This window comes from Dickeya oryzae (assembly GCF_009372235.1).
Taxonomy (GTDB): Bacteria; Pseudomonadota; Gammaproteobacteria; order Enterobacterales; family Enterobacteriaceae; genus Dickeya; species Dickeya oryzae.
On sequence record NZ_ML762924.1, the window covers coordinates 147,857 to 263,199 of the forward strand.

Below are 115,343 nucleotides of genomic sequence, written 5' to 3' on the forward strand. Positions count from 1 at the left end.
AGCGGTGCTGCTGGGACACAGCTTCACTCTGTGCATCTGTCTATGAGACGGGTCTGTACTTGAGCCTCGGTACGATAAGGGGACGATAGCCGTGCGAGCGTCATCAGAAACCGACATGTTTTGCCTGAATGCCATCCATCATGAGGCACCGGAGCGCATTCGACGTTTTCCTCTGGCAGAGCTGGGGGACTCGCACCAGTTGCGGGAAGGGCAGCGTCGCATGATGGAAAAGCTATACCAGTTAAGGTCGGTACCGATGCGCCCGGACAGCCATCAGGCGATGCTGGAGTCTGTGGTGGCTGGCGTGGTTGATGACTGGCCGACATTGTCCTCGCGCGAGGGGCTGTTGATTTATGCCAAGACGCAGACACATAACACCTTCTTTGATAGCCACTGGCTGGATGACATTCTGCAGCACCAGCGACTGGGACATTGGGATGTTGCGACACTGAGTCTGAATCACTGCGCCAGCGCGTTATCGGCGTTACACCTGGTGCGTCGTAGCGCGGTCCGTGACAACAGACCGGTGTTGCTGTTGACGGGAGAAAAAGCGTTTCACCCCGAAATCAACCGCTTTACGGTCGGTGTACAAGGCGAGTTACCGGTAGCGGCGCTCTTTAATGCCGCGAGCAGCCCGTGGCAGGTGACATTTACGGCAGTCCGGCACCTGAGCCGTTTTTATAACAACCCAGATAATATGACCCGGCAGGAAAAAGCGGCGCTTAATGGCTGCCTGCTGGATGAGTTATGCCGTTTCATTGTCGATGCCGTGAGGGATAGCGGCATGAGCATGGACGACATGGACTATTTTGTTCCCTGCAACCTGAATGTTCCGTTATTACGTCAGATGGCGCAGCGCCTGAATATGGGCGAGCGCTTATTTAGCCAACAGGTTTCTGATTATGGGCATCTGTATTGTTCGGACGTGTTATTTAATTTTTCTTCACTCATGAAAACTACAACCGGCCGCGCGAAAAATTATTTTTGTTTTTCAATGGGAATGGGCGTCACGCTTTCCTGCGCGCTGATACAGCAAATTGATATGTAAACAGGAGACAGACATGTCTGCGCTATTAATCACTATTCAACAGGCGTTACGTGAAGTCATGGAGAATGACGACATCGAGATTAATGAAAAAACGGACTTTGATAACGATCTCGATCTGGACTCAGTGATGTTTGTGCAATTTTTGTTGACGCTTGAAGATAGCATCGACGGACTGCTGTTCGATCCTGACCAAATCAATATGGATGCCTTCGCCACAGTAGGAAGCCTGATAGGCTGGCTGAATGCCAATGTGTTGTCGGAGGTGCGCCATGTCAGCTGAACGCATAAAACAGGTCTGGGAGGCCTTTCGCGAGCAACCGTTGTCCGATGCGCTGACGGTGTTGTTGCAGCCGCCGTCAGAAGGGGCGCAATACGTTCATCCAATCCGATATCAGATTCAGGACATCAGCAGCCTGCCCGACGAGAGCCAGTCTCAGCGCCTGTTTGATCGGGTGCTGACCCATCTCTGTCTGGACGCGGTGCGTGGCACGCAGGCCATCGTGCTGCCAGCCAGTTTTCCGATACTGGTCTGCGCCGCCCGCCTGGGGGTGCTGGCTCGCATACAAACCATGAGCTGGCAGCATTTATCCGGCCGTTACAGCTTTGGCGCTAAAACGACCCGCCATCAATTGATCAAAGCCAGTTTTGCTGATGTGGCGGGAAAGGCGTCGCTGTTGCTGGAGCAGCAGTATCAACGCTTGCGGGACGGTGACGTCGTTGGGCTGGAGGATGACCACTACCAGATTACCCAGCTTAATAATGAAGCGGAAAAGATGATGGGCGGACACGGTTTCCTGTTAGGCAATACCCATAGTCTGTCCTATTTCTCCATGATGCTTTACAGCATTTATGGCAAGGCGAGCAGCCTGGCAGCGGCCTAAGACGAAACGAGGGTGGGGGGAACCATGAGCCTGATCTCGCGTGTGATGTCCAGAGCTGCCCCGGCTGCGAGCGGGGATATACGGCAGATAGTGGCGTTAGCATGGCCGATGATGGTGACCGCGGTGGTGGTGTCATTGTCTCAGAATATGCAGATTGCGATTTTGGGCAATGGCGCTGAAAGCCAGACGTTGCTGACGCTCTCTTTTTTACAGCCGTTCAACTTTCTGTTTATCGCTATTCTGGAATGTCTGGCTATCACTAATCAGGTGTTCAGTGCCCGCTCACGCCATGACTGGCCGCGACAGCGCATCTGGCACAGTACGTTGCTGTTAGGTGCGCTTGGCGTAGTGGTGACGGCACTGGCGGCACTGGTATGCCGTGTGTTGGCGTTGCCCTTGTCTGACTGGATGAATAGCCCGGATCTGGCGTTGATGCGAACCGCCGCACCGGCGTATCTGCTATCCATGACGCCATTTCTGGCGCTGGAGATGTGTAACGCCGCGTTGCGTGGGCAGGGGCGCACCGTGTCGGCCATGACGCTGATGTGCAGCTATGTGCTGCTGAGCGCGGCGGGATGTTATCTGGGATTTCATGTCTACCAGCTTGGTTTCGACGCGGTGTTACTGGCCAATAGCCTGCCGGCACTGGTGTTGCTGCCAGCGGCATTGTGGTCGTTGCGTCAGGCGGCGACACCGGTACCGGATGAGCGGCCGCGAGCGTTTGCACCGCGTTTATTGGCGTTGCTGGCGAATGCGGGGCTGCCGGTCGGGTTTTCCATGCTGGTGGTGTTCTTTAGCTCAATGGTTCTCTTTCCGCTGGTGGCGGCCCTGGGGGCGGGTTTCCTGCCTGCCTTCCTGATCGTGATAAAGCTGCGGGCTTTTTTCATCATTCCTGCGGTGGCGACCGGATCCGCGATTGCGATTTTGCTCAATCAGCGCCGCCATACCCACCCGGCATCACAACTGGTGGCGTTGCTGAATAATGGTGTCTGGCTGATTGTTTTCGCCTATCTGGCGCTGACCCTCGGCGTATGTTGGGCGCGCAACGGCATTCTGGCCGGTTTTTCCAACGACGAGGTCATTCGGCAATCCAGTCAAATACTGTTGTGGTTGCTATTGCCGACGTTTTTTCTCACCTCACTGGTGGCGGCATTACAGACGCTGTTGGAGCAGGTGGACAGGGGAAGACGGGTATTGCTGTTCACGCTGGTGCTGGAGTTGCTGATGGTGGCGGTGGCGTTGGGTGCTCACCGTTACTTTAGCGATATACAGGCGATTGCCGGTTTGATCGTCGCGTTTAGCCTGGTGTATGCGGTGGTGTTCCTGCGTGAGTATCGGTTGCTGGCTTGCGCGCTGGGAGAACAGGATGCTGCTGTATAACCTGTGCTACCCGCTGATGTGGCTGGCGACGTTGGTGCAATACAATTATTACCGTGTGCTGGTGAGGCTAAAACGTCGCCCGTCGCTGCTGCTTAAAGTGCACATCAAGCCGGAAACCCATTATGTCCGCCTGTGTCGTGCATTGCGTCTGGCGGATTTGTGGCTGCTTGAGCGCTTGTCGTTGCACCTGGCGGCGCGCTATCTGTTGTTCTTGTTTGAGACTACGCGTTATATCGCCTACAAACAGGTCGATCATGAGTATCTGGCCGGTTTTCTACAGGAAAAAATCGGTTTCCGACACCAGACGGTGTATGTGTTTCGCTGGGTACCGCCACCGACGGAGACGCCGACAAAAACCGTGCTGCTGGTGCACGGCTGGGAAGGGCGCGGCATCATGTTCCGACCGCTGTGCGAGGCGCTAAAAGCACAGGGATACGCGGTGATCATGCCGGATCTGCTGGCGCATGGGTTGTCCGACGGAAAGCGGGTGTCCAATTATGAGCTGGCCAGTCTGATCATTGAGATGGAGCGGCGTTATGGGCCGTTTTACGCGGTGGTTGGGCATTCCAGCGGTGGTTTGGTGTGTAGCCTGGCACTGGCTCAAGGGCTGGCGGCGCAGCGCCTGGTGCTGCTGGCCAGTCCGGACAATTTTGGCAGCATGATCGACAGGTTTCTGGCGGGGGCATCGGTATCGGCATCGCTGGCCGCCCCCATGAAAGCCATTTATGCGCAGCGTTTTGGCTTTCACCCCGACTGGGTGGGTGAGGCGTTGTACCGCACGCTGGATTGCCCGACACTGATTTGTCATGACTGGCAGGACGCACGGGTTCGCCCTGATGTGGCTGATGCTATTCATCAGGCACTTGCCCACAGCGAACTTTTCTACACCCGCGGGCTGGGGCATTTGGGCATTTTACGCAGCCCGCTGGTACACCAGCGTATTCTGGCATTTTTCGCGGAGGCGAATGCCGGAACCGACACGCAGGTAAAGCCACTTCTTGATCGCGTCGCGTCATAATGCGGTAATGCGCGGCATTGATGGTATCGAAGCCCGTGCTTTGCCGGTGTGAAAACGCGAGCCCGCCATGCGTCATCTCATGGCGGGCTTTGAGTTAATTACAGAGATTATGAATGTTGTCCAGCAGCACGTGGCGAGAAAACAGATGACGCTGTTTGCCGAAAATGATGTCGAAGCTCATGTTTTGCAGGGTGCGCGGTGAATCGTTTTCCCGCTCCAGCGACACGGTTTTACGGTACTTCAGCGGTGCAATGTTGTACGTCTTGGTAAAGCAACGCGAGAAGTGTGGCAGCGAGGAAAATCCGCACGCATAACAAATATCGGTGAGCGACCAATTAGGCGAAATGTGAATAATCTCTTTGGCCAGTGTCAGTCTGACACGCCAAATCCAGCGCATCGGCGTAATGTTATACACCTGGTTGAAGAGACGACAGATATCGAATTTTGATTTACCGCTGACCGCTTCAAGATCTTCCAGCGTAATATTGTTGCCGATATTGTCGATGATATAGTCAATAATTCCCGCCAGGCTGGTCGCTTTATTGTTCGCTGCGAGTGTTTTGCGCAGGTTAGGGTGACGACGATACATGTCCTGAATCAGGTTATTGTTAAAAATATCGTTATCTACGGTATGGGCAAAGGTGTTCTGTAAGCTCATGGTGTCATCCCAAAAAAATAGATTCCCCGTGTCTGGTCCAGCTAAATCCAAAAATCCTTACAGCGGCGAATTCAGTGGTTGATTATTGTCCCTTGGTCAGACGTACGATCTGTCTAAGGCAAATTGTGTGCCATGTTGTTATTGCTTGTTTTTAAAGGGAAATGCTTACGCCTGCCTATAAGTGATCCCATTAATGGGACGATGACGTGTCGAACATGGGATTTTTCGTCTCGCAATTGGTCTATAGGCAACGCGAGCCCATGGTGTAGCGGGTGTGTGTGGGTGTGGCAACGGCGAGAGGGTGGCTCTGGTAGCAATGGATAGATATCCGTGGTTCGCCTGCCTGCCGGGATAAAGCGGGATGGAAATGGCGTTCGGGAACGGAGCCTGAGGAATAGTTGGTATGATTTATGCTGCTAAATTCAGAAAAGGTGAAGTCAGTTTTGCGGATAACCTGTGTATTTTGGACGCATTTTTAAAACCAGAGATAAAAGTGAGTGGTCGACAGCCTGTAAGATACCCTCGGTCTCAGGAAGGCTGACTCTATTTATACACTGAGGATTTCCCATGACGGTGCTGGTTCAACTTGATAATGTGCATAAAATTTTTCTTACCGATGAAATTGAAACGCATGCCCTTAGCAAGATAAACCTTTCTATTCACTCGGGAGAGTACGTCTCCATCGCGGGGCCATCCGGCTGCGGGAAATCGACACTGCTGTCCATCATGGGATTGCTGGATACGCCCACAGAGGGACAGTACCGGTTGAATGGGACTGATGTTGAACGCATCAGCCGCCGGGAAATGGCTCGACTGCGAAACCGTGAAATTGGCTTTATTTTTCAGTCATTTAATTTGATAAGCGATTTGACCATCGCGGAAAATGTCGCGTTGCCGCTCACTTACCGTAATGACTTGTCGCGTGCGGAACAGAAAGCGCGGGTGATTCAGGCACTGGAGAAAGTCAACATGTCGCATCGGGTGCGGCATTATCCCTCGCAACTCTCCGGTGGTCAGCAACAGCGGGTTGCCGTAGCGCGGGCGATTGTTGGCAAACCGTCACTGCTGCTGGCGGATGAGCCCACCGGCAACCTGGATTCCGCCAATGCCGAGGCGGTGATGAATATTCTGGATGAATTGCATCAGGACGGCGCGACCATCTGCATTGTCACCCATGATCCCCGTTCCGCCATGCGCGCTCAGCGTACCATTGTCCTGTCTGACGGCCAGGTCGTGGCAGATGGTGAGAATGGACAATTGCGTCAGGCGGTATAGTACGATGAATTTCTGGTTTGATATCCGTTACGCCTTGCGCCTGCTGCTGAAAAGCCCAGGATTTAGCGTGCTGACCATTACCGTTATGGCTTGCGGGTTGGGGCTGGCGCTCTATATGTATTCCGTCATCAATACCATCATGTACAAGACGCTGCCGTACCCTAGAGGGGAAGGTATGGTGATGGTGACGCCGAACGTTGGTGGGGTCAGTCTGGATGACTCCGGCTTGAATTTTCTCGACTATACCGAGCTTTCCCGTCAGTTAACTAAGATAAATGATATCGGCTATTTTTACGCCGAGTATTTAGATCTCAATGATGGGAAAAACTCTGCCCGTTATATAGGGATTCTTAGCACACCTCAGATGTTCAGTTATACGGGTGTGTCACCCTTGATGGGGCGTATTTTTAATGAAAACGATATGTTATCCGGTGCATTACCGGTAACGGTGATTAGCTATGATCTGTGGCAGAATTATTTTAACGGTAGAAATGATATTCTTAGCCAGTCAGTACAGATAAACGGTATACGCACTCATATTGTTGGCGTTATGCCTAAAGGCTTCGAGTTTCCATTTTTCCACGATCTCTGGCTGCCATCAAAAATAGAGCAACAATCATTTTCCCTGAGAAGTCAGGCGCCTGAAGTTTATGTGTATGCACATGTAAACCCTCGCTATTCCCTGGATGAGGCCAATCAAGAAATTGCATCCGTCATGAAGCGGCTGGCTGATAAATATCCAGAAAGCAATAAAGGCGTATCGGCGATAGCCCTGTCTTTTCAAGTTAGTTTTATGGGAGATGATACCGCGCAGGTATTCTTAATAACCCTATCCGCCGTAGCTTTTGTCCTATTGTTAGCGTGTTGTAATGTGGGAAATCTGCTTTTAGCGCGCTCTCACCAGCGTACAAGAGAGATTGCTGTTCGTGTTGCGTTAGGCTCACCCATGATGCGTTTGATTATGCAGATGTTATGGGAAAGCCTGATCATCTGTATCCTGGCAGGGATTGTTGGGGTATTACTGGCTGCCTGGGGATTAGATCTGACAAATACCATCTTCCCCCGATTTGTTCCTAATCGTGTTCCATCCTGGTGGCATTTGTCACTTGATGCCAATATGATTTTTAACGCGAGTGTTCTGGTTGTCGTGACGGCATTTATTACGGGGGCGTTGCCTGCATGGAAGATTGCCAATGGGCAATTTTTTCAGGCATTGAGAGATGGCGCTCGCGGTATTCCCGGCTATCGAACCAGTAAGGCTGGGCGTTCGCTCGTCATTATAGAAGTAGCCCTTTCTTTCTCAATATTATGCATCAGCATTCTATTATTGATTTTAGTGACCAAGGCGAAAAATGCAGACTACGGGGTTGCCACTGATGGCTATCAGATATCCCGTCTTAATCTTAATAAAGATGTGTATCCCACGCCGCAAAGCAGACGTGATTTTTACCTGAGCTTATCCAGGCAATTACAGGCTATTCCAGATGTTGCCGCCGAATCTATTACTACCAGTGCTCCGGGGGAGTTTACCGCTGCTCATCAGCTCATTATTGAAAACAGAGAGGATGGGAAGAATAGCGATGAATTTGATCCGATGGTGAATGATGTGCAGGTCATGCCCGGCAGTCTGATTGGAATGGGTGCGACAATAATTTATGGTCGGGAATTTTCAGCGGCAGATAATGAAAAGTCCACCCCTGTTGCGGTAATCAGCGAGTCGCTGGCTAAAAAGTATTGGTCGGATGAAAAAAGTGCGATAGGGAAGCGCATCCGCTTCAGAAATGAGGAGGAATCAGGTTGGTATACCATTATTGGTGTGACCACGCATATTGTGCATGGCAGGCCGTTTAGTGCGTTTAAAAACCGTGCAACAGTGTATCGCTCGTTATTACAACGACCCACACCGATCATGACGATTATGCTCAAGTCTGGCAGGCCTTCTATGCTGCCTGAGCGGCTTAAACTCGCACTCTATAACGTCGATAGCATGATGCCGGTGGCAACCCCTCAAACACTAAATAACATGCTTGAAAAGAATACCCTCGGCGTCAGATTCGTTGCCAACCTGTTCATGTTGTTTGGGGTTATTGCGATTGTACTGTCATCTAGCGGTATTTATGCTGTGACGCAAAATGCAATCAGCCAGCGAACCCAGGAGATAGGCATTCGTCAGGTACTGGGGGCGACACCTAAGCATTTGCTTAAAATGCTGATGCTACAAGGGGCAAACCAACTTATTCTGGGTTTGATTCTGGGGTTGCCCTTGGCTTTATTCGCGGCACCTGGAATTAACCGCGCTTTAGGTGATGGCCGAGGCAATTTTGTTTTGCTATTCGTTTGTGTCGCGTTGTTTATCATGACCATTGTCGCACTTGCCACCTGGATCCCATCCCGACGTGTCATCATGATGAAACCGGGTGATGCGATACGCTATGAATAAACTGAGCAGGCGGTATGCTGCCTGTAGCACCGGCATGTGCGCTCATGGCAGGATACCGGCTGGCACTCCAGTTTCCCGCAACAGAGCCGTTAATAGTTACCACAGATCGATTATGCTGTAAGGGCATCGCCGCAGGGGTTGCCTGCGGTGGTGACTGTCAGTGTAAATTTCAGTATGAACCAGAGTGATAAGGACCCGTATGGCGGATAAGCAACATATCCTCATTGTTGATGACGACGCACATATTCTGGCCAGCTTGCAGATGTTACTGTCCATGGAAGGGTATCAGGTCACACTGTGTTCTGCCGTTGAGCAGGTGCCTGTTCAGCTATCCCAGCATGATTTCGATTTGATCCTGATGGATATGAACTATCAGCGTGATACCACGTCCGGGCAGGAAGGGCTGGTATTGCTCGACGAGATCAAACGGTATGACGAGTATCTGCCGGTTGTGGCCATGACGGGCTGGGGAAGTGTCGATATTGCCGTCAGCGCCATGCGGGCGGGTGCGGTCGATTTCATTCAGAAACCCTGGGACAACGAGCGGCTGTTGAATGTTATTCGCCAGCAAATCTCTTTTAGCCTCAGCCAGCGCTCAGGTAAACGCCTGAAAGAAGAAAACAAACTGCTCAAGCTGGAGCTGGAAGATAATTTCAATGGCGAGTGGGTTGTGGAATCTGCGCCAATGAAGCAGTTAATGCGGGTGGTGGAGCAGGTGGCCGCAACCGAGACCAACATCCTGATTTTGGGCGAAAACGGTACAGGTAAAAGCCTGCTGGCCCGGGTGATTCATCAATTGTCTTCACGCCGTGACGAGAACATGGTGTCGGTGAACATGGGGTGTATCAACGAGAACCTGTTTGAAAGCGAGATGTTCGGTCATGTGAAAGGCGCGTTTACTGATGCGCGGGAAAGTCGTGTCGGGCGCTTTGAGTTGGCGGACAAAGGAACACTGTTTCTGGATGAGGTAGGTAACCTGCCGCTGACCCAGCAAAGCAAGTTGTTACGTATTCTTGAGGAACGGTGCTTTGAACGGGTCGGGTCATCCCGCACACTGAAGACTAACTGCCGGATCATTGCCGCGACTAACGCCGAACTCGGTGCCAGAGTGGTTGAAGGTACGTTCCGACAGGATCTGTATTACCGTCTCAATACCATTGAGCTACGTGTGCCGTCACTGGTGGAACGGCAGCAAGACATCATGCCGCTGGCGTTGAACTTCATTGACCGATATGCCAGAAAATACAATAAGTCGGCGCCGGGACTCAGTTCGTCCGGACAGGCGGCGTTATATGGATACCACTGGCCGGGAAATATCCGTGAACTGAGTCACTTGCTGGAACGGGCGGTACTGCTGTGCGGATCGTCACGGCTAAACAGTGACGATATTTTTCCGTCACTCCCCACTGCGCCGCAAAAAATGGTGACAGCGGAGCCGGAGTTTGCTTCCGATGCGACGCTGGCCGATATTGAAGAACGTCTGCTATGTCAGCGTATGGCGAAATTTGACGGCAATGCCATCAAGGCGGCCCGCTCGCTGGGGCTGAGTCGCAGTGCGTTCTACCGACGACTGGAAAAGTACAAAATTAACCATGAGTAAACTCGACTCCTCTTTTGAGCCTCCTCACCTGTTGTCATTCAATGTCGCAGCGATTGCGGGTTTGCTGGGGTATTTTCTGCTATGGCTGTTCCCCGATCAGTCGGTATATCTTAAGGTACTGACGATATTCATTATTTTTCTTTGCCTGATCTACAGCAGCTTTACGTTTTCCGAACGTCTGAATGGCAAAATACATGTTGTGTCTAACCTGCTGGAAGCGCTGGAGCAGGAGAATTTCAGCCTGCGCGGTGTGACCAAGGGCAAAAGTGCGTTTGATAATCTGATCCGTCAGATTAACCAGCTCTCTGGCGCAATGGCGCGCAGCCGTCAACAGCAAAAAGAAACCTACTATGTGCTGCATAAGGTGATCTCCAATATCAACATCAGCGTCTTTGCGCTGGATGCCGATCGCCGCATCATCTGGTGCAACGACGCGGCAGCGGCGTTGATCAACAAACCGTTGTCGTTATTGGTCGGGCAACCCGCGTCGGAGTTCGGCCTGGAGGGGTTGTTGCAGCAACCATCCGATGCCGAGCCTGTTGACTGGCGTTTTCCTGGTACTCGCGGCATGTTCCAGATTCGCCACGATTCCTTTATTGAGGATGGCCGACAAAACCATCTGCTATTTATCAGTGACGTGAGCAAACTGCTGCGTAACGAAGAGCAGAAAACCTGGCAGAACCTGCTGCGGGTGATTAGCCATGAGATTAATAACTCGCTGACGCCGATCGCCTCCATCAGTCAGACGTTGTTACAGGTATTCCGTAAGGATAACTCGCACCCGTCAGCGCCGGATCTGGTCAATGGGATGGAGATCATCAACAATCGTGCCCGCGAATTGATCACGTTTGTTGGCAGTTATCGTCAGTTAAATCGCCTGCCACCGGCGAACAGGCAGCCGTGTGATATCGCCGGGTTAATGATGCAAATGACGATGCTGTTCCCCCAGCGTAAGCTGGTTTTTGCCGGTGAAGCACCGCAGCAGGTGATGGTCGATGCCAACCAAATGCAGCAGATGTTCATCAACCTGTTAAAAAATGCCGATGAGGCGATGCCGCCGGGGCAGGGGGAAATTGTACTGCGCTGGAAAGCGGTCGCCCGACAGTTGCACATCGAGATTATCGATCAGGGTAAAGGGGTGGCGAATATCGAAAACCTGTTCGTACCGTTTTATACCACCAAGACGCATGGCAGCGGCATTGGTCTGATTTTGTGTCGGCAGATTGTTGAAGGGCATGACGGGCACCTGACGTTGGAGAACCGTAAGGATGCAGAAGGCTGTGTCGTCAATATCTTCCTGCCGTTGGGATGACCTGACGGCAAGAACATGGCCGTACCCCCATTGTGTGGTGGTATCGCGTGTGCGAGAACCCGACCCGATGATCGTGATGCAAGCGCGTCAGGCCTGCGGTCTCGCTACTGATGCGCCGTTAACATCGCGTCAACTGGCAGAAGGCATACTGCGTCTTTTGCTGGCGCCATTATGCCAGCAGGATGCTTCTGCACTGTGTTTTGCGCGCAACCCGTATGGCAAACCGTTTTTACCACAGCACCCGGCTATTCAGTTCAATCTGTCCCATACCCATAGCGCCTTCGCGTTTGCTTTTGCGCGTTACAGCCAGGTCGGGGTGGATGTCGAACGTTGTCAAGGGCAGGTGGACCGCAAACGGGCAGTCGCGAAACGCTTTTTTCACCCCGATGAAATCCGCTGGCTGGAGTCGCTTGATGACGTGCAATTTTTGTCGGCGTTTACCCGGTTGTGGAGCCGTAAAGAAGCCTATATCAAAGCGCTGGGGCTGGGGTTACATAAGTCGCTGGAATCATTTAGCTGCCTGACTGACCATCAGGGTGCACTTCAGGTGGTTGATTGCGGAAGTGTGGTCACGTGCCGATTGCGTGAGGAATGGGTCGAAGGGGAACCAGCGGTTACGCTAAGCTGTTGCCTGTTACCCAACGCATCGACCGACGCGGATACGTGGCGCTTATTGCTATTACAGGATGAAACAGTACAGGATGAAACAGTACAGGATGAAACACCACAAGATGAAGCGGCCACAAGATAGCAGGGCCACAAGGTGAGCTGAGCACTGGATGCGTGCAGGCACAGTGAGATACTGTCGATTACCTCTGTACTCAGTAGCTAGCAACCATCATGCTCGACCAGACCAGCGATACCGTTGTTGGTCTGAACCAGTGTGTCTGGTGCGACCCGGACTCTGGCTCCGGTCGTAATAGTGCCGCTTAACTGCCGTACGTGGCATAACCGAGCATCAACACCCATCGCGATATTCACGACAGCTTCTTGTGCTGAAAATGCCTTTTCATGGGATGCTTTTTCATACGCGTTAAACGAGGCCCCCATTGCCAGCGACAGGTCGAGCCGACGCGTTGTCCCCGCAACATTGACCGCTGTGCCCATACTCCCGTTAACCGCAAAGGCATCGGGTGAAACTGCACAGGCGGGAATGGACATCGTGACACCAGCCTGCGCTTTAACAACCGTGATCGGCGCGCTGACCGTTATCCTGACGGTCGCGTCATGATCACGCAGAATGCTGTCATCGCTGGCGTGGTTTTCTATGACCAGACTCTGACCCTGGGGGCGGATGACCAGCTTTTCCAGAACATCCTGTCTGGCGCTGGTCTCCACGCGGTATCCATTACCGCAAACCAGTGTGACATTCAGGCCACGGCTGACATCCAATGTCGTAAAGGAGGGCACATCCACATTTTGCTGATTCGTTGGTGAACAGGCCACCGTCAATGGCAGCAGTACTAACGCGGAACAAAGCAGCGCTTTCATTCCTCTCTCCTTTTCCGTCGCTATCCTTATCTGCCAGCCTGATATCCTTATCAGGAGGGAACCCGCGGCCAGCCAATCCTTGTCTGGTCAATCCGTCCGATGATGCATCCCTGGTACCGGGCGGTGCGGGGCAGTTACGTCCTTGTCTCTTATCGTTGGCAAGCCAACGAAAGCTTTCCCTAATTGCTATTATGCATAGCAGAATTATCCATTGTTGTCTGAGATTGAGAGTTTCCCGAATAAATAGGATTAAATGTTGTTCTAAGCCATCCGGCTAAAACCCGGCTAATAGCACCGGGCTAAATCGCAAGGCATTAAACCGGCGTGCCGGTATAGATTATCCGACAACTGCCGATCCAGGCTCCCAGACCGACGGACAGCATGACATGTGGTTTACCGCAACGGATAGCGGGCAGTGCCGCATCCAATAACAACAGCGGGTCGGTGGTGTAGCAATGGCCGATATCCGGCATGAGGCCCAGTGCGATATTTTCCAGCGGGTGGTGGTGACGACGGGAATAATTGAGCCAGCTTAATCGATTGATGTTGTGGGGGAGCAGATGAAAAGGCTCCGAACTACCGGAAGTGATTGGTTGTAGTGCGTCGAGCACCAGTTCATCGTGAGCCTGGAAAAACGCTTTTCTGGCCTGTTCACTGCCGTGGATCCCTTCATGAAACTCTGGTCGTTGCCCAAGATAAACTGGACCGATTTGAAGACCCGATGGCTGATTTTCCAGTAGCAAGGCTGCAAAGGCATCGCCTGCGAGCGTACAGCCGGGAAAGTAGCGCTCCTCAGTGGCTAATGCTGATAGGGTATCGCCAGCAATAATCACCACCCGCTCTGCCCGTTGTTGCGATAACAGCCGTTGTGCCAGATCCAGTGCCCAGAATAGCGTCGCGCAGTTTTGCTGGTCCAGTTCGTAGCAAGGCGCATGTGCATGAATAAAGGGATGTTCTCGGCCAAGCTGCGCCAGCCAGTGGGACTGCTCTGGCGACTGAACCGGCATGCCGTGCGCGTAAATCAGCACATCAGCCGGGCGTTCGGGGTGTGCAGACTGGTGTTGTAATTCACTGATCAGCCGATGGAATACCGACGCCAGCGGGATGTCATTATCGAGAGCGGCGACGTGTCGGAAGCCGAACAGCTGCGAGAAGACCCGGGCTTCCGATGCGCTGGCACCCGCTGCCTGGATGATGTCGCTGGCACTGAGCCGACGCTCTGGTATCCAGGTAACAAAATGGGTCAGACGCACTATTCCAATCCTTGCAGAGCGACAGCGCTGAGCATGTCCTGATAGTGAACCAATAGCAGATAATCGCAGCCTGGCTGGTAATTTTCCGCCAACGCGACAAACGGTGCCGCACAGACCAAATGCGGATTGGTGGCGATGCCGTTCATGGATGGCGGTAAGGTCGCCAGCAATAGCGGCTCTGCCACCACGCACAAGCGGTTGCGCTGTAGATCAAAACGTTGGCATAAGGCCGTGACGGTTTGCGGTAATGTTTGCGCAGTGGGCTGGGGGTGACGACAGAAGCCCCGATAATGCAGCGCGCGCTCATGACAACAGACGGAAAACAGGCAGGCGTTATTTTCCGGGGCGATCGAGTCGAGCAAATCAGAATGGTATGGCAGGCTGCTTTGGTCGGCTACCAACAACAGTGAGTCGTGGTTATCTTCACGCTGGCAGTTGGCAATGCTGGAGAGTGCAAACAGCGCCGCATCCGGTCCGCGATCGCTGATAGTCAGCGCCAGACAAGCCGGTAATCCTAGCGACTCAATGACATAGTTAATCACCGAACTGCCAAGGTGCAGGTCCGGCGTCCAGTGTGCCATCAGCACGCTATCAATATGCGATAGATCGTTTCTGGCCCGGTAAACCGGCAGCAACTGGTTGATCATACTGATAAACGCGGTCATATCGCTGGTCTGGCTACGGTGTTGCACATTGACCAGCCGTTCATGCCAGTCAAGGCCGTTGCTGGCGAAAAACCGGGAGGCATAGCTGTGCCAATAGTACTCCTGCGCCGGGCTTATCGCCTGTCGCGGCATACTGATGGGCGCCGTAAAGCTGCGGTGCAGTATTGACCGTGGGTCAAGATACGTGGGCACAGACGCCTCCCCTGGCGGTATAGCAGCGGAAACTGTTCATCAGGTGAATATTGGCGGTGCCTTCCATGTATTCAAATGCCAAGGCATCACGACAACGACGGCGTAACGGCGTGTCTTCCAGCCAGGCTTGTTCGCTCAACAGGTGTGGCATACGGTGTGCAACCGTTTCCACGAACAGCGTGCAGTGTCGTTTGAGCTGGCTGGTGGAGTGATAGTGCGACTGACCTGACTGGTAGCGCACGGCAATATCCGACAATTGCCGACGCAGCAGGTGGTAAGTCCGCCACTGCTGGGCGTGCCAGCGCTGTTGGTCGGCCGTTAAAGGGGTGTTATCCAGCACCTGCAGCAGCCCATAGGCGGTGCCGAGTGCCATTGCGCTGACCATCGGGCGGTGGCGTTCAAACACTTGTCCCAGTGCGGCCAACCCTTGATTGAGCCCTTTACGGTCGTGACCCAGAATGTGGTCCGGCGTCACGGCGAGTCCGTTAATCTCGAGTTCTGTCAGATTGGAGCCCTGTAATCCGAACTGTTGCAGCGGCGTGATGGTCATATGGGGCGCAGCCTGTTCCGGCTCGACCATGACCAGCAGCTGGCGGTTATCTTCACGGGCGAAAACCAGCCCGACGGACGCCAGCTGCGCACCACCGATAAATTTCTTACGGGCATTCAGTAGATAACCGTTTTCTGTCGGCGTCAGTTGCGAGGCGATCGATTGTGTATCGGAGCCGACATCTGGCTCGGTAACGGCAAAAAACGCCCAGCAGGGCGGTTTATTAAAGCGGGAAAAGAAGAACGCCTGTTGCTCCGGCGTACCCAGGGTCGTTACCGCTCGCGCTGACAATGAAGCCCCGGGCAACATCATCAAACCGCTGGCATCAAAGCGGCTCAGGTATTCCAGCATATCGATGTGATCGCTGTAGTGGCAGGCCTGATAGTCCCACTGTCGAAAGGGGATAAACTCGGATGGGATGCCGATATAGGCGATGGTATAAAGCAGTTCATCCTCAAGACAGGACAGAGCCTGCTGACGATCGGATTCTACCTGACTGGCGGCGTGCCGTAATTTTTCGCCCAGTGCATCCAATTCTTTTAATACATTATTGAACGTAAGCGCTTTCATGAGCTGTCCTGTTAGTCGAGTCGCAAAACATACCATTCGCACGATAACTCTGTACCTTATCGGGAATAACGGCGTTGTATTGTCCGGTATTGCAATTAGGTCAAATTTCAATCAGTAGCGAGGAGTAGGTGGCACCCAACCCGACGCTGACCAGCAATACGGTATCGCCTTTGTGCAGACGTTGTTGTTGCTGCAACTGGTGCAAATTAATAAACGGATCCGCGCCAAAGCAGTGACCATATCGCGGGACATTTTCCAGAAAGATTTTTTCCCGCGGGAAGTGCATTAATTGCGCCAGACGATGCCATGACGCCAGGTTGACGTTATGTGGCGCTATCCAGTCGACACGGTCTATGGTGATCCCAGCCTTGTCGAGTGCCGCCTGCAGGTGCTGGCGGGTAAAATCGACATAATGTTGCCCAAAGTCGGATGTTTCATGTTCATCAGCGCCTTGCTGGATACTGAAGCGGCCATCCTGCCCAGTGTAGCGGCTGAGGATAGCTGGTCCGTTACCGTTACGGGTCAGTAATACTGCACAGGCGGCTTCACCCATCAGCGTCGTGTCTTTGATCAGTTTGACCCTGGGGTGAAACGCTTTCTCGCCGATCAGCATCAAACCAAACGCACCGGGCGAGAGCTGTCTGAGTAACCATTCTGCCGCCGTTAGTGGGGTCGCGCAGTGGCCCATGGTCAGGCTGGCAAACTCGGTCTGGCGTGGGAAGCGCTTCAGCCATGAAGGGGTCAGGCTGGCGGTGTCGAACACCCGCACACAGGGAACGGTATGACAGTGCACAACATGGCTGATGGCGGCGAACGCCTGCGGCTGGTTATGTTGTATCTGGTCGACAACCGGTGTGAGCAGATCGTCCAGCGTGCCGGGGCCGCCATGAAAACGGCGCAGTCCGTAAAAGCGGTCAAACATGCGGATATCGAGCCGACTCAGGCCGACTTCCTGTGCGACATCCTCCAGCGACTGAATGTCGGGGGGGAATGCGATTTCTATCGCTTCAATGTGTCCCAACACAAGCGCGCTCCTGACAGTGGGCAAGGAAGAGAAACGTGATCAGCGAGTCTGGTGTCGTGGTAACGGGAATTATCATGATAGCGGCTGATAACGTTAGTGCGGGTAAAACCGGCAGTAGCGATAGGTGACCGGTTGCGCGTCAGCGCACGTGCTGACACGACGCAACGGATCGCTCAGGTAGAGTACGGTGCCATCATGATCCAGCAATGTGCAGGCGAGATCACGCTCGGCCAGTGTCCGCCCCTGAGCTTTGATCCCCAGACTGCGATGAAAGCCCGGTGCTGCATAAAGCAGGCTTTGCAGCAGTGGGGTGCGAAACTGGGGCGGCACGCCATGATACTCATAGAGCAGGACGCTGTTGGCATGGTGGGCACAACAATGGCGGCAGAGTGCGATCACCTCGGCAGCGTGCAGGCCGGATTCATCACGGTGAACCGGCTCATGCAGAAACCAGGGCATGTCAGGGTTGGCGTCATTCAGGGCAAACCAGGGTAACAGCAAGGCATGTTGTTCAGCGCTAAGCGGTGTGGCGCGCGTCTCCACCGTCAGGCTTCCGGCTTCCTGTGCTATCGCGTGGTTGATGGGGGAGATAACGGGAGACTCCACACTATGCCCCCCGATAACCGTGATTAATCAGGTGGATGAACGTGGTGCCTTCGGTATATTCAAAGGCTTTCACATCGCGCCAGGCTTTTGCCAAACGAGGATACTCGCCCAGCGCGGCTGGTGGCGCATGATGAATCGCGGCCATCACCACGTGCTCGGCCACCCGGGTGGCGGTAATTTTGGCAAGCCCGGCGTCGCGCCCACAGTTTTCGCCTTGTTCAAAACGCTCACAGACCATGCGTACCTGCGCCATCGCGGCCTGCAACTGACGCCGGGCTTTCAGTAACCAGGCAGCACGTGGCGTGGACCAACGCTGTTGCAAGGTGAGATCGAGTACGGAACGGGCGACACCCAGCGCAATAGCACCGACACAAGGGCGTAATGAGTCGAACGTTACCATAGCAGAACGGGCAAAGCGCTCGGTCGGTTTCAGGTGTTGTCCCAGTAACGCACTGTCCGGTACGAACACATCACGAAGTCTCAGATGCGATACGTTGCAGCCGGGTATACCGTTGATGGGGATGCGTTCGGCGAACACACCATCCTGATGACGTGGTGAAAACGTGAAGACATTAATGCCAAGCGGACCGGATGCGGTACGGGCGAACAATACGCCGGTATCGGCGATGACACCGTTACCAATCAGATACTTCTCGCCGTTTATCAGCCAGCCGCCATCCACCTTGACGGCGCTGGTCTGGATTTGTTGTGCGTCGCTGCCAACTTCCGGTTCGGTCATGGCAAAACAGCTCCAGGTCAGTTCGCGAGTAAACTGGGAGAAGAACGCATCTCGCTGCGCCTGGTCGCCCATATTATCGACGACTAACGCCGCCATACCGGGGCCAGGTGCGGCGAATAGCAGATTAGGGTCGATATAACCGAACGACTCATAAGCCTCGCAGCGCAGGGGTAACGGCAATACCCGCAGGGCGTCGCCCTGTTCCTTCAGCCAGCTCGTTGGCTGGTAATCCGCGGGGACGCCCAGCGTATTGAGCATGTGAGCCAGTGAGTACTGCGCCGTCAGGCGTGCTTTCTCTGGGGCAACATCGATTTGCCCGCCAAGGTGACGTCCTTCAGACACGGTGTCTTCAATCAGACGCTTTAAGGGCAAAAGGAAGCGAGCGTAATCATTCACGCGGTTTCTCCTTGCGCGATCAGGCTGGTACTGCCGGACATGATCTCCATGATGCCTGCCTCCGGTTTGTACAGATGACTGGCCAGCGGTCCTTGTGGGTAGGCATGGAACGGACGCGTCAGCGCCAGCCAGCCATCTGCACGTAACTGCTGGTATTTCTGGTTGAAGTCATCGACTTCAAAGCAAATATGGTACGGCAGGCAATCTTTGCGTTCTTTGTCCAGCATCCCGTTTAACAGCCGGTTTTCCGGCAGCGGTTCCACCAGTTCTATCTGCATATCCTGACGGGTGGTATTCATGAAGGTAACGTAAATCTGCTGGGCGCTGACTTTCTTGCGATACACCGTGATCTGGGGGAAAAAAGTTGCCATCGCAGCGATAGTCGCATCACTATCTTTAACGATATATCCAAGATGGCTGAATTTCATGACTTTTCTCCCATCAATGCCGTTTGTAACAGACTACCGGCAACAGCGGTTTTTTTTTATGCCTGCTTGCAGGTCGTACCGCTATTTTGGTGGGCTATAGAGCGTTGTGCTATTGCCGCGCTCTGGTAGCACATCGGTTTCGCATTGCTGCATCAATGCCTGGCGGTCGGTCTTGCCATGTAGCGTCAGGGGAAACGGGCCGGTGAAGCGGATAATGCGTGGCATCATGTAAGCGGGGAGCCGTTGTGCCAGAGAGCGCCGAAAGCTATCGCGGTAGGCGGCGGTATCGAGACCGAGATGGACGCATAACACCAGTTCAGTCACAACGTTGTTGCTTTTCTTGATAAGTACAACGGATTGCTTTACCTGCTCACACTGACTGGCAGCCTTTTCGATTTCAGCCAGATCAATACGATTACCATGCCATTTTATTTGGCTATCGGTACGTCCCTGAATAAACAAGTGCCCTTGCTCATCCTGGTAACCAATATCGCCGGTACGGTAATAGCGTTCGTTACCATCCCGAGTGCCAAATGCCCGGTTAGCCGGTAGATCATGTGGTAAGTAACCCGCACCAACTTGTGGTCCCAGAATGACGATTTCACCGTAATGGTCAGCCGGCAGTGTGTTTCCCTCTTCATCCCAAATCTCAATGTGGTTTGCACCATGCGGGCGGCCCAATGGCAAGGCACCTGCCTTTTTGGCATCCACAGGGGGTAAACATAACGCATGGGTCACACAGGTCGTTTCGGTAGGGCCGTAGGCATGCCTTATTTCTGTTTGTGGGAAGCGGGTTTGGAGTGTTTGTACCAATAATGCAGACACCGGCTCTCCGCCGACGAAAAGCACGCGCAGCGCAGGCAGGCTCTTTGCGTTGAACTGACGGTCGATGCACATAATGTCCAAAAAGCTGGGTGTGGAAAACCAACTGCTGGCTTTTACGGCGGACTCGGTGAGTAGCTGTAGGTTCTTACGGGGGCGGATATTATTAACGTGATTGAGCATCAACACTGCTTTACCTGCCGCCAGTGAAGGGAATAGATCCATGACGCCCATATCGAAAGACAAGCACGCGTGATTCACGTGGCCACCTGGAAATTCCTCCGCCTGAAGGCTGGGAATGTACCAGTCAGAAAAGGCCGCGAAATTCCCATAACTGATTTTGACCCCTTTCGGCTCGCCGGTGCTGCCGGAGGTGGTCAAAATATAAAATATCTGCTCAGGTGCCGCCCTGACTGGCTCGGTGAGCGATGGGGTATCCGGCAGCGAGGCGGTAGTACAGAGCGGGATGGATAGCGACGGTAACGCGGTGCGTGGCGGGCAGGCCAGCAATAGCAAGTCCGCCTGTGTCACCGCGACAATATGTGTGATACGGGCAGACGGATTGGCGATATCGACAAAGGTGAACGTGATGGCCTCAAACGCGCAGGCCAGCATGGCGGCGGCGGCGTCCAACTGCTTGTGGCCGTAAATCATCACGCAACGCGGTTGGTGCTGCTGTAGCGCCTGACGTATGGCTCCCACCCGCACGCCTAGCTGCGCAAAGGTATAGCTACCTTCATCGTTGACGATAGCGAGATGCTGTGGGGTTTCCCGTATCCGGGCCTGAATCGGATTAAGAACTGACGAAAACATAGCGTTTACCCTTATCAAGCGCCTGTTGCGCGATACGCTGGCGGTCTAGCTTGCTGTTGTGGTTGAGCGCGGCCTGGTCTACCGGATACCAGAATTTGGGCACCATATAGAGCGGAAAGTAGCGGCGTAAATAGTCCGCCAGCGCTGGCAAAATATCCGGCTGACTGGACAGGATAAACGCCTGTAGCCCCTGAGGGGTGTTGTGTAATAGCCACGGGGTGACAATCACATCCTGCACGTGTGGGTGTTCCCGCAGTGCATTTTCGATGTCATCGAGGGCGATGCGGTAGCCCTGTATTTTTAACTCGCTGTCTTCCCGACCGTGAAAATAGAGCAGGTTATGGCGTAGTGAGCCTAGGTCGCCGGTGCGGTAGTGACGCGTGCCGTCGGGATGAACAACAAAGCGTGATGCCTGAATCGGCGATGCGTTCAGGTAGCCTTCGCTCACTGCCGGGCCGCTGATAACGATTTCTCCACGTTCGCTGTCCGCCGGGGCATCAATGTGCACAATGACGCCCGGGCGGACATAGCCCAGCGGCAGCGGTGCATCGTCATTGAGCATATCGGGGGTGATGTCGCAGGCGGTAATGGCGACCGTGCACTCTGTCGGGCCGTAGGTATTGACGATGCGGCAACCGGGAAAGGTGCGCCACAGCGAGCTGACGACCTCTTTTGTCAGCACTTCGCCGCAAAAGATAAAGGTTTTCAGGTGCGGCAGATTGTCCTGACAAAATGCCCGATCCCGCAGATAGTTGCGGGTGAGCGACGGTGTGCTTACCCAGGTCTGGATACCTGCATCGGCATGGCGGGCGATCATTTTGCGGGTATTGATGAAATCGCGGTAATCCAGCACTGAAATTGGCTGGCGATAATGCCACGCCAGCCACAGCTCGTACTGGGCGACGTCAAAGCAGTAACGAATATTGCCGCTGATTGCGCCGGATAGGGGAAAGGCCTCGACTGCCCAGCGAACGAAGTGCGCCAGATTAGCGTAACTCACCTGAATGCCTTTGGGGGCGCCGGTGGTACCGGAAGAAAACATAATGTAGGCGATGCCGCTGATAGCGTGTTGGCCGAACGCCTGCCCCATCTGATGGCAAAAATCAGCCAGTTGGGCGGCGGGCCGACGGGTTGTGGCGTCCGTGGCGTCATCGCCTGCTGTCAGTGACACTGTCAGCGTCGGGATACCACTCTGCGGCGCAGCCTGACTGGTGGCGTTAAGTATCAGACCGGCCTGAATACTGTTGGCGATAAAACGCAGGCGCTCGTCGGTGTTATCGGTTTCGACCGGGACCACCGGGTGGCCGGTTAACAGGCAGGCCCACCAGGCTACCAGACAGGCCGGGTGCTTGTGCCCGTAGAGGATAACCGGTGCCGGTTGCGGGCGGCCACTGGCGGCATGATGCGTGCGCAGGTGTTCCGCCAGCGCCAGCGCGCCGTGGTACAACTGGTGGTAGGTCAGCTCACCGTCAATGTGATGGCAGGCCGGGGTGTGCACACCATCAAAGCGCGCCAGCAGGGAAGTCAGGTATTGCCACGATGCGATCATACACAAGAGACGCCGTGCTCCCGTTGTGAGTGAATGAAGCGGCTGAGCGAATCGATGGTGCTGAGCTGCTGGCTGTCCAGTGTTACCGGGTCTATCGACAGCCCTTCGATCATCTCTTCCAGATACATCATCAGTTCGATGAAAATACCGCTCTCAAACCCTAAATCCCGCTCCAGATCGGTGTGCGGGTGCAATTCCGACAGGTCATCGGTTTCCAGCACCATACCGATCGCCGTGACGATCTTCTGGTAATAAAAATCCGGGTTGTAGTAGGTGGTGGCGGGGCAATCAGTATCATGTGACATCGCGGTTACTCCATCAAACCGGGTTGTGGGTAGGCGGCCAGCGTTGTCCCTGCCATCAGTTGTTCCTGCAGCAAAGTACGGTTGACCTTACCATTTTGATTCAGCGGTAATTGCGGCATCAGCAGGAAACGGTGCGGCACCATATACGATTCCATCTGGGTTTTGCTCCAGCGCGACAAGGCCTTTTCGTTCAGATCGCCACGGGTAACGACACAGGCGATGATTTCATCGCCGTAAATCGCATGCGGTATACCGACAACGGCTACTTGCACCACCTGCGGATGACGGTTGAGCACGGTTTCCACTTCTTTGGGCGCGACTTTCTCGCCGCAGCTTTTCAGCATTTCGTCCCGACGGCCGATGAAATAGAGCAGGCCCTGATCATCCAGCCGACAGATATCGCCGGTGTAGAGGACGTTTTCGCCCGGCAACAGGCCGGGGCGCAGTTTCTCGGCACTCTTCTCGTCATTGCGCCAGTAACCACACATCACCGTCGCGCCGCGGATCACCAGCTCGCCGGTGGCATTGCGGGTATGGCGCTGACCATTGTCGTCCACCACCCACAGTTCGGTATTCGGAATCGCGATGCCGACGCTTTGCGGATGGGTGGCAAGGTACTCTGGTGGCAGATAGGTGCAGCGGTGGCACTCGGTCAGCCCGTACATCGAGTAGATGCGCGCGTGTGGAAAGATATGGCGTAATTGGTCGATATCGCCGGTATGCAGCGCGGCGGCGGTGTTGGTGACGGTACGAATCGAAGCGAAGTTGTAGCGCGAGGCCAGCGGTGCTATCAGACGCAGCATGGTCGGCACGATAGGCAGCACTGTCGCACGTAGGGTGACCATACGTTGCAACGCTAACAGGGGCCGACGGAAATCCGGCTCCACGATTAACGTACACTGCGCCAGCGCAGACATAATGACCTGATATAACCCGTAGTCGAAGCTCATCGGAATGAACGACATGATGCGGTCATCGTCGCGCAGTTGCAGGTAACCGGCTACTGAGCTGGCGGCGGTAATTATATTGCGGCGGCTGAGCATCACCCCCTTGGGGTGACCGGTAGAACCGGACGTGTAGATAATGCATGCCAGATCAAGGTCAATACCTGTAGCGAGCCGCTCGCACTCAACGGAGATGCGGTACGGTTCGTTCGCCAGTGCCGCAGTCACCTCGTGGCTAAAACAGACCCGGGTGTGGCGATTAAACTGCTGCCAGTGCTCACTGACTTGAGCGATGGTGATTTCATCGTTAAGGGCTGGGTCGGCTATCAGCAGGCGACATCCGGCGTTATCCACCAGCCAGCTGAGTTTACCGGCCTTGGTTTCCGGGTTCAGCGGAATGAAGATCGCGCCCAGATATTGCAACGCCCAGAAATAGAGCACGAACGTCAGTGAATTTGGCATGTAGACGATCACCCGGTCACCTTTCTCCACCCCTTTTTCCCGCAAATAATCCGCCAGTTGTCGGGCTTGCAGGCGCAACATAAACCAGCTGATTTCGCGATCGGTATCGATGACGGCGGTTTTATTGGCCGCTTCTTTGGCGGCCCGGTCAAGCCAGTGGGTCAGGTGGGTAATGTTCGTCATGGAGCATCCTTAATGGGGACAGGAAGAGCGGGTGAACATTCCGGTGTGGTGCGGCTGATAACGCAACACACAGGTGGTGAGATGACGCGCTTCGGGTACCGCCAGCAAGTAACGGTGACCCGGTTGTGCCTGTTGTTTCAGGTAGATAAAGGGGGCCGCACACAGTAATGACTCTGGCACGCTTAACAGTTGGCAGTGAGGAATGTCACCTTGCAACGCCTCAATCAGCGCCGGGCTACCCAGTAGCGTCAGCGGTAGCGTCTCTTGCATCGGCAAGCGTGCGAGCAGGTGGCGCAGGGTCACCGTCAGGTCGCCGTTATCGGCGTAAGGCTGGCGATAGTAGCCTTCAAACACCAGTCCGCTGGCTTGCCCGGCTGGCCGTTTTTCTATCCGCATCAGGCAGCAGTTTTTCTGGGGGCGCAATTGCGCCAGTCGTTCGCTGGGATAAGGCGCGATCTCCTGATCGGCAATCATCAACAAGGCCTCATGCCGGTCCTCTTCGCAGGCCAGATAGTCATCGATGACGTGCAGGGCGAACAACGGAGCCGCCAGGCCGCGATCCGAAATCGAAAACCCGAACGCATGGTGAGCCTCGCACGCGTGGATCAGGGCGTTAGAGACGGCGCAGCCGAGGTCGCTATCCGGGGTCCAGTGGGCGAATACCACCACATCAAGCGGCTGTAATGTATGACGCGCCTGCAATTCAGGTAACAGCGCTTGCATCATCGCGGTAAAGGAGTGGCTGCTATTCAGCCAGCGGTTCAGCACCGCGCTGTCCGGCTCGGCTGTTTCGCCGTGAGAGCGAAAAAAAGCCCGCAGGTAATCCGCCATCAGCGCCTGACTCGGGTGCGGCACCCGTGATGCGTCATCACGTTCAGGTGCGCTTGCCGATGAGAACGTACGCCAGACCAGGTCATCCGGCTGGATACACAACATCATGATGCCTCTCCGTGCCAGAGCTCAACCGGCTGTTGGCGAGCCAGTAACTGTGCGGTGGTCTCCGGCTGGCGAATCTGAATCAACCGGTGTCCATCCACCATCACTTCCGCCGGGTAACCGAAGCTCAGGAACAAACCGGGTGAGGCGGTTAACCCATAAGCACCGGAATGGGTGATACCGATCAGGTCGTCGACCGCCAGCGTCGGCAGCAGCACGTTGTCGCCCAGCAGGTCGGTAGGGGTGCAAAGCGGTCCGCTGACCTGATAAGGCTGCACCGGCCGGGAGTGATTATCACCCAGCCGTAACAGCGGAAAGTTTTTACGCAACATGCTGTTCAACCCTGCCGCCGCACTGTGGCAATTGGCTCCGCCATCGCAAATGGCGAATGTCTTTCCACCCGCGGTTTTCAGGGTGTTGACTCGGGTGACGAACAGACCCGCTTCCGCTACCAGATAACGCCCCAGCTCAATGATGATTTGCGTATCGGCGGCCTGGCGGCGGAAATCCGCCACAATGGGGGCGATCGCATCACCCAGTGCCGGTAAATCCAGCGCTGTTTCTTTGGGGAAATAAGGAACGCCAAAACCACCGCCGATATCGACAAAATCCAGCGTTAGTTGGTGTTGATCGCGCAGGTTTAGTGCCAGTTGCAGGATATTTTGGGTATTGTCGGCGATAGCCTGGGCGTTGAGGATTCGCGTTCCCAGATAGACATGAAAACCGCGCACGGCAAGCGAAGGCCAGCGGGACAGACAAGCCAGCACGGTTTGCAACGTATCCAGTGTCATCCCGAACTGGGTAGGTTTTCCGCTCATCACCAGTCTGGCATGTTCACTGCTAAAATTCGGGTTGATGCGTAACGCCACCGTCTGTACGGTGCCAGCCTGTGCCGCCAACTGGTTGATATTATCCAGCTCGGTGACGGATTCCACCACAATCGCCCGGATACCACAATTCATGGCGTGCGCCAGCGCCGGTAGCGACTTGCCCGGCCCGACATACAGAATATTTTGCGGTAAGACACCGGCTGCCAGCGCGGTATCCAGTTCCGCGGGTGAACACACCTCGCACCCCGTCCCTTGCTCCACCAGCGTTTTCACCACCGACAGGTTCGGGTTCGCCTTCAGAGAATAGTACACCGCCGTTCCGGCTGGCAGTTGCTGATAGAGCCGCTGAAGCTGCCGACGTAGCTGGCGGGCGCTGTAGACATAAAAAGGCGTGCCGACATGCCGGGCGATCGTCGCAACCGGTATCTCTTCTACATAGCCGTTGGCAAACAGACCATCGTTGGCAAACAGCGCGTCAGGCTGGGTGGCGGGGTGAGCAGGGTCAGCCATGATGAAGCCGCTCACGCAGGAACGTTGTCAGACTGGTCAGATTCTGGAAGGCATCGAACACACGGTCGTCTGTCAGATCAAACAGGTCACCGGTCAGGTGGTAAGCCGCTTCGCAGTGATCGCTGAGTACGGCAATCAGGCTGACGATATTGATGGAATCCAGCAGCCCTTCGGCACCGAACAGCGCCGCGCCCTGAAAGATCTCGGTGATACGACCGTTATCGATGCCGATCGCGGTGAGTTTATCACGCAGAAGGGTATGCAATGTGTCATCATCGTGATGAGTCACTACCGTATAATCCATTCTACTCCCCCTTATCGTTGTTTTTTGGGAGTATAACCAGCGTTGTCTTCGGGCGTTTTGTTTGAGATTGCATGCCCGTTGATGTACCGGGAGGCATATCGTCAGTTAGGCGGCAAAAGGCCCATAATGTATTCTGATGGCCGTATTTCGCTGCGTTTACAGGTGATTTATGTCAAAGCCTGCGGTGGGAAGAGAGTGGAATTGGCGTGATGGCATCATGGTGGCGGATAAAATGACCTTTCCCCCTCCTGCGAACGGTAGCAGGAGAGAGAAGGGTTAAGAATAAAATAGCACTACTGACCCGCCATACTTCAGATTACCAGCAAGATTGGCGACCATAATCATCATATGTTACCGGCTTAACACCGGCTGTTGGCGATGGATCTGGCTGCGACCTTGCGGCAACTCGAATTATTTTGGGTATAATTAATAGACTAATAAATATTTCCCTGGTGTGCGCCAAATTGGCTTTCCGATCGCTAATAGTGATCAGAGTTTTTTATTTTCATATTTGATGTTATTTTTTGAAAATTCTAAGGATTTTGAACCGGGAAAGATAGTTAGACTTAGGTATAGGTTGATACTATACTTTTGTGCCGTCATGATCAGATTGCACTGTCGTACACGATTTTGGGAGAGTTAGATGTCTGTATCATTCTCTAACGTTGACTTCATTAATAGCACAATACAAAACTATCTTAACCGAAAGTTAAAGAGCTATGGCGACCTGAAATACGCCTATTTGATCATGAATAAGAAAAAGCCGACGGATGTGGTCATTATTTCTAATTATCCATCGGAATGGGTTGAGATTTATCGAAGTAATAATTATCAACACATTGACCCGGTTATTCTGACGGCGATTAATAAAATCTCTCCCTTCTCCTGGGATGATAATCTGGTTATCAGCTCAAAATTAAAATTCTCCAGAATATTCAATCTCTCCAAAGAGTACGACATTGTTAACGGTTATACCTTTGTGTTACATGATCCGGGCAATAATCTGGCTACATTGTCTTTCATGTTTGAAGAGAATCGCAGCGGAGAACTGGAAGAGATTGTTCATAATAATAAAGAAAAACTGCAAATGCTGTTGATTTCTGCCCATGAGAAGCTCACCTCCCTTTACCGGGAGATGAGCAAAAACAAAAACAACAGCAAGTCGCAGGAACCTAATCTTTTCTCACAACGAGAAAATGAAATTCTCTACTGGGCAAGTATGGGAAAAACGTATCAGGAAATTGCACTCATTCTTGGTATTACCACCAGCACCGTTAAATTTCATATTGGCAATGTTGTTAAAAAACTGGGTGTACTGAATGCTAAACATGCCATCCGGCTTGGGGTTGAAATGAACCTGATCAAACCAGTGGAACCAGTAAAGGCAAGGTCTTAAGCTGCTCGGACTCGGCCTGTGTCATCTGGGTAATGCGCTCAATCAGCGCGTGTCGGCTGTCGTCATCTGTGGGCAGATGCAGCAAATAAATGCGCTCCTGTTTTTCCGAGAGCCCTTGCTGAATGATGGAAATGCGCCAGCCTGAACGTTTTAACAAGGTCAACATCGGGTGGCTGACAATTGTGAGGATACCGTCGTAATGGTATTTTCTGGCGTAATTAATCATAGCGAGGAATAACGTCAGACATGCCGGATTGCGGGTGCCAATTAAATTTCTTACCCGATCACGGTCAACAAAAAAACGGCTGGACTCAATATAATTCCCTTCGGGGATCTTGAGGTTATCGAAGTAAGAGTAAAACGTGCCGGTAATCATATTGGGGTATTTTATTTCTATAAACCGGACGCTACAAATCACCTTCCCCTCTTTGACGCCTAAAAGATAGGTGGTGTGCTCATTATCATACTCGTCGAACTCCATCCCATTAATACAGTTGACTGCCCAGTCAAGACGGTCCTTAAATGTATCTTTGCGTAGTGTAAACACCTCATCCAGCTTGTTATTTGACATTAAGCTAAAACTCACATCAAATATTTCTAACATATTTCCCCCTATCCTTAACTTCATGTCTTTTTGCGCAATAGCTCACCTGGTGAGGGTATTTTAACGTTTTTATTGCTTGATTTTCCAGCGTGATTATTTGAGGTCATGTAAGGGAAACTTTTTTTAATTAGTTGACATATAGTTTCCTTATCCACGTTCACGGCGTATGCCAGAAGCGAGATAACTCCCGGTTAGTCAGGGGATAATACCCACCGAAAGAATAATTAATATTTGGAATAATATGCAGGCGTACTTAACAACGTATGTACTTGCCTCTGCAGAATGCGCTTGATGAATGGCGCAGAATAACGCCGTGAACTCGTCGTGGGGGAGGCCCGTATCCGGTGCCTGAGTCCCCATTCCGTGTACCTGGCCGATTTTCTTTATTTCCCCGGTCGCTCAAAAAAACATCCGATCAGACTTGGCAGTAATCGACTGAATACACTGTGGTTTCATATTTCTGACATAGGAATGTGATATGGATCGCACTTTTTGTGAAGTTGGGTATAGTTACCATAGTGATAATTGACTTGTCATTTACAAACACCCTTAACAACGAAGACGCAAAAAAGGAAACCATCATGAACATGAAAACTGTCTTTACTGCCATCGCATTGAGCACTCTGTCCGTCGGCGCTTTTGCTGCAACTGAAATCCAGTACCCACAAGGTCAGGAAGTCGGCAGCATCTCCGCCAGCGCTAACACGCTCGATAGCCTGCAGGCTAAACTGGCTGCCAAAGCGGATGCCGCTGGCGCTAAATCATTCCAGATCACGTCCGTTCAGGGTGACGACACGCTGCACGGCAACGCGGTTCTGTATAAATAATATGATTGACGAGGTGGGAAGGGCTCGCTCTCCCCACCTCACCTGTTGTGATAACCCCCTCCCCTCTTCTGTGTTTATTTTTTAGGTTTTTATTAACCGGGCTCTGCCCGGTTTTTTTATGGCTGATGGGGTGGGGTATGAGAGGGCGGAGTCCCAGAAGTATCGGAAAGTCTTTGTAACACTTTGAGATATGGTTAGATTCTATGGCATCAAAAAAGCCCGCTATGCGGCGGGCTTATTGGTTTTTTGATGGTGGGTGATGCGTTGTGAGGTGTTATTCGATATTCTGAATCTGTTTATTGAATATGAAATAAAAGTATTAAAAACTAGCTTGTTAGTATGATTTTGTCTGTGGTTACGGCAGTTTACTACCCGATGTACTACCCGTTTGGAGTAGGCGATTTATAGGCCTGTAGAGTCGTTATCTGGCTTCATAGGTTAAGGAATGTAACTGGCTATCTGCCTCCAATTCACTCTGATAGTCGGGTCGGTGCCAAGAGCGGACACTAACGATTGTACTTTGCTCCCTTTTTGCGAGCATTCGTTAAAACGCCTATTATGCCGAACTATGCAATCTGACGCGCAGCCGCACTATGCTGCACTGGACGTTACCGATATGATGGATGCCGAAATTCATTCATCAAAAGGAACTAAAATGACTGACCGGGTGATATTGCAGCGTGAGTTTTCTGAGCTTATGAACGGGCTGCACGGAAGCATCTTAAAATATGCTACTGACCGAGCCGAACACCATCAGTGTGAGGTTTATCTGTGCGTGAACAACAAATCACAATGCGATCAAATACTAGAACGCATCTTTGACAAAAGAGTTGTTAATAAACTTAAATCAAATCAGGTTATCTCCGTTAACGGACAGAAATTGAGCTTATATTCGCCCCTGACTCTGAATAAGAGTTATCTGCCGGAAGCTGTGTATTTATTGATGTTCCCCAGCCCTGAACTGCTGAAATCTGTTGAATATCAGGCGAGCCTCAACCCCGTTCATGAAATTATCGTGTTTACCGAATCAGACGGGCATACAGAGGCTACGGATAACTGGATGTCGGAACATGAGGTTCGCACGCTGGGAACCGGAAAAACAGCCTAATACAAGCCGCCAGCAGGCGGTTTTCGAGCATATCTTTCTGCGGATCGTTGACAATCCGAGTCGCAGCGTAACCTACCATTACAGTAATTTTCGCTGTTTTTCAGCGACTCGCTTCGCCTTCATTTCCATTCTGCGGAGATTGGCGCGGGACTTTGATGCGCGAATCTGAACCAGACGTTCCCGAATGGAGACCGCCGGATTGAATCCCCCTTCCCATGACACATGTTTTATTTTGAATTTTCGACAAATATTCTCTGAGAGTTCGATTACATACAGGCCGTGCTTTGCGTAGAGTTCCTGCCGCTTGGCATAATAACCAGTGCAATCTGGCGCATCATCAAAGTAAGAGTCATCAAGGTTTGAAAGTTCACTGATCACCTGTTCACGTTTCGAATCGATGCTATGCAGCCTGTAAAGCATATCTGCATCCAGATATTTATAGTCACCTTTTACTGATGATAATTGCAGTTCAGGTTTAAAATAGCCTGTTACCTTGTATTCTTTTTCAGGATCATAAATACCGTCGTTATAAGACAAGAATTCACACTGAGATATATATTTGTCTAGCACGAATATAAGCTGTATTACTATATGTCGTTCTTCTCTTTTCCTTTTTTTCCTCTCCCAGATCGCCTCTTTTACTGTGTTAAAAATAAGCGGCCCTGCGATGGCTGCTGCTGCTCCAACTAATGCCCATGTTTCCTTTTCCACATGAACTCCTAACTAAGCTAATCACTGATGATTAAAATCTTATACCGTATGTTCTGGTAGGGCGATATCTGACGCACTGAAGCAGGATATAGAGCACAACGATTCGGTAAAACCCTTATAAGACCGAATCGCCTCCTACCCTGCGTTGCTGCTACCATAGACACAATATGCTGTTGACCATAAGCCGCTGTCGATACTACATATAGTGTACACAGGCGAACTGTAAGTACACCCGTTTTAGTTCCATGCACTTTTTGAGATATCCGGTTTTTCAGTCATCAGCCGGTATTCTTCCGGCGTCAGGTTATTCAGGGATTCATGAGGCCGCTCGCTGTTGTATTCCGTCAGCCAGCGCTCTGTGATTTCCCTTGCTTCATTCAGCGTCCTGAACAGATAAAAATCCAGGATTTCTGTCCGGTACGTCCGGTTAAAACGTTCGATAAAGGCATTTTGCGTCGGCTTGCCCGGCTTAATAAACTCCAGCAATACACCATGCTCTTCTGCCCACTGTGCCAGCGCCAGCGAGACCAGTTCTGGTCCGTTGTCCATCCGCAGTTTCAGCGGATAACCACGGTTTGCGACGATCCTGTCCAATACCCTGACCACCCGCTGCGCCGGGATATTCAGATCGATTTCTATCGCGAGAGCCTCGCGGTTAAAGTCATCTACCACATTAAAGGTCCGAAAGCGCCTGCCGCAGACCAGCGCATCATGCATAAAATCTATCGACCAGCTCTGGTTAAGTGCTTCCGGCGTCACCAGCGGTGCGGGGTTACGCACGGGCAAACGTTGCTTTCCTTTACGACGAAAATTCAGTTTTAACAGGCAGTAAATACGATGAACGCGTTTATGGTTCCATGCATGTCCCTGCCTGCGTAACTTCTGGAACAACTTCCTGAAGCCGTAACGCGGATAGCGCTCCGCCATTTCAGTCAATACCTGAATCACCGGCTCATTACGCCGGGTGTCGGGCTGATAAAAATAGACCGTCCTGCTCAACGATAACGCCCTGCATGCCTGGCGGATGCTCATCGCAAACTGTGCGGTCAGATAACTGACGAGCTCACGCTTTATCGCGGGTTTTAAAGCTTTTTTTCAATGACATCCTTGAGTGCGCGGCACTCCAGACTCAGATCGGCAAACATCTGTTTCAGACGCCGGTTTTCGTCCTCCAGCTCTTTCATCTTTTTGATATCAGAGGCTTCCATACCGCCAAACTTTGCTTTCCAGTTGTAATACGAAGCCTCGGATATTCCCGCTTCGCGGCAAACGTCTTTGACGGTCCGTCCGGCTTCAACGGACTTCAGAACGGCGATGATCTGGTGTTCGGTAAATCAGGCTTTGCGCATGGCGATCTCCTCAGGGGACATAATCAGTATGTCGGAAGATCTCTAAAAGTGAATGGTTCGGTTTACCGGGATACTTACAAGTCGACAATTGGTGCAAGGCTGAGATCAGAAGCTATACAAAACAAAAAATGAAGATAGCCGCCGCAAGGCGGCTAATGGGGGTGTACTTAAACTTGAATAAGTACACCTTTAAGTACACGTAGAACATGCGCTGTAGTGATACATCATGAGACTATATAAAACAAAAAAGGCCATGATTTACAATGGCCTTTTTATCCTGACGAGACTTAGTGAGACAACGCGAGATCGCGTGAAACGTTACTCAATATTCTGAATCTGTTCCCGCATCTGCTCAATCAGCACTTTCAGTTCGATGGCGGAGGCGGTGACGTCGGCGTTGATGGATTTGGAACCCAGCGTGTTCGATTCGCGGTTGAATTCCTGCATCATAAAGTCCAGACGGCGGCCGACGGCTTCCTGCTTGTTGAGGATTTTGTAGGTTTCCCGCACGTGGGCTTCCAGCCGGTCGAGTTCTTCGGCCACGTCGATGCGTTGCGCCATCAGCACCAGCTCTTGTTCCAGCCGGTTGCCATCGAGCTGCACCTGCGCTTCTTCCAGCTTGCTTTGCAGTTTTTCCCGTTGCCACTGCAGAATGTTCGGCATGTGGGCGCGGACTTTGGCGACTTCGGCGCTGACGCCGACCAGGCGCTGTTCAATCAACGCCTTGAGCGCGTTGCCTTCGCTTTCGCGGGCGAGGATAAAGTCATCCAGCGCGGCTTCCAGCGCCTGCATCAGTTCTGTGCTGATGGCATCCAGATCCTGTTCCTGTGCCGACATCACTCCCGGCCAACGCAGCACGTCGAGTGGGTTGACCTCGCCTTCGTCACTTTGCATTTTCACCCAGTTCGCCGCCGCGACCAGTTGTTTGGCCAGTGACTCGTTGAGGATCAATTGCCCCTGTGAGCGTGGGTCCAGATCAAAACGCAGGCCACATTCGATTTTGCCTCGGGTCAGACGGTTGCGGATGCGTTCACGGATTACCGGCTCCAGGCTTCGGAATTGTTCGGGTAAACGGATGTAGGTTTCCAGATAACGCTGGTTTACGGAGCGCAGCTCCCAGGCGGCGCTGCCCCATTCACCCTTGATTTCTCGCCGGGCGTAAGCGGTCATGCTACGAATCATCGGTGCATACCTGTTAAGAAGTGATGAGGTAATTATAACGGGCGCTTTACTAAAAGCGACAGCGGTAACGGGCTGACAAATCACAGCTTCCGGCCGGGCAGTGCCGTGGCCGGAAACGTAAGGAGGGAATCAGGCGGCGTCCAGCAGCGGCTGGCACTGGCTGGCGAGCTCACGGCACTTACTTTTCAGTACCTGTTTGAGTTGCAGGATCTCGCGGGATTGCGGGATATCGCGGCGGCTTATCAGCATCACTTCGAACGGCAGTGGCTGGCTGATGGGCACGATTTTGAGCTGGTCGGCGTAACGACGGGCGGTGAACAGGTCGACAATACCGGTGCCGCCACCTGCCAGCACCATGTCGGCTATCACCGAATAGGTTTTGATGTACAGCGACGCGGCGGGTTTAAGGCGGCGATCATGCAGTGCGCGATGTACCACCTGGCCCAGCGGGTCTTGCTGTTGCATCATCAACAGGTTGTTGTGGCACAGCCATTCCAGCGATACCGGCCCTTGTTGCGGGCTGTCTTTCGGCAGTATCGCCACCATACGTGACTGGCACAGCGGTTCGGCCAGTAAATCCGGCGGCACCTGCTGGCCGAACACCAGCGCCAGGTCGAGCTGGTGCTGCTGAATATTCTGGCACAGGGTGCTGAAGTGCTCGGTGACCAGCTCGATGTTCATGAGCGGCACCTGCTGCTGGAACTCGACCATCGCCGGGGCGACAATCATCTGGCCGAAGGCGTGAGCCGCACCCAACCGCATGGTTTCGCACTGGCCTTTGCGAATGTTCTCAGTCAGGCGGGAAATCGCCTGCAACTGGCTGTAGAGCTGTTCTATCTCCGGCATCAGCCGTTGCCCTTCCACCGTGGGGACCAGGCCTTGCGAACGCCGTTCGAACAGCGCGAATCCCAATTGCTGTTCGGCGTGATTCAGCACACGGCTGACGTTGGGTTGAGAAACGTTGAGTAGCCTTGCTGCGCCGCTGATGGTGCCGGCCTGAACGATCGCCTGAAAGACTTCGATGTGGCGTAAACGCATAACCTGAGTCCTGTATATGGTGTGTTCCCGACCGGCCCGATGGAGCACGATCCAACGTATAAACAAGCAAAATTCACGCCAGATAATTGAAAAACGCGGTGCAACCGCTGTAAGCCGCGGCCGCTGGCTATTCGCCCCAGGTGGCTTCCAGCACACGCAACCAGTTGCCGTAACAGATTTTCTCCAGAAGAGTGCGTGAGTAGCCCCGTCTGGCCAGTGCCTGCACCAAAATGGGGAAACCGGCCACGTCCTTCATGTCTCCGGGGATGGTGGTGCCATCCAGATCGGAACCGAAGCCGACGCCATTTTCTCCCAGTTTTTCCAGCAGATACTCCACATGGCGGACGATCTCCTGCACCGTGGCAGCCGGGTCTTTACGGCCGTCGGCGCGCAGGAAGGAGGTACCAAAATTGACGCCGACAAACCCGTCGCGTTCGCGAATCGCCGCCAGTTGGCTGTCCGTCAGGTTGCGCGACTGGGCGCACAAAGCGTGGGCATTGGAGTGGCTGGCTACCAGTGGTGCATCGGAAACCGCTGCCGTTTGCCAGAAGCCTTTTTCATCCATGTGGGAGAGGTCCACCAGAATGCGTTTGGCGTTGCAGGCGCGTACCAGTCGCAGCCCGGCATCGGTCAGGCCGTCGCCGGTGTCTGGGGAGGAAGGAAAGCGAAACGGCACCCCCTGACCGAAGATATTCGGCCTGCTCCACAACGGCCCCAGGCTGCGCAGCCCAGAGGCGTAGAGAATATCCAGCAGATCCAGGTCGGCATCCAGCATCTCGGCACCTTCAATGTGCATCACGGCGGCCACCACACCGTCTGCCATGCAGCGGCGGATATCCGCCACGCTGCGGCAGACTCGCAGTTGCCCGTCAGACGCCGCTTCAAGACGTAACAGGGTGGAGAGCATCCAGAAGCTGATGTCACGCGCTTGCGCCATCGACGGGGTCGTTAATGAAACGTTACCACCTGGTATGGATGTTGCATCACCGTTGGCAGAGGGAACGTAGGTGGCGAACAGGCCGCCAGCGAATCCGCCCTGCCGGATCCGGGGCAGGTCAATGTGACCTTGCGACGGCCCGTTCAGAAAGGCATCGGTCGGATTATCGCGATGAAGCCGCCACAGACGTGATAACACGTCGTTGTGACCATCAAAGACAGGGAGTGCGGCGTGCTGCTCAAGCGGCTTGTCTGACACAGGCGAATCTGACATGGATGAAGTACCGATACTGGATTGAAGGAAAATGATTTTCTGAGATGGAACCTGATGTGCACCTTCCTGGTGCAGGTCATTCAGGCGGAGAAATTTTGTTCGCCGCGTCACCATTTAAGCCAGCGCCCGTGATGTCTGTCAAGCCGCAAAAAGAAAAAATATCTTTTTTTATATTTTAAAATCAGACACTTGGGGGATTAATGGTTACCAGAAGACGTTTTCTTGCCGGTTGCGCGACCGTACCTTTCCTGTCCTGGCTTAATGTGAACACCGCGTTTGCCGATACGCCGCCCTCAATACTGGTGATGGCGATGCAGCTTGATAACATGACCAGTCTCGACCCGCAGGAAGGGTTCGAGGCGGTGGGAACGGAAATTATCGGCAATCTCTATCAGCGTCTGGTGATGCCGAACCCAGCCAATCCGCAAGAGGTGATTGGCGATCTGGCTGTCAGTTGGGAAGTGGCCAATGACAGCAAAACGTTCACTTTTCACCTCAACCCGAAAGCCCAATTCGCTGATGGCTCGCCGGTGAGCGCCACCGATGCGGCCTTCTCGCTGCAACGCGCGGTGAAGCTGGATAAAAGCCCGGCGTTCATCATCAACCAGTTCGGCTTTACCAAAGACAATGTCGAGCAGCACATTACCGCACCAGATGACAGCACGCTGGTGATAAACCTCGACAAACCCGCGGCGGAAACCTTCCTGTTGTATTGCCTGTCAGCCCCGGTGGGCAGCATCGTGCAGAAAAAAGCCGCACTGGCGAATCAGCAAAACGACGATCTGGGTAACCAGTGGCTGAAGCAGAATAGCGCCGGTTCCGGCCCGTTCTCACTGGTGAGCTGGAAGGCCAGCGAAAGCATCATTTTGCAGAAAAACGATCACTTCCCGGCGAACAATGCCTTCAAACGCGTGCTGATTAAACACATTGTTGACCCGTCCGCCCAGTTGCTGATGCTGCAAAAAGGGGACGTGGATATCGCCCGCAACCTGACCACCGAGCAGATCCGACCGCTGGTGAACGACAGCAACTACCATTTGGTACGCCAGAGCATCGCCAGCGTGATGTTGCTGTCTTGCAATACCGCCAACGAGTTCCTGAAAAAGCCGCAGGTATGGCAGGCTATCAAGTGGGCGCTGGACTACGATAGCATCCAGAAAAACATTCTGCCGCTCACGCACAAAGTGCATCAGAGCTTCCTGCCGGGCGGCTTCCCGGCGGCGCTGGACGATAACCCGTTCCACCTGGATGTCGCTAAAGCCAAAGCGTTGCTGAAAGACGCCGGTTATCCCGATGGTTTTGACATTACTCTGGATCACTACTCCGCGCAGCCGTACCCGGATATCGCGCAGGCGATCCAGACTCAGTTGGGCGCTATCGGCATCCGCGTGAAACTGATCGCGGCGGAAAACCGTCAGGTGTTGACCAAAATGCGCGCCCGCCAGCAGCAACTGGCGCTGACCGCGTGGGGGGCCGACTATTTTGACCCGAACTCCAACGCCGAAGCGTTTTGCATCAACACCGACAACAGCGATGGTGCGCGCAACCGCACGCTGGCGTGGCGTTGCAACTGGTCGGATGAAAAATTCAATCAGTTGACCGAGCAGGCGCTGCATGAGCAGGACCCGGCCAAACGCATCGCGCTGTACGAAACCCTGCAACGTCACCACCGTGAGCAGAGCCCGTTCACACTGATGATGCAGGATGAAAAAACGCTGGCCTGTCGCAAGAATCTCAGTGACGTCACCATGACGGTCTTAAGCAAGGTGCCTTACCAGCAGGTGAAGAAAGCCTGATGCAGATACTGATTCGTTTTTGCAGTACGCTCGGCAGCCTGTTGTTGACCCTGTTGGGGCTTTCGGTACTGACCTTTTTCATCGGTCGGATTATGCCGACTGATCCGGTGCTGGCCGCCGTTGGGGACAACGCCCCGCAGGCGGTGGTGGAGCGGGTGCGTCAGGAAATGGGGCTGGATCAGCCCCTGTGGGTGCAATACGGTCACTACCTGAACCAACTGCTGCACGGCGATTTAGGTCGATCGGTGCTGACCTCTAACCCGGTCACCACCGATATTGCTCGCTATTTCCCTGCCACGCTGGAGCTGGCGACGGCGGCGATCATCGTCGCGGCGCTGGTCGGCATTCCGCTTGGGGTGTGGGCGGCGGTGCGCCAGGGGCGCTGGGTCGATCAGGTGATTCGCGTCATCTGTCTGGCGGGTCATTCACTGCCGGTGTTTGTGCTGGCGTTACTCAGCCTGCTGGTGTTCTATGCGGTGCTGGGCATTGCGCCGGGGCCGGGGCGGCAGGACATCCTCTTTCAGGACATGGTGCCGCATGTGACCGGGTTGCTGACGGTGGATTCGCTACTGGCGGGTGACTATGACGCACTGCGTGACGCGCTGGCGCACATGGTGCAGCCGGTGCTGATTCTGGCGTATTTCAGCATGGCGTATATCACTCGTATGACCCGCACCTTCATGCTTAACGCACTCAGCGGCGAGTTTGTGATCACCGCCCGCGCCAAAGGGTTATCGTCCCGTCGGGTGGTCTGGCGGCACGCGTTCCCCACGGTAGCGGTACAGCTGGTCACCGTACTGGCATTGACCTACGCCGGGCTGCTCGAAGGTGCGGTAGTGACAGAAAACGTCTTCTCCTGGCCGGGGTTGGGCCAATACCTCACCACCGCGTTGCTCAACGCAGACATGAACCCCGTGGTGGGTGCCACGTTGCTGGTAGGCGCGGCCTATGTGCTGCTGAACCTGCTGGCTGACATTCTCTATCGACTTTTGGATCCCCGCGTAACATGAGTTTTTTGGTCTCACGAGCCTGGTTGCTCGACGAAACGCCTGCCACACGCCGTCAGGCGGTGTGGGGGCAGCGTTACCGCCTGTGGCTGGGGTTTCGCACCAATCCGCTGGCGGTGATAGGGTTGATCATCATCGCGGTGGTGATGCTGCTGGCACTGGTGGCCCCCTGGCTGGCCCCTTACGACCCCGGTTTTCAGAATCTGTCTAACCGGCTGGCCGCGCCGTCTGCGGCGCACTGGTTCGGTACCGATGAACTGGGGCGCGATGTGTTCAGCCGTATTGTCTACGGCGGACGTACCACGCTGGGTATGGTGCTCGCGGTGGTGGCGCTGACCGCGCCCATCGGCCTGCTGGTTGGCTGTATCGCCGGTTATGCCGGTGGGTGGCTGGATAAAATCCTGATGCGGCTGACCGATATCTTTCTGGCCTTTCCTCGGCTGGTGCTGGCACTGGCGTTTGTCGCGGCGCTGAAACCGGGAGTGGAAAGCGCCATTCTGGCGATTGCGCTGACCGCCTGGCCGCCGTATGCCCGGCTGGCGCGAGCGGAAACGCTGCAATTCCGTCATACCGATTTTATCGCCGCCAGCCGCCTGACCGGTGCCGCGCCGCTGCGCATCATTCTGCGCCACATTATGCCGTTGTGTGTACCGAGCCTGATTGTGCGGGTGACGCTGGACATGAGCTCCATCATCATCACCGCCGCCAGTCTGGGCTTTCTTGGTATGGGGGCACAGCCGCCGTCACCGGAGTGGGGCACGATGATCGCCACTGCGCGTCGTTTCCTGTTCAACGCCTGGTGGGTGCCGCTGGTGCCTTGCGTCGCCATTTTCCTGACCTCGCTGGCCTTCAACTTTTTGGGTGATGGCCTGCGTGATGTGCTGGACCCGAAGGAGCGCTAAATGCTGGTGGAAATTGAGAATCTCCGTATCGCGTTTGCCAACCGGACAGAAACGTTTGAGGCGGTGCGTGGCGTTAGCTTCAGCGTCGGTAAGGAAAAATTCGCTATCGTCGGTGAAAGCGGTTCCGGTAAGTCGCTGACGGCCCGTAGCCTGATGCAACTGCTGCCCGGCAGCGCCCGTGTTCAGGCCGACAAGCTGAGCTTCGACGGTATCGACCTGCGCGGTGCCAGTGAAAAAACGCTACGCCAGATTCGCGGTAAGCGGGTCGGTTTTATCCTGCAAGACCCGAAATATTCACTGAACCCGGTGATGACTATCGGCCAGCAGGTGGCGGAAGCCTGGCGCGAGCACAAAGGCGGTAGCCGCCGTGCGGCAATGGAGGCGGCCATCGACCTGTTGGATCAGGTGCGCATTCGCGACCCGCAGCGGGTGGCAGGGCGTTATCCGCATGAGGTGTCGGGCGGTATGGGGCAACGGGTGATGATCGCCATGATGCTGGCACCGGACCCGGAATTACTGATTGCCGATGAACCGACCTCTGCGCTGGATGCTACCGTGCAGGCGGAGATCCTCTGCCTGATTAACGATCTGGTTTCGCAACGTGGCATGGGGCTTATCCTGATCAGTCACGATCTGCCGCTGGTGTCGCACTTTTGCGATCGCGTCGCGGTGATGTACGCCGGGCGGATCGTCGAACTGCTGCGGGCCAGCGAATTGTTACAGGCGCAGCATCCCTATACGCAGGGGTTACTGGCTTGCCTGCCGTCGTTGAAACACCCACGCGCCCGGCTGCCGGTGCTGCAACGCGACCCGGCCTGGAGGGATGCGTGATGGGGAAAAATGCATGATTAACGTAGAAAACCTGCGCATTGCCTTCGGTAACCTCGAGGTGGTGAAAGGGGTGTCCTTCGCACTGGAGAGCGGTGACAGTTTCGGTATGGTGGGCGAAAGCGGTTCCGGCAAATCCACCATTTTACGTGCGCTGGCCGGGCTCAATACCCACTGGCAAGGGCGCATCGAGTTTGGCGGCATGGCGCAATTAGCCCGACGGGATCGCAGCTTTTTTCGGCAGGTGCAGATGGTGTTTCAGGATCCGTATGGATCGCTCCATCCACGCCAGACTATCGATCGTATTTTGCATGAGCCGTTGCTGGTGCACCGCTTCGATCGTGCTGAACAGCGTATCACCCGGGCGCTGGATGAAGTCGGCCTGCCTGCCGCGGCGCGTTTTCGTTTTCCCCATCAGCTTTCCGGCGGCCAGCGCCAGCGGGTGGCGATTGCCCGCGCACTGATCGCCGAGCCAGAAGTGCTATTGCTGGATGAACCGACCTCGGCGCTGGATGTCTCGGTGCAGGCGGAAATCCTCAACCTGCTGACAGACCTGCGTCAGGCGCGTAGGCTGACCTATATCATGGTCAGCCACAATCTGGCGGTGGTGTCGCATCTGTGCCAGCGCGTCGGTGTGATGCAGCATGGCGAAATGGTGGAACAGCTCAGTGTGGAAGACTTGCGGGCGCGTAACCTGTATCACCCCCACACGGCGGAACTGTACGATTTAAGCATGACGCTGGAGGAACCGGCATGACATTACACTGGCAGCGCGCCATTGATGAAGCGCAGGCGATCACACAATCCTGGCATCAACCCGGTGAGCCGGGCGGTGCTATCACGTTATTCGATGGCGAACAGATCCGGGCTGCCTGTTGCGGTGGGCTGGCGGATTTGGCGCAGAACACCCCGTTTACCACTCAGAGCGTGGTACGTTTCGCCTCAGTCACCAAGCACCTGTTTGCCTCACTGGTGACGGGAGCGGCCAGTCAGGCACTGGCGCTGACGGACAGTCTCGAGAGGCATCTGCCGCAACTGACTGGCGAAAACGGTCAGGTGACGGTCGGGCAGGCGCTGGATATGACATCCGGCCTGCCGGATGTGCGCGAAAGCCTGTCGCTGCTGGGGTTATCGGTGTACAACGCCACCTCGGCTGACAGCCTGCTGGCGTTTCTGGCGGAGAACGGCGAGCTGAATTACCCGGCGGGCAGCGAGATCTCCTATACCAACACCGGCTACCGGCTGGTGGAAGAAGCCTTGAAAGCTAAGGGCATTTATTTTGCCGACCTGCTGTGCCAGCACATCAACCAGCCGTTGGGGATTGCCCTCAGCGCGCCGGAAACCTGGTTTGATATCGTGCCCGGACTGGTGCCGGGCTACTGGCGAGCGCCGCAGGGCTGGCAGTTATCCTGCGCCGGGTTGCATCTGTCTACCTCGGGTTGTGTCACCGGCAGCGTGCACGACCTGACCGTCTGGCTGCAAGCGTTGCTAATGAATCAGGGGCCGGGTGAGGGCGTGCTGGCACGGTTGTCCCAGCCGCGCTACCTGCGTGATGGCCGCGTGACTGGCTACGGGCTCGGTGTGGCGCACAGCCGCATCGGGTCGGCACAACTGGTAGGGCACGGCGGCTCTCACGCCGGTTACAAGAGTTACTTCCTGCTCGACCCGGTATCGCAGGCGGGGGTAGCGCTGGTCGCTAACCGCGAAGATGTCGCTACCTACGACAGTGTGCTGCGGGTGATGTCGGCGCTGCTGGGCCAGCCACTGCCCACGCGCGGCCACGACCTGACGCCGGGGTTGTATGTTGCAGAGCAGGGCGGGCACTGGCTGGAGGTACAAGGCCCAGGCGCTTGCTGGCTGGGGGCGACGGAAACGCTGTACCGTGGTGAAGAGCCAGGCGTGGCGGTGTCATTATCCAGCCATCTGCCGATGAGATTACGGCAGGACGGTATGGCGATAGCCGGAGAAATCGGCCACGCACCGTGTCGTTTCTGGCCGGTGGAAGCTGACGATAGCGTGGCGCGGCTGCAAGGCCGCTGGTACTGGCCGGACACCCGCAGTAAACTGGTGATCGACGGTGATCGTATCGTGATGGGGCTCGGTCCGGCGGCGATAGCCGGTTCTCTGCAATCGCTTGGCAACGGCCGTGCACTGGCGACTGTGCAAGACGGGCCGTGGGAAAAACGGTTCTCGTTGTTGATACAAGACGGCTACCTGACGCTGTTACTGAATCGCAGCCGGGTGGTGCGGTATCAGCGCGGGTGATCGTCGTCAGCTACCCATCGTTATCATTAGCGGAACCGCTAAATCATAAATAATTTTAAAGTTTCTAGTGTTCTGGCCGTTAACCTCTTCAGTGTTTTATTGCTGATGACGTAGAGCCTATCCCAGTAGGCGTTATTGGCGTAGCCAGTTTGGACATGGACAGCGCGGAGAACCCGCAGCGTACACGGAGTACGCGAGGCGTTCGAGCACTGCCCAGGGCCAAAATGGCCAGTGAATAGCCCTAATGGGGTAGGCTCTTAAAGGGACTTTGCGTGAGCTGAGGTGTTCTTCACGGAAGACAAGGGCTGCAAAGTGACCGGGAGAGGATTTACAGCACCTGCTGTAGACCGGACAGAGCAGGCGTGAGTGCCGCTCTGTGACAGAAATAATGTCAACACATGGAAACTATTAATATGTTAAGCAAAAAAAATATCCTGGGTGCCGCAATGACGGCGGTAATGATGTCTGCAGCTGGGGCTGCGTATGCCGGGCCTGCGGTGAGCATTACGTTTAAGAACTTGAGTGATGAAATCGCAACCTATAAGCCGATCACCACCAATGAAGTCAGCACCAATGCTATTGCTAATCCGAAGCCTACGACTCAAGTAGCAGCTAAGAATTCGATTACCTATACTGTACAAAACACAATCAGCCCTGACGCTAACGCCGCTGTCGTACGTTATACCATCGGCAGAAAGACCTGCGTATTTAGCACCACCTTTATCAACACCATCGTGCCGGGCAGTGCGTTAACCGGCAAGATTCTGAAGTCACCGAAGTGGACCAAGAATGCCGAGGCGAGCGGTGGGGCGGTGTGTAACGCCACTATTACCTCACAAAGCCTTTCTACCTATGCGTGGAGCGTTGAGTTCACGATGAAGTAATCCCCATCTGGCGTTGCCTTTCTCCCCTCCCGAGGTCCGTAGCGGGGAGGGGCAACGCTATCCTGCCGATAATATCAAGCCAGGAGCCTGATGAAACGACACCTTGCGTTATTAACAGGAGCAGATTATGACCAATATTAACACCCTGAATTCGTCCTCTGCCTATAGTGAGGCGGCGTCGCTGACCCGTTCATCCGCAGCGGCACAGCCTGTGACAACCAGCACCGTGACTGACACCGCGCAGGCAACCGGTAGCGGTGGTGTGCAACTCTCCGGCATGGCGCGGTTACTGAGTGAGGCGGCGACACGTGCCGCGGCTCGCGATGCCAGCACGGACCGTAGTGGGCTGAAGGCGATAGCGGATGCGACTATCGAAAAACTGCTGGGGCCCGGTTATAACCAGAACAAGGCCGCCTACGATGCCGAAGTGCCGGACTCAACGGACCCGCAGCGACTGGCGCAGGCTACACAGGCGACTGATTTTTTGAACGGTAAAGGGACGAACCCGTTCAAGGGGATGTCACGCGATCAACTGGCGCTGATCACCTACGACGATAGCGGCGCATTTACCGTCAATGAGCGTCGGGCTGCCTGGGAAGAATCATATGATCAACATGCGAGTTGGTCACGTGAAGTATCTGCCAGGATAATGGAAGAATATGAGCGCAAAGGCCGGGTATCGTCCAGCACCTATCAGTCGATTCTGGATCACTACCAGTCGCTGCCAGCGATAGAAGAAGCGCAATTGCCAGATGGTTACGCGTCGCAGCTGATGACGCTGATCCAGCAAGGTGGCAGTGATGATGCCCTGACCCGCCAGCAGGAGGCGCTGCGCCCGTTGCTGAATGCCCTGACGCTGCGGGCCGGGCAGGCGCAGGCAGTCCAGTCCTGACAGGTGATAAGAACAACGATGGCTAACATCAATACCCTGAATTCCTCTTCTGCCTATAGTGAGGCGGCGTCACTGACGCGTTCATCAACAGCGGCACAGCCTGCTACCGCCAGCACTACAGGCACAACACAGGATGCCAGTAGCGGTGCACCGCAGCTTTCCAGCATGGCGCGGTTACTGAGTGAGGCGGCGACACGTGCTGCGGCTCGCGATGCCAGCACGGACCGTAGTGGGCTGAAGGCGATAGCGGATGCGACTATCGAAAAACTGTTGGGGCCCGGTTATAACCAGAACAAGGCCGCCTACGATGCCGAAGTGCCGGACTCAACAGACCCGCAGCGGCTGGCGCAGGCCACACAGGCGACTGATTTTTTGAACGGTAAAGGGACGAACCCGTTCAAGGGGATGTCACGCGACCAACTGGCGCTGATCACCTACGACGACAGTGGCGCATTTACTGTCAATGAGCGTCGGGCTGCCTGGAAAGAATCTAATGCCCAACATCAAGAATGGAAACGCGCTGTCGTGGCTAGGATGAATGAGGAGTACGAGCGCCAAGGCCGTGTATCGTCCAGCACCTATCAGTCGATTCTGGATTACTACCAGTCGTTGCCAGCGATAGAAGAAGCGCAGTTGCCGGATGGTTACGCGTCGCAACTGATGACGCTGATCCAGCAAGGTGGCAGTGATGATGCCCTGACCCGCCAGCAGGAGGCGCTGCGCCCGTTACTGAATGCCCTGACGCTGCGGGCCGGGCAGGCGCAGGCAGTCCAGTCCTGACAGGCGACAAGAACAACTATGACCAATATTAATACCCTGAATTCGTCCTCTGCCTATAGTGAGGCGGCGTCGCTGACGCGTTCATCCACAGCGGCACAGCCTGCGACAGCCAGCACAGTGACAGACACTGCGCAGGCAACCGGTAGCGGTGGTGTGCAACTCTCCGGCATGGCGCGGTTACTGAGTGAGGCGGCGACACGTGCTGCGGCTCGCGATGCCAGCACGGACCGTAGTGGGCTGAAGGCGATAGCCGATGCGACTATCGAAAAACTGCTGGGGCCCGGTTATAACCAGAACAAGGCCGCCTACGATGCCGAAGTGCCGGACTCAGCGGACCCGCAGCGACTGGCGCAGGCTACACAGGCGACTGATTTTTTGAACGGTAAAGGAACGAACCCGTTCAAGGGGATGTCACGCGACCAACTGGCGCTGATCACCTACGACGACAGCGGCGCATTTACCGTCAATGAGCGCAGGGCTGCCTGGGAAGAGTCGTATAGTCAGGAAAAAGCCTGGAACGAAGCAATGTTTGCCAAAGTGAAAGAGGAATACGATCGTACAGGGCGAGTGTCGGCCAGTAGTTATAGGTCAATGCTGGAACACTACCAGTCGTTGCCGGCGATAGAAGAAGCGCAGTTGCCAGGTGGCTATGCGTCGCAACTGATGACACTGATCCAGCAAGGTGGCAGTGATGATGCCCTGACCCGCCAGCAGGAGGCGCTGCGTCCGTTACTGAATGCCCTGACACTGCGGGCCGGGCAGGCGCAGGCCACATCCAGATGACAAGGACTGAGGATAGCGCTGAATGCGCCGTCTATCTAATGGATATAGTGCAGAGCCACGCACGATAAAAACAGAAGGATAAAGGACAGGATGCCTGAGGCTGGCATAACGGATGCGCTTTGTTTAGAACACATTACTTATGCCTATGCGGCACAAACATCAGCGGTGCGACCAGTACTGCATGATGTCTCATTGTCTATCCCCAAAGGGCAATCCTGCGCGATTGTCGGTGCATCGGGGTCGGGTAAAAGCACCTTATTGAACATCGCTGGTTTGCTGGATAGACCCACTTCCGGCCGCCTGTGGCTGGCAGGTTATGAAATGACGCAGGCGAGCGCCGACGAGCGGGCTGTGATGCGTAATCAGGCCATCGGCTTTGTGTTTCAGAGCTTCAACCTGCTGCCCCGGCTGAATATTCTGGACAACGTGGCATTGCCGCTGTGTTACCGGGGCATACCCTCCCATTCAGCCAGACAAAGAGCCCGGCACCAACTGGTGCGCGTCGGGTTGGCTGACCATCTTCATCATCGCCCTGCCAGTCTGTCTGGTGGGCAACGTCAGCGTGTTGCTATTGCCCGTGCGCTAGTGGGGGAACCGGCGCTGCTGTTGGCGGATGAACCTACCGGTAATCTCGATAGCGAAACCGCACGCGACATTATCGATTTGCTACTTACCCTGAATCGTGATCAGGCGGTGACACTGGTAATCGTGACACACGATAGGGCGATTGCCGGGCGCATGCAGCGGTGCATTCAGGTTCAGGATGGCCGGGTATGGGAGCGACCTCATGCGTGAGATGGTGCCTGTGGCTTACGGGCCTTCACTGCGCCAGCGATTAATAGAACCGCTTGAGAGCCTGCGGATGCTGGGACGCCGTGCGGTGCTGGCGTTGTTAGGGATTGCTATGGGGTGTGGAGCCGTGGTGGCGTTGATCAATGTTGGCTATAACGCCGAGGCACAGGCAATGTCGGTATTCAGGAATATGGGCAGCGATCTGCTAGTGGCGAATATTCAGCTACCGGCCGGTAATCCGACACGAGGCTACACACCGGAAATACTGGATATCGCCGCGCTGTATCAGGTGATACCCGATATCCTGGGGGCCTCTGCGCTGACGATGACAGCGGTTGAAGCCCGCGTACAGGGGCGATCGTTCAATACGGTGGTGGTTGGGGTAAATCCTGCCATATCACAGGTGCTGGGCTTACAAACGGCGCAAGGTCGTTTTCTGAGTCAGTATGATGCTCGCAGTACTTACGCTGTGTTTGGCGCTCATATCGCGGCTGAACTGCTCGCGAAAGGCATTTCCGTCACGCCCGGTGAGAGAGTGCAATTGGGCGATTATCTGTTTCAGGTGGTGGGGATCCTGCAACCCCGGGAGCAGAATCCGATGGTGGTGGTGTCGGTTGATGACAGCATTTTAGTGCCAGGAGAGAGTATGCGTCGTCTGGTTCCCTCGCCGCAAATCAATATGTTACTGGCCCGTAGCCATAGTAGCGATACGCTGGAACGCATCGCACCGCAACTACACGACTGGCTGCTGAGCGCACTGCCGGGTCGTCAGATAGAGGTACAAATACCCCAACAATTATTGTCGGGCATTGCGCAACAGTCGCGCATGTTTTCCTGGTTGCTGGCAGGTTTGGGGGGGATTTCTCTGCTGGCAGGCGGCGTTGGCGTGATGAACGTGATGCTGATGAATGTCTCGGAACGGCGGCGTGAGATTGGTGTGCGTGTGGCGCTGGGGGCGCGTTCCCGTGATATTGCCAGCCTGTTTCTGCTGGAGGCCATCGCACTGGCGGTGGTGGGCGCGTTGGTGGGGGCTGTCGGCGGCATTGGTGCAGCCTGGTTATTTGTGATGGTTTCCGACTGGGCGAACTTTGCCCTTTCCCCCCTCTCGTTGCCATTGGGAATAGGCAGTTCGGTGCTCACCGGCCTGTTTTTTGGTCTGAATCCGGCGTTGTCCGCGGCGCGCCTTCAACCGGTACAGGCATTACGCGATGAATAAGGTGCTGTTCTGCTTGTGGTTACTTGTGTTGTTCGGTGCGTGCGCCAGGGCGGATACGCGACTGACCCCCTCTCAGCCGACACGTTCCGGCGCGTCTTCACCGGCCACTGCCCGTGTGTCGCTCAATGAACAGACCATTGATCTGACACTCAGCGATGCCATCTATCTGGGATTACGCGATAACCGGGCTATCCGTAGTGCTTATCTGTACCGGGTGGCTCAAAAGTTCGATCTGCGTGTGGCTGAAGATCGTTTTACACCCAAGCTGGTGCTCAGCAGCAGCTATTTGTCGACCAGAAACCAGTCGGATCGCTATCGCCAGGGTAACCTGACGCCGACGTCAACCTTGCTCACACCTTATGGTACGCGTGTGAGTCTGGGGTGGGCGTACCGGCGTACTGACGCGAATGTGGCAGGCGTGTCGCGTAATGACGGGGTAAATCTTTCCGTTATCCAGCCACTGCTGCGCGGTGCAGGAAAAGATGTCGCCACTGCACCGGTGCGGCAGGCCCGGTTGGCTGAACAGATGAACCGGCTCAGCCTGAAATCTACGGTTTCACAGACCATTACCCAGATAATCACCGCCTATCGTGAGTTACTGCGCGCGCAGGAGCAGGTACAGATTGCGCGGGACGCGCTGGCGCGGGCCAGACAATTGGTTGAGGTTAACCGCGCCATGATAGCTGCCGGTCGTATGGCCGAGTTCGAGATAGTACAAACCGAGGCTGAAGTCGCCAATCAGGAACTGGGTTACGAAGATGCCCGTAATCAATTGGATACGACACGTCTGGCGTTGCTGCAATTGCTGGCTTTGAATCTGGATACGCCGATTGTAGCGACGGAGGCCATGCAGGCATCGCGCGTTGACGTGAATGCTGCGCAGGCGTTGAGTCAGGCCGAGTCATTGCAACCGGCTTATCTGAGCCATCTGATTGCCAGTGAGCAGGCGCAAATCAATCTGACGGTCGCACGTAATGACCAGTTGTGGGACGTATCGCTGGTCGGTGGGACTAACCAGGTTAATGACCGCAATACACAGAGCGGTAATGCGCGGACATGGGAAAACTATGTTGGCGTTCAGGTGGATATTCCAATCGGCGATCTGAGCCGTCGGCAAGCCGAAGTGCAGGCGCAAGTCGGGGTGCGTGATCAGGCGCTGCAACTGGCTGAAGCCCGCCAGCAGCTTGAGCGTGATGTGACCAATGCGGTTCGGGATATTGGTGTGCGATGGCGGCAGTTTGAAATAGCGCAGCGTGCCCGTGACTTATCGCGCCGCAAGCTGGACATTGAGCGAGAAAAACTCGCGGTCGGCCGTTCCAGTAACTTTCAGGTGCTGAGTTTTGAAAACGATCTGCGCAATGCGGAAAATGCGCGGCTTAATGCCCTGATAGGTTATATGAATGCTCAGGCGGTACTGGATGAAGCACTGGGGACGACGCTGGAAAGTTGGGATATCGCGCTGAATGATTAATATCAAGACACGAAAACAACGTTTACTGGTGCTGGGCACGGTCGTATTGGTTCTGCTGGTCGCCGGGCTGTCTTTTCGCCATGCCGATACCGGGGCTGCCGATAGCGTACCGGCGCAATGGGTGCGTATTGAACCGCAGCGTCTGGAAAACCAACTGGGTCTGGTAGGGCAAATTCAGGCGGCGACCAGGGTAACGCTGGCGGCCCCCTTTGAAGGCGTTGTCCGTGATGTGCGGGTACGAGAAGGCCAGTCGGTTGTCAGGGATCAAATCCTGCTTTCCCTCGATCCTGCCTTGCTTGAAATCCAGATGCGTCAGGCTCAGGCCGATGTCCTCAAGGCTCAGCGTGAGGTACAGCAATACCGCCAATGGGAAAAAGGGGCTGAGGTTTCTCGTGCACGGCGTGCTGTAGCGAATGCCAGACAAGAATTGATCAATACCGAAGCCAGTTTACGCGATACGCAAACGCTGTTTGCGCGCGGTATTGTGGCGCGAATGGAAGTGGATGCGCTCACGCAACAAGTACGCACGCAGCGTCAGGAACTGCTTGCGGCACAGGAAGAACTTGCCACGGTGTTAGCACGCGGGCAAGGTGAGGAACGTAAGATTGCCGAGATGGAGCTGCTCAATGCACAGGCGCGTTATCAGGCGCTGGAAGTGATGTACGCGCACCGGGATATCACCGCACCGGTCGCGGGTTTTATTGTCCGTCCCACCACACCGGAAAACAGCCGACCGATAATGGTGCAGCCCGGTGTTCAGGTGGCGCAGGGAACGCCGCTACTGACGCTGATTGGACAGGATCGTTTCCAGGTACTCGCGCGCGTGGAGGAAACCGACTTGCACTTGTTGCAGGAAGGCATGCCGGTACAAATCACCGGGGACGGTTTTGCCGGTCAGGAACTGGTCGGGCACATTGCGTCTATCGCCGTTCAGGGTAGCGAAACGGATGTGCAGAGCGCCGGGGCGCGCTACGACATCGTGGTTTCGGTCGATAGCGCGTTGTCGGACTTTACTCCCCCCATTCGCCTCGGGATGAGTGCGCGGCTGGCGGTTATCTTGTATCGCACTGAGCAGGGCATGGCCGTTGCGCCAGAGGCGATACAGACTGATGAACACGGCCAGCCCTACGTGTTTTACCGCCCGGCACCGGATGCACCGGTTTCCAGAGTGCCTGTCACGCCCGGTCGGTCTGTGGTGCAGGGGGTGGAGGTGCAAGGTCTGCAAGCCGGTTACGTTCAGGTGTTTTCCCGATAAATCCCCACCACGGCGTCCTCGCCGACATACCCGTAGCCGCGGTACATGCCTTCGCTGTTGAACGGCAGTGCGATATTGCCCTGATAGTCAACGGCGATAAGCCCGCCGCTACCGCCCAGCGCCAGCACTTTTTCCATCACGACTTTATCGGCGGCTTGCGACAGCGGCAGGTTGGCGTATTCCATCAGCGCGGAGACATCATAGGCGGCGACGGTACGCATGAATACCTCGCCGGTGCCAGTGCAGGAGACCGCGACGGTGCGGTTGTTGGCGTAGCAGCCAGCGCCAATGATGGGTGAGTCGCCGACACGTCCGGCACGCTTGTTGGTCATGCCGCCGGTGGACGTGGCGGCCGCCAGATTTCCGGCTGCGTCCAGCGCAACGGCACCCACTGTGCCGAATTTGCGATCCGGATCGAGCGGATCAGTGCCCTGCGTTTGGCGTTCGCCGTCGTGATCCAGCAGGATCTTGTCATTACCTGCCTGCGCTTTTAGCAACTGCTGATAGCGTTCGTCGGTGGAGAAAAAATCTGGTTCGACCATCTCCAGCCCTTGCTCACGGGCGAAGGTTTCTGCGCCTTCTGCCGTGAACATCACGTGCGGGCTGCGTTCCAGCACGGTGCGAGCAGCCAGAATCGGGTTGCGGATATGGTTTACCCCGGCAATGGCGCCAGCATCCAGCGAGCGGCCATCCATAATACTGGCGTCCAGTTCGTGGGTGCCACGGTGGGTAAACACGGCACCTTTGCCAGCATTGAACAACGGGCACTCTTCCAGCAGACGTACGGCTTCGGTGACCGCATCCAGCGCGCTGCCGTTGGTAGCCAGAATCTCCTGCCCTCGGGTGACAATCGCCTGCAACGCGGCGCGATAGCGCTGTTCTTTTTCACTGTCCATCGCCGTGCGGCTCAGCGCGCCTGCGCCGCCATGAATCACAATGACCGGTTTCATCGTATCTCCGTTATTCACAAGACTGGGGCGGTTAACAAACCGCCATGTTGTTTTATTACAGGCGAAGCCATGTCAGAACTGTGGCGCGTTTCGTGCGTAATGACCTCGGGTTCCTTTGCGGAATCATCGCACGCCCGACAAGGAGAGGCTCAAGTGCCGCCTCTCCTTGACCACTGGCTGGTGGCTAAACTGTGCCGCTGGCGCGGTACCTTCGGCGTTTGCCTTCGCTATTCGGGCCGCCCGTGACGCGGTTACTCGCCCCATCCCTGGGGCTCGCCCTGCGGGCCAGCGTAAACGCTGTTCAAAAACGCTCCTGGCGTTTTTGTCAGACGCGGCACGGGCTTTCGCCGCGTCCTGCGGCTCACCCGGCGAAGTCACCCACCTCAGCACAGTTTTGACGCCGGAAAAACCCACGTTCCTATACTTAGAGGTTTGTCAGCAGTCTGAATATTGCTCAGTTCTGCGTGGTTGCCAGATAGGAAAAGGCACCCAGCAAGCTGACGATCGGCGCGATGGTGGGTGACTGGTAACCCACGGTGATGGCATCTTTGCGAACAACGCCTGGGATCAGGCAGAACAGGTCTGCCAGTACCGGTTTGGCGACCATCAGTTCCAGCTCATACGGTGGCTGCAAACGGGTGGTGGTTTCTTTATGCGCTTTTTGCACCGCCTGGGTTGCTGCCAGCCGGATAGCGTTGCGGGCGGCCTCCGGGCTGAGCGATTCTGCCGCGGTCTGGGAAATGGCGCGTTTCACGCAGGCATAATCGGCTGCCGGGTAGTAACGCGTGATCCAGCTTTGCAGTGTGTCGTCGCCGCTGACCAGCCACAACGGGGTGTTCAGTTCCGCACCTGCCGCCGCGTAGATATCGCTTTCGCCCATCACTTCGCCGTTGATTCGCACCCGATAAAACGCCCGGCCGTTAATGGTGTGCGCCAGTACGCCGTGCTCACCGGCAGCGCTGTGGTAACCGATGAACATCAAACCATCGAATTGCTGCTGTTGCAGCCCTTCCACCATCGACAAACCGCGTGGTTTGCCCTGCACCAGACGGGCGCGCGGGTCGATGTTTTCAGCGCGCAGGTTGGTCATGGCGGCATGACTGTCGGCCACCACCACCTCGCTGGCACCACCGGCGAACGCGCCTTCGATGGCAGCGTTCACTTCCTGTTCCATCAACCCGCGTGCTATCTGGTGTTCCGGTGTGCCGGGGCTGCACTGTTCCGGTCGCATCACGCCCGCGATGCCTTCGATATCCGCAGAAATAAATACTTTCATGTCAGCGTCCTTATCGCCTGTTCTCAGGCGGTTATGCGAAATCTTGTGCCAGACGGTCCAGTACCTGAGTCAGGGCCGGGCGATGGTGGCCGCGAAAACCGGTGACGGCCTCGGCCTGTAACAACGCATCCAGCACCGCGTGTTCGGTGGCGTCGGCCGCGGCATTCAGTAGCGGCTCCAGTTGCGCGTCTTCCGGTGGCTGCGGTGTGGGTTGGGTGGAAAAGGCTACCGCGATATCGCCGGAGCCGTGACCCCAATAGCTGCCGAGCCGACCGAGCCCGGCACCCGCACGGCGGGCGATGCGGGTCAACTGACGGGCATCAAGCGCGGCGTCAGTCGCCATAATAATGATGATGGAACCGGCATCCTGCTGCGGTGTCAGTTCCGGCAGCAGAGGCGCAATGGCGTCGCCAACCTGCACGCCGTCGAGCGTCAAGGCGGGCAGGGTACCGAAATTGGCCAGCACCAGTACCCCGAGGGTGGCGTCCAGTTCCGCAATCTGCCGCGAGGCGGTGCCGATGCCGCCTTTGAGCGCGAAGCAGCTCATACCGCGCCCGGCACCCACGCTGCCACGAGCGAAATCTGCCGTGGCGCTATCCAACGCGGTGCGCGCCATCGTTTCGGTGACGGCCAGCGCCTGAATATCATTGAGCCAGCCGTCGTTGCACTCCAGCGCCAGCGGATTGACGGTCGGCAGACTGCGGCCCAGTTCGGGATTGCGGCCAATCGCGTCGCGCACCAGCGTGGTGAAGAGTGTGCCGACTGACAGGGTGTTACTGAGCAGGATGGGGGTTTGTAATTGTCCCAGTTCTTCAATCTGCACCAGCCCTACCGGTTTAGCGAAACCGTTGAGCACCGCCGCACCGCAGGGCAGCGGTTGTATAAACAGGTTATCGCTGTTTGGCACAATGGCGGTCACGCCAGTCTGAACCTCGCCTTCGGCCAGCGTAGCATGGCCGACCCGCACGCCGGGTACGTCGCTCAGGCGGTTATGCGGGCCGCAGGGCAGGCGCGGTGTGCCGAGTTGTCGTTCTGTCCGCCAGCGTTGCAGCAGCGGTAGCAGTTGCGCCTGTTGATAAGGTGTCATGATCGGTTCGCTCAGCTTTTCAGTTTCGGGTCCAGCGTATCGCGCAGCGCATCGCCCAGCAGGTTAAAGGCCAGCACGGTGCAGAAAATCGCTAAACCGGGGAAGACGCTGACGTGCCACTGGCCTGCCATCATCATGCTACGGCTCATCGCCAGAATGTTACCCCATTCAGGCACATCCGGTTCCGGCCCCAGGCCGATGAAACTCAGCCCGGCAGCGGTCAGAATACTGGTACCGATACGCATGGTGAAATACACAATCACGTTCGGCAAGGTACCCGGCAGGATATGGCGCAACAGAATGACCCGGTCCGGCGCACCAGCGCAGCGAACGGCTTCAACGTAGGCTGCTTGTTTGAGTGAGAGCGTGGAGGCGCGCACAATGCGGGCGAACACCGGCACGCTGAACACCGCTACCGCGATAATCACGTTATTCAGGCCGGGGCCGAGGATAGCCACCACGGCAATCGCCAGCAACATGCCAGGGAACGCGAACAGCACGTCGCAGCCGCGCATGATCAGCATGTCGATAGTGCGGCCATAGTAGCCCGCCAGCAAGCCAAGGGCGATGCCTACCACCATACCCAGCGTGACGGAGACAATCCCGATGTACAGCGAAATGCGTGCGCCGTAAATGATGCGGCTCATCACATCGCGGCCCAGATCGTCGGTGCCCATCCAATGGCTGGCGGAAGGCGACGCGCCAAGTGCCATCCAGTCTGGCTCCATCGGGTTCCAGGGAGCCAGCCAGGGGGCGAACACCGCCACCAGCACCAGCAGTAACACAAAACCGCCGGAGGCCAGCGCCATCGGGTTGCGGATGAACGCATGCAGAAAATCGCGCCACGGTGAACGAATCGTACTGTCGTTCAGGGCGGAGGAGGGTGCCACGATCGGCTCTTGAGAGGTGTTCATCGCAGCTCCTAACGCAGACGAATGGCCGGGTTCACCACTGCGTACAGCAGGTCGACCAGCAGGTTGATCAGGATAAATTCAAATACGAACAGCATCACCAGTGCCTGAATCACCGGCTGATCCTGGCTCTTGATGGATTCAATCAACAGCCAGCCGAGCCCCGGCCAGTTGAACACGCTTTCCACCACAATCGAACCACCCAGCAGAAAGCCGAACTGCAACCCGAGCATGGTGATAACCGGGATCAGCGCGTTACGCATCACGTGTTTCCAGACAATCAGCCGCTGGCGCAGCCCTTTGGCACGGGCGGTACGTACGTAGTCTTCCTGCATCACTTCCAGAAACGCCGAGCGGGTGAAGCGCGCCATCACCGCCGCGACCGACGCGCCCAACGTTAGCGCGGGCAGAATAATGTCGGCCGGTTTGTTGAAGCCGCTGACCGAGAAAAGGCCGAACGGCATGGCGACAAACTGAATTAGCAACAGGCCGAGCCAGAACGGCGGCATCGAAATGCCGCCTACCGCCAGACTCATCAAAGACCAGTCCTGCCATTTGCCCCGTTTAAGCGCGGCAAACACGCCGATCAGCAGGCCGAGGATTACCGACCAGACGAAACCGGCCAGCGCCAGCCACAGCGTTGGCAGGAAACTTTTTTTGATGACACTCAGCACCGGCTGTTGGGTACGGTAGGTGACGCCAAGGTCACCGTGAACCAACCCGGTCAGCCAGTGGAGGTACTGCTGCGGCAGTGGATCGTTCAACCCTAAATGCTCACGGGCGGCTTCCACCGCCTCAATGGGAGCGTCAGGGCCGGCATAGATCCGTGCCGGGTCGCCCGGTAACAGTTTGATAAAACCGAACACCAACAGGGAGATCACCAGCAAGACCGGGATCATTTCCAGCAAACGTCGGACGATATAAGCAAACATGGTGATCCCCTGTGCGATTACTTGAACTCAGCCTGATCGAAAATCAGAGAACCGTCCGCCAGCATGTAAACGCCAGACAGATTTTTCACTTTACCGACCAGGTTGTCCGGTACACCCAGGAACACCACCGGCGCGTCTTTCCAGATCAGTTTCTGGGCATCGGCATACGCGGCAGCACGTTTGCTGTTATCTGAGGTAGCCAGACCGGCGACGATAGCTTTGTCCACATCCGGGTTACTGTAGTAAGACACGTTATAGGCTTTCGGCACCCAGGATTCTGTCGCGAACAGCGGACGCAGCGCCCAGTCGGCATCGCCGGTAGACGGTGACCAGCCACCGTAGTACAAGTCGAATTCAGCCTGTTTCGGGTCTTTCACGCCGAACAGTTTTTCGTTGCGGGTACCGGAGTCCATCGGGGTCACGGTGACTTTGATGCCGACCTGCTCAAGCTGCTGTTTGAAGAACTGCGCACTGCGAATGTAGTCGGTACGGTTGGTGGTCCACAGTTTCAGTTCCAGCCCTTTTTCGTAACCGGCTTCTTTTAACAGTTCCTTCGCTTTCGCAGGGCTGTAGGTATAGTTCGGCTCGCTCTGGCTGGAGAAGAACTGCACGCGCGGTGCCATGGCGGAGGCGGCAGGCAGACCCATACCGGCGAAACCCACTCTCAGCCACATAGTCCGGTTGATGGCATAGTTCAGCGCCTGGCGTACCCGCACGTCACTCAGCGGGCCGTGTTGGGTGTTGATAGCCATATAGAACAGATAGATGCTGGGGTCACGCTGGATAGCCAGCTTGGTGTCATCTTCAACGGTTTTCACCAGGTCGGACGGCAGCGGGTAGATAGCGTCAGACTGGCCGGATTTCAAGGCAGCGACGCGGGTGGCGTCTTCCGGCGACGGGTAGAAGGTCACGTTATCCACTTTCGGCCAGCCTTTCTGCCAGTAGTTGTCGTATTTGGTCAGTTTGACGTCTTTGCCCTGCTGCCATTCGACAAACTTGAACGGACCGGTACCGACCGGGTGTACGCGCAACTGGGTTTCATCCGGGTACTGTTGCAACGCGGCCGGGCTGTGCATCACCGCAGACGGATGCGCCAGGGTGTTGATAAATGCACCGAAGGATTTATTCAGCTCGATTTTGACCTGTGTCGGCGATACGACCGTCACACTCTTGATCATATTAAACAGGCTGTTGCGCTTGAGCCCTTTGCTCTGGTCGGCCAGACGGTCAAGGTTAGCTTTGACTGCATCCGCGTTGAACGGTGTACCGTCCTGAAAGGTCACGCCCTCGCGCAGCGTGATGGTGTATTCGGTCGCATCGGCGTTGCCGGTGTAACCGGTTGCCAGTTGCGGTACCAGCTTCATCTGGTCATCGAACTGGAACAGACGCTCAAAGATCCCGCTCTGGATGGAGTAACTCAGGGTATCCGAGGTGTCGTGCGGATCCAGCCCGGTGATGTCAGCGTACATGGAAATGCGCAGATCCTGAGCCTGGGCGGCAGCGGCGGCTAAACACAATGACAGCCCAAGTGCGACAGCGGAACGACGTGAAGTTACTGCGGGTAGTAACGATTTCATGGTGTCTCCTGTAAATGGTTTGTGTTGCTGGTTGTTGTGCTGCTTTCTATTATTGTTTGTTTTTATTACTGTTTAATTTTCACCGTGGTCAGTACGTTGCCGACGTGGTGACTGCTCTCAGGCAGTTAGGGTGTCCCTGGTGTTGGACGGTGCTACGGTTTACGACTGACGAGCAATAATGTCTTACGGTCAATAACGTCTTACGGTCAATAACGTCAGGCCCCTGTTGATGGCGACCCGAACCCGGCTTCGCTGACCCAATGGTGCGGGGCGACTTCGCGGTAGCGGGCTTTTTCCACCACCTCGTTCGCTTTACGCAACGGTGAGGGAATTTCGCTGTCGTCCAGTTCACGGGTATAGCGACGGTCAGGGTCGGCGATCGGTACCGAGGCCAGCAGACGCCGGGTGTACGGATGCTGCGGGTTGTTGAACACCGACTGACGCGGGCCGATTTCCACTATTTGACCGAGGTACATCACGGCCACGCGGTTGGCGATGCGTTCCACCACCGCCATGTCATGGGAGATGAAAATCCATGACACGCCGGTCTTCTGTTGTAAGTCCATCATCAGGTTGACCACCTGTGCCTGAATCGACACATCGAGCGCCGACACAGCCTCGTCAGCAATGATCACCTGAGGGTGCAGCGCCATCGCACGGGCAATGGCGATACGTTGACGCTGGCCGCCGGAAAATTCGTGCGGATAGCGCTGTGCGTGTTCCGGTTGCAGGCCGACGCTTTTCAGTAGCGCCTGCACCTGCGGGGTGGCGTCTTCCAGCGACTTCACCAGCCCGTGCAGCAGCAGCGGCTCGGCAATGGTGAAACCTACCGTCAGACGGGGGTTGAGCGAGGCGTAAGGGTCCTGAAACACCATCTGCATTTTGCGGCGCAACGGCTGGAAGTCGCGGTCATGTAAACCGGCAATCTCCTGACCGTCGAACAACAGGCTATCCGTCTGGCTTTCCACCAGACGCAGCAGCGCCCGCCCGGTGGTGGATTTACCACAGCCGGACTCGCCGACGATCGCCAGCGTTTCCCCCGGCCAGACGGCGAAATCAATTTGCTCTACCGCATGTACCCGGTGGGTGACGGAAGAGAAAATGCCGCTGCGGATGGGGTAGTACACTTTCAGGCCACGAATATCGAGCAACGGCGGAGCGTCATAACGCGCGGTCATGTGATCCGGTTCCGCCGTCGCGTTTTGCTGCCCCAGCAATGGGAAGCGCCTGGGCCAGGCGCTGTCGCGCATATCGCCCAGTCGCGGTACTGCCGCCAGCAGTGCCTTGGTGTAGTCGTGCTGCGGACGATTGAAGATATCCTCGACCCGGCCTTGTTCCACCACCTCACCGCGATACATCACCACCACGCGGTCCGCGATTTCCGCCACCACGCCCATGTCGTGGGTAATGAACAACACTGACATATTGCTCTGGCGTTGCAGGTTGCGCAGGATTTGCAGGATGCGTGCCTGTACCGTCACGTCCAGCGCGGTGGTGGGTTCGTCGGCGATCAGTAACTGTGGGTCGCAGACCAGCGCCTGGGCTATCATCACCCGCTGGCGCATCCCGCCGGACAGCGAATGCGGATAGCTGTTCATCACCCGGTCGATATCCGCGATCCGCACTTTGCGCAACAGTTCGCGTGCTTTGCTATCGGCGCTGGCCGTGTCGCACATGTGGTGGTCGAGCAAGGCCTCGGTGAGTTGATCACCCACTTTCAGCACCGGGTTGAGGGAGGTCATCGGCTCCTGAAAGATCATCGCCATATCGCGACCGCGCAGGCGGCGACGGGCATCGTCTTTCAGGCTCAGCAGGTCATGGCGGCGACCGGTGCTATCGGTAAAGCGAATGCCGCCACGTTCAATTCGGGCGGATGAGGCCAGCAGCCCCATGACCGTCAGCGACGTGACGGATTTGCCGGAGCCGCTCTCGCCGACCACGGCGACCACTTCCCCTTTGTTGAGGCTGAAGGATACGCCCTTGAGCGCCAGATGGGTGCCAGAGCGACCGCTGAAGCTAACGCTCAGGTCGTCTATCTCCAGCACCGGCTGCGGTGTCGGGGCAGAGGCCGTCGCAGCAGGGATTGCGGTTAGGGTGGTATCCGTCATCGTCACTCCGGTAGGTTCTGTCACAGCCAGATGCGGCCAAGGTTATACGTCAGGTAAGGCGAGCTGTCGGCGGCCAGCCAAATCGGGCCATCCAGATCAACGTGTTCGGCCGCCAGCGCCACCGGCAGAGCGGCTTCCATCGCCAGCGAGGAGCCGAGCATGCAGCCAACCATGATGCGCAGGTCGTGCTGACGTGCCTGCGCCACCATCGACAGTGCTTCGGTCAGCCCGCCGCATTTGTCCAGCTTGATGTTGATCATCTCGTAGCGGTCGCACAGCGCGGCGATGTCACCCCGGTGGTGGCAGCTTTCATCGGCGCATACCGCGATCGCGTGTTCAAACGTCGCCAGCGCGCTGTCCTGTCCGGCAGGTAACGGCTGCTCGACCATCGCGATGCGATGAGCGGCTAACTGGCGCAGCAACGATTCCAGATCCAACCCGCTCCAGGCTTCATTGGCATCGACAATCAACGTGACATTGGGTGCCGCCTGACGGATTGCCGCCACTTTTTCCAGAATCTGATCCCGGTCGAGCTTGATCTTCAATAACAACGCGCCGCGCGATACCGCGTCTTTGGCGGCATTCGCCATATTTTCCAGTGTGTCTAGGCTCAGGGTCTCGGCGGTAATGATCGACTGCGGTGGTGCGATGGCGAGGTGCTGCCACAGCGTTTGCCGGGCAAGCGCGGCATTCAGTCGCCACAGGGCGCAGTCCAGGGCGTTGCGGGCCGATCCCGGCGGCAATGACTGTTGCAGTGCTTCCAGACTGATACCGTTTTCCACTGCCTGACGCACGGTTTCCAACTGGCGGGTGACGCTGTCGGCCGTTTCCTGATAGTGCGCGGTGGGCGTGCATTCCCCACGGCCAATAAAGCCACGCTCTTCCAGTGTGACCCGCACCACGGTGACGGCGGTACGGGTGCCGCGGGAGATGGCGAACGGACGGGCCAGCGGCAGCTCTACGGTTTCAATTTGCATCTGTCGCATCGGGTTATCCCTGAGTTTTCAGCAGCGTCGCAATGTCATCAATACCGAAGCGGATCGGGTCGGTGGCAGGAACACCGAAGCGTTCGCTCAGGCCACGGCAGTACTCATGCGCTTCCTGTTCGCCATAGTTGGAGGTGTTGATGGCGAAGCCCGCCAGTTGCACATCCGGGTTGGTTACACGGGCGGCGCGCAGGCAGGCATCCACACACTCATCCAGTTCCACCATCGGTTGATGCGGCAGATGGCGCATGTGCGGGCGACCCATTTCATGGCACATCACCAGCCAGTGTGGCTGAGCACCGTGGATAAGACCGGTGGTAACCCCAGCGTAGGACGGATGAAACAACGACCCCTGACCTTCAACGATGTCCCAGTGGTCATCGTCATTGGCAGGAGACAACGCTTCTGCCGCACCAGCGATAAAATCGGCGATCACGGCGTCAATGGCGATGCCGTCGCCCGCTACCAGCACCCCGGTTTGACCGGTGGCACGGAAATCCGCCTTCATTCCCTGTGCACGCATGGCGGCTTCCAGCGCCAGCGAGGTATACATTTTGCCAACCGAGCAGTCGGTACCGACGGTCAGTACGCGTTTACCGCTGCGTTTCTTACCACTGCCGACGGTTAATTCCGGGCGCATGTGGCGAATATCGAACAGCGCTACCTGATGCTGCTCTGCCAGCGCCTGTAAACCGGGGACATCAATCAGCCGCTGGTGCAGGCCATTGGCAATGTTCATACCGGCTTCGATGGCGGCACGCACGGTGTCCAGCCAGTGTGGTGGCAGAAAGCCACCGGCGTTGGCGGTACCCAGTACCAGCGTTTTAGCGCCACGTGCCACCGCGGTGGGGATATCCAGATCATCGAGCCCCAGAGACACCGTGCTGCCCGGCAGGCGTAACTGGCCTACACACTGTTCGGGGCGCCAGGTGTGAATACCGCGTGCCGTTTTCACCGCCAGCGGGTCGGTCACATCGCCAAGAAAAAGCAGGTAAGGTTGTGGAATCAGCATGATGTCTTATCCGTGGTTGCATAGTGATGACATGAGAGAAGATGTCTATGACTATTCCACGATGCTTTTTTTCTGACGAATGCTTGTTTATGGGTAGGGTATAACCTGATGTTATGGGGTTGTTTTTAATTAGTTATTTGTTATTTAATGATTTTTTCTTTCAAATACCCGCAAGGTATACCGGCGGGTTATGCCAATACAGGCAGATCAAAATCTTTTGTATTGACGGAAAACCCGTTGAGGGATCGTGTCTAGCCGATCATAAACCCCACCAACAGGCTCAATGCCGTGACTACCACCATCAGCATCAGCGATTGCATCATCCGTATGGATTGCCGGGTACAAGGGTGACCATGGCGCTGCAGAGCGCGCAATCGCAGACGCGACCAGATATACGTGACCAGCGCCATCACCAGCAGGAACAACCCGGTGGCCAGCATCAGCGGCTCTGTCGTGATCGAACCGGCTTTGAGCAGTAAAAGGCTGTTGATCAGCAGTACAAAGGCGGTACGCGACCAGGCAAGCCGCGTGCGCTCCGGTTGCAGGCCAGGATCACGCGACGGGGTATCGGCAGGTGCGGTCATGGCGGTTACATCAGCAGGATAATCAGCGCCAGTGCCACTGACGTCAGGCTCACGACGCTGGCGACGGCGACGAGCAGACGGGTATACGGCAGCGCCTGCCCGGTACGCATCGCCCGCTCGTTATCGGCCCAGCGTTGGTAAGCCATCCACGCCAGCAGCGCCGCTGCCAGCGCCAGAAAGGCTGAAATACCGGCCCGGATGGTGGGTGACCCCAGCGTGGGGGCAAACTGGTCAATGGCGATGGCACCGGCCAGAAACGCCAGCGCGGTACGAATCCAGGCCAGAAAGGTGCGCTCGTTAGCCAGCGAAAAGCGATAATCCGGCGTTGTTCCCTGTTGCTGCCAGGGAATTTTCTTACCTGACGGCGTGGGTGAAGGTGGTGAAGAGACGGAATCACTCATGAACATCAGCAGCCTGCGGATAAATAATGCCGGTATTCTACATGGCTGACTGATGGCTCTCCAGACGATGGTACGGATGGCACCGGAAAAGTTGATGAAATTTTAATCGTGACTGGCGGTAGGCAGGGCAGGGGGAAGACCGTATAATGCGCGCCAGTTTAATGAACCTGCCCGGAGACGAGCCATGCGCCCAACAGGCCGAAGTGCCCAGCAAATTCGCCCTCTCACATTAACCCGTCATTACACCAAACATGCTGAAGGATCGGTATTGGTGGAGTTTGGCGATACCAAAGTGCTGTGCAATGCCACGGTAGAAGAAGGGGTTCCGCGTTTCCTGAAAGGTCAGGGACAAGGCTGGATTACCGCTGAATACGGTATGCTGCCGCGAGCTACCCATAGCCGTAACGCTCGTGAAGCGGCAAAAGGTAAACAAGGTGGCCGCACGCTGGAAATTCAGCGTCTGATCGCCCGCTCGCTACGTGCTGCCGTAGACCTGAACAAATTGGGTGAATTCACCATTACGCTGGACTGCGACGTGTTGCAGGCTGATGGCGGCACCCGTACGGCCTCCATCACCGGTGCCTGCGTGGCGCTGGCGGATGCGCTAAACGGTATGGTGGCCAGCGGTAAGCTGAAAGCCAGTCCGTTGAAAGGCATGGTGGCGGCGGTCTCGGTCGGGATTGTTAATGGTGAAGCGGTGTGTGACCTGGAATACGTGGAAGATTCCGCCGCAGAAACCGATATGAACGTCGTGATGACCGAAGATGGCCGCATGATAGAGGTGCAGGGCACCGCGGAAGGTGAGCCGTTCAGCCACGACGAATTGTTGTCGTTACTGGCGCTGGCGCGTCAGGGCATCGAAGATATTGTCAGAGCGCAGAAGGCCGCCCTGGCCGATTGATTGATTGTTAAAGCGACCCAGGTGGTCGCTTTTTTATGCCATCCATTTTTATGCTATGCAGTGGACGGTGGGAGCCCCACCGTCGTTACAGGAGAGGGAGTCATGAAAGCCTATCAGCGTCAGTTTATCGAATTCGCACTGAGCAAGCAGGTTCTGAAGTTCGGCGAATTTACCCTGAAATCCGGGCGCATCAGCCCTTATTTCTTTAATGCCGGGTTATTTAATACCGGGCGTGACCTGGCGTTGCTGGGGCGCTTTTACGCTGAAGCGCTGGTGGATGCCAATGTGGAGTTTGACGTGCTGTTTGGCCCGGCTTACAAGGGGATTCCGATTGCTACCACGACGGCGGTGGCGCTGGCGGAACACCATGACCGTGATGTGCCCTACTGCTTTAACCGTAAAGAAGCCAAGGATCATGGCGAAGGCGGCAATCTGGTCGGTAGCCCGCTGAAAGGCCGCATCATGCTGGTGGACGATGTGATTACCGCTGGTACGGCTATCCGCGAATCGATGGATATCATCGCCGCCCAAGGGGCAACGCTGGCAGGGGTGCTGATTGCGCTCGACCGGCAGGAGCGTGGTCGTGGCGACCTGTCCGCGATTCAGGAAGTGGAGCGCGACTATCAGTGCAATGTGACGTCCATCATCACGCTGGGCGACCTGATTAGCTGGCTGGCGGAAAAACCGGAAATGGCTGCGCATCTGGACGCGGTGAACGCTTACCGTGCGCAATTTGGCGTATAACCGGGCGGAAATGAAATAAGCGGCGTGGCGATGCGCCACGCGGTGCGTTTACTGAAGCTGGGCGGCCAGCAAGGGCCAGCGGGTTTCGAAATCCTGCGTGGGCAGGGTACGGAACTCGGAGCGGGTAAAGCGGGAAAGCATCCCTTCGCAGAACGCCAGTAACTGGCTTGCCAGCAACGTTTCGTCATGGCGAAACGCTTCACCGCCGCGTAGTTTGTGTTCGCGCAGTACCTGACGCAATTGCGATTCAATGCGGTCAAACAGTTGGTTGATGCGGCCCTGCAACCGGTCCTGTTCGAACATCAGCGCATGACCGGTGAGAATGCGCGTCAGACCGGGGTTTTTCTCGGCAAAGCCGAGGATCAGCAACAAAATGAGCCGTAGCCGATTAAAGGTGTCTTTTTCATCCTGCAGGATCAGGTTAATACGGGTGGTCAGGCTGTCTTCAATAAATTCGATCAGGCTGTCAAACATGCGTGTTTTGCTGGGAAAGTGCCGATAAAGAGCGGCTTCTGAAACGCCAACGGTGGCGGCCAGCTTAGCGGTAGTGATGCGTTGACTGCCATCGCTGGATTCCAGCATCTGCGCCAGTGCCTGCAGAATTTCCTCGCGACGGTTCCTTTTCGTATTTTCTTTCTCTGCCATGTCAGAAAAGACCCTTGATAAAAATGTGACGGACAAACACCAGATAGCGCCACAGTCGCATCAACGCTGTGGCTTTATAATTTTCCTGGGAGGCAGGGATAACGCGTATCAGTGGCGACCGGAATGGCCGAAACCACCTTCTCCCCGCTCGCTGTCGACGAAATCGTTAACCAGATTGAATTCGGCCTGTACTACCGGTACGAACACCATCTGGGCGATGCGCTCGCCGGGTTCAATGGTGAAAGACTGACTGCCACGGTTCCATACCGACACCATCAACTGCCCCTGATAGTCGGAATCGATAAGCCCCACCAGATTACCCAGCACCACACCGTGTTTGTGACCGAGGCCGGAGCGAGGCAGGATCACCGCCGCCAATGACGGGTCGGCGATATGGATAGCCAAACCGGTCGGTACCAGTGTGGTTTCGCCAGCGGCCAGCACGATAGCGCTGTCCAGACAGGCGCGTAAATCCAGCCCGGCAGAGCCTGGGGTCGCATAGGTTGGCAGCGGGAACTGTTGCCCGATACGCGTATCAAGAATTTTTACGTCGATTTTTTTCATCATAACGGCTGACAATCTCGTCAATTAACTGTTGGCCCAACAGGTGTTTGCTGCTGTGCGGCAGGCGTTTGTCCCCGCCCGGCCAGAAAAGGTGTAATGCATTATTTTCCGAGTTAAACCCTTGATCGGAAAGGGATACATCATTCGCGCAAATCAGATCCAGCTGTTTGCGGGCCAGCTTCTGGCGTGCGTATTCTTCCACATTACTGGTTTCGGCAGCAAACCCGATGACGTAAGGCCTGTTTTCGCTCATTGCCGCCACATCCGCGATAATATCTGGATTTTTGACCAGAGTGACATGGATTTCATCACCCTGCTTTTTGATCTTTTCGTCAGCGACGGTGTGTGCCCGGTAATCCGCCACGGCGGCGCACCCGATAACGATATGCTGCTGAGCAGCGCGTGACATCACTGCCTGATGCATATCCTGAGCACTGACAACATCGACACGGGTGACATGGTCTGGTGTCGGTAAATTGACCGGGCCAGCTATCAGCGTGACCTGCGCCCCGCGCGCGGCGGCAGCGGCGGCGATGGCAAAACCCATCTTCCCTGAGCTGTGATTGCTGATGAACCGTACCGGGTCCAGTGCTTCGCGCGTCGGCCCTGCCGTGACCATAACATTCAGGTGTTGCAGATCATTGACACGGGAAAAGTGTGCGTCGGCGTATGCCACAATGGTTAGTGGGTCAATCATGCGGCCTGGGCCGACATCACCGCACGCCTGGCTGCCGCTATCCGGACCCCAGATCAGCATGCCACGCGCTGCCAGCACGCCCAGATTGTGCTGTGTGGCCGCAGCGCGGAACATCTGCTGATTCATGGCGGGCGCAATGGCGATGGGCGCGGCGGTCGCCAGACAGACGGTGCTGAGCAGATCATTCGCCATACCCGCCGCCAGCCGGGCGATCAAATCCGCCGATGCCGGTGCCAGAATCACCAGGTCTGCCCATTTCCCCAGCTCAATGTGGCCCATCGCCGCCTCGGCAGCGGGATCCAGCAGATCGTCCGCCACCGGGTGGCCGGAGACCGCCTGCAGCGTCAGTGGCGTGATAAACGCGCCAGCGGCGGGTGTCATCACCACTCGCACCTCAGCGCCCCTCTCGCGCAGACGCCGCACCAGTTCCGGGCCTTTGTAGGCAGCGATACCGCCGCTGATGCCCAGTACGATATGTTTTCCCGCAAGCGATGCGCCGGAAAGCCCGTGCAGACTGGAAGAATCTGTCATCGTTATATCCGTTTTTCAGCCCAAAAGAGCCAGCATTTTATCATAGTGTTGGCAATCCATCGTGGTGATGATGGTATGCCCGGCGGCACGGTTTTCGTGATGCGATGTTACCGCCACGCTCACAAAGAGGGCGTGGCACAGACGAACAGGCATTATTGGCACTGTTTAAACGCGGGCAGGTGATTCTGTTGGGAAGCGTCGCGCAGCCGCTGGAAAACTAACGTGATGTCCTGATGAGAGCTGACGGCAGGCAGTAGTGTTTTGTCATATAACGCCTGATTAGCGATTTCTGCATCAACCCCCATTTTGCAGGCTTCCTTCAACGTCGCTGGTAGCGTGTTCTTCATTTCTGTACTGCCGGATAATGTGTTGGGCGGCACGGAAATACCATGATTTTGCAGCAACTGTGCTAACGCATGGGCGTGATTCTGCTCAGCCCGCATGATGTTATTAAAAGGGGCCACCTGACCAAACTTCTCGATGGCCGCGGCATAGAGCGCTTCGGTGTGATATTCATGGTAAAGCGCCGTCTGAAGTGCGTTTTTAGCCGCGTTATCCAACGGCTGCTGTGCATAAAGTGGGGTGATGGATAAGGTGACGAGTAATAGACAGGCTTTGCTAAGCAATTGGCTCTTCATCAAAAAAGATACTCCTGTGTGAGGTGTCACGATGATGCGTCAGTCACTTTTATCACTGCCGTGTGACGCAATAGCGTGAGCGGTATCTGGTTTATGAGGTTTTCTTCTGCTTGCAGAAATCATTGCGAGCGTTACCGCACTGGCGCAATACAGTTATCGAGCGCCGATTTCCCGCGTGGGATGATGGGGCCATTCTGAAAAGGAGTGGCTATGACATGGAATGACGGCGGCGCACCACGTGAGAAATTGATGTCCCTTGGCGTAGAGGCGCTCAGTGATGCTGAATTACTGGCGATTTTTTTGCGCACGGGCGTAGAAGGGATACACGTGATGGAACTGGCGCAGAATCTGTTAGCGCAGTTTGGTTCGTTGTATCGGTTGATGACGGCTGATTGGGCCGCGTTTAATGCGGTGCGAGGGGTCGGCATTTCCAAATATGCCCAATTGCAGGCGGTGGCGGAACTGGCTCGTCGGTTGTTTTCTTCGCATCTGGCGCGGGAGGATGCCATGCTGAATCCTGATGTCACGCAGCAATATCTGCAATTGCTGCTGGCTCATCAGGAGCGGGAAGTTTTTTTGGTCATGTTTCTGGATAATCAGCATCGGGTGATTTGTCACCAGGAGATGTTCGCGGGCACGATAAGCCGTGTGGAAGTGCATCCGCGTGAAATCGTGCGCGAAGCGCTCAAAGTCAATGCTGCCGCGCTGATTCTGGCGCACAATCATCCCTCTGGGCAGGCGGAGCCCAGTCAGGCCGATCGTTCCATTACCGAAAAAATCGTACAAGCCTGCCAGTTACTGGAGATTCGGGTGCTTGATCACCTGGTAATCGGGCGTGGCGAGTACGTTTCTTTTGCCGAGCGTGGGTGGCTTTAAGAGATATTTCCGCGATCCTGGGGGATCTTTAGTTGTTCGGGACTTGAGCGCATACGCTTCAGAGCGTATACTACGCCACCTTTGAGAATCTTGGGTGTGGCGTTAAGAGCCTATCTCAGCAGGTTTACCCTGATGACAGAGTCTTTTCAGTGAAGTTGCTGAGATGGGCTCTAGAGCCTGACGAGGCGGCCAACACCCTCTACGAAGCTCGAGCTGATTTGATTTTTGGAGAATAGACATGTCCCGAGTCTGCCAAGTTACTGGCAAGCGTCCGGTGACCGGTAATAACCGTTCCCACGCAATGAATGCGACTAAACGCCGTTTTCTGCCAAACCTGCATTCCCATCGTTTTTGGGTTGAAGGTGAGAAGCGTTTTGTAACGCTGCGCGTATCTGCTAAAGGTATGCGTGTTATCGACAAAAAGGGTATCGAAGCGGTTCTGGCCGATCTGCGTGCCCGTGGTGAAAAGTATTAAGGAACTGAATCATGGCTAAAGGTGTTCGCGAGAAGATCAAGCTGGTTTCTTCTGCTGGTACTGGTCACTACTATACCACTACGAAGAACAAACGTACTAAGCCGGAAAAACTGGAACTGAAAAAGTTCGATCCAGTTGTCCGTCAGCACGTTATCTACAAAGAAGCTAAAATCAAGTAATTTTAGTGGATCTGAAAAACCCGGCTTTGGCCGGGTTTTTTTTCGCTTGAGCAAAGCAGGGCTGGAGTAGCATCTTAGTTCCCTCTGTCATTTCTTATCGTTTACACCATTTCCCGTCAGTCATTTCGCAGGAGGACGCATGCCTGAATTACCCGAGGTGGAAACCAGTCGTCGGGGCATTTCGCCCTGGCTGGTCGGCCGTACCATTTTGTATGCTGAGGTGCGCAACGCACGTCTGCGCTGGCCGGTCTCTCCTGAAATTCTGTCGCTGAGCGATACGCCGGTGTTGAGTGTGCAGCGCCGCGCCAAATATCTGCTGCTTGAGTTACCGACGGGGTGGATCATCATCCATTTGGGGATGTCCGGTAGTCTACGGGTGCTGCCCGAATACAGTGAACCGGATAAGCATGACCATGTCGATTTGGTGATGGATAGCGGCAAAGTGCTGCGTTATACCGATCCACGCCGTTTCGGTGCCTGGTTATGGTGTGACGATCTGGCAAACAGTTCTGTGTTGGCGCATTTGGGGCCGGAACCATTGAGCGATGACTTTTCAGGTGACTATCTGTTTAGCCGCAGCCATGGCCGTAAAACGCCAATCAAGCTGTGGATTATGGATAACAAACTGGTGGTGGGGGTTGGCAACATCTATGCCAGTGAGTCGCTGTTTAATGCCGGTATTCTGCCGGAGCGGCCTGCCGGTTCCCTGTCGCAGCAAGAAGCGCATCAGTTGGTGCAGTCCATCAAGCAGGTATTGCAGCGCTCCATTGAACAGGGCGGGACCACGCTGCGTGATTTCTTGCAGTCTGATGGGAAACCGGGTTACTTCGCGCAGGAGTTACAGGTTTATGGCCGCCATGGCAAGCCTTGCCATCACTGCGGCACATTGATCGACAGCATTAAGCAGGGACAGCGTAGCACCTTTTTTTGCAAGCGGTGCCAGCGTTAGGAGCCGACTTCTAACATCTAACAGTTGATGTCGGCGGCTTTCTGCAGCCGGGATGTATTATCCCTTTAGGCTAATTTTTCCTGTAGAGCGGCAGCGATAGGAGGCGGTAAAAAGTGTGATACATCGCCGCCGTGACGCGCGACTTCTTTCACCAGTGATGATGAAATGAAAGACCACTGCTCTGATGGCATCAGGAATACGCTTTCCAGGGTCGGCATCAGGTGGTGGTTCATTTTGGCTAATTGCAGCTCGTATTCAAAATCAGAAACGGCGCGCAGCCCCCTCACCAGAATGGTCGCTTTCCGCTGCCGGGCGAATGTGGCCATCAGGTCGGTAAACCCCTCGACTTCCACATTCGGCAGATGTTGCGTGGCTTCTTTCGCCAGCGCGACGCGTTCTTCCAGTGTAAACAGCGTGTTTTTGCTGGGACTGGCGGCAATCGCCAGAATCAGGTGATCAAACATGCTGGTCGCACGCGTCAGCAGATCCAGATGGCCGTTGGTCATCGGGTCAAATGTACCGGGGTAGATAGCTCTAGTCTTCATGGTGCAGGTGCTCCTGGCGAGTCTCCCGCCGGTTATTTAAAGCCCATAGTCCAGTATATTTGTTAAACGTGTACTGCGCATTCACGATAGCCAGTAGCCACCCTTGTTTTCCGTCGAGGAAACCGGCGCGCAATAGCCAGGTTTTGATGAAAGCGCCAAGGGTGTGCAATACGATCGCGGCGAAGCCGCAGCGCTTGCCCTGCAGGAAACGCTCGTTGGCCCAGCTTTCTGCATAAGCGAGCTGTTTTTTCTGAAAGCTGAACAAGTCGCGGCAGGTAAGGTGTTTCAGATCCCCGTCCAGAGAAACCACCCGTGCTGTGCCATGATCAAGGGATTCATGCACGGCATTATTGTTGTAGTGGTAACGCTTGGGGTAGAGACGAATGACCTCATCGGGATACCAGCCGCTGTGACGCATGAAACGCCCCAGAAACAGGTTTCGACGGGCACAACGGTAGACGACATCGCTCTCTGGGGATTCGAGTACCGCGTCGATGGCGTGCCGTAGCGCGGGTGTGACCCGCTCGTCGGTATCAATCATGAAGATATAATCGCCGCTGGCATACTGCTGCGCCAGCTGGCGCTGCTTGCCAAAGCCAGGCCAGTCGGTGTTCTGATAGACCTGCGCGCCATGGCGACGGGCGATATCCAGCGTGTCGTCACTGCTGCCGGAGTCCAGCACAATAATTTCATCAGCCCAGGCCACCGACGCCAGACAGTCAGGCAGCAATTCCGCTGCGTTATGGCTGATAAGAACGACGGAAAGACGTTTTCGGCTCATTACTGGCTCCGTGGCGGCAGATAGGGCTCCAGCAGGGTCAACAGGCTTTGCAGTGCGCCCTGATTTTTATGCAGTACATCCACCGCGTGGTGACCGTGGTAACGGCGATAGTCGTCATCCGACAGCAACGTGGTGACCTGTTCCACCAGTGAAGCGGTATCCTGCACGGTGATCAACCCATCGGATTGCTGTAAGCGGGCGCAGATATCCTTGAAGTTGAACGTGTGCGGCCCCATCAACACCGGTATGGCGTGTGCGGCAGGTTCCAGCGGGTTATGTCCGCCCCGTTCAATCAGGCTGCCACCGACAAACGCCAGATCAGCGATGCCGTACAGCAGCATCAATTCGCCCATGGTATCGCCAATCACCACATGTGATGAGGCAGGGGGAACCGTACCGGCGCTACGCAGGGTATATTCCAGTCCGGCCTTACGGACGATGGTTTTGGCATCGTCAAAGCGATCAGGATGGCGCGGCACCAGGATCAGCAATAGCGAGGGAAACGCTTTCAGCAATTCGGTGTGGGCATCGACGATAATCTTTTCTTCGCCTTCGTGAGTACTGGCGGCAATCCACACCGGGCGCTGGGGTGCCCATTGACGACGCAACGTGACGGCGCGGGCGGCCAGTTCCGGCGTAACAGAAATATCGAATTTCAGGCTGCCGGTCACATTGAGCTGCGAGCGTTTCAGTCCCAGATTGATAAAGCGCTCACCATCTTCCTCATTTTGCACCGCGATGAGGGTAATACGGCGCAGTAGAGTGCGCATAAAGCGGCCGAGTTTGCGATAACCGTTGGCGGAGCGCTCGGACAGGCGGGCATTGGCGATGATAAGCGGGATTTCGCGCTGGTGCAGCGCCGTTATCAGGTTCGGCCACAGCTCGGTTTCCATGATGATGACCAGACTCGGTTTGACATGATCAAGAAAACGCGACATCGCACCCGGCAGGTCGTAAGGCAGGTAAACGTGGTAAACATCTTTGCCGAATGCGGATAACGCACGCTCGGAACCTGTCGGCGTCATGGTGGTGACGGTAATCGGTAATGACGGGTAGCGATGGCGTAAGGCGCGGACCAACGGTACTGCTGCTAACGTTTCTCCGACAGAAACGGAGTGCAACAGTATGCCTTCGGGTTTTACCTGGCTCTGGTAGAAGCCGTAGCGTTCCCCCCAGCGTTTGCGGTAAGCGGGGATTTTGCGACCCCGGAGCCATAGACGCAGCCAGATAAGCGGCTGGATCATGTAAAACAAAAAGGTGTACAGCGTTTGTAACATATTCATCGGTATTGTATTCGTAATAGATAATGATGCATTGCTTTCTTATCGTAACCGGGATACGGAGTGGCCTGATATATCATATGATTTTCTGGCTCTCGTTCTGGATTAATATGGCTTTGCCAGCGTCAGATAACGCTCACAAATTGCTTCACGCCGGTAACGAGCAAGCTGTTCAGGCTCAATTAATGGTGGTGATTGCAGCACTGATATCATGGTTTCGGCCAATGAGCGTTCATTCAGATCGGACAGGCAACGCATCAGGTCGCCGATCAGTATTTCTTTCGGCCCACCGGGACAGCGTGTGCTGACAACGGGTGTTCCACAGAACAGACTTTCTATCAGCACATTACCAAATCCTTCACTGTCTGAGCTGAGTACTAGTAGGCGTGCATGGCGAATGTATGGGTAGGGATTTTCACAAAAACCGTGAAAAATGACACGGTTGGTAATGTTTAGCTCTTCGGCAAGCTGCTGTAGCTGTCGAGTATATTCGTCAGGCCCTTTGCCCAACAACAATAACGGCAGAGTGATGCCACTTAGCGCATAGGCACGAAGCAAACGATCGTGGCGTTTATGTGGGTGCAAGCGCCCGACGTGAATGAGGTATTCCTGGCCGGCCATTTCGCAAGGCTGTGCTGCCAGTTCGGCAATGTGGTCGAAATCAAAGGGGTTATTGATAACTTCCGCCCGATTAGGTGTGACCTGGAAAGACTGGATCATGTCGTCCAGTACCGCCTGAGATACGCCGATCAGATTGCGCTGTTGGTAAATATTTCGAATTTTCTTACGCTTCAGCCAGAGTGAAAAACCACGCCGATGCCCGAGATAGGAGGAGGAAAACATTCCATGTAGGCAGAACCAGAGGTTACTTCGATTTAAGGTAGCACAGTGAGCCACGATACGGTCCGTTTTGTGCAGATTTGATAGTACTAAATCAAAACGTCCATACTGTGCTTCAGCTTTACGGATCGCAATATCCAGCGCAGCCGCGCGACGTGATAGCTCACGTAATTTACGCCAGGGTGCCCGACAGGTATCGATGATGGTTTGATATCTTAGCCCTGACGGAAGTGAATATGCCCGCACATCCCGCAAAGAGAACAGCGAAACCTGATGTTGAGCGGCAATAAATCCTTCGGCGAGCGTGAGTACGACTTTTTCCGCTCCACCACCAGGCAGGCCATCGATAAGTATCAGGATCCTCATGTATTACTCCAATATGTTTTGGTAGAGCGAGATGAGCTGCCGCGAAAGTTTTTGTGGTGATGCTTCAAGGATGCGAGTACGTGCGGCATGTGCCATGGCGCTACCGGGAACCGATGAAGGTAGTGCCATAATGGCATCAGCGAGCGCAGCGGTATCCAGGGCATCACAGATATATCCGTTATGCCCTGACAGAATAAATTCCGCACCACCACAGGAAGTAGAGGTGATTACGGGTAATCCACATGCCATTGCTTCCAGAATGACATTCGGAAATGGATCGTACAGCGTAGGTAAGAGCAACCCATCTGCGGCATGGTAATAGGGTTTGGGATCCTTTTGCATCCCCACAAAACGTATGCGAGATAAGCAACCTAGCGATGTAGCGAGAGAGCGATACTTTCTTTCAGCTTTATCCTGTCCAACGACGATCAGATGGCGATCTGTCACGGCGATAGCTCGAATCGCCGCTTCTAACCCCTTGCGCTCAAAACCTGAACCGACGAATACCAGTACACTCCCCTCCTCTGGTAAAGACAGTGAGGCCCTAATGGATTGTCTCTGCTCTGGGCTGGCTGGCTGAAATACGTTACTGTCAATAGCATTGTAAATGACATGGATTTTGTTGGCGGGCAGGTTAAATTCGTCGACGATTTCCTGCTTGATCATTTCAGCATTGCAAATGACGGCCTTGAGCTGCGGATCGCGGTACATATCCGCTTCCGCTTGCATGACATAGCGATGAAAACGATTGGTGAACAGAAGATTGCTGCGCCACGTCGGTAGTAATCGTGCGCGTTGTTGTAGCCAGCGGCGATGAACACCATCACCGGCACGATAAATGTCACAGCCTGCAATGCGCTCATGACTTTGAACCAGATCGAAATGCTGCTGATGCCATAGTGACCGTGCTGCTCTGGCAAAACTACGCTCACGGTTGACTCGTCCCAAGTAACGCGGATTACATAAGTGTAATTGCCAGTTGGCTTTTCTATCACCCTGCCATTCGCGGGTAATGACGTTGAGCTCCAGATTATCTGTAGCCAGAGCCTCTAAGGCCCGTCCGATAAAACGTTCTGCCCCACCGTCAGGACGATATTTTTGTCTTACTATCGCGATACGTAATGGCGTCACAATAGTTGCCTCGCTATTGCTGTTTCGCATGTACTTTCACATGTTACTTCACGAGATAATTGTTGTCGGGCTTTGGCAATCACATCGCTTGCAGGGATCAGATCCAGATAGCGTTGATTGGTCTGAGTATCAATATCATCGGGGTCAGGTAACTTGCCATAATGTCCCGCCCAGATAATGTCTCCACTTGCTTGCCATGGGCACCAGAATGTTAGTTTGGAGGGACCAAATAGCGCAATGCACGGGGTTTGCATTGCCGCCGCCATGTGCATGGGGACGGAGTCTACCCCCAGAAACAGCACAGCATGGTCTATCAAAGAAGCCAGTTGGCGAAGTGTTAATTGGCCCGACAATGATATGACGCCATCTGTGGGAGCGTGAGCCAGTATGTCGGCGACCATTTTTTGTTCTGATGCGTCAGGTCCTGAAGTAAGGACCAGCTTATAACCATCCTGATGCAGGGCAGTGATGACTTCTGCCCACTTTACTTCGCTCCAACATTTGAAGAACCAGCGCGATGTAGGCTGAATGACAATATAGTGTTTACCAATATTTCGCTTGCTTAGCTCTACCTGGCAGTGCTCCCAATCAGATGGGGTATAACACATCGAAACCTTGGTGCTTACTGTGGGAAGCTGCAGCGCATCCAGAATAGACAGGTTCTGTTCTACGGTATGTTGTGTGGCATGGCGAGTTGTATCGACCAGATGGGTATGACAGTAACGCCAGAAAAAATGCTGGCGTTTGGGTAGATCAAAGCCCAATCTTACCGGAGCCTGGCTCAGGGCTGTAATCAAGGCGCTACGCCACTGATCGGCGAGATTGATCACTAAATCGTAGCCCTGTGCTTTTATGTCTTTAAGCAGGCGGTACTCATGGCATAATTGTGCGGTGATGCCTTGCTTCTTCCATTGTCGATCAATAGTTATCAGGCGGTGAATACGCGGATTAGCTACCAGCATATCCTGTGTTTCCAGATACATCAGAACATCTATCTGGGCTTTTGGATAGCATTCGCTCAGCGTATTGATAACGGGAGTAATCAGCAGCATGTCACCATGATGGCGTAATTTGATCAGTAAAATACGCTGGAACGTATTGGCTGCGACGTTATGATTCATCTACGGCAGTTCTCATTACAAGCAAGCCGTGATTTTAAATGACATCGCTATGGGTGGCTACTGTTGTTCGTCGTGCGGGGTCTTTAGACTACCTCCAATCATTAAACAGATTGCTACCGAATCACCATTTACAGTTTACGTAGTGAACGTGGCTTGCGTAACATAAGGTTCCCAGGCTATCAGGTGATTATCCCCATGAGTAAACCCGCGTTTATCATTACGATTGATACTGAAGGTGACAACCTTTGGCAAAACGACGAGCGCATTTTGACAGAGAATACCCGTTATCTGCCGCGCTTTCAGGCGTTATGCGAACAATATGGCTTCAAACCTACCTGGCTCACCAACTATGAGATGGCAAGCGATCCTGCTTATGTTGAGTTTGCGAGTGATGTCATTGCAAGGAATCAAGGGGAAGTAGGGATGCATTTGCACGCCTGGAACAGCCCTCCTGAATATGCTCTAACTGGCAACGACTGGCACCATAAACCCTATCTTATTGAGTATCCTGAAGAGGTGATGCGTCAGAAAATTGCCTATATGACGTCACTACTGGAAAATACGTTTCAGGTGCCTATGCGGAGTCACCGGGCTGGTCGTTGGGCCATGAATACTCATTACGCCAGGCTGCTGGTTGAATTCGGTTACCTGGTCGATTGCTCAGTCACACCTCGTGTCAACTGGCAAACGGCTCTTGGTGCGCCACAAGGACAAGGTGGAACCGATTATAGTGGTTTCCCACACCAGGCTTATTTCATGGATATTAATCAGATTGACAGGCCGGGTGAGTCTGCATTGCTTGAAGTCCCAATGACTATCCAATATAAGCATAATGCGGCTATTAATGGATGTAAGCGGATTTTTGATGGACTAAGGGGTAAAAAGCGTAGTCCTTCAGTTAACTGGCTGAGGCCAAAAAGGAACAATCTGCAGCAGATGAAAAAAGTGGTAGAACAGACCCTGGCTGGAGGGAGTGATTATGTTGAGTTTATGCTGCACTCTTCTGAATTTATGCCGGGTGGTAGTCCCACGTTCACCAATGAGGTACAAATAGAAGCATTGTATGATGATCTGGCGCAATTATTTGCCTGGTTATCAGAACGTACCGAAGGCAAAACGCTTTATGAATATTATCAGAGCATCAAGGTTGCTAAAGCATGAAGAAAGGCTGGAAATTCAAGGCGGTTGATCTATATTTACGGCTTATCGCTTCCAAAAAAACGCGGTTGCAGCCACCTGAGAGGTTAATGGCCGAAACTGATTTTTCTCATATTGTAATTTACTCCACGACGGCATTGGGCGACTTTATGTTTAATACGCCGTCAATACACGCAGTACGCCAACGCTTTCCGAACGCTACAATTACAGTGGTTGTACATCAGAAACTGTATGAGCTAGTGGTTAATGGTTCTGACTGGCAGCATGTCCTTTGCTGGAATAGCAAAGTCAATACTGTACCCAAATTGGTAAGGGATATTCGGAGTATTGCTGAGCCGGATTTAGCGATTATCTTGCATTCCCACGACCCATATGACTATTTGAGTGCAGTGTTGTCTGGTGCGCGTTATGTTTTACGTGACAACCATCAGGATGGAATTGAAGCAATGAATCGATGGCTGTCTGGGTATATTATCGGCTTTCATGGACATCTTATTCAGCGTCGTCTGGAGTTGGTTGCTATATTGGGTGCTGATATTCGTGACATTTCCATGCGTATCCCGTTTGTTCTTGCTCCTGTGGTTAAACAGGATAACAAGATTATATTGGGGTTCCAGATGGGAGCATCAACCCCTGAACGCTGTTGGCCTATTGAGTATTTTGCTCGTCTGGCAGAACGTTTATGCGTTTTAGATAAACGTATCGACATTGTGCTTATCGGTGGTGGCGATAGAGAGATCGCACAAGGGAAAGAGTTTTTTAATACATTGGATAACCAGTATCGTTCTCGAATTATTAACAAGATTGGTGCGACGAATCTTAAAGAGCTGGTTGCCACTATCCAAGGGATGGATATGTTATTGACGGGAGATACTGGGCCTCTACATCTTGCTGTTGCATTAAGGGTGCCTACAGTGAGCTTATTTGTTACCGCAACCCCGGCGTTGACCGGACCTTATCAAGATGCTGAATTACATGATGTTATTTATGGTATACAGAATAATATTAATATACAGATAGATAATCTCATGAAAATTATTTCGTTGCAGGAAGTCGAAGATAAGATTCTTGAGCGTATAAAAAAGATAGATGTTGTTGCGTATTCTGCGGAAAAAGAAATTGCAGATGCATAATAAAAATGAATCTGCAATTTATTATTGATTATTATCAGTCATCTCTCAGTATCTCTTCGAGAGATGTTTTTTTAGCGAGCAAGGAAAGCGAAGGCACATCTAAACCACCATAGTGGCTTCCACCACTTATTTTTCGGTGGTGTAGGTGCCTCCCGGTGGTTGTATTTTATAATGCTCCAGGTGAAATTCAAGAACATACGACTATGACCATATTCATTACCATAGGTTTCGATTTCATATTTCTTTCTGGCATCGATAGGTGTATTAGCAGAAAGGTCACGCGACAATGTATGATATGATTTATTGCGATCAAGATTTCGTTCTGAGCAGAGATATTTTTTAGGTAAATAACGTTGAATAGAACCTTGGTATTTCTGATATTTGACGAATCGGTAGTCTTCTGCACCATAATTACCGGAAAACTCTTCATCATAACCAAAGAATCTCATGAATCTTGCGCGTGACATGAAAAAAAGATTAGAGTGACCTTTATAAATTTTTGTCGGATTTTCCGGCGAATTGCGATAAATTTTGAAAAAGGAGCGACCTGGATTTCTTCTATTTACCATGTATCGTAAGGTATTTTCGTGGATGATATGATCAAGATCTGTAATCACAAATTTATCTGATTTAGCATAGAGCACACCGAGATTTCTTGCACCAGCCTGATTCCATTTTATATCTTCATTTATCTTTAACCATGTAATATTGAGGTTAGTATCAGGAATATCATAACTGACTGGTGAACCATCATCAACAATTATAAACTGAATGGAATCTAAAAGATCTGGTTCATATTTTTCGTATTCACGTAATAGAGATGTGACTGAGTCTATATTATTTTGATTGCAATAGAAGTGCGTAATATAACTTAGTTTAATATGAGATTTATCTACCTTGCAGATATTGTCAGTATTTTTCATGGCTCATCTTAGTTTTAATTTAAATTTTGGGTATTATATTTGTTAATAGGTTTTAATGCAATAAGATTGTATCTTGAAATGATATGAGTAATTTCATTGATTACTCAATAAAATAAATTATTAATATCAATAAATAAGTCTGACGAAGCATGGAAGGTCAGAAAAAGATGTTGTTTTTTATATGTACCTGAACATTATCTCCATCCTTGATGGGGGTGGATAGCAACAGGTTGGCTCTGCAATAATGCTACTCATGGAAAAAACCGAATATTTTATCCCCATAACTGATAAAGATTTATCCATAATTAGGTTCCAGAAATCATCTATACATAGATAATTTGAAGATGATACTTTGATATTTTTCGTACCATGGGTTATGATTTATCCACTTTCTCTAATGCATCATGTATGCATGTTAGTTTTAAATATTGATATTTGTAACATAGAGTCATAATGGTAAATTCTGTAAAAATTAACCGTAGACATAAGTATGATATTTATTAAATATTTAGGGTGGGAGCAATGCTCTTTCCAGGCCTATAAGGCAGTTGCGCTGAAATATGGTTTCAACTCTGAAACGTCACCGTATTTTTTGGAGTTTGCCATAAGACATGGCGCGGAATTGGATTTTTTCCTCTTTAAAAAAGAAGGGGTGATTGCTGGTGCTTGTTGTGTAGACAATGGATGGATATGTAATGACTCAAAAAATCCCAAAAGTCAAACATCAGAAATTCCTATACCCAGTTATTCCATTAGATTACCTTTCCTTAATGAGGTTAGTTGTGTAATACCTTTCAAATCTAAACATCTCGCTTCAGGTAATGTTACTGTTTTTAATTCATCCTTTAATTTTTTCTCTAAGAGAGATATCGCTATATCTAAACCAATATCTGAGTTTTCAAAGAAGACCATATCAACACGAAATAGAGAAATTAAAAAATTTTTAGAAGGTGGTGGCTCTTTCGTGAACTTATCTGAATTCAGTTCTGATGAGTTGTATTCTATTTATTGTGATTTGTATGCCAAAAGAAGACCTGGGAAACTAGCTTGTTCACAGATAGGCGGGGAGTTTTTTCGGTCGTTCAAAAAGGATTTTGTCGGTGATGTAGCACTCATTAATAATGAACCGGTGGCATTTCAGTTAAATTTGTCTTCGTTATCTAAGTATGGCTTATTTATAGACTTCATCAATATCGGCTATGATATGTCGATAAAATATCACTCTTTAGGTACGATTATGATGTGGCGGAATCTGCAGTTGATCGAATCTATGTATTCGAAGTGCGATATTGCTCTAACCTACTCATATGGGATGATGTCTGGAGAGTATAAAAAGAGGTGGTGCAACGCCAGACGTGTAGGAAAAATAATAACTATATAAACATCCATGATATGTGTTGTACTCTATTATATTGAATGTATGTTTGCTAAGGGAATCTCCAGCTTATATATGTTGTAATTGTCTTTGTATCCAGGATTTCATCTGTTTCTATATTTTAAGCTGATTTTTATTGCGATTGTATTAACCACCTCGTATAGGGTTCCAGGAAGGAACCCTATTATTATATTGTTATTTTGGATTCAATGATTGGTTTTTTATATTTCTGTCATCTTTAAGCGATATGATACTCAACAAAAAGCCACATAAAAACATGTATTCTTCCATATAGTGGTCTAGAAGAATACGATCCACCGCTGAGCGAAATAAAAATCCACCAGAAATCAGGAATAATACTATTCCGGCTGTTTTTTTATCTTTAAAAAAAGCAAAATATGATTTTTTCAATAACAAGAGATTGTATGCGATCCACAAAAGGATACCTATAACCCCGTACTGTAATCCATACTCCAAAATACCACTGTGACTATGGCTGATATCAATTTCAGGGTTATGGTATTTTTCCTGTAGTCTATAGAGAAATGCTGTTTTATATGCACCCAACCCCAGTGGATGTTCTATAATGAAGTCACTTGCCTGGTGGAAATAGGCGATGCGGCATGCATTTGAATGGTCTGCGAAACTACCATCCTTGCGTAGTGGGATCACTCTATTTTGACTGTCAAAGATAAAACAAAAACTATCGCTTGGTGCATTCCACCCAATAATCATGTCCTCTTCTATTCCTTTCCATCGAGGGTCTTCTTTGTAGGAGAAAATACCGACACTAAGGATGAATACCATGATTAAACCAATAAATGTTGACGCTTTGGCAAGGGTTATGTTCTTTATTTTTTTTATAATGAAAATAGAACCAATAGATAACAACCCTATAACCATACCGACAGTACCCCAGCGAGTATTAGAGAATGCTGTGGCAATAATATCAATGATGGCTAAGAGAACTACTGTTTTTGTTTTTAATTTTAGTAAGTTTTCTTCATTGAATATGCGGAGAAATAAGTCGGTGAAAATAACCATGCTAATTAGGTTAATCTGAAAGCTTAACTCAAGACGCGAGGGGAATATATAAGTTTCTCCCCAAGGTATATTTCCAGTCTTAAGATAGATATAAAAGACAGAGAGAGTGTGTATGAATATTGGAACCCAAAAGCTGACAATCAGAGCAGTGATGATTTCACGGGGGCTAATTTTTTTTAAATAGGTTGATACTAATGGATAAAATATCAACCCATAAATAAATAACATCAATGGGCGTAGCCATTGGCTATGCCAGGCTCTAAGCATTTCTTTATGGTCAGGAGAAAAGAAGATACCACATGCCAATGTGAGAATGGTCATGATAGCCAATACCCATGCGATATCCTTTATATTAGTGTAATCTATTTTTTCCAGAAAAGTTCTATCTTTTAGGAAATATATCAAAGAAATAAAAAATGCACTGTAAATTAATAGGTTTCTATGAAATGGAAGAACTTGGCTTGGGCTAGCCCAAAAAGCACACAGTAGCAATGTTATTGATAGCAAAAATCGCATTGTAAATTTACTGTTGAATTTAAACATACTTATTCCCGAATATCTTACTTCGATTAATAGGCTTACCTGCTGCCTGGCTATTCAGTTACTCTCATCTTTAACATCACTGTTCTTCTCGGTATAAAACGGAGGTTTTATATCTTATCTATGAGCTGTTCGAATACATTTTTGGCGGAAACACTATGCATATTATTGTTACAAGATATCAACGCAACCTGGTTTTGGCCGTAGCCACCAATCAATCCCGGATCGGTCGGGCCATAGAGCGTGATGTTGGGTCTGTCCAGCGCCGCAGCAAGATGGCTGAGCCCGGTATCGACCGAGACAACGGCTTTCGCACCCGCCAGCACGCCTGCGACTTGCTCCAGGCTCAGTCGCGGCAGTACTTCGACGTGAGAAAATCCTGCTGCCAGACGCTGTGCTCGCTGGTGTTCGTGCTCCGCCCCCCAGGGCAGTTTAATGCGTAACCCACGTGTTTTCGCGAGTGCTATCAGTTCGCGCCAGTGCGCTTCCGGCCAGTGTTTTTCGTCTCGCGTCGTAGCATGTAGAAAAACCAGATACGGTTGGCTGTCGGCAGGCTGTGCCGACAAGAAGCGTGCGGCAATCGCATAGTCGCCTTGTTCTGTGGGCTTGCGGTAGTTCAGGCTGAAGGAAAACAGCTCCCTTATACGCTCTACCGCATGTTGCTGTTTGGCGATCGGGTGCCGATATTGATAAAACCAACTGGCCAGCGGCTCGCGGGCGCTTTTCCAGTCCAGACCGTGCTTGTTGCCGTAAGCCAGACGTGTCACCAGCACGGCGCTTTTCAGTAATCCCTGCGCATCGATAACCGCATCGTAGCGTTTTTCTCGTAGCTGTGTTTTGAACGCCGCGCGCTCAGCACGGGTTTCCCGGCTGAACCAGCTTTTGCGCCAGCGGCGAAGCGCCACGGGAATGACGCGATCAACCGCCGGATGCCAACTGGGGATTTGAGCAAACCCTTCTTCGACTACCCAGTCGAACTGGATGCCATGAATGACCTGCATGGCATCAGTCAGAGCAGGCAGTGTGTGCAGCACATCCCCCATCGACGATGTTTTGACGATCAAGACCCTCATGCGAGCTCCCCTTTAACGGGCAGATAGCGTGACAGGGCATCCAGTACCTGTTGTGGCTGAATATCGATGAGACTCTGGTGATACCCTTGTTCGGCATCGCCTTTGCGTACCCGGTGATAACCGGTGATGAGCCGGATAACATTAGCCTGATGAGACAACGGCGGGGTAAAGTCTGGGCTGCTGGGGCCGTAGAGCGCGACCAGTGGCCGGTTAAGTGCCGCCGCCACGTGCATCAGACCCGAGTCGTTACTGACAACCGCCTGACAGGCGGCGATCAGCACCACGGCTTGATCTAACGTGGTCTGTCCGGCCAGATTAAGGCAGTGTTCCTTTGCGTCATCGCTGAGGGTTTGCCGGATATCGTCACCAGCCTGATGGTCGTTTTTCGAGCCGAACAACACCACCTGATAGCCCTGGTCAATAAGCGATTGCGCCAGTGAACCGTAATGGTAATGCGGCCAGCGTTTGGCCGGGCCGAACTCGGCACCCGGGCAGAAACCGATAATCGGCCGGGTATCGGTAAGATTAAACGCAGCGGCGATATCGGCGATTTCCGCGTCGTCCACCGTAAGCTGGGGCCATAATAACGGCTGTGGTAAATCAGCCGCGCTGCGAATACGTTGGCGATCATAAGCCAGTGCGACATAACGTTGCACCATCAAGGGATACGCCGCTTTGTCCAGCACCCGCCGGTCGTTAAGCAAACCGTAACGCATTTCCCCGCGCCAGCCAGTGCGGTGTGGGATAGCGGCAAAAAAAGGCACCAGGGCTGATTTGAAGGAGTTGGGCAGCACATAAGCGCGATCGTATTGCTGCTCACGCAGTGAAACACCCAGTCGCCGCCGCTCGCCGAGCGCCAGCATGCCGTGGCCGAGCGGCATGGACAATGCCTGACGGACCTCGGGCATGCGTGCCAGCAACGGACGACACCAGGCCGGTGCCATCACGTCAATGATAGCGTCCGGGTGTTCGGCCTTCAGGGTACGGTAAAGGCTGTGCGACATCATCATATCGCCCACCCATGAAGGACCGATAACCAGAATTTTCATACCGTTCGTGTTTCCTTACTGCAAAGTGAGTCAGGCTTTACGGTTCAGCCAGGCCATATAGTCGGCGACCCCTTGTGCGACGGTTTTGAACGGTTTGTCGTAACCCGCCGCGCGCAGGTTGGTCAGGTCTGCTTGCGTGTAGGCCTGATAACGACCTTTCAGTTTTTCCGGGAAGGGGATGTATTCCACCTGGTCTTTGTTGTGCCAGGCCAACACGGCGTCCGCTACCGCCTGGAAGGATTCGGCGTTGCCGGTACCGCAGTTGAAAATGCCGGAAACGTTGTGCTGCCAGAACCACAGATTGACGGCGGCGACGTCACCGACATAGATGAAGTCACGTTTGAAGTTCTCACTGCCAGCGAACAATTTAGGGTTTTCGCCCTGATTGATTTGGTTGTTCAGGTGGAACGCGACGCTTGCCATGCTGCCTTTGTGGCTTTCGCGTGGTCCGTAGACGTTAAAGTAGCGGAAGCCGCAAATCTGCGAATCAGCCTGCGGCAGAATATCACGCACATACTGGTCGAACAGGAACTTGGAGTAACCGTAGACGTTGAGCGGTTGTTCGTACTGGCGGTCTTCCACAAAATTGTCGGTACGACCACCGTAGGTAGCAGCGGAAGAGGCGTACAGGAACGGGATACCGCGCTCCAGACAGTAGTGCAGCACTTCTTTGGAGTACTGATAGTTATTATCCATCATGTACTTGCCGTCCCACTCGGTGGTGGATGAGCAGGCTCCTTCATGGAAGATGGCGTCGATATCACCCAAATCGTCACCGGCAACGATACTGGCAATGAAATCTTCTTTATCCATGTAGTCGGCGATGTCCAGATCGACCAGATTGACGAACTTGGTGCCATCCTTCAGGTTGTCGACCACCAGGATATCCCGGTGCCCGTTATCATTCAGCGCTTTTACGATGTTGCTGCCGATGAAACCGGCACCGCCAGTTACGATAATCATGGGAGTTACCTTGCTAAACGTGCTGGTGGGGCACCGTGCCCCACACCTGTTGGGCGCTATCATAACATTTCGGCGCACGACAGACATCCCACGCAGCTTTTCCCATTGTTTTCTTGCCAACCGCTTTGCATTTCCGGCGTGACCGCGGTGGCATTTTGTGGTCAACCCGCCAACCCGCTCCACATTTCTCCACTACCTTTACCTTCATGAGTGTTGCCCCATTCAACCTGCCGTTACCCGGTGGGAATGCCTGTGATGGACAAAAAGGAGAGCCGTGCCATGCCTGACGCATTTTATCAACAACTGACCACTCAGCTTGCGGCGCTACGCGACGATGGGCTGTTTAAGGACGAACGGCTGATCACCTCGGCGCAACAAGCGCTGGTGACGGTGGCGGATGACGGCGAGCTGATTAATTTCTGCGCGAACAACTATCTGGGGCTCGCCAACCATCCGGCGTTGATAGACGCGGCGAAGGCCGGTCTGGATAGCCACGGTTTTGGTATGGCCTCGGTGCGTTTTATCTGTGGCACTCAGGATATCCACCAGACGCTGGAGCGGCAGTTGGCCGCGTTTCTCGGCATGGAGGACGCTATACTGTACTCCTCCTGCTTTGATGCTAACGGCGGGCTGTTTGAAACCCTGATGGGCGAGGAGGACGCGATTGTGTCGGACGCACTCAACCATGCGTCGATTATCGATGGTATTCGCCTGTCAAAAGTACGCCGTTATCGCTATGCCAACAATGATATGTCTCAGTTGGAGGCGCAGCTCAAACTGGCGCGGGCAGAGGGGGCGCGCAATCTGATGGTCGCTACCGACGGCGTATTTTCGATGGATGGCGTGATTGCCAATCTGCGAGGGATTTGCGATCTGGCCGAGCGCTACGACGCGCTGGTGATGGTGGACGACTCTCATGCCGTGGGGTTTGTCGGTGAGAATGGGCGCGGTACCCATGAGTACTGTCAGGTGATGGGACGGGTCGACATTATTACAGGCACGCTGGGTAAGGCGCTGGGCGGTGCGTCCGGTGGTTATACCGCCGCGCGGCGTGATGTGGTGGCCTGGCTGCGCCAGCGATCCCGGCCCTATCTGTTTTCCAATTCGTTAGCACCGTCCATTGTCAGCGCGTCGATCCGCGTGCTGGACTTGCTGCGTGACGGTCAGGCGCTACGTCAGCGATTGTGGCAGAACGCCAGCCTGTTTCGCCAGAGAATGACCGAAGCCGGTTTTACGCTCGCCGGTGCGGATCACGCCATTATTCCGGTGATGCTGGGTGATGCCCGACTGGCACAGACCTTTGCTGCCGAGTTACGCCAGGAAGGGATTTACGTCACCGGCTTTTGCTATCCGGTGGTGCCGCACGGGCAGGCGCGCATTCGTACCCAGATGTCGGCGGCGCACACGATAGCGCAGATTGAACAGGCCGTGACGGCGTTTGTCCGAGTAGGGCGTCGTCTGAACGTGGTGAAGTGAGGACGCGACGATGAAAGCACTGGCGAAACTACGCCCGGAGCCGGGCATCTGGCTGACGGATGTTCCGGTACCGGAACCGGGCCACAACGATGTGATGATTAAAATTCGCAAAACCGCGATTTGCGGCACCGACGTGCATATTTACAACTGGGATGCGTGGTCGCAAAAAACCATTCCGGTGCCGATGGTGGTGGGTCATGAGTATGTCGGTGAAATCGTCGCGATTGGTCAGGAAGTGGAAGGGTTCAGGATTGGCGATCGGGTCTCGGGAGAGGGGCATATTACCTGCGGTTATTGCCGCAACTGCCGGGCCGGGCGTCGCCATTTGTGTCGCAATACGTCGGGGGTCGGCGTGAACCGGCCGGGGGCATTCGCCGAGTATCTGGTGATCCCGGCGTATAACGCCTTTCGTCTTCCGGCGGCGATCCCGGATGAGATAGCCGCTATTTTCGATCCGTTCGGCAATGCCGTGCATACCGCGCTGGCGTTTGATTTGGTGGGGGAAGATGTCCTGGTGAGCGGTGCCGGGCCGATTGGTGTGATGGCAGCGGCGGTGTGCCGCCATGTCGGTGCTCGCCACGTGGTGATTACCGATGTTAACGATTACCGGCTGGCGCTGGCGAAACAGATGGGGGTGACCCGCACGGTGAATGTATCGCGGGAGTCGCTGACGGATGTAATGCGGGAACTGGGGATGACCGAAGGGTTTGACGTGGCGCTGGAGATGTCCGGCTCCCCCGCTGCCTTTCGCACCTTGTTATCGGTAATGAACCATGGCGGGCGTATTGCCATGCTGGGGATCCAACCGGAAGCGGTCGCGGTAGACTGGAGCGATATTATTTTCAAAGGGTTGGTCATCAAGGGGATTTATGGCCGGGAGATGTTCGAAACCTGGTACAAAATGGCGGCCCTGATCCAGTCAGGGCTGGACCTGTCACCCATGATTACCCACCGCTACACGATTGATGACTTTCAGCAAGGTTTTGATGTGATGCGCTCTGGTCAATCCGGCAAAGTGGTATTGAGCTGGGAGTCGTAGTCATGCGCCGTTCGTTCATGGGGGAGAACGGCGCGTCTTGTTATCCCAGCCAGGTTTGCCAGTGTTGTTTTAGATAGGTGATGGCCGGGCTGGTCACGATATTGTGTCCAAGTTGCCGCCACAGTTCATGCTGAGAAATAGCCGGTAAAGGACGTTTGACGGCGCAGACCTGAATCGGGCGCAGGCGTTTGGGTGCCGGGGCGGTTGGCTGTGAGGCAAGGTACGTCGGTACCGGCGCATAGCGTGGCTCCGGTTCGTTCAGCAACTGACTAGGACGGACCAGTACGATATCGGCAGGCAACGTCGGCAGCATCTGCTGCAATACCTGAATCGTGGTGGGATGCGGATGACCGATGGCGATGGCGTAACCGCTGCGTTGTGCTATCTCTACGGCACGGCTGAACTGGCGTCGAATATCGGCGACGTTCTGGGTGTCATCCAGAAACACCTTACGTTTGAGCACCTTGATACCGGTACCTGCCGCCGCCTGGCTGGCCTGACTGCTGCCGATGGTCATACTGTCGAGAAAGTAGAGGTGGTAGGCGCTCATCGCCTGCATCACCTTCTGCATGCCGGGCAGACTGGCGGTCATGGCGCTACCCATATGGTTGTTGAGCCCAACGGCATAAGGCACTTTGTTGACCGCATCACGCAGAATGCGCGCGATTTCCTCACTACTCATGTCAGGGCGTAACGTATCCCGCTCCAGTGGCTGTTTGCTCATGGGAGCCATCGGCAGGTGAATCAACACTTCCCGGCCCTGGGCATGGGCTTTTGTGGCCATTTCCCGGGCGTATGGCGCATTTGGCAACACCGCCACGGAAATAGCCGTCGGCATCGCCAGCACCTGGTTTTCATTATGCGGACGGTAACCGAAATCATCGATCACCAACGCCAGTTTGCCTGCCCACACGGGCAGCGCCAGCAATACGCCAGTGAGAGTCAACAGACGAGGGAGTAATGGACGCACACCTACCTTCCTAGCCAGGGTAAGGGGTTGACCGCCTGTCCCTGACGCCGAATTTCAAAATAGAGAGCAGGCTGATTCTGCCCGCCGCTGGTGCCGACTAACGCTATCGGCTGACCGGCTTTCACCTGTGCACCCACTGATACCAGTGCGCTCTGGTTATAGCCATAAAGACTCATATCGCCTTTGCCGTGCTCCAGCACGACAACCTGACCGTACCCCTGTAGCCAGTCAGCCATCAGCACGGTACCGTCGGCGATGGCGTGTACTTCGGTTCCTTCGGCAGCCCCGATGACCAGCCCCTTCCAATGCAGCTCGCCCTGCAACGTCTCGCCAAACCGATGTAACGTACGACCACGTACCGGCCAGACATATTGACCGGCTGGCTGACCCAGTCCACCCGTCCGCGCCATTAATGAGCGCTCCTGTTCGCTGGGTTTATAACTCGATCCGCTGCGTTTGGCCTGTTCTTCTTTTTCACGCAACCGGGCGGCTTCACGGGCTTCGCGTTCGGCCCGGGCTTTGGCTTCGCGTTCTGCACGAGCAATCTGATCGCGCAGATGGGTTTCGTTCTGACGTAGCTCCGTCAGCTGTTGCTGGTCTTTTTCCAGCGCGTTTTCCAGCGCGCCCAGGGTTTTGTGGCGCTCGCTTTGGGCCTGCTCCAGTGTGTTTTGCTGCTGTTGTTGGTCACCGAGCAGACGTTTTTGTTGCGTCTGCTTTTGTTCCAGTTGCTGTTTCTGAGTAGCAAGCTGGGTGCGGGTTTGCTGAAGCTCGGTGATGGATTTTTCGCGGGCTTTATTCAGGTAGTTAAAGTAGGCGAGGATGCGTTCACGACGCTGGCTTTCTTCACCGCTGAGGATCAATTGCAACGCACCGTGCTGGCCCTGACGGAAGGCCGCATCGAGCTGCTGCGCCAACAGGGTTTCCTGTTTTTTTTGCCGGGTTTGCAGTGTCGCGATTGAGCTGTTCAGACTGCTGATATCCTGATTGAGCCGTTCAAGCGTCGCACGGGTTTCACGTAACTGGCGGGTCGACTGGGCGATTGACTGCTCCTGCTTTTTCAGTTGCTCAAGCAGGGTACTGCGGCGTTGCTGCTGCTCCCGAACACTTTTTTCTTTCTCGGCGATGTCTTGTTGCAGCGATTTCAACTGCTGTTGGCTGTCGTCGCTCCAGGCGGAGCATGGCAATAGCAGCACGCCAACACAAAGCACACTGGCGCACCGGATTAACAGTTTGTCACGACCCGTTCGCAACGGTACAGAGAACGCTTTTCTGCTCATGGCGAAAGATTATTCCACGATGAACAGCGCCTTACCAGTTGTATGGTCAGGGATTTCTATTTCCATCCATGACAACCGCGCGCACCCGCACCGCCGGATCACGCGGATAAATGCAAGCCGTCGCGCAGAATCATGATGCGATGTTGGCTTACAGGCTGTAATTGCAGTATCGCACAGGTATACTCAGACACCCTGTATTTGAATTGCTTAACTGATTTCGGAGTCGTTACACCCCATGCAAGAGATTATGCCATTCATCAGCCGGCACCCGATTCTGAGCCTGGCCTGGATTGCCCTGCTGGTCGCGGTCATTGTGCTTACGGTGAAGAGTAAACTGTCCAAAGTAAAAGAAGTGGCTCGTGGTGAAGCGATCCAACTGATTAATAAAGAAGATGCGGTGGTGGTCGACACCCGTAATCGTGATGATTATCGTCGTGGCCATATCGCTGGCGCCATCAACTTGTTGCCGAACGACATCAAGAACGGCAGCGTGGGCGAGCTGGAAAAACATAAAGCACAGCCGGTGATCGTTGTGTGCGCTAACGGTATGTCGGCGCGCGAGTCAGCCGAACACCTGTTCAAAGCAGGGTTTGAGCGCGTTATGGTGCTGAAAGACGGGCTGGCTGGCTGGAGCGGTGAAAATCTCCCGCTGGTGCGCGGTAAGTAATGTGGCGTCCCTGATAAGGGGTGCTAGTGTGTTTTATGGCGTGTCCTTCCTGGCGAAAGGAAGCGCGCAAGGAAATCTAACGAAAGGGTATTATTCACATGTCTGAACAAAACAACGTCGAACTGACTTTCCAGATCCAGCGTATTTACACCAAGGATATCTCTTTTGAAGCGCCGAATGCGCCTCAGGTGTTTCAGCAGGAATGGAACCCGGAAGTGAAACTGGATCTGGATACCGCCTCCACCCAGTTGGCTGATGATGTGTACGAAGTGGTGCTGCGTGTCACCGTGACATCCACCCTGGGCGAAGAAACGGCGTTCCTGTGCGAAGTACAGCAGGCGGGTATCTTTACGGTCGCAGGCATTGAAGGGACCCAGTTGGCTCACTGCCTGGGCGCTTACTGCCCGAACGTGCTGTTCCCGTATGCGCGTGAGTGCATCACCAGCCTGGTTTCTCGCGGTACCTTCCCGCAGTTGAACCTGGCTCCGGTTAACTTTGACGCGCTGTTCATGAATTATCTGGAACAGCAGGCTGGTCAGGATGGCGCCGCAGCACAGACGCTGAATGCCTGATGAGCCAGTCTGACGCTGCAATGACAGTAATCGGTGCCGGTTCTTACGGCACCGCACTGGCGATCACGGTGGCCCGCAACGGCCACCGCGTAGTGCTCTGGGGGCATGACCCGGCGCATATTCAGGCGTTACAGGCGGCACGTTGCAATCAGGCGTTTTTGCCTGATGTGCCGTTCCCGGATACGTTGCAACTGGAAGCCGACCTGTCTCAGGCACTGGCGGCCAGCCGCAACATTCTGGTGGTGGTGCCAAGCCATGTGTTTGGCGATGTACTGCGCCAGCTTAAGCCTCACCTGCGTTCAGATGCGCGTCTGGTGTGGGCGACCAAAGGGCTGGAAGCGGAGACCGGGCGTCTGTTACAGGATGTCGCCCGCGAAGCGTTGGGTGATAGCATCCCGCTGGCGGTACTTTCCGGGCCGACGTTTGCCAAAGAGCTGGCGGCCGGGTTACCTACCGCGATTGCGCTGGCCTCCACTGAACCGTCGTTTTCCGACGATTTGCAACATCTGCTGCATTGCGGCAAAAGTTTTCGCGTCTACAGCAACCCCGATTTTATCGGCGTACAGCTGGGTGGCGCAGTAAAAAACGTGATTGCCATCGGTGCCGGCATGTCTGACGGTATGGGGTTTGGTGCCAACGCGCGTACTGCGCTGATAACCCGTGGTCTGGCGGAAATGACGCGGTTGGGGGTCGCACTTGGTGCGGATCCCACCACATTTATGGGCATGGCAGGCCTGGGCGACCTGGTGCTGACGTGTACCGACAACCAGTCACGTAACCGCCGTTTTGGCATGATGCTGGGGCAAGGGATGGATGTGGCCAGCGCCCAGAATCAAATAGGTCAGGTGGTTGAAGGATATCGGAATACCAAGGAAGTGATGGCGCTGGCGCAGCGTTACGGTGTCGAGATGCCCATCACCGAGCAACTCTGGCAAGTGTTGTATTGCGCGAAAGACGCCCGCGAGGCGGCGTTAAGCCTGCTTGGTCGTGCACGTAAAGACGAAAGTACCAGCCTGTGACGGTGAGTGATTGTTCGGGCCTTCCCACGGGAGGCCCGTTGTTGTTTTATTCTGATAGAGCATGGTGAAAGTAGTCGGTAATAGTCAGCATTAACGCGGTAGATTGACGGTTTTTCAAAGAGGTGTCGCGATGTCGAATGATGAGCTGGAACTGGTTTGGAAACACATTAAGGAAGAAGCGCGCAGTCTGGCGGAGTGTGAACCGATGTTGGCCAGCTTCTTTCACGCGACGCTGCTAAAACATGAAAATCTGGGCAGCGCGTTGAGCTATATGCTGGCGAATAAACTGGCCAATGCCATTATGCCGGCCATTGCTATTCGAGAAGTGGTGGAAGAGGCTTACCGTGCTGAGCCTCAGATGATTGCGTCTGCGGCACGCGACATTATGGCGGTGCGGCTGCGCGACCCGGCGGTGGATAAATATTCGACACCGTTGCTTTACCTGAAAGGGTTTCATGCGTTGCAGGCTTATCGCATCGGACACTGGCTATGGCGTCAGGACCGTCAGGCACTGGCTATCTATCTGCAAAATCAGATTTCCGTGTCGTTTGGGGTCGATATTCACCCGGCGGCGCGCATCGGTTGTGGCATCATGCTCGACCATGCTACCGGCATCGTGATCGGTGAAACGGCGGTGGTAGAAAATGACGTGTCGATTTTGCAGTCGGTGACTCTGGGGGGAACCGGTAAAACCAATGGTGATCGTCACCCTAAAATCCGTGAGGGGGTGATGATAGGCGCAGGTGCCAAGATTCTGGGTAACATCGAAGTGGGCTGCGGTGCCAAGATTGGCGCAGGCTCGGTGGTATTGCAGCCAGTACCGCCGCACACTACTGCGGCAGGCGTACCGGCGCGGATTGTTGGCCGCCCGGAAACTGATAAGCCCTCACTGGATATGGACCAGTATTTCAACGGCTCGCTGCGTGGTTTTGAGGACGGCGACGGTATTTAATCTTTTTCGGTTTGCCGCACGGCAAGCCGAGTCCCCACCCTGAACATCATCGCTTTCCTCGTCTTCCTGCCGTTTACTCTCTGTTTTCGCTAAGAAACTTCTCAAAAAACCTGTATTAACCCAAGCATTCCGTTTTAGGGGTATTTAACCCGGTAAGAATCATTGTATATCAGTGTCTGGCCCATGGCGTGCGGTGGAAAGCCTGCGGCAGACAACCCGAGCGGGTTGCGGGCGATTGACTTTTGGGAATGTTGTTTATGCGATTAATACTGATATCACACAGCCGCCTCTTCGCGTTGTCTGCTCTGTTCTTGATTCCGACGTTTGACGCTCTGTCCGCTGAAAATACCCCGACCGATAGCACTATGCTGCTCGATCGTACTACTCAGAGTGATCCGGCCCCGAGTTTCTGGCAACGCGCCAGTAATAACCTGTCGGAGACCTGGCAACACCCGCAGTCTCAGGACTTGTATGTGCCAGCGATTACCTGGCATAACCGCTGGACTTACGATAGGGCGAAGACCGATAAGTACAACGAGCGCCCCTGGGGAGCGGGGTACGGCGTATCGCGGTTGGATAGCGATGGCGACTGGCATGCCTTGTATGTCATGGCGTTTAAAGACTCGTTTAATAAGTGGGAACCGATTGGCGGTTATGGATATGAAAAACGCTGGCGGCCGCTGGAAGATCAGGATGTCCAGTTCGGGCTGGGGTTTACCGCAGGTGTCACCATGCGCGATAACTGGCACTATATTCCAATCCCGGTGCTCTTGCCGTTGGCATCGGTCAGCTATCAACGGCTGTCTTTTCAGGCTACCTATATTCCCGGCACCTATAACAACGGCAACGTATTTTTCGCCTGGCTACGGTGGCAATTCTGAGTAGTCGAATGGCTATATTTTGTTCTGATGTAAACCATATTGAGGAAAATTCAGTCGCCTGACTCGACTACAATGCTTCATCTGTTTCGTGTTATAGAGCGAGTCACGCCGTGCCGTTATTAATCATTACCACCATTATCTGGTCGTTTTCGTTCAGCCTGATAGGCGAATACCTGGCCGGTCAGGTTGATAGCTGGTTTTCCGCCATGTTCCGACTGTTACTGGCGGCGTTAGTCTTCCTGCCTTTCCTGCGCTGGCGTGGTTATTCCGCTAAAGCCCTGGGGTTGTATTTGCTGGTGGGGGTTTTCCAGCTTGGCGTCATGTACCTGTTCCTGTTCCGTAGTTACCTTTACCTGAATGTACCGACGATTCTGCTGTTTTCAGTCATGACGCCGCTGTATGTCACGCTGATTTACGACTTGCTGAGCGGGCACCGCTTGCGTTGGGGGTATGCATTCAGCGCGTTGCTGGCGGTACTGGGCGCGGCGGTGATCCACTACCACGGCGTCAGTGATCATTTTTGGTGGGGATTGTTGCTGGTTCAGGCGGCGAATATCTGTTTTGCGTTGGGGCAAGTAGGGTATAAGCGGCTGATGGAAGTGTATCCGATGCCGCAGCACAGCGCCTTTTCCTGGTTCTATCTTGGTGCGGCGTTGGTGACCCTGGTGGCCTGGGCGCTGTTTGGTAATGTGACCAAGCTGCCCACCGCGCCGGTACAGTGGGGGGTATTGGTGTTTCTCGGCGTGGTGGTTTCGGGCCTGGGCTATTTTATGTGGAACTATGGCGCAACGCAGGTGGATGCCGGTACGTTGAGTATTATGAATAACTTTCACGTCCCGGCCGGGTTGCTGGTCAATTTCGCGTTCTGGCAGAAAACGCCGAACTGGACCAGCTTTGTTATCGGGTCAGCGATTATTGCGCTGGCCTTGTGGGTGCACCAGCGTTGGGTCGTGAAGCGTCCCGCACAAACGGCAGATGTTCGCAGGCATGCTGGCGCGCAGAACGAATAAATGCTTCGATAACTGGCTGACGCTGCTCACCGTCGCGAACGGCGGCATAGAGCCGACTCCATAAGCCGTCCCCCAGGGTTTTGGTGACCACCAGACCCTGGCGTTCAAAACTCTCCACCACCCAGTGCGGCAATGCGGCGATACCCATGCGTGCCGCCACCATTTGGATCAACAGCAGCGTATTGTCCACACTTTTTAGTGACGGGCTGACCCCAGCAGGTTGCAGGAAGTGACGCCACACATCCAGTCGTTGGCGTTGAACCGGGTAGATCATGAGCGTTTCCTGCGCCAAATCATCAGGCACGATGACAGCCTTGGCCGCCAGTGGATGATCCGGCGATAACACCAGTCGTACCTCAAAATCGAACATCGGCGAATAGTGCAGACCGCTACGCGGCAGAATGTCAGAGGTCATCACCAAATCCAGCTCGCCCTGTTGCAGGGCGGGTTGTGGGTCAAAGGTGACGCCGGATTTGAAGTCCATGGCCACTTGCGGCCAGCTCTGGTGAAATTGTTCCAGCGCCGGTGTTAGCCACTGGATACAACTGTGGCATTCGATAGCCAGTCGCAGGGTGGTTTGATGCGGTTCGTTGCAGGCCTGAAGGGCTTGTTGAATCTGCGGCAGGATCTGCTCAGCCAGCTGCAGCAGAATTTCCCCCTGCGGCGTAAAGCGTAGCGGCTGGCTCTTACGGACGAACAAACGGAACCCCAAACGTTGTTCCAGATCGCTGAATTGATGCGACAAGGCCGATTGCGTCTGATGGAGCTGTGCAGCGGCGGCGGCTAACGAGCCCGTGGTGCGCAGTGCCTGTAGTGTCCGTAAGTGTTTGAGTTCGATCATGAGAGTCCTTCACAGTGACGGTGAATAAATTGCGCTTGTACTGACTACACTACCTGCGGATTATGGATGTGTAAACATCTGGACGGCTAAATGGGGATTCAAACATGGCAATTCTAAATCACACTCTCGGTTTTCCGCGTGTCGGGCTGCGTCGTGAACTGAAAAAAGCGCAGGAAAGCTATTGGGCAGGGAACAGCACGCAGGAAGAACTGCTGAATGTGGGCCGTGAGTTGCGTGCCCGTCACTGGCAACAACAGAAAGACGCTGGCGTTGAATTGCTGCCAGTGGGCGATTTTGCCTGGTACGACCATGTGCTGACTACCAGCCTGTTGCTGGGGAACGTGCCAGCCCGTCACCAGAATGCGGATGGTTCTGTGAATCTGGATACCCTGTTCCGCATCGGCCGTGGCCGTGCGCCGACCGGTAATCCGGCAGCGGCGGCCGAAATGACCAAGTGGTTTAACACCAACTATCACTATATGGTGCCGGAATTTACCAAAGGCCAGCAGTTCAAACTGACCTGGACCCAACTGCTGGATGAAGTCGATGAGGCATTAGCGTTGGGCCACAAGGTGAAACCCGTGCTGCTGGGCCCGATAACCTACCTGTGGCTGGGGAAAGTCAAAGGGGAAGCCTTCGATCGTCTGGAGCTGTTAAGCGCGGTATTGCCGGTGTACCAGCAGGTGCTGGCTGAGCTGGCTAAACGCGACATCGAATGGGTGCAGATTGATGAGCCGGTGTTGGCGCTGGAACTGGATGCTGAATGGAAAGCGGCGTTTAAACCGGCTTACGCTGCGCTGCAAGGTCAGGTGAAGTTACTGCTGACCACCTATTTTGACAGCATCGGCCAGAATCTGGACGTGATCAAGGCACTGCCGGTGCAGGGGCTGCATGTCGATCTGGTTCACGGCAAAGACGATGCTGCCGCACTCAATACACAGTTACCTGCCGACTGGGTGCTATCGCTGGGGGTCGTCAACGGTCGTAACGTGTGGCGTGCCGATCTGGCGAGCTGGTTCGAGCGTCTGCAACCGTTGCTGGGCAAGCGTACATTGTGGCTGGGTAGTTCCTGCTCTTTGTTGCACAGCCCGATTGATCTCAGCGTCGAAACGCGTCTGGACGAGGAAGTGAAGAGCTGGTTCGCTTTTGCGATTCAGAAGTGTCAGGAGCTGGCGTTGCTGACCAAAGCGCTCAACAGCGGCAATGGCGACGAACTGGTGGCATATAGCGCACCGATCCGTGCCCGCCAGACATCGACCCGTGTGAATAACCCAGAAGTGGCGAAGCGTCTGGCTGCGATCACGGCACAAGACAGCCAGCGTCAGAACCCGTATCCGGTTCGTGCACAAGCGCAGCGTGCGCGTTTCCAGTTACCAGACTGGCCGACCACCACCATCGGTTCGTTCCCGCAAACTACCGAAATCCGTGGCCTGCGTCTGGATTTCAAACAGGGTCGTCTGGATGGACAGAACTACCGCATCGGCATTGCCGAGCACATCAAACAGGCGATTGTGGAACAGGAACGTCTGGAACTGGATGTACTGGTGCACGGCGAAGCTGAACGTAACGACATGGTGGAGTACTTCGGCGAGCATCTGGATGGCTTCGTGTTCACCCAGAACGGCTGGGTGCAAAGTTACGGTTCCCGTTGTGTTAAACCGCCGGTGGTGATTGGTGACATCAGCCGTCCTGAGCCGATCACGGTTGAGTGGGCGAAGTACGCTCAATCGCTCACCAGCAAGCCGGTAAAAGGCATGCTGACCGGCCCGGTTACGATTCTGTGCTGGTCCTTCCCGCGTGAAGACGTCAGCCGTGAAACTATCGCTAAGCAGATTGCGCTGGCGCTGCGCGACGAGGTGGCGGATCTGGAACAGGCCGGTATCGGCATCATCCAGATTGACGAACCGGCGCTGCGTGAAGGCTTGCCGTTGCATCGCTCCGACTGGGCGGCGTATCTGGAGTGGGCCGTCGATGCGTTTCGCCTGAATGCGGCGGTTGCGAAAGACGATACCCAGATTCATACCCACATGTGCTACTGCGAATTCAACGACATTATGGATTCCATCGCGGCACTGGATGCGGACGTGATCACCATCGAAACCTCGCGTTCTGATATGGAACTGCTGGAATCGTTCGAAGAGTTCGAGTATCCGAATGAAATCGGCCCAGGCGTGTACGACATTCATTCACCGAACGTACCGAGCGTCGAATGGATTGAAGCCCTACTGCGTAAAGCGGCTCAGCGTATTCCGGCAGAACGCCTGTGGGTGAACCCGGACTGCGGCCTGAAAACGCGTGGCTGGCCGGAAACCCGTCAGTCACTGGCGAACATGGTGCAGGCAGCCAAGCGCCTGCGCGAAACAGCGGAATAAGTCAGCCGAAAACGGTGATGGGGAATGGCGCAAAGGATGAAAGGACACGCGTGAACCACAGGATGTGATGCCCAGGGTTGGGGCGTTCCACATCACCGCCTGAAATAACAAGGGAGACGATGGTGTAAGGGAGACGATAGTGTCTCCCTTATTTTTTCTTTTCGCTTTATCGGTGGAATTACACCACGCCGTAGCGAGCGAACCACGCCAGCATACGCTGCCAGCCGTCTTTGGCTGAAGCTTCATGGTATGTCGCACGGTAGTCGGCATGGAAGGCGTGATCGGCATCGGGATAAACTACGATTTCCGCATCTGCATTGACTGCCCGTAGTGCCTGACGCATGGTTTCCACCTGTGTGAGCGGAATACCTTTATCCTGCCCGCCGTATAGCCCAAGCACCGGGGCGCTCAGATCTTTGGCGACATCTACCGGATGTTGGGGCGAGGTCAGTGTTTTTTCGGCAACCAGCTTGCCGTACCAGGCAACCGCGGCTTTTAACTGCGGATTGTGTGCGGCATACAACCAACTGATGCGTCCACCCCAGCAGAAACCGGTAATTGCCAGACGTTTGGCATCCCCACCCTGGCGTACCGCCCAGTGTGCGGTATGGTCAAGGTCAGATAAGACCTGATTGTCTGGCACCTTGCTGACCAATTCACTCAGTAATGTGGGGATATCGCTGTATTGCTGTGGGTCGCCCTGCCGGAAATAGAGTTCCGGTGCGATGGCCAGATAGCCCTGTTTAGCCAGCCGCCGACAGACATCACGAATATGCTCATGTACACCGAAGATTTCCTGCACGACCAGTACAATCGGTAAGGGGCCGTCGGCCTGTTCGGGTTTGGCAAGATAGGCCGGCAGATTATCACCCTGTGAAGGTATCGTGGTTTCACCGGCCACCAGCCCGACGGCATCGGTGGTAATGGCGGAAGAAGCCAGCGGCATGACAGCTGGCGAAAATGCCCGTGTGGTCTCTCTGAGTGTCAGTAGCTCATCGGTTTTCATTGCCTTTCCTTTATCAAGACTGGAATCTGCCAGCGGGACATGTCGCACCCGCGTTAAGCAAGTGTAGGAACTTTGTAGTGTATTGCGAATTTCGGCAACCAAATAGGGCAATCGGTGCCACACGCTGTGCCACATTGTGTGGCGCAATAACGGGTGATTACAGTCTAAAGTGTGATTAAAATCACATTATTAATGTAAATAGATGTTCGTTACTTTCTAATGAGCGACGTGCTTCACTTAACGGCGACAATCTGTGCGCTAAGATTGTCTTGTACCTGACGGCTTGCCTGGGAGGCGTTTATGTCCGATGTATTTCATCTCGGTTTAACAAAACAGGATTTGCAAGGAGCCACGCTGGCGATAGTGCCCGGCGACCCGGCTCGCGTGGAAAAGATTGCCCGCTTGATGGAGAACCCGGTCTTTCTGGCGTCGCACCGGGAGTTCACCTCCTGGCGTGCGGAACTGGCGGGCAAACCGGTAATTGTCTGCTCCACCGGTATTGGCGGCCCCTCTACCTCGATTGCAGTCGAAGAACTGGCGCAACTGGGTGTGCGTACCTTCCTGCGTGTCGGCACAACCGGTGCTATCCAGCCGCATATCGCGGTGGGCGATGTGCTGGTCACCACCGCCGCGGTACGTCTGGACGGTGCCAGCCTGCATTTTGCACCGCTGGAGTTCCCGGCGGCGGCGGATTTTGCCTGTACCTGTGCACTGGCAGAATCAGCGCGTGAAGCAGGGGCGACGCTGCATGTCGGCATTACCGCCTCTTCAGATACCTTCTATCCGGGCCAGGAACGCTACGATACCTTTTCTGGGCGGGTCGTACGGCGTTTTCAGGGGTCGATGGCAGAATGGCAGAGCATGGGCGTGCTGAACTATGAAATGGAATCCGCTACGCTGCTGACGATGTGTGCCAGCCAGGGGCTGCGTGCTGGTATGGTCGCGGGAGTGATCGTCAACCGCACCCAGCAGGAAATCCCCGATACCGCTACGATGCAAAAGGCGGAACACGCGTCCGTCAATGTGGTGTTGTCGGCGGCTCGCAAATTGCTGAGCGCCTGAGCGTTGTGAAACCATCAAGAGTTGTGATGTCATCAATAGTTATGATGTTATTACCGGGTCGCTAGCCCGGCAGGGCGGTACGAGCGTGTTCGTACCGCCTTTTGTCTTTCTGTACACCGACCCCACGAGCTGTTCATCGGTTTGTCTGCCTTCATGCTAATTTAATTGTCAGGCCGGATAATGCCCGTTAGTCGCCGTCGTTCGACGATGGTGTAACCGTAATCATTCAGTACAGATAACGGATCCTTGATAGCTAACCCTTGATAATTCATTTTTGATAACGACAGGGAAAGGTATGACTTCATCCTCATTGTTACATCCCTCGTTGCTGCCGCTTGATGGCGGCGTCAATTTTCGTGATTTGGGCGGTATCCGCGTAGCGGATGGGCGGCAGATCAGGCGTGGCAAGCTGTTTCGTTCCGGTGCGCTGGATATGCTGAGCGAGCGGGATATCGACCATCTCGCCAGCGTGCCGGTGGCCCATGTGGTGGATTACCGTGATCAGGACGAGGCGGCGTTGCGGCCCGATCGTCTGTGGTCTGGCGCGCGTTACCATCCGGTACCGGCTAATCCGTTGCGTCATGAGGTCACCGCCAGCCTGGAAACGCTAGGCTCGGAAAAACTCGAGGCATTCGATTCCCGCGCGTTCATGATGGAACTGTATCGCCGTTTACCGTTTGGCAATCCGGCGTATCAGCATCTGGTGGCGTTGTTGCGCCAGCCGGATGACGGTGCCTTGGTGCAACATTGTGCGGTAGGCAAAGATCGTACCGGTATTGGTTCGGCGCTGGTGCTATTCGCACTGGGGGCGGATGAACAAACGGTGATGGAAGATTATCTGGTTACCGAATCCACGCTGATTCCGTTTCGCCGCCAGTTGTTGGAAGACCTGGCGTCCAGCCTGAGCGAGAAAGCGCTCAAGCGGTTTGATTTTGTGCTTTCTGCCCGTGAAGAGTTTTTGGTGACGGCGCTGCACACCATCCGTGAGAAGCACGGGTCGGTGGATAACTGGCTGGCGCAGGATTACGGTCTGGATGCCTCATCGCGTGATGCGCTACGGGATAAATATCTGGCGTGAAGGTGTTAGCGATTAGCGCAAAACCGGGAGCGATAGCTCCCGGTTTATGTTGATGGGTAACTAGCCGGTATTGCGCATCCCGGCCGCGACGCCCGCGATGGTGACCATCAGCGCTTGTTCTACCTGTGGGTCCGTCGTGTCTTGTTGACGTGAGCGGTGCAGCAATTCCGCCTGCAATACGTTGAGTGGGTCGGTATAGACGTTACGCAACGCGATGGATTCGGCAATCCACGGCAGGTCGGCCATCAGATGGTCGTCGTTAGAGATAGTCAGCACCGCCTGGATGTCTTTTTCCAACTGTTCACGCAACTGTTTGCCAAGCGGCCACAGTTTTTCGTCTACCAGCCGCTGGTCGTAGTATTCCGCCAGCCACAGGTCGGCCTTGGCAAATACCATCTCCAGCATGCCGATACGGGTGGAGAAGAACGGCCAGTCGCGGCACATGGTTTCCAACTGGCTCTGATGCCCCTTGTCGATCACGTCTTGCAACGCCGCACCGGCACCCAGCCAGGCGGGCAGCATTAAACGGTTCTGGGTCCAGGCGAAAATCCACGGAATAGCGCGCAGGCTTTCCACACCGCCGTTCGGCCGACGTTTGGCCGGGCGTGACCCCAGCGGCAGTTTGCCCAGTTCCAGTTCCGGCGTGGCGGCGCGGAAGTAGGGCACGAAGTCCGGATTTTCCCGCACATAACCACGGTACATGTCGCAGGAGATACGCGACAACTCATCCATGATGTGATGCCACTCCGGCTTCGGCTCCGGTGGCGGCAGCAGGTTGGCTTCCAGAATGGCGGACGTGTAAAGCGACAGACTGCTGATGGTGACTTCCGGCAGACCGAACTTGAAGCGGATCATCTCGCCTTGCTCGGTCACACGCAGGCCACCTTTCAGGCTGCCCGGCGGTTGGGAGAGCAGTGCGGCGTGAGCTGGCGCACCGCCACGGCCAATTGAACCGCCGCGACCGTGGAACAAGGTCAGCGCGATACCGTATTTTTCGCAGGTTTTGATCAGTGCGTCCTGTGCACGGTACTGTGCCCAGGAGGCCGCCATCACCCCGGCGTCTTTGGCTGAATCGGAGTAGCCAATCATCACCATCTGTTTGCCCTGAATGAAGCCGCGATACCAGTCGATATTGAGCAACTGGATCATCACGCTGTCGGCGTTATTCAGGTCGTCGAGGGTTTCGAACAACGGGGCGACTGGCAGCGCGTACGGGCAACCGGCTTCTTTCAGCAGCAAATGCACCGCCAGCACGTCGGACGGGGTACGCGCCATCGAGATAACATACGCGGCAATGGAGTCGCGTGGGGTTTCGGCAATCACCCGGCAGGTTTCCAGTACTTCCTGTGTGTCAGCACTCGGTTCCCACTGCCGCGGCAGCAACGGACGCTTGGAGTTCAGCTCGCGGATCAGGAACGCCTGCTTGTCGGATTCAGACCAGCTTTCATAATCCCCCAGCCCCAGATAGCGGGTGATTTCCGCCAGTGCGTCGGTGTGACGGGTACTTTCCTGGCGCACGTCGATGCGCACCAGCGGTACACCAAAGCAGCGTACCCGGCGCAGCGTATCCAGCAATTGACCATCGGCGATAATCCCCATGCCGCAGGCATGCAGCGACTGGTAACAGGTGTAAAGCGGCTCCCATAGCTGGTCGTTGGTGACCAGCAGATCGTTGGGCGGCACCCGTTGTTCGCCCTTCAGGCGTGCGTCAAGATAGTCCAGCGTGGTGGTTAACTGCGCACGCAAGTTTTTCATCAATTCGCGATAAGGTTCCTGCACCTCATCGCCGCCAGCCAGTTGTTGCAGTTTGGGCGTGCACGTTGTCATCGACAGTTCAGATACCAGCACCTGCACATCCCGCAGGAACAGGTCGGCGGCTTTCCAGCGGCTTAACAACAGCACACGACGGGTGATTTCAGAGGTCACGTTCGGGTTGCCATCGCGGTCGCCACCCATCCAGGACGTAAAGCGCACCGGCACTGAATCCACCGGCAGGCGATAGCCCAGTTCCTTGTCCATCTGCTCATCGAGTTCACGCAGGAACGCAGGCACCCCTTCCCACAGGCTGTTTTCCACCACAGCAAAGCCCCACTTGGCCTCGTCTACCGGCGTCGGGCGGATTTTACGGATCTCATCGGTATGCCAGTACTGGGCAATCAGCTGGCGCAGACGGCGCATGATCTGATGGCGTTCGTAGTCGGCCAGGTCGTCGTGATCGAGCTGCTTGAGACAGGTATTGACCTCTATCAGCTTGTGAATCAGCGTGCGGCGGGTAATTTCCGTTGGGTGTGCGGTCAGAACCAGCTCGATAGACAGCGATTCCACCGCATTGCGGATGTCTTTGTCGCTCAGGTTGTCGCGGCTTTTCAGGTTGCGAAACACCGTCGCCAGCGCTTCCGGGTTACTGGCCGCTTCGCCGTGCGGAGAAATACTGTGGTACTGCTCGGCGGTGTTGGTCAGGTTAAGGAACTGGCTGAACGCACGGGCGACCGGCAACAGTTCTTCGTTGGACAGGTTTTGCAGCGTGGTCAACAACTCCTGACGGTGTGTTTCACTCCCCGCCCGCGACGCTTTAGATAGCTTGCGGATGGTTTCAACCCGCTCAAGGATATTGGCACCCAGCGCATCCTTGATGGTATCGCCGAGCAATTTACCCAGCATGCTGACATTGCTCCGCATGGCGGAATATTGTTCATTCATAGTTACCCTGACCCACCTCATGATTTTGTAAATTTATTACACACAATGACTGTATGGTTACTGTCTGTTATCTAGCCACGTTCGCGATTGTTCGTCAATGAACGTCATTTAATCCCTACAGTTGTACCCGTTTAACCGGTACAAAGGCAATTTGTGAAATTTAATTACAAAAGCTTGCCTATAAGAGTCACTTATTATTTTTACGTTTCAGAGGGGAAAGACGAGGGGGGGAGGGCAAGCCAGTCCGGTGCTCCTGCGGGTGAGACACCGGATGGCGGGGGAAAAATTAGCGGTTCTGCCTGACGACCAACAAGTAAGAGAGTAAAAAAGAGAGAGTCAAGGCAATGAGTACGCCACTGATGGCATAAACGAAGTAAGGGCCAATGTAGGCGGGCAGACTAAATACGCTCGACAGGATATACCCGAACAATCTCACGCCGAAGAAAGCAATGAATGCGGATGCAATCGAACTGGCGATGGTCGCAGACAAAAACGCTTTTTTGTATTTGGTGAGTACGCCGAATAACGCCGGTTCCGTGATACCCAACAGTGCCGAGACGGCGGCAGACAGCACCACCGATTTATCCTGCCGCGCTTTTTCGTAAAAATAGATGGCGAACGTCGATCCAGCAATCGCCATATTGGCCATGCACATCATAGGCATCAGCATGTCGTAGCCTTTCTCGGCAAAGTTCTGCAAGGCGATGGGCGTCATGGCGTGATGCATACCGGTGAGTATCGCTACCGGGCGGATGGCGCCGACGACAAGACCGGCCAGCACAGAGGAGAGATCGAACAGCCCTTGAATCAGCCAGGCGAGCCCTTTACCGAAGTGGATCCCCAATGGGCCGATGATCGTCAGTGAAACTAATGCGGTAATGAACAGCGTCAGCGTTGGGGTAAACACCGTTTTCAGTACGGTCGGCATAATCCGGTCGACTCCCCGATGGATATAACTTAAGGCCAGGATGGAGAATATTACCGGTATAACGCTGGTGGAGTAATTAAACACCGGTATGGGTAACAGGCCGATAAAATAAAACGAGTCGATAGCATTCGGCGCTTTGCTTGACAGCGCTTTCGCCGCATCAATCAGCGAAGGGTACATCATGCAGGCGGCTATTGCTGCGGCCAGATATTCATTGGTTTTGAACATGCGGGCCGCTGAAATAGCCAGAAAGAATGGCAGGAAATAAAAAACGCCGCTGGCGATAAGGTCGATGATGATAACGGTGTCGGTTTTGGTGGGAATCACCTTCAGGGCCAGTAACCCAGCAAGTAACCCTTTTATCATCCCGGCACCGGCGATAGCCGGAACAATCGGGCCGAATACACCGGAAACCGTATCCATGAACAACGACACAATCCCTTTCTTTGTCGCCGGATGCGTAGCCGCTGGCTCAGTGTGTCTGATGGTATTGCCCGACAGGTTTTGCGTCAGCAAAGTGTAATATTCAGCGACTTGTGGGCCGATAATAATTTGAAATTGTTCGCTCTGATATTGTGCGCCTAATATTTCCGGGAGGTTTTTTATCGTGTCGATATTGATATTTTCTTTATTGATGACATCAAAGCGGAGCCGTGTCATACAATGCCAGACCTTATTGATGTTTTCTGCACCGCCCATCATTGTAATAATTGACTGAACAACTTCATTTTTCCCCATAAATAAAACCTCAATGTCATTATTGTGAAAATAACGACTATCGATGATAGTGGCCTGATTTGATAAAAACAAACCAATAAAACATGATGATGGTCACATTTGCCATTTTATTGAGGTGTTTGTGGCATTTTTTTTAAAATTGGTATGGTTTTTAATTCAATAGTGATGGTGTTTTCAGACCAAAAAATAATACCTTTACAAGTCGATTTTAAATAAGTAAAACCCTCTTATCTCATGCCGTTTCGCGCAGTGAAAAGCGTGTTTTCGCCATCGGGAAAATTGCTATCAACACCAGGGAACATGTTTCTGTGACTCCAACGATCATTACTCATATAAAATGTATTATCACTAAACCGGATAGGCATAATCTGGTCACGGTGATAGTGAATACAAATAAAGGTATTACCGGTTATGGCTGCGCGACTTTCCAGCAACGTCCTCTGGCGGTGAAAACACTGGTGGATGAATATCTGTCTCCTCTGTTGGTGGGGAGGGATGCAAACCATATTGAAGATCTTTGGCATTTGATGATGGTCAATGCCTACTGGCGTAATGGCCCTGTTATCAACAATGCGATAGCCGGCGTCGATATGGCGTTATGGGATATTAAAGGCAAGCTGGCGGACATGCCGTTGTATCAATTGCTGGGCGGAAAATCGCGTGATGCGATTGCCATATATACCCATGCCGCCAGCGATACGTTGACCGGCCTGTTCGACGAGGTTGATCGCCATTACGCTGATGGTTATCGGCATATTCGTTGCCAACTGGGTTTTTACGGCGGAACCCCTGCGCAATGGCATGCGACGCGTCAACCGATGCCGGGAGCCTATTACGATCAGGAACAGTACATGGCGAATACGTTGACCATGTTTCGTGCCCTGCGGGAGCGTTACGGCGACAAGTTTCACATTTTGCATGACGTGCATGAGCGGCTATTTCCATCTCAGGCGGTGCAGTTTGCCCGTGCGGTGGAAAGCTACCGGCCTTACTTTATTGAGGATATTCTGCCTCCTGCGCAGAACGGCTGGCTGGCACAAATCCGTGCCCAGACAGCGGTGCCGCTGGCGACAGGGGAGCTGTTCAACAATCCCGCCGAGTGGCAGGAATTGATTATCCATCGGCATATCGATTTTATCCGCTGTCATGTCTCCCAGATCGGCGGTATTTCGCCTGCGTTGAAGCTGGCGGCACTGTGCCAGAATTTTGGCATCCGCCTGGCCTGGCACTGCCCGCCGGATATGACGCCGATTGGTGCGGCGGTGAATTTACACCTCAATATTCACCTGCATAACGCCGCCATTCAGGAATATATCGCGTATCCGGACAACACCCGGCATGTGTTCCCGGATTCACCGAGACCGGAGCAGGGATACTTGTACCCAATAGAACGGGCGGGCATTGGCGTCGAAATGGCGGAAGAGGCGGCGCAGGCGTTCCCGGTAGTCTATCGGCCGCACGAATGGACGCAGAGTCGCCTGCCGGACGGCTCGTTGCATACGCCATAGCCGTTTCGGGAAACGATTGTTCAGGGTGACTGACGGAAGGTTAGGTTGTCCTGATTGAAGGGAATCACGTAGGTACAGGTGTAGTTGATGTCGATGATATCGCTGACTTCGTATACCCGCCCATCTTTCAACATGCCGCGATTGATAATATGCATCGCGGCGATACCTTTCTTGCACTCCAGCAGTTGCGCTTGTACCTGATTTACGTTGACGGCCTGGTAATGGGTTAAAAAGTGAGAAATTTCATAGCCCTTGCCCAGAACGTATTTTTGGATGGATTGCTCTGGAACACGTCTCGTCATATCGGCAAACAGGTCGGCAGGCATTCTGGAGACCTCGATTTGTACCTTTTGATTATCAACGCACCGTAACCGGCAGAATTCCCATAAAAAAATGGCATCGGAAATACCGAACATCTGTTGCTCGTCTCGGGTCGGCAGGCGCTTATGCAAACTGAGCAGGCGGAATGTGATCTGATTAAATTTCTTCTCGGTAACGGAGTTATACACCAGCGGATTGTTGCGAATATCCGGATTGATGTAATTACCCGCGCCCTGCACCAGACGAACGGCACCAATACTGGCCAGCTTTTCCAGCGCCTTGCGGATAGTGAAGCGCGATACACCGTATTCCTCCGCCAGCGTACGCTCCGGCGGTAGTTTTTCCGGCATCTGCTTGCCCGGCAGTGATGCGGTGTGCTGGTAAATTTTGCTCAGCAAGTCCTGAGCAATAAAGTCTTTTTTCTTCATCGAACACCCGGTGAACAGCGCCGCCTGCTCAGCGCGGCGCTGCAAATGTGAACAACGGTATCAATGCTGGCAGAAATGATGCACCAACTGGGTAATCAACGTGCGCGTGGGTTTGATGAATGACATATCGATAAATTCATCTGGCTGATGTGCCTGATTGATCGAGCCGGGGCCGAGTACCAGCGTCGGGCACAGCTCCTGAATGAATGGCGCTTCGGTACAGTAATTCACCACATCGGTCGGTTGCCCTACCAGTTTTTCCACCACCTGCGCCAGTTGATGGTCCGCCGGGCATTCGTAGCCGGGAATCGGCGGATGCAGCTCGCTGATGGTCAGGCGGCCCGGCCAGCACTCACTGACCGGTGCCAGGGCTTCACTCAACAAGCCGTTGAGATCGCTGAGCGTCATGCCGGGCAGTGGGCGGATATCCATGTGCAGGTCGCAGCAGGCGCAAATGCGGTTAGCGGCGTCACCGCCATGAATATGGCCGAAATTCATGGTCGGGTAGGGAATGTGGAATGCCGGATTGTGATAGCGCTCTTTGAGCGTGTTGCGCAGCCCCATCAGTTCAGAGATGGCCTCGTGCATCAGCTCGATGGCGTTAACACCGCGTGACGGGTCGCTGGAATGACCGGACTGGCCCTGAATGCGAACGACATTCGACATGTGGCCTTTGTGGGCGCGTACCGGTTGCAGCGAGGTGGGTTCGCCGATAATCGCGCAATCCGGGCGGATACCGGTCGATTCGGAGAAGTATTTGGCACCCGCCATCGTCGTTTCTTCATCTGCGGTGGCCAGAATGTACAGCGGCTTGGTCAGCTTACTGGCATCCACATCACGCAGCGCATCAAGAATAAAAGCGAAAAAGCCTTTCATGTCGGCGGTGCCGAGCCCGTAGAGCTTATTGTCGTGCTCAGTGAGGGTAAAAGGGTCGCGCGTCCAGCGTCCGTCGTCGAACGGCACGGTATCGGTGTGACCGGCCAGCAGCAGCCCGCCGTTACCTTCACCCAGACGGGCCAACAAATTGAATTTATTAAACGTACCGGGAACCGGCTGCACATCGACATGAAAACCCAGATCGCTAAACCATCCCGCCAACAGATTGATTAAGGTCTCATTGCTTTGATCCAGTGCACGCTCGGTGGCGCTGATGGACGGAGTGGCGATCAATGCCCGGTAGAGCTCCATAAAAGGGGGTAAATTCATCTTCACTGTTGACAGCCTCTGGGTTAGGATAGTATCAATATTCATGCATTTATTGTGAATAAAAATACAATAATGCCAGGCGAAATGAAATCACAAGCTGTGCGGCGAGGCGAGATTGTCGCATAATCGTTTCTTCTGGCTGTTGTGGGTGAACGGCGTGGCCGCGCTGATGAGCCTGCTTACTGTTCCACCTATCTGGCAATAAAGGTATACCGAACTCATGCTGAACACGTTGATCGTTGGTGCAAGTGGCTATACTGGCGCTGAACTGGCCTTGTACCTGAACCGTCACCCACAGATGAACATAACCGCTTTAGCGGTCTCTGCGCAAAGCGTTGATGCGGGAAAACGCATTTCTGACCTGCACCCTCAGCTTAAAGGCATTATCGACTTACCGGTGCAGCCACTGACCGATGTGGCCGAGGCCGCAAAGGGTGTGGATGTGGTGTTTCTGGCCACTGACCACAAGGTGAGCCACGATCTTGCACCGCAATTCCTGAACGCTGGTTGTACCGTGTTCGACCTGTCTGGCGCATTCCGCGTGCAGGATCCTGAATTTTATACCCGTTACTACGGCTTCGAGCACCAGCATACCGACTGGCTGGCGCAGGCGGTGTATGGCCTGGCGGAATGGCAGGCAGAGTCTATCAAGCAAGCGCGGCTTATCGCTGTGCCGGGGTGTTACCCCACCGCGTCTCAACTGGCACTGAAACCGCTGGTGGAAGGCGGTTTGCTGAACCCGAACCAGTGGCCGGTGATTGATGCCACCAGCGGCGTCAGCGGTGCGGGTCGTAAGGCGAGCATGACCAACAGTTTCTGTGAAGTCAGCCTGCAGCCGTACGGCATCTTCAATCATCGCCATCACCCGGAAATCGCCACCCATCTCGGTATTCCGGTGATTTTCACCCCGCATCTGGGCAATTTCCCGCGTGGTATTCTGGCGACGATTACCTGTCGTTTGCAGCCGGGCGTCACCGCGCAGGACGTGGCAGAAGCCTATCATAACGCTTATCACGACAAACCGCTGGTGCGGTTGTATGAGAAAGGCGTACCGGCACTGAAATCGGTAGTCGGACTGCCGTTCTGCGATATCGGCTTTGTGGTGCAAGACGAGCACCTGATCGTGGTCGCTACCGAAGATAACCTGCTCAAAGGTGCGGCGGCGCAGGCGGTACAGTGCATGAACATTCGCTTCGGTTTCCCTGAAACCCAATCCTTACTCTGATGACACCCTGAGGCGCAAAGACCGATGAATCCGTTAATTATCAAATTAGGTGGCGTATTACTGGATAGCGAAGAGGCGCTGGAGCGCCTGTTCACCGCGCTGGTCGCTTACCGTCAACAGCATCAGCGCCCGCTGGTGATCGTTCATGGCGGCGGTTGTCTGGTCGATGACCTGATGAAGAAACTGTCGCTGCCGGTGGTCAAGAAAAATGGCCTGCGTGTGACGCCAGCCGATCAAATCGACATTATTACCGGCGCGCTGGCCGGTTCTGCCAATAAAACCCTGCTGGCCTGGGCGATTCGTCACGGCATCAATGCAGTGGGCCTGAGTCTGGCAGATGGCGGCAGCACCGTGGTAACACAACTGAATGATGAACTGGGCCATGTGGGCAAAGCGCAAGCAGGTTCCCCGGCACTGCTCAACACCCTGCTGAGCGCCGGTTATCTGCCGGTGATCAGCTCCATCGGTATTACCGTTGGCGGTGAACTGATGAACGTTAACGCCGATCAGGCTGCCACCGCGCTGGCACAGACGCTGGGCGCGGATTTGATTCTGCTGTCCGATGTGAGCGGCATTCTGGACGGTAAAGGTCAGCGCATTGCGGAAATGACCGCCGGTAAAGCGGAAGAACTGATCGCTCAGGGCATTATTACCGACGGTATGATCGTTAAAGTGAATGCGGCACTGGACGCGGCGCGTGCGCTGGGTCGTCCGGTCGATATCGCCAGCTGGCGTCATGCCGAGCAGTTACCCATGCTGTTCAACGGCGTGTCTATAGGTACCCGCATTCTGGCGTAATCCGTCAGCATGTCGTACGTGTTCTCCCTGCGTAAATCGCCGGAAGAACACGGCAGTTCAATCACGGGCTGAACGGGAGTCGGCCCGCTTTTATCAGAGAGACCGGGAGTGTAGTTATGGCTTTGTGGGGCGGACGGTTCACGCAGGCGGCAGATACGCGTTTTAAACAATTCAACGATTCACTGCGGTTTGATTACCGTCTGGCGGAGCAGGACATTATCGGGTCCATCGGCTGGTCTAAATCCCTGGTGACGGTAAATGTACTGAGCGCTCAGGAGCAGCAGCAACTGGAGCAGGCACTCAATGCGTTGCTAACCGAGGTGCAGGCGGACCCGGAAGCTATCCTGCAAAGCGATGCAGAAGACATCCACAGCTGGGTAGAGCAGAAACTGATCGAGAAAGTCGGCTCGCTGGGCAAAAAGCTGCACACCGGGCGCAGCCGTAACGACCAGGTGGCGACGGACCTGAAACTGTGGTGCAAGGCGCAGGTGAGCGAGCTGGCGCAGGCGATTCGTCATCTGCGTGCGGCCTTGGTCGCTACCGCCGAAGCGAATCAGGATGCGGTGATGCCGGGCTATACCCACTTGCAACGCGCACAGCCGGTGACCTTCGCTCACTGGTGTCTGGCTTACCATGAAATGCTCGCACGTGATGAGAGCCGTCTTGAGGATACGCTCAAGCGTCTGGACGTCAGCCCTCTGGGTTGCGGCGCGCTGGCGGGCACCGCTTATCCTATCGACCGCGAGCAGTTGGCTGGCTGGTTGGGATTTGCCTCTGCTACCCGCAACAGTCTGGATACGGTCTCTGACCGTGATCACGTACTGGAACTGCTGTCCGATGCGTCTATCGGTATGGTGCATTTGTCGCGCTTTGCCGAAGATTTGATTTTCTTCAACAGCGGTGAAGCGGCGTTTGTCGAGTTGTCTGACCGCGTGACTTCCGGCTCTTCCCTGATGCCGCAGAAGAAAAACCCGGATGCACTGGAGCTTATCCGCGGTAAATGTGGCCGTGTTCAGGGTGCGCTGGCCGGTATGCTGGTGACGCTGAAAGGGCTGCCGCTGGCCTATAACAAAGATATGCAGGAAGACAAGGAAGGGCTGTTCGATGCGCTGGATACCTGGCACGACTGCCTGTTGATGGCGTCACTGGTGCTGGAAGGCATTCAGGTGAAACGTCCGCGCTGCCAGGAAGCGGCACAGCAGGGTTACGCCAACGCGACCGAACTGGCTGATTATCTGGTTGCCAAAGGTGTGCCGTTCCGCGAAGCGCACCACATCGTTGGTGAAGCGGTGGTGGAAGCGATTCGTCAGGGTAAAGCGCTGGAAGCGTTGTCACTGGCGGATCTCAAACAGTTCAGCGCAGTCATCGAAGACGATGTCTATCCGGTGCTGTCGTTGCAGTCCTGTCTGGATAAACGCGCGGCACAGGGCGGGGTGTCGCCGCAGCAAGTCGCACGCGCGATTGCCGACGCGAAGCAACGTCTGGCGTAATCCTGTTTATCGATATTTATCGGTATTTATCGATATCAGAACCGGCCTGCGGGCCGGTTTTGTTTTTTCTATGCTTCTCCTTTTCTGTCTTCGACCTTCTGCTTTCTGATGTCGGCTCGCATTTCCTCGCTATTAGACGGCTTTTCCGGCCGATTTCGCACATAACCTCTGGACAGATATACAGCCTCACTTTACCTTGGCGGGCAGTGGTACTGATAACCTGGGGGCGGTGTGGATATCTCCTTGTTTTATGGCATCGGCGGTGGCGTTGTTGGCCTGTTGTTGGGCTGGCTGGCGGCCAGCTTGCTGCAACAGCAGCGTCAGGCGCGGCATGATACCGAGTTTCGGTTACAGCAGCAGGCGCTGGAACAGACGCGCCAGCAACTGAGCGAAAACCAGCAAGCGCGGCAGCAAGACCAGCAGCGGTTGGATCAACAGGCGCAGGCGTTACATTCGCTACACGCACAACTGGCGGCGGGTGAGGAAAAACTGCGGCAACTGGCAGAGCTACGGGAAGAGTGTGCCCAGCTCAATCAGGAACTGCGTGCATTGCGTGAGGCCAACGGTGCGCAGGAAGCAGAACTGCGTGAAGTCACCATTCGTCTTGAGGAAACCCGGCTGGCGGCGGAGGAGAAGCAGCGGTTGCTGATGAATAGCGAACAGCGTTTATCCACTCAGTTTGAAAACCTCGCCAATCGTATCTTTGAGCAGACCGGACACAAGGTGGACCAGCAAAACCAGCAGAGCATGGAGAAGCTGTTGACGCCATTACGCGAGCAACTGGATGGTTTTCGCCGTCAGGTGCAAGAGAGCTTCGGGGCGGAATCGCGTGAGCGACACACACTGGCGCATGAAATCCGCAATCTACAGCAACTGAATGCCCGCATGGCGCAGGAAGCCATCAACCTCACTAATGCGTTAAAAGGCGACAACAAAACCCAGGGTAATTGGGGCGAAGTGGTGTTGAGCCGGGTACTGGAAAGTTCCGGATTGCGTGAAGGGCATGAATATGACACCCAGGTCAGCGTTCAGACCGCTAGCAATAGCCGCCTGCAACCGGATGTGATTGTGCGGCTGCCACATGGCAAAGATGTGGTTATCGACGCCAAAATGTCGCTGGTGGCTTATGAGCGCTATTTCAACAGCGATAATGAAGCTGAACGAGCGGCAGCCCTGAATGAACATCTGTTGTCTATCCGTAATCACATTCGGTTGCTGGGCAGCAAGGATTACCAACAACTACCGGGGTTGCGTTCTCTCGACTATGTGTTGATGTTTATTCCCGTCGAACCGGCGTTTCTGGTGGCTATCGATCGTCAGCCTGATCTGATCACCGAGGCATTACGTCACAATATTATGCTGGTCAGCCCTACGACTTTACTGGTAGCGTTACGGACGATTAACAATCTCTGGCGTTATGAGCAGCAAAGCCGTAATGCGCAGTTAATCGCCGAACGCGCGTCACGGTTGTACGACAAGCTGCGTTTGTTTGTTGATGATATGGCGTCGCTGGGGCAAGGGCTGGAGAAAGCGCAGGCAGGTTACCGTCAGGCGATGAAAAAACTGGCGTCCGGGCGCGGCAATCTGATAGGTCAGGCCGAAGGATTCCGGGCATTGGGGGTGGAGATCAAGCGGCCAGTCAATGTCCCCATGATGCAAGATGAGCCTTTGACGCCGGATGCGTTGCTCGCATTGTCACAAAACGCGCATGATGATGAGACTGAACACAGTGTAGATGGCATGGATGATGTGCCGAATGGCACAGCGGTATGATGTTGATCAGGTTCAGCGCACAGGGTGGAAAGAAGGGCGGTCGCTTTTGAGCGGGGTCTGGTACACTCTCTATCCATTAATGCTACCCATTAATGGGTAATGCGATCCTGAAGTTGAAGAAGCAGGTGGATAACATGGTAGACGATTCGGATAAGACGACACATTTTGGTTTTCGCACGGT

Annotated in this window: 109 protein-coding genes (1 of these 109 cut by a window edge); 53 read left to right on the top strand and 56 right to left on the bottom strand. The window is 54.3% G+C overall.

Annotated elements, in window-relative coordinates; all coding sequences use genetic code 11:
- The first annotated feature begins 115 nt into the window (after nt 1–115).
- The 5 genes from FAZ14_RS10630 to FAZ14_RS10650 are packed head-to-tail and all read left to right on the top strand — an operon-like array spanning nt 116 to nt 4,327.
- A complete protein-coding gene (locus tag FAZ14_RS10630) occupies nt 116–1,048 on the top strand; it encodes a 3-oxoacyl-[acyl-carrier-protein] synthase III C-terminal domain-containing protein (RefSeq protein WP_016941559.1) in 933 nt (310 codons plus the stop codon).
- 13 nt (nt 1,049–1,061) lie between these two features.
- The gene (locus FAZ14_RS10635; protein ID WP_029456362.1) at nt 1,062–1,328 is read left to right on the top strand and encodes an acyl carrier protein; all 267 of its coding nucleotides are present in this window, start codon (nt 1,062–1,064) and stop codon (nt 1,326–1,328) included.
- The gene (locus FAZ14_RS10640; protein WP_153508508.1) at nt 1,318–1,929 is read left to right on the top strand and encodes a VfmB protein; all 612 of its coding nucleotides are present in this window, start codon (nt 1,318–1,320) and stop codon (nt 1,927–1,929) included. The genes FAZ14_RS10635 and FAZ14_RS10640 overlap by 11 nt, the downstream gene beginning before the upstream one ends.
- Nucleotides 1,930–1,953: 24 nt before the next feature.
- On the top strand, nt 1,954–3,309 hold the full coding sequence (locus FAZ14_RS10645) for an MATE family efflux transporter (RefSeq protein ID WP_038926802.1): 1,356 nt from the start codon (nt 1,954–1,956) through the stop codon (nt 3,307–3,309).
- Complete coding sequence (locus tag FAZ14_RS10650) at nt 3,296–4,327, top strand: alpha/beta fold hydrolase (protein ID WP_016941555.1); 1,032 nt, start codon at nt 3,296–3,298, stop codon at nt 4,325–4,327. Before FAZ14_RS10645 ends, FAZ14_RS10650 begins: the two co-directional genes overlap by 14 nt.
- 94 nt (nt 4,328–4,421) lie before the next feature.
- Here FAZ14_RS10650 and vfmE read toward each other — a convergent pair whose 3' ends face one another.
- Nucleotides 4,422–4,985, bottom strand: coding sequence for an AraC family transcriptional regulator VfmE (gene vfmE, locus FAZ14_RS10655; RefSeq protein WP_012882841.1), 564 nt, complete (start codon nt 4,983–4,985; stop codon nt 4,422–4,424).
- 567 nt (nt 4,986–5,552) lie between these two features.
- Between vfmE and FAZ14_RS10660 the strand changes: the two genes are divergently transcribed.
- The 5 genes from FAZ14_RS10660 to FAZ14_RS10680 all read left to right on the top strand — a co-directional run bounded on the left by FAZ14_RS10660 (nt 5,553) and on the right by FAZ14_RS10680 (nt 12,363).
- Nucleotides 5,553–6,260 carry an ABC transporter ATP-binding protein gene (locus FAZ14_RS10660; RefSeq protein ID WP_012882842.1) on the top strand — a complete coding sequence of 236 codons (708 nt, stop codon included), beginning with the start codon at nt 5,553–5,555 and terminating at the stop codon, nt 6,258–6,260.
- Between the two features lie 4 nt (nt 6,261–6,264).
- A complete protein-coding gene (locus FAZ14_RS10665; protein ID WP_038926801.1) occupies nt 6,265–8,700 on the top strand; it encodes an ADOP family duplicated permease in 2,436 nt (811 codons plus the stop codon).
- A gap of 199 nt (nt 8,701–8,899) precedes the next feature.
- A complete protein-coding gene (gene vfmH / locus FAZ14_RS10670; RefSeq protein ID WP_016941553.1) occupies nt 8,900–10,300 on the top strand; it encodes a two-component system response regulator VfmH in 1,401 nt (466 codons plus the stop codon).
- Nucleotides 10,293–11,612 (top strand): two-component system sensor histidine kinase VfmI, encoded by a 1,320-nt coding sequence (vfmI, locus tag FAZ14_RS10675; protein ID WP_016941552.1) that lies wholly within the window; start codon nt 10,293–10,295, stop codon nt 11,610–11,612. The genes vfmH and vfmI overlap by 8 nt, the downstream gene beginning before the upstream one ends.
- On the top strand, nt 11,581–12,363 hold the full coding sequence (locus FAZ14_RS10680; RefSeq protein WP_235914512.1) for a 4'-phosphopantetheinyl transferase family protein: 783 nt from the start codon (nt 11,581–11,583) through the stop codon (nt 12,361–12,363). Before vfmI ends, FAZ14_RS10680 begins: the two co-directional genes overlap by 32 nt.
- A gap of 77 nt (nt 12,364–12,440) precedes the next feature.
- Here the strand turns inward: FAZ14_RS10680 and FAZ14_RS10685 are convergent, their stop codons facing one another.
- The 15 genes from FAZ14_RS10685 to FAZ14_RS10755 form a co-directional block, all read right to left on the bottom strand.
- Nucleotides 12,441–13,103, bottom strand: a complete 663-nt coding sequence (locus tag FAZ14_RS10685) for a GIN domain-containing protein (protein WP_016941550.1) — start codon at nt 13,101–13,103, stop codon at nt 12,441–12,443.
- 314 nt (nt 13,104–13,417) lie between these two features.
- On the bottom strand, nt 13,418–14,356 hold the full coding sequence (locus tag FAZ14_RS10690; RefSeq protein ID WP_016941549.1) for a beta-ketoacyl-[acyl-carrier-protein] synthase family protein: 939 nt from the start codon (nt 14,354–14,356) through the stop codon (nt 13,418–13,420).
- Nucleotides 14,356–15,213, bottom strand: a complete 858-nt coding sequence (locus tag FAZ14_RS10695; protein WP_029456361.1) for a hypothetical protein — start codon at nt 15,211–15,213, stop codon at nt 14,356–14,358. Before FAZ14_RS10695 ends, FAZ14_RS10690 begins: the two co-directional genes overlap by 1 nt.
- Nucleotides 15,197–16,333, bottom strand: coding sequence for an acyl-CoA dehydrogenase family protein (locus FAZ14_RS10700; RefSeq protein WP_153508509.1), 1,137 nt, complete (start codon nt 16,331–16,333; stop codon nt 15,197–15,199). The genes FAZ14_RS10695 and FAZ14_RS10700 overlap by 17 nt, the downstream gene beginning before the upstream one ends.
- Nucleotides 16,334–16,433: 100 nt before the next feature.
- A complete protein-coding gene (locus FAZ14_RS10705; protein ID WP_016941546.1) occupies nt 16,434–17,357 on the bottom strand; it encodes a 3-oxoacyl-[acyl-carrier-protein] synthase III C-terminal domain-containing protein in 924 nt (307 codons plus the stop codon).
- Between the two features lie 93 nt (nt 17,358–17,450).
- Entirely contained in the window at nt 17,451–17,900 is a 450-nt protein-coding gene (locus FAZ14_RS10710; protein ID WP_016941545.1) for a hypothetical protein, read from the bottom strand.
- Nucleotides 17,901–17,964: 64 nt separating this feature from the next.
- The gene (locus FAZ14_RS10715) at nt 17,965–19,098 is read right to left on the bottom strand and encodes an acyl-CoA dehydrogenase family protein (RefSeq protein WP_016941544.1); all 1,134 of its coding nucleotides are present in this window, start codon (nt 19,096–19,098) and stop codon (nt 17,965–17,967) included.
- Nucleotides 19,095–19,526, bottom strand: a complete 432-nt coding sequence (locus FAZ14_RS10720) for a VOC family protein (protein ID WP_038926797.1) — start codon at nt 19,524–19,526, stop codon at nt 19,095–19,097. The genes FAZ14_RS10715 and FAZ14_RS10720 overlap by 4 nt, the downstream gene beginning before the upstream one ends.
- 81 nt (nt 19,527–19,607) lie before the next feature.
- The gene (locus FAZ14_RS10725) at nt 19,608–21,161 is read right to left on the bottom strand and encodes an AMP-binding protein (protein WP_153508510.1); all 1,554 of its coding nucleotides are present in this window, start codon (nt 21,159–21,161) and stop codon (nt 19,608–19,610) included.
- A complete protein-coding gene (locus FAZ14_RS10730; RefSeq protein ID WP_038926795.1) occupies nt 21,142–22,710 on the bottom strand; it encodes an AMP-binding protein in 1,569 nt (522 codons plus the stop codon). Before FAZ14_RS10730 ends, FAZ14_RS10725 begins: the two co-directional genes overlap by 20 nt.
- On the bottom strand, nt 22,707–23,015 hold the full coding sequence (locus FAZ14_RS10735) for an acyl carrier protein (protein WP_016941541.1): 309 nt from the start codon (nt 23,013–23,015) through the stop codon (nt 22,707–22,709). The genes FAZ14_RS10730 and FAZ14_RS10735 overlap by 4 nt, the downstream gene beginning before the upstream one ends.
- A gap of 5 nt (nt 23,016–23,020) precedes the next feature.
- Entirely contained in the window at nt 23,021–24,604 is a 1,584-nt protein-coding gene (locus tag FAZ14_RS10740; protein ID WP_016941540.1) for a class I adenylate-forming enzyme family protein, read from the bottom strand.
- A gap of 9 nt (nt 24,605–24,613) precedes the next feature.
- Nucleotides 24,614–25,543, bottom strand: coding sequence for a hypothetical protein (locus tag FAZ14_RS10745; protein ID WP_153508511.1), 930 nt, complete (start codon nt 25,541–25,543; stop codon nt 24,614–24,616).
- Nucleotides 25,540–26,880 carry a type III PLP-dependent enzyme gene (locus FAZ14_RS10750; protein WP_016941538.1) on the bottom strand — a complete coding sequence of 447 codons (1,341 nt, stop codon included), beginning with the start codon at nt 26,878–26,880 and terminating at the stop codon, nt 25,540–25,542. Before FAZ14_RS10750 ends, FAZ14_RS10745 begins: the two co-directional genes overlap by 4 nt.
- Nucleotides 26,873–27,184, bottom strand: a complete 312-nt coding sequence (locus FAZ14_RS10755) for a hypothetical protein (protein WP_016941537.1) — start codon at nt 27,182–27,184, stop codon at nt 26,873–26,875. Before FAZ14_RS10755 ends, FAZ14_RS10750 begins: the two co-directional genes overlap by 8 nt.
- A 643-nt stretch (nt 27,185–27,827) precedes the next feature.
- On the opposite strand from FAZ14_RS10755, the gene FAZ14_RS10760 reads away from it, so the two are divergent.
- A complete protein-coding gene (locus FAZ14_RS10760) occupies nt 27,828–28,580 on the top strand; it encodes a helix-turn-helix transcriptional regulator (RefSeq protein WP_016941536.1) in 753 nt (250 codons plus the stop codon).
- Here the strand turns inward: FAZ14_RS10760 and FAZ14_RS10765 are convergent.
- Nucleotides 28,546–29,184: an acyl-homoserine-lactone synthase gene (locus FAZ14_RS10765; RefSeq protein ID WP_016941535.1), complete on the bottom strand. Its 639-nt coding sequence runs from the start codon at nt 29,182–29,184 to the stop codon at nt 28,546–28,548. The genes FAZ14_RS10760 and FAZ14_RS10765 overlap by 35 nt on opposite strands.
- Before the next feature lie 581 nt (nt 29,185–29,765).
- On the opposite strand from FAZ14_RS10765, the gene bhsA reads away from it, so the two are divergent.
- Nucleotides 29,766–30,011: a multiple stress resistance protein BhsA gene (bhsA, locus tag FAZ14_RS10770; protein WP_012882864.1), complete on the top strand. Its 246-nt coding sequence runs from the start codon at nt 29,766–29,768 to the stop codon at nt 30,009–30,011.
- A gap of 616 nt (nt 30,012–30,627) precedes the next feature.
- Nucleotides 30,628–31,119, top strand: coding sequence for a hypothetical protein (locus tag FAZ14_RS10775; RefSeq protein WP_235914514.1), 492 nt, complete (start codon nt 30,628–30,630; stop codon nt 31,117–31,119).
- Nucleotides 31,120–31,197: 78 nt separating this feature from the next.
- Here the strand turns inward: FAZ14_RS10775 and FAZ14_RS10780 are convergent, their stop codons facing one another.
- The 5 genes from FAZ14_RS10780 to FAZ14_RS10800 all read right to left on the bottom strand — a co-directional run bounded on the left by FAZ14_RS10780 (nt 31,198) and on the right by FAZ14_RS10800 (nt 36,609).
- Nucleotides 31,198–31,830 carry a hypothetical protein gene (locus FAZ14_RS10780; protein WP_153508512.1) on the bottom strand — a complete coding sequence of 211 codons (633 nt, stop codon included), beginning with the start codon at nt 31,828–31,830 and terminating at the stop codon, nt 31,198–31,200.
- Nucleotides 31,831–32,067: 237 nt separating this feature from the next.
- Nucleotides 32,068–33,149, bottom strand: a protein-coding gene (locus FAZ14_RS10785) for an IS3 family transposase (protein ID WP_235914519.1) whose coding sequence is annotated in 2 segments (ribosomal slippage) — nt 32,068–32,918 and nt 32,918–33,149 — 1,083 coding nt in all. Because the reading frame shifts where the segments join, the coding sequence is not laid out codon by codon here.
- 348 nt (nt 33,150–33,497) lie between these two features.
- On the bottom strand, nt 33,498–34,361 hold the full coding sequence (locus FAZ14_RS10790) for a YicC/YloC family endoribonuclease (protein ID WP_016943498.1): 864 nt from the start codon (nt 34,359–34,361) through the stop codon (nt 33,498–33,500).
- Nucleotides 34,362–34,490: 129 nt separating this feature from the next.
- Entirely contained in the window at nt 34,491–35,399 is a 909-nt protein-coding gene (locus tag FAZ14_RS10795; RefSeq protein WP_012882866.1) for a LysR family transcriptional regulator, read from the bottom strand.
- 127 nt (nt 35,400–35,526) lie between these two features.
- Nucleotides 35,527–36,609 carry a dipeptidase gene (locus FAZ14_RS10800; RefSeq protein WP_153508513.1) on the bottom strand — a complete coding sequence of 361 codons (1,083 nt, stop codon included), beginning with the start codon at nt 36,607–36,609 and terminating at the stop codon, nt 35,527–35,529.
- Nucleotides 36,610–36,809: 200 nt separating this feature from the next.
- Here FAZ14_RS10800 and FAZ14_RS10805 point away from each other — a divergent pair, with 200 nt between their 5' ends.
- The 14 genes from FAZ14_RS10805 to FAZ14_RS10870 all read left to right on the top strand — a co-directional run bounded on the left by FAZ14_RS10805 (nt 36,810) and on the right by FAZ14_RS10870 (nt 51,480).
- Nucleotides 36,810–38,405: an ABC transporter substrate-binding protein gene (locus tag FAZ14_RS10805; protein ID WP_153508514.1), complete on the top strand. Its 1,596-nt coding sequence runs from the start codon at nt 36,810–36,812 to the stop codon at nt 38,403–38,405.
- Nucleotides 38,405–39,415, top strand: a complete 1,011-nt coding sequence (locus tag FAZ14_RS10810) for an ABC transporter permease (protein WP_016943495.1) — start codon at nt 38,405–38,407, stop codon at nt 39,413–39,415. The genes FAZ14_RS10805 and FAZ14_RS10810 overlap by 1 nt, the downstream gene beginning before the upstream one ends.
- On the top strand, nt 39,412–40,314 hold the full coding sequence (gene nikC, locus FAZ14_RS10815; protein WP_012882870.1) for a nickel transporter permease: 903 nt from the start codon (nt 39,412–39,414) through the stop codon (nt 40,312–40,314). The genes FAZ14_RS10810 and nikC overlap by 4 nt, the downstream gene beginning before the upstream one ends.
- Nucleotides 40,315–41,145 carry an ABC transporter ATP-binding protein gene (locus FAZ14_RS10820; RefSeq protein ID WP_016943493.1) on the top strand — a complete coding sequence of 277 codons (831 nt, stop codon included), beginning with the start codon at nt 40,315–40,317 and terminating at the stop codon, nt 41,143–41,145.
- A gap of 13 nt (nt 41,146–41,158) precedes the next feature.
- Entirely contained in the window at nt 41,159–41,899 is a 741-nt protein-coding gene (locus tag FAZ14_RS10825; protein ID WP_029456594.1) for an ABC transporter ATP-binding protein, read from the top strand.
- Nucleotides 41,896–43,407: a serine hydrolase domain-containing protein gene (locus tag FAZ14_RS10830; RefSeq protein WP_153508515.1), complete on the top strand. Its 1,512-nt coding sequence runs from the start codon at nt 41,896–41,898 to the stop codon at nt 43,405–43,407. The genes FAZ14_RS10825 and FAZ14_RS10830 overlap by 4 nt, the downstream gene beginning before the upstream one ends.
- 398 nt (nt 43,408–43,805) lie before the next feature.
- A complete protein-coding gene (locus FAZ14_RS10835; RefSeq protein ID WP_235914515.1) occupies nt 43,806–44,291 on the top strand; it encodes a hypothetical protein in 486 nt (161 codons plus the stop codon).
- 127 nt (nt 44,292–44,418) lie between these two features.
- Nucleotides 44,419–45,183, top strand: a complete 765-nt coding sequence (locus FAZ14_RS10840; RefSeq protein ID WP_153508516.1) for a hypothetical protein — start codon at nt 44,419–44,421, stop codon at nt 45,181–45,183.
- Nucleotides 45,184–45,201: 18 nt separating this feature from the next.
- Nucleotides 45,202–45,963, top strand: a complete 762-nt coding sequence (locus tag FAZ14_RS10845; protein ID WP_153508517.1) for a hypothetical protein — start codon at nt 45,202–45,204, stop codon at nt 45,961–45,963.
- Between the two features lie 18 nt (nt 45,964–45,981).
- Nucleotides 45,982–46,746 (top strand): hypothetical protein, encoded by a 765-nt coding sequence (locus tag FAZ14_RS10850; protein ID WP_153508518.1) that lies wholly within the window; start codon nt 45,982–45,984, stop codon nt 46,744–46,746.
- A gap of 90 nt (nt 46,747–46,836) precedes the next feature.
- Nucleotides 46,837–47,541, top strand: a complete 705-nt coding sequence (locus FAZ14_RS10855) for an ABC transporter ATP-binding protein (RefSeq protein ID WP_016943485.1) — start codon at nt 46,837–46,839, stop codon at nt 47,539–47,541.
- Nucleotides 47,534–48,754, top strand: a complete 1,221-nt coding sequence (locus FAZ14_RS10860) for an ABC transporter permease (protein ID WP_153508519.1) — start codon at nt 47,534–47,536, stop codon at nt 48,752–48,754. The genes FAZ14_RS10855 and FAZ14_RS10860 overlap by 8 nt, the downstream gene beginning before the upstream one ends.
- Complete coding sequence (locus tag FAZ14_RS10865; RefSeq protein ID WP_016943483.1) at nt 48,747–50,225, top strand: TolC family protein; 1,479 nt, start codon at nt 48,747–48,749, stop codon at nt 50,223–50,225. Before FAZ14_RS10860 ends, FAZ14_RS10865 begins: the two co-directional genes overlap by 8 nt.
- Entirely contained in the window at nt 50,218–51,480 is a 1,263-nt protein-coding gene (locus FAZ14_RS10870; RefSeq protein WP_153508520.1) for an HlyD family secretion protein, read from the top strand. The genes FAZ14_RS10865 and FAZ14_RS10870 overlap by 8 nt, the downstream gene beginning before the upstream one ends.
- Here FAZ14_RS10870 and FAZ14_RS10875 read toward each other — a convergent pair.
- From FAZ14_RS10875 to FAZ14_RS10925, 11 genes are all read right to left on the bottom strand, one after another.
- Nucleotides 51,462–52,430 (bottom strand): isoaspartyl peptidase/L-asparaginase family protein, encoded by a 969-nt coding sequence (locus tag FAZ14_RS10875; protein WP_153508521.1) that lies wholly within the window; start codon nt 52,428–52,430, stop codon nt 51,462–51,464. The two genes, FAZ14_RS10870 and FAZ14_RS10875, sit on opposite strands and share 19 nt — an antisense overlap.
- A gap of 454 nt (nt 52,431–52,884) precedes the next feature.
- Nucleotides 52,885–53,706, bottom strand: coding sequence for a M55 family metallopeptidase (locus FAZ14_RS10880; RefSeq protein WP_016943480.1), 822 nt, complete (start codon nt 53,704–53,706; stop codon nt 52,885–52,887).
- A gap of 31 nt (nt 53,707–53,737) precedes the next feature.
- A complete protein-coding gene (locus FAZ14_RS10885; RefSeq protein WP_153508522.1) occupies nt 53,738–54,793 on the bottom strand; it encodes a DmpA family aminopeptidase in 1,056 nt (351 codons plus the stop codon).
- Nucleotides 54,794–54,804: 11 nt separating this feature from the next.
- Entirely contained in the window at nt 54,805–55,707 is a 903-nt protein-coding gene (locus FAZ14_RS10890; protein WP_012882887.1) for an ABC transporter permease subunit, read from the bottom strand.
- A gap of 8 nt (nt 55,708–55,715) precedes the next feature.
- Nucleotides 55,716–56,636, bottom strand: coding sequence for an ABC transporter permease (locus tag FAZ14_RS10895; RefSeq protein WP_016943478.1), 921 nt, complete (start codon nt 56,634–56,636; stop codon nt 55,716–55,718).
- Between the two features lie 17 nt (nt 56,637–56,653).
- Nucleotides 56,654–58,213 (bottom strand): glutathione ABC transporter substrate-binding protein, encoded by a 1,560-nt coding sequence (locus FAZ14_RS10900; protein WP_153508523.1) that lies wholly within the window; start codon nt 58,211–58,213, stop codon nt 56,654–56,656.
- Between the two features lie 215 nt (nt 58,214–58,428).
- The gene (locus tag FAZ14_RS10905; protein WP_153508524.1) at nt 58,429–60,321 is read right to left on the bottom strand and encodes an ABC transporter ATP-binding protein; all 1,893 of its coding nucleotides are present in this window, start codon (nt 60,319–60,321) and stop codon (nt 58,429–58,431) included.
- Between the two features lie 20 nt (nt 60,322–60,341).
- Nucleotides 60,342–61,307, bottom strand: a complete 966-nt coding sequence (gene dgcA, locus FAZ14_RS10910; protein WP_016943475.1) for an N-acetyl-D-Glu racemase DgcA — start codon at nt 61,305–61,307, stop codon at nt 60,342–60,344.
- A gap of 4 nt (nt 61,308–61,311) precedes the next feature.
- Nucleotides 61,312–62,319: an N-acetyltransferase DgcN gene (gene dgcN, locus FAZ14_RS10915; RefSeq protein ID WP_016943474.1), complete on the bottom strand. Its 1,008-nt coding sequence runs from the start codon at nt 62,317–62,319 to the stop codon at nt 61,312–61,314.
- A gap of 251 nt (nt 62,320–62,570) precedes the next feature.
- Nucleotides 62,571–62,903 (bottom strand): DUF202 domain-containing protein, encoded by a 333-nt coding sequence (locus FAZ14_RS10920; protein WP_016943473.1) that lies wholly within the window; start codon nt 62,901–62,903, stop codon nt 62,571–62,573.
- A 5-nt stretch (nt 62,904–62,908) separates the two neighbouring features.
- Nucleotides 62,909–63,310 carry a YidH family protein gene (locus tag FAZ14_RS10925; protein ID WP_016943472.1) on the bottom strand — a complete coding sequence of 134 codons (402 nt, stop codon included), beginning with the start codon at nt 63,308–63,310 and terminating at the stop codon, nt 62,909–62,911.
- 178 nt (nt 63,311–63,488) lie between these two features.
- On the opposite strand from FAZ14_RS10925, the gene rph reads away from it, so the two are divergent.
- Nucleotides 63,489–64,205, top strand: coding sequence for a ribonuclease PH (rph, locus tag FAZ14_RS10930; RefSeq protein WP_016943471.1), 717 nt, complete (start codon nt 63,489–63,491; stop codon nt 64,203–64,205).
- A gap of 102 nt (nt 64,206–64,307) precedes the next feature.
- Nucleotides 64,308–64,949, top strand: a complete 642-nt coding sequence (gene pyrE / locus FAZ14_RS10935; protein WP_016943470.1) for an orotate phosphoribosyltransferase — start codon at nt 64,308–64,310, stop codon at nt 64,947–64,949.
- 48 nt (nt 64,950–64,997) lie between these two features.
- On the opposite strand, the gene slmA is transcribed toward pyrE, so the two are convergent.
- The 4 genes from slmA to FAZ14_RS10955 form a co-directional block, all read right to left on the bottom strand.
- On the bottom strand, nt 64,998–65,594 hold the full coding sequence (gene slmA, locus FAZ14_RS10940) for a nucleoid occlusion factor SlmA (RefSeq protein WP_012882897.1): 597 nt from the start codon (nt 65,592–65,594) through the stop codon (nt 64,998–65,000).
- A 108-nt stretch (nt 65,595–65,702) separates the two neighbouring features.
- Complete coding sequence (gene dut / locus FAZ14_RS10945; protein WP_153508525.1) at nt 65,703–66,161, bottom strand: dUTP diphosphatase; 459 nt, start codon at nt 66,159–66,161, stop codon at nt 65,703–65,705.
- On the bottom strand, nt 66,130–67,386 hold the full coding sequence (coaBC, locus tag FAZ14_RS10950; RefSeq protein WP_016943468.1) for a bifunctional phosphopantothenoylcysteine decarboxylase/phosphopantothenate--cysteine ligase CoaBC: 1,257 nt from the start codon (nt 67,384–67,386) through the stop codon (nt 66,130–66,132). Before coaBC ends, dut begins: the two co-directional genes overlap by 32 nt.
- Before the next feature lie 152 nt (nt 67,387–67,538).
- On the bottom strand, nt 67,539–68,024 hold the full coding sequence (locus FAZ14_RS10955) for a ferritin-like domain-containing protein (protein WP_016943467.1): 486 nt from the start codon (nt 68,022–68,024) through the stop codon (nt 67,539–67,541).
- 210 nt (nt 68,025–68,234) lie between these two features.
- Here FAZ14_RS10955 and radC point away from each other — a divergent pair, with 210 nt between their 5' ends.
- From radC to mutM, 4 genes are all read left to right on the top strand, one after another.
- Nucleotides 68,235–68,900 carry a RadC family protein gene (gene radC, locus FAZ14_RS10960; protein ID WP_029456592.1) on the top strand — a complete coding sequence of 222 codons (666 nt, stop codon included), beginning with the start codon at nt 68,235–68,237 and terminating at the stop codon, nt 68,898–68,900.
- Nucleotides 68,901–69,138: 238 nt separating this feature from the next.
- Nucleotides 69,139–69,375 carry a 50S ribosomal protein L28 gene (gene rpmB, locus FAZ14_RS10965; protein ID WP_012763801.1) on the top strand — a complete coding sequence of 79 codons (237 nt, stop codon included), beginning with the start codon at nt 69,139–69,141 and terminating at the stop codon, nt 69,373–69,375.
- 11 nt (nt 69,376–69,386) lie between these two features.
- Nucleotides 69,387–69,554 (top strand): 50S ribosomal protein L33, encoded by a 168-nt coding sequence (rpmG, locus tag FAZ14_RS10970; RefSeq protein ID WP_026738454.1) that lies wholly within the window; start codon nt 69,387–69,389, stop codon nt 69,552–69,554.
- Nucleotides 69,555–69,693: 139 nt separating this feature from the next.
- Nucleotides 69,694–70,503 (top strand): bifunctional DNA-formamidopyrimidine glycosylase/DNA-(apurinic or apyrimidinic site) lyase, encoded by an 810-nt coding sequence (gene mutM, locus FAZ14_RS10975; protein WP_038925092.1) that lies wholly within the window; start codon nt 69,694–69,696, stop codon nt 70,501–70,503.
- Nucleotides 70,504–70,568: 65 nt separating this feature from the next.
- Here mutM and coaD read toward each other — a convergent pair whose 3' ends face one another.
- The 6 genes from coaD to rfaQ form a co-directional block, all read right to left on the bottom strand.
- Nucleotides 70,569–71,048, bottom strand: coding sequence for a pantetheine-phosphate adenylyltransferase (gene coaD / locus FAZ14_RS10980; protein WP_016943464.1), 480 nt, complete (start codon nt 71,046–71,048; stop codon nt 70,569–70,571).
- Nucleotides 71,038–71,829, bottom strand: coding sequence for a glycosyltransferase family 2 protein (locus tag FAZ14_RS10985; protein ID WP_038925091.1), 792 nt, complete (start codon nt 71,827–71,829; stop codon nt 71,038–71,040). Before FAZ14_RS10985 ends, coaD begins: the two co-directional genes overlap by 11 nt.
- The gene (waaA, locus tag FAZ14_RS10990) at nt 71,829–73,106 is read right to left on the bottom strand and encodes a lipid IV(A) 3-deoxy-D-manno-octulosonic acid transferase (RefSeq protein WP_153508538.1); all 1,278 of its coding nucleotides are present in this window, start codon (nt 73,104–73,106) and stop codon (nt 71,829–71,831) included. The genes FAZ14_RS10985 and waaA overlap by 1 nt, the downstream gene beginning before the upstream one ends.
- 108 nt (nt 73,107–73,214) lie before the next feature.
- Complete coding sequence (locus FAZ14_RS10995) at nt 73,215–74,315, bottom strand: glycosyltransferase (RefSeq protein WP_153508526.1); 1,101 nt, start codon at nt 74,313–74,315, stop codon at nt 73,215–73,217.
- Nucleotides 74,316–74,318: 3 nt separating this feature from the next.
- Nucleotides 74,319–75,446 carry a glycosyltransferase family 4 protein gene (locus tag FAZ14_RS11000; RefSeq protein WP_016943460.1) on the bottom strand — a complete coding sequence of 376 codons (1,128 nt, stop codon included), beginning with the start codon at nt 75,444–75,446 and terminating at the stop codon, nt 74,319–74,321.
- Nucleotides 75,443–76,567 carry a putative lipopolysaccharide heptosyltransferase III gene (gene rfaQ / locus FAZ14_RS11005; RefSeq protein ID WP_038925090.1) on the bottom strand — a complete coding sequence of 375 codons (1,125 nt, stop codon included), beginning with the start codon at nt 76,565–76,567 and terminating at the stop codon, nt 75,443–75,445. Before rfaQ ends, FAZ14_RS11000 begins: the two co-directional genes overlap by 4 nt.
- 195 nt (nt 76,568–76,762) lie before the next feature.
- On the opposite strand from rfaQ, the gene FAZ14_RS11010 reads away from it, so the two are divergent.
- On the top strand, nt 76,763–77,728 hold the full coding sequence (locus FAZ14_RS11010; protein ID WP_016943458.1) for a polysaccharide deacetylase family protein: 966 nt from the start codon (nt 76,763–76,765) through the stop codon (nt 77,726–77,728).
- Nucleotides 77,725–78,858: a glycosyltransferase family 9 protein gene (locus tag FAZ14_RS11015; protein ID WP_016943457.1), complete on the top strand. Its 1,134-nt coding sequence runs from the start codon at nt 77,725–77,727 to the stop codon at nt 78,856–78,858. Before FAZ14_RS11010 ends, FAZ14_RS11015 begins: the two co-directional genes overlap by 4 nt.
- 71 nt (nt 78,859–78,929) lie before the next feature.
- Here the strand turns inward: FAZ14_RS11015 and FAZ14_RS11020 are convergent, their stop codons facing one another.
- Nucleotides 78,930–79,781, bottom strand: a complete 852-nt coding sequence (locus tag FAZ14_RS11020; protein ID WP_016943456.1) for a glycosyltransferase family A protein — start codon at nt 79,779–79,781, stop codon at nt 78,930–78,932.
- Nucleotides 79,782–80,271: 490 nt separating this feature from the next.
- Here FAZ14_RS11020 and FAZ14_RS11025 point away from each other — a divergent pair, with 490 nt between their 5' ends.
- Entirely contained in the window at nt 80,272–81,162 is an 891-nt protein-coding gene (locus tag FAZ14_RS11025) for a GNAT family protein (protein ID WP_016943455.1), read from the top strand.
- Nucleotides 81,163–81,351: 189 nt separating this feature from the next.
- Here FAZ14_RS11025 and FAZ14_RS11030 read toward each other — a convergent pair whose 3' ends face one another.
- The 4 genes from FAZ14_RS11030 to rfaD form a co-directional block, all read right to left on the bottom strand.
- Nucleotides 81,352–82,743, bottom strand: coding sequence for an O-antigen ligase family protein (locus tag FAZ14_RS11030; protein WP_016943454.1), 1,392 nt, complete (start codon nt 82,741–82,743; stop codon nt 81,352–81,354).
- A 107-nt stretch (nt 82,744–82,850) separates the two neighbouring features.
- Complete coding sequence (gene rfaC / locus FAZ14_RS11035; RefSeq protein ID WP_153508527.1) at nt 82,851–83,813, bottom strand: lipopolysaccharide heptosyltransferase RfaC; 963 nt, start codon at nt 83,811–83,813, stop codon at nt 82,851–82,853.
- On the bottom strand, nt 83,810–84,862 hold the full coding sequence (gene rfaF, locus FAZ14_RS11040) for an ADP-heptose--LPS heptosyltransferase RfaF (protein WP_016943452.1): 1,053 nt from the start codon (nt 84,860–84,862) through the stop codon (nt 83,810–83,812). The genes rfaC and rfaF overlap by 4 nt, the downstream gene beginning before the upstream one ends.
- A gap of 30 nt (nt 84,863–84,892) precedes the next feature.
- Complete coding sequence (gene rfaD, locus FAZ14_RS11045; RefSeq protein WP_016943451.1) at nt 84,893–85,825, bottom strand: ADP-glyceromanno-heptose 6-epimerase; 933 nt, start codon at nt 85,823–85,825, stop codon at nt 84,893–84,895.
- A gap of 279 nt (nt 85,826–86,104) precedes the next feature.
- Between rfaD and FAZ14_RS11050 the strand changes: the two genes are divergently transcribed.
- Nucleotides 86,105–87,301, top strand: coding sequence for a glycine C-acetyltransferase (locus FAZ14_RS11050; protein WP_016943450.1), 1,197 nt, complete (start codon nt 86,105–86,107; stop codon nt 87,299–87,301).
- Nucleotides 87,302–87,311: 10 nt separating this feature from the next.
- Nucleotides 87,312–88,340 (top strand): L-threonine 3-dehydrogenase, encoded by a 1,029-nt coding sequence (tdh, locus tag FAZ14_RS11055; protein ID WP_016943449.1) that lies wholly within the window; start codon nt 87,312–87,314, stop codon nt 88,338–88,340.
- 40 nt (nt 88,341–88,380) lie between these two features.
- Here tdh and FAZ14_RS11060 read toward each other — a convergent pair whose 3' ends face one another.
- The gene (locus tag FAZ14_RS11060; RefSeq protein WP_016943448.1) at nt 88,381–89,310 is read right to left on the bottom strand and encodes a divergent polysaccharide deacetylase family protein; all 930 of its coding nucleotides are present in this window, start codon (nt 89,308–89,310) and stop codon (nt 88,381–88,383) included.
- Between the two features lie 2 nt (nt 89,311–89,312).
- Entirely contained in the window at nt 89,313–90,587 is a 1,275-nt protein-coding gene (envC, locus tag FAZ14_RS11065; RefSeq protein WP_016943447.1) for a murein hydrolase activator EnvC, read from the bottom strand.
- Between the two features lie 235 nt (nt 90,588–90,822).
- Here envC and FAZ14_RS11070 point away from each other — a divergent pair, with 235 nt between their 5' ends.
- The 6 genes from FAZ14_RS11070 (at nt 90,823) to FAZ14_RS11095 (ending at nt 95,688) form a co-directional block, all read left to right on the top strand.
- Nucleotides 90,823–91,254, top strand: a complete 432-nt coding sequence (locus tag FAZ14_RS11070; protein ID WP_012882919.1) for a rhodanese-like domain-containing protein — start codon at nt 90,823–90,825, stop codon at nt 91,252–91,254.
- Between the two features lie 98 nt (nt 91,255–91,352).
- Nucleotides 91,353–91,826, top strand: a complete 474-nt coding sequence (secB, locus tag FAZ14_RS11075) for a protein-export chaperone SecB (RefSeq protein ID WP_012882920.1) — start codon at nt 91,353–91,355, stop codon at nt 91,824–91,826.
- Entirely contained in the window at nt 91,826–92,845 is a 1,020-nt protein-coding gene (gene gpsA, locus FAZ14_RS11080; RefSeq protein WP_153508528.1) for an NAD(P)H-dependent glycerol-3-phosphate dehydrogenase, read from the top strand. Before secB ends, gpsA begins: the two co-directional genes overlap by 1 nt.
- A 130-nt stretch (nt 92,846–92,975) precedes the next feature.
- A complete protein-coding gene (cysE, locus tag FAZ14_RS11085; protein ID WP_012882922.1) occupies nt 92,976–93,797 on the top strand; it encodes a serine O-acetyltransferase in 822 nt (273 codons plus the stop codon).
- 257 nt (nt 93,798–94,054) lie between these two features.
- Entirely contained in the window at nt 94,055–94,678 is a 624-nt protein-coding gene (gene pagP / locus FAZ14_RS11090) for a lipid IV(A) palmitoyltransferase PagP (RefSeq protein WP_029456591.1), read from the top strand.
- Between the two features lie 110 nt (nt 94,679–94,788).
- On the top strand, nt 94,789–95,688 hold the full coding sequence (locus tag FAZ14_RS11095) for a carboxylate/amino acid/amine transporter (RefSeq protein ID WP_033581498.1): 900 nt from the start codon (nt 94,789–94,791) through the stop codon (nt 95,686–95,688).
- Here the strand turns inward: FAZ14_RS11095 and metR are convergent.
- Nucleotides 95,591–96,529 (bottom strand): HTH-type transcriptional regulator MetR, encoded by a 939-nt coding sequence (metR, locus tag FAZ14_RS11100; protein ID WP_016943444.1) that lies wholly within the window; start codon nt 96,527–96,529, stop codon nt 95,591–95,593. The genes FAZ14_RS11095 and metR overlap by 98 nt on opposite strands.
- A 104-nt stretch (nt 96,530–96,633) precedes the next feature.
- Between metR and metE the strand changes: the two genes are divergently transcribed.
- Nucleotides 96,634–98,901 carry a 5-methyltetrahydropteroyltriglutamate--homocysteine S-methyltransferase gene (gene metE / locus FAZ14_RS11105; RefSeq protein WP_153508529.1) on the top strand — a complete coding sequence of 756 codons (2,268 nt, stop codon included), beginning with the start codon at nt 96,634–96,636 and terminating at the stop codon, nt 98,899–98,901.
- A gap of 178 nt (nt 98,902–99,079) precedes the next feature.
- On the opposite strand, the gene FAZ14_RS11110 is transcribed toward metE, so the two are convergent.
- The gene (locus FAZ14_RS11110) at nt 99,080–99,907 is read right to left on the bottom strand and encodes a dienelactone hydrolase family protein (protein ID WP_016943442.1); all 828 of its coding nucleotides are present in this window, start codon (nt 99,905–99,907) and stop codon (nt 99,080–99,082) included.
- A gap of 300 nt (nt 99,908–100,207) precedes the next feature.
- On the opposite strand from FAZ14_RS11110, the gene udp reads away from it, so the two are divergent.
- A complete protein-coding gene (udp, locus tag FAZ14_RS11115; RefSeq protein ID WP_038903005.1) occupies nt 100,208–100,969 on the top strand; it encodes a uridine phosphorylase in 762 nt (253 codons plus the stop codon).
- A gap of 295 nt (nt 100,970–101,264) precedes the next feature.
- Complete coding sequence (locus tag FAZ14_RS11120; protein WP_012882929.1) at nt 101,265–102,047, top strand: tyrosine-protein phosphatase; 783 nt, start codon at nt 101,265–101,267, stop codon at nt 102,045–102,047.
- A gap of 60 nt (nt 102,048–102,107) precedes the next feature.
- On the opposite strand, the gene ppc is transcribed toward FAZ14_RS11120, so the two are convergent.
- Nucleotides 102,108–104,747, bottom strand: a complete 2,640-nt coding sequence (ppc, locus tag FAZ14_RS11125; RefSeq protein ID WP_016943440.1) for a phosphoenolpyruvate carboxylase — start codon at nt 104,745–104,747, stop codon at nt 102,108–102,110.
- 286 nt (nt 104,748–105,033) lie between these two features.
- The gene (locus tag FAZ14_RS11130; protein ID WP_016943439.1) at nt 105,034–106,413 is read right to left on the bottom strand and encodes a PTS transporter subunit EIIC; all 1,380 of its coding nucleotides are present in this window, start codon (nt 106,411–106,413) and stop codon (nt 105,034–105,036) included.
- Nucleotides 106,414–106,721: 308 nt separating this feature from the next.
- Here FAZ14_RS11130 and FAZ14_RS11135 point away from each other — a divergent pair, with 308 nt between their 5' ends.
- On the top strand, nt 106,722–107,921 hold the full coding sequence (locus FAZ14_RS11135) for an enolase C-terminal domain-like protein (protein ID WP_029456590.1): 1,200 nt from the start codon (nt 106,722–106,724) through the stop codon (nt 107,919–107,921).
- Nucleotides 107,922–107,941: 20 nt separating this feature from the next.
- Here FAZ14_RS11135 and FAZ14_RS11140 read toward each other — a convergent pair whose 3' ends face one another.
- Together FAZ14_RS11140 and argE are read right to left on the bottom strand one after the other, a co-directional pair.
- Nucleotides 107,942–108,670, bottom strand: coding sequence for a GntR family transcriptional regulator (locus FAZ14_RS11140; protein ID WP_029456589.1), 729 nt, complete (start codon nt 108,668–108,670; stop codon nt 107,942–107,944).
- A 60-nt stretch (nt 108,671–108,730) separates the two neighbouring features.
- A complete protein-coding gene (gene argE / locus FAZ14_RS11145; protein ID WP_153508530.1) occupies nt 108,731–109,882 on the bottom strand; it encodes an acetylornithine deacetylase in 1,152 nt (383 codons plus the stop codon).
- 214 nt (nt 109,883–110,096) lie between these two features.
- Between argE and argC the strand changes: the two genes are divergently transcribed.
- From argC to ubiE, 5 genes are all read left to right on the top strand, one after another.
- Nucleotides 110,097–111,101: an N-acetyl-gamma-glutamyl-phosphate reductase gene (argC, locus tag FAZ14_RS11150; protein WP_016943435.1), complete on the top strand. Its 1,005-nt coding sequence runs from the start codon at nt 110,097–110,099 to the stop codon at nt 111,099–111,101.
- A gap of 24 nt (nt 111,102–111,125) precedes the next feature.
- A complete protein-coding gene (gene argB, locus FAZ14_RS11155) occupies nt 111,126–111,899 on the top strand; it encodes an acetylglutamate kinase (RefSeq protein WP_012882934.1) in 774 nt (257 codons plus the stop codon).
- Between the two features lie 116 nt (nt 111,900–112,015).
- Nucleotides 112,016–113,389 carry an argininosuccinate lyase gene (gene argH / locus FAZ14_RS11160; protein WP_153508531.1) on the top strand — a complete coding sequence of 458 codons (1,374 nt, stop codon included), beginning with the start codon at nt 112,016–112,018 and terminating at the stop codon, nt 113,387–113,389.
- 231 nt (nt 113,390–113,620) lie between these two features.
- Nucleotides 113,621–115,162, top strand: a complete 1,542-nt coding sequence (gene rmuC, locus FAZ14_RS11165; protein ID WP_016943433.1) for a DNA recombination protein RmuC — start codon at nt 113,621–113,623, stop codon at nt 115,160–115,162.
- A 134-nt stretch (nt 115,163–115,296) separates the two neighbouring features.
- Nucleotides 115,297–115,343: the 5' end (the start) of a bifunctional demethylmenaquinone methyltransferase/2-methoxy-6-polyprenyl-1,4-benzoquinol methylase UbiE gene (gene ubiE / locus FAZ14_RS11170; protein ID WP_029456587.1), read on the top strand. Its footprint extends 709 nt past the window's final position; the window shows 47 of its 756 coding nt (coding positions 1–47); its start codon is at nt 115,297–115,299; its stop codon lies off the right edge, out of view.

Bases quoted from the DNA above. Each gene is read 5' to 3' on its own strand.
- envC (WP_016943447.1), bottom strand. From the start codon at position 90,587: ATGAGCAGAAAAGCGTTCTCTGTACCGTTGCGAACGGGTCGTGACAAA.
- rfaF (WP_016943452.1), bottom strand. From the start codon at position 84,862: ATGAAAATTCTGGTTATCGGTCCTTCATGGGTGGGCGATATGATGATG.
- udp (WP_038903005.1), top strand. From the start codon at position 100,208: ATGTCCGATGTATTTCATCTCGGTTTAACAAAACAGGATTTGCAAGGA.
- FAZ14_RS10840 (WP_153508516.1), top strand. From the start codon at position 44,419: ATGACCAATATTAACACCCTGAATTCGTCCTCTGCCTATAGTGAGGCG.
- rfaC (WP_153508527.1), bottom strand. From the start codon at position 83,813: ATGAGGGTCTTGATCGTCAAAACATCGTCGATGGGGGATGTGCTGCAC.
- vfmI (WP_016941552.1), top strand. From the start codon at position 10,293: ATGAGTAAACTCGACTCCTCTTTTGAGCCTCCTCACCTGTTGTCATTC.
- FAZ14_RS10775 (WP_235914514.1), top strand. From the start codon at position 30,628: ATGATGGATGCCGAAATTCATTCATCAAAAGGAACTAAAATGACTGAC.
- ppc (WP_016943440.1), bottom strand. From the start codon at position 104,747: ATGAATGAACAATATTCCGCCATGCGGAGCAATGTCAGCATGCTGGGT.
- bhsA (WP_012882864.1), top strand. From the start codon at position 29,766: ATGAACATGAAAACTGTCTTTACTGCCATCGCATTGAGCACTCTGTCC.
- pagP (WP_029456591.1), top strand. From the start codon at position 94,055: ATGCGATTAATACTGATATCACACAGCCGCCTCTTCGCGTTGTCTGCT.
- FAZ14_RS10640 (WP_153508508.1), top strand. From the start codon at position 1,318: ATGTCAGCTGAACGCATAAAACAGGTCTGGGAGGCCTTTCGCGAGCAA.
- FAZ14_RS10835 (WP_235914515.1), top strand. From the start codon at position 43,806: ATGGAAACTATTAATATGTTAAGCAAAAAAAATATCCTGGGTGCCGCA.
- FAZ14_RS11030 (WP_016943454.1), bottom strand. From the start codon at position 82,743: ATGTTTAAATTCAACAGTAAATTTACAATGCGATTTTTGCTATCAATA.
- FAZ14_RS10700 (WP_153508509.1), bottom strand. From the start codon at position 16,333: ATGAAAGCGCTTACGTTCAATAATGTATTAAAAGAATTGGATGCACTG.
- FAZ14_RS10755 (WP_016941537.1), bottom strand. From the start codon at position 27,184: ATGGATTATACGGTAGTGACTCATCACGATGATGACACATTGCATACC.
- rfaD (WP_016943451.1), bottom strand. From the start codon at position 85,825: ATGATTATCGTAACTGGCGGTGCCGGTTTCATCGGCAGCAACATCGTA.
- waaA (WP_153508538.1), bottom strand. From the start codon at position 73,106: ATGTTACAAACGCTGTACACCTTTTTGTTTTACATGATCCAGCCGCTT.
- FAZ14_RS10635 (WP_029456362.1), top strand. From the start codon at position 1,062: ATGTCTGCGCTATTAATCACTATTCAACAGGCGTTACGTGAAGTCATG.
- FAZ14_RS11050 (WP_016943450.1), top strand. From the start codon at position 86,105: ATGCCTGACGCATTTTATCAACAACTGACCACTCAGCTTGCGGCGCTA.
- rfaQ (WP_038925090.1), bottom strand. From the start codon at position 76,567: ATGAATCATAACGTCGCAGCCAATACGTTCCAGCGTATTTTACTGATC.
- FAZ14_RS10630 (WP_016941559.1), top strand. From the start codon at position 116: ATGTTTTGCCTGAATGCCATCCATCATGAGGCACCGGAGCGCATTCGA.
- FAZ14_RS11130 (WP_016943439.1), bottom strand. From the start codon at position 106,413: ATGGGGAAAAATGAAGTTGTTCAGTCAATTATTACAATGATGGGCGGT.
- vfmE (WP_012882841.1), bottom strand. From the start codon at position 4,985: ATGAGCTTACAGAACACCTTTGCCCATACCGTAGATAACGATATTTTT.
- FAZ14_RS10905 (WP_153508524.1), bottom strand. From the start codon at position 60,321: ATGACGGATACCACCCTAACCGCAATCCCTGCTGCGACGGCCTCTGCC.
- FAZ14_RS10660 (WP_012882842.1), top strand. From the start codon at position 5,553: ATGACGGTGCTGGTTCAACTTGATAATGTGCATAAAATTTTTCTTACC.
- FAZ14_RS11025 (WP_016943455.1), top strand. From the start codon at position 80,272: ATGATATTTATTAAATATTTAGGGTGGGAGCAATGCTCTTTCCAGGCC.
- cysE (WP_012882922.1), top strand. From the start codon at position 92,976: ATGTCGAATGATGAGCTGGAACTGGTTTGGAAACACATTAAGGAAGAA.
- FAZ14_RS10800 (WP_153508513.1), bottom strand. From the start codon at position 36,609: ATGTCAGATTCGCCTGTGTCAGACAAGCCGCTTGAGCAGCACGCCGCA.
- FAZ14_RS10845 (WP_153508517.1), top strand. From the start codon at position 45,202: ATGGCTAACATCAATACCCTGAATTCCTCTTCTGCCTATAGTGAGGCG.
- FAZ14_RS10790 (WP_016943498.1), bottom strand. From the start codon at position 34,361: ATGATTCGTAGCATGACCGCTTACGCCCGGCGAGAAATCAAGGGTGAA.
- FAZ14_RS10920 (WP_016943473.1), bottom strand. From the start codon at position 62,903: ATGACCGCACCTGCCGATACCCCGTCGCGTGATCCTGGCCTGCAACCG.
- FAZ14_RS10730 (WP_038926795.1), bottom strand. From the start codon at position 22,710: ATGATCGCATCGTGGCAATACCTGACTTCCCTGCTGGCGCGCTTTGAT.
- radC (WP_029456592.1), top strand. From the start codon at position 68,235: ATGACATGGAATGACGGCGGCGCACCACGTGAGAAATTGATGTCCCTT.
- FAZ14_RS10645 (WP_038926802.1), top strand. From the start codon at position 1,954: ATGAGCCTGATCTCGCGTGTGATGTCCAGAGCTGCCCCGGCTGCGAGC.
- FAZ14_RS10985 (WP_038925091.1), bottom strand. From the start codon at position 71,829: ATGAGCCGAAAACGTCTTTCCGTCGTTCTTATCAGCCATAACGCAGCG.
- FAZ14_RS10765 (WP_016941535.1), bottom strand. From the start codon at position 29,184: ATGTTAGAAATATTTGATGTGAGTTTTAGCTTAATGTCAAATAACAAG.
- FAZ14_RS10890 (WP_012882887.1), bottom strand. From the start codon at position 55,707: ATGAACACCTCTCAAGAGCCGATCGTGGCACCCTCCTCCGCCCTGAAC.
- FAZ14_RS11010 (WP_016943458.1), top strand. From the start codon at position 76,763: ATGAGTAAACCCGCGTTTATCATTACGATTGATACTGAAGGTGACAAC.
- FAZ14_RS10805 (WP_153508514.1), top strand. From the start codon at position 36,810: ATGGTTACCAGAAGACGTTTTCTTGCCGGTTGCGCGACCGTACCTTTC.
- FAZ14_RS11020 (WP_016943456.1), bottom strand. From the start codon at position 79,781: ATGAAAAATACTGACAATATCTGCAAGGTAGATAAATCTCATATTAAA.
- FAZ14_RS11120 (WP_012882929.1), top strand. From the start codon at position 101,265: ATGACTTCATCCTCATTGTTACATCCCTCGTTGCTGCCGCTTGATGGC.
- FAZ14_RS10895 (WP_016943478.1), bottom strand. From the start codon at position 56,636: ATGTTTGCTTATATCGTCCGACGTTTGCTGGAAATGATCCCGGTCTTG.
- dgcA (WP_016943475.1), bottom strand. From the start codon at position 61,307: ATGCGACAGATGCAAATTGAAACCGTAGAGCTGCCGCTGGCCCGTCCG.
- pyrE (WP_016943470.1), top strand. From the start codon at position 64,308: ATGAAAGCCTATCAGCGTCAGTTTATCGAATTCGCACTGAGCAAGCAG.
- FAZ14_RS10825 (WP_029456594.1), top strand. From the start codon at position 41,159: ATGATTAACGTAGAAAACCTGCGCATTGCCTTCGGTAACCTCGAGGTG.
- tdh (WP_016943449.1), top strand. From the start codon at position 87,312: ATGAAAGCACTGGCGAAACTACGCCCGGAGCCGGGCATCTGGCTGACG.
- nikC (WP_012882870.1), top strand. From the start codon at position 39,412: ATGAGTTTTTTGGTCTCACGAGCCTGGTTGCTCGACGAAACGCCTGCC.
- metR (WP_016943444.1), bottom strand. From the start codon at position 96,529: ATGATCGAACTCAAACACTTACGGACACTACAGGCACTGCGCACCACG.
- metE (WP_153508529.1), top strand. From the start codon at position 96,634: ATGGCAATTCTAAATCACACTCTCGGTTTTCCGCGTGTCGGGCTGCGT.
- FAZ14_RS10740 (WP_016941540.1), bottom strand. From the start codon at position 24,604: ATGACGAACATTACCCACCTGACCCACTGGCTTGACCGGGCCGCCAAA.
- FAZ14_RS11070 (WP_012882919.1), top strand. From the start codon at position 90,823: ATGCAAGAGATTATGCCATTCATCAGCCGGCACCCGATTCTGAGCCTG.
- FAZ14_RS10875 (WP_153508521.1), bottom strand. From the start codon at position 52,430: ATGAAACCGGTCATTGTGATTCATGGCGGCGCAGGCGCGCTGAGCCGC.
- FAZ14_RS10735 (WP_016941541.1), bottom strand. From the start codon at position 23,015: ATGTCACATGATACTGATTGCCCCGCCACCACCTACTACAACCCGGAT.
- argH (WP_153508531.1), top strand. From the start codon at position 112,016: ATGGCTTTGTGGGGCGGACGGTTCACGCAGGCGGCAGATACGCGTTTT.
- FAZ14_RS11110 (WP_016943442.1), bottom strand. From the start codon at position 99,907: ATGAAAACCGATGAGCTACTGACACTCAGAGAGACCACACGGGCATTT.
- FAZ14_RS10995 (WP_153508526.1), bottom strand. From the start codon at position 74,315: ATGAGGATCCTGATACTTATCGATGGCCTGCCTGGTGGTGGAGCGGAA.
- FAZ14_RS10850 (WP_153508518.1), top strand. From the start codon at position 45,982: ATGACCAATATTAATACCCTGAATTCGTCCTCTGCCTATAGTGAGGCG.
- FAZ14_RS10810 (WP_016943495.1), top strand. From the start codon at position 38,405: ATGCAGATACTGATTCGTTTTTGCAGTACGCTCGGCAGCCTGTTGTTG.
- FAZ14_RS11140 (WP_029456589.1), bottom strand. From the start codon at position 108,670: ATGAAGAAAAAAGACTTTATTGCTCAGGACTTGCTGAGCAAAATTTAC.
- FAZ14_RS10925 (WP_016943472.1), bottom strand. From the start codon at position 63,310: ATGTTCATGAGTGATTCCGTCTCTTCACCACCTTCACCCACGCCGTCA.
- FAZ14_RS10685 (WP_016941550.1), bottom strand. From the start codon at position 13,103: ATGAAAGCGCTGCTTTGTTCCGCGTTAGTACTGCTGCCATTGACGGTG.
- dut (WP_153508525.1), bottom strand. From the start codon at position 66,161: ATGATGAAAAAAATCGACGTAAAAATTCTTGATACGCGTATCGGGCAA.
- FAZ14_RS10795 (WP_012882866.1), bottom strand. From the start codon at position 35,399: ATGCGTTTACGCCACATCGAAGTCTTTCAGGCGATCGTTCAGGCCGGC.
- rph (WP_016943471.1), top strand. From the start codon at position 63,489: ATGCGCCCAACAGGCCGAAGTGCCCAGCAAATTCGCCCTCTCACATTA.
- FAZ14_RS10885 (WP_153508522.1), bottom strand. From the start codon at position 54,793: ATGACACCTTATCAACAGGCGCAACTGCTACCGCTGCTGCAACGCTGG.
- mutM (WP_038925092.1), top strand. From the start codon at position 69,694: ATGCCTGAATTACCCGAGGTGGAAACCAGTCGTCGGGGCATTTCGCCC.
- FAZ14_RS10880 (WP_016943480.1), bottom strand. From the start codon at position 53,706: ATGAAAGTATTTATTTCTGCGGATATCGAAGGCATCGCGGGCGTGATG.
- rpmG (WP_026738454.1), top strand. From the start codon at position 69,387: ATGGCTAAAGGTGTTCGCGAGAAGATCAAGCTGGTTTCTTCTGCTGGT.
- FAZ14_RS10860 (WP_153508519.1), top strand. From the start codon at position 47,534: ATGCGTGAGATGGTGCCTGTGGCTTACGGGCCTTCACTGCGCCAGCGA.
- FAZ14_RS10865 (WP_016943483.1), top strand. From the start codon at position 48,747: ATGAATAAGGTGCTGTTCTGCTTGTGGTTACTTGTGTTGTTCGGTGCG.
- FAZ14_RS10745 (WP_153508511.1), bottom strand. From the start codon at position 25,543: ATGATGTTGTGTATCCAGCCGGATGACCTGGTCTGGCGTACGTTCTCA.
- FAZ14_RS10650 (WP_016941555.1), top strand. From the start codon at position 3,296: ATGCTGCTGTATAACCTGTGCTACCCGCTGATGTGGCTGGCGACGTTG.
- FAZ14_RS10855 (WP_016943485.1), top strand. From the start codon at position 46,837: ATGCCTGAGGCTGGCATAACGGATGCGCTTTGTTTAGAACACATTACT.
- coaD (WP_016943464.1), bottom strand. From the start codon at position 71,048: ATGAAGACTAGAGCTATCTACCCCGGTACATTTGACCCGATGACCAAC.
- secB (WP_012882920.1), top strand. From the start codon at position 91,353: ATGTCTGAACAAAACAACGTCGAACTGACTTTCCAGATCCAGCGTATT.
- FAZ14_RS10750 (WP_016941538.1), bottom strand. From the start codon at position 26,880: ATGGCTGACCCTGCTCACCCCGCCACCCAGCCTGACGCGCTGTTTGCC.
- FAZ14_RS10720 (WP_038926797.1), bottom strand. From the start codon at position 19,526: ATGAAATTCAGCCATCTTGGATATATCGTTAAAGATAGTGATGCGACT.
- gpsA (WP_153508528.1), top strand. From the start codon at position 91,826: ATGAGCCAGTCTGACGCTGCAATGACAGTAATCGGTGCCGGTTCTTAC.
- FAZ14_RS10820 (WP_016943493.1), top strand. From the start codon at position 40,315: ATGCTGGTGGAAATTGAGAATCTCCGTATCGCGTTTGCCAACCGGACA.
- dgcN (WP_016943474.1), bottom strand. From the start codon at position 62,319: ATGCTGATTCCACAACCTTACCTGCTTTTTCTTGGCGATGTGACCGAC.
- FAZ14_RS10725 (WP_153508510.1), bottom strand. From the start codon at position 21,161: ATGTTTTCGTCAGTTCTTAATCCGATTCAGGCCCGGATACGGGAAACC.
- FAZ14_RS10760 (WP_016941536.1), top strand. From the start codon at position 27,828: ATGTCTGTATCATTCTCTAACGTTGACTTCATTAATAGCACAATACAA.
- FAZ14_RS10870 (WP_153508520.1), top strand. From the start codon at position 50,218: ATGATTAATATCAAGACACGAAAACAACGTTTACTGGTGCTGGGCACG.
- argB (WP_012882934.1), top strand. From the start codon at position 111,126: ATGAATCCGTTAATTATCAAATTAGGTGGCGTATTACTGGATAGCGAA.
- vfmH (WP_016941553.1), top strand. From the start codon at position 8,900: ATGGCGGATAAGCAACATATCCTCATTGTTGATGACGACGCACATATT.
- argC (WP_016943435.1), top strand. From the start codon at position 110,097: ATGCTGAACACGTTGATCGTTGGTGCAAGTGGCTATACTGGCGCTGAA.
- FAZ14_RS10665 (WP_038926801.1), top strand. From the start codon at position 6,265: ATGAATTTCTGGTTTGATATCCGTTACGCCTTGCGCCTGCTGCTGAAA.
- FAZ14_RS10830 (WP_153508515.1), top strand. From the start codon at position 41,896: ATGACATTACACTGGCAGCGCGCCATTGATGAAGCGCAGGCGATCACA.
- rpmB (WP_012763801.1), top strand. From the start codon at position 69,139: ATGTCCCGAGTCTGCCAAGTTACTGGCAAGCGTCCGGTGACCGGTAAT.
- FAZ14_RS11015 (WP_016943457.1), top strand. From the start codon at position 77,725: ATGAAGAAAGGCTGGAAATTCAAGGCGGTTGATCTATATTTACGGCTT.
- FAZ14_RS10900 (WP_153508523.1), bottom strand. From the start codon at position 58,213: ATGAAATCGTTACTACCCGCAGTAACTTCACGTCGTTCCGCTGTCGCA.
- slmA (WP_012882897.1), bottom strand. From the start codon at position 65,594: ATGGCAGAGAAAGAAAATACGAAAAGGAACCGTCGCGAGGAAATTCTG.
- FAZ14_RS10955 (WP_016943467.1), bottom strand. From the start codon at position 68,024: ATGAAGAGCCAATTGCTTAGCAAAGCCTGTCTATTACTCGTCACCTTA.
- coaBC (WP_016943468.1), bottom strand. From the start codon at position 67,386: ATGACAGATTCTTCCAGTCTGCACGGGCTTTCCGGCGCATCGCTTGCG.